Source organism: Thalassotalea loyana, from assembly GCF_030161435.1.
Lineage (GTDB): Bacteria > Pseudomonadota > Gammaproteobacteria > Enterobacterales > Alteromonadaceae > Thalassotalea_G > Thalassotalea_G loyana.
Genome location: NZ_BSSV01000009.1, coordinates 57,672 through 168,936, shown reverse-complemented (window position 1 = coordinate 168,936; position 111,265 = coordinate 57,672). Strand labels below are relative to the sequence as shown.

The window sequence follows — 111,265 nt, the reverse complement described above, 5'->3', positions numbered from 1 at the left end:
GTAAAAAAACTGACCTACTCTCGAGTAGAGGAAAAACGGAAATGTTCAAAGACAATAGTTTGTCTTTGTCCCGTTTTTTCACAGTAAGCTCTGCGCACTGTTAGCCAATTGCTAGACACCCATTCTAAAAGCCTGCTCATTGAGCAGGCTTTTTTCGTTTTCGGCTTTTGAATAACGCAAAGACAATATAGTACTGTGGTAGCACCTGCTCCCTCGGTAACTGCTCCTGCGTTACCCTAATCACCTACATCCATGTAGGGAATACGCCCATACCTCAGAAAAGCAGAAGTGAAATGCAACTGCGCCCATGCGTTTTCGGCATTCACCACATCCATGTGGCTTATTGCTAGACACCCATTCTAAAAGTCTGCTCAATGAGCAGGCCTTTTTCGTTTATGACTTTTTATATTTCATTCAAAATAATAAGTAGAATTTTACGTTGCCAAAGTCGTGCTCTTAGTGTGTTTTCAACGTTTCATTTAAAAAAGTAATAGCTATAAAACTGTTTAAGTATTGTGCTAAAGCAGTTAACATAAATTTAAAATAATAAGAATTGAGTAGTTATGAATTTTAAAAAACTCGCCTTTGTATTACCCGCTATCTCGTTTAATTTGTATGCTGCAGCTCCCACTCATGAAATAGATTTTTATAATTTAAATTTTGAGTACATCGAAGGTAATGAGCTTGATTTAGATTTTGGTGTTGAATATGGCCAACTCTCAAACTTTACGTTAGACAGTGATAACGATGATACCCAAACCTTGTCTTTTCAACCTAATCTTTGGGTGCAAGCAATGTGGGAACAAAGTCTACTTCAGACCAAAATCAACATTAACCACCTCAAATTGCAAGACATTGAAGATAATGACCACACTAATGTTCTTGCGCTAGGAAAATATCAATTCAAACTCGCTTCTAACAAAACACTGTTTTTGACTGGTATGTATCGCAATGTATATGAGTTTCCTGGGGAAGGTTTATCTCAAGGCTTTATTGAAGAAATAACAGTTGGCGATGAAAAGCGTAACTATTTTGCTAATGCGGGTTTTCGCTATGGCGGTGAAGATTCTGTAGCACGTGCTGAGGTTTTAGTCGGTACAAGGGGTTTCGAATATCAAACACGTCGTGACATATCATCAGAATTAGATCTTGCTACGTTTTATGTTCAGTCTCATTTTGATTACCTTGCTTCTGGAAAAACATATTTATCTGTTAAAGGTGAGTATGAGCAATTGAATTACGATGATGAACTTGGTGCCGATCGTGATAGCGTAGCAGTACTGCTTGGTGCTAAATGGCGCCACTCGGTTTTCTTTATGGTGGAGGCTTATGCAGGTCTACAGCAATTGTCGTTCGAAAATAGTGCTTTAAATGATGATGACGTTACGCGATGGGAATTTGACTTGCTATGGACGCCTACTGATTTTTCTGAGTTTAATATAAACGCAAGAAGAAGAGCTGTTGATGCAACTCAGATAGAAGATCGTTTTAGGATTTTAGAAAATGTTTTAGCAACATTTACTCATGACTTTACCAATCAGTTTAAGATGAGCTTGTATGCCGGTTATATGAAAGAAGAGGCAATATTCCCCGAATTTACACGCACAGATGACTATCTATTAGCCGGTGGAAAAATAAGTTATAATATTAATGAAATGTTCTCTGTCTACATAAAAAATAACTATTCGGGGTTATCGTCGACCGAGGATGATTTAGATTTTGATAAAAATCACCTTGTTGTAGGAATTAATGTTGCGTTGTAAACTGTTCATCTTTTGTGCGCTATTGCTAACGTTGGCTATTAAGCCTTCGATGGCACTCAATTATGTCTTGAGTGCAGGAGATAGCGTATTGATTGAAGTTTACAATGAACCAGATTTAAGAACTAGGGCAAAGATTGATAAATCCGGAGTGATATCGTTTCCATTTCTCGATGATTTGAAGATATCCGGTAAGACGACTGAACAAATTGAAATGATCATTGACGAAGGGCTGCGTGGTGATTATTTAATAGATCCACAAGTGTCTGTGTCTATCGTTGCTTATCGTCCGTTTTTTATTCATGGCCAAGTAAATGTACCTGGAGGTTATCCCTACCAGCCAGATCTTACGCTAGATAAAGCATTGGCTTTGGCAGGAGGACTGACAAATAGAGCGTCAAAATCAGACTGGAAGATTACACGTAAAATAGATGGGAAAACCGTAGTTATAGAAGCGGATATTTCAACTGAGTTATATCCAGATGATATTGTTAAAATAGGGCAAAGTTTCTTTTGAGTCAGATCGAGCAACAGCCAGTACAGATGCAAGATGACGACGTCTCTCTAGCGGAAGTCTTACGACCGCTATGGAATAGGCGTTGGCTTATTATATTTTGCACGCTATTAATTACATTAATGGTGGCTGTATATGTGTCTCTTCTAAAACCGACTTACCAGGCTAGTGCTATCTTATTAATTGGTAATAATAAACCAACGAATACCTTATCGATTAACAATGCCTTTAATGAATCCAGTGCTACGGCAGAACAAATTCAAACACAATATGAACTTCTAAGATCACGGAAGTTTGCAGAGCGCGTAGTCGCAAGACTAAATTTAACCGAAAGCGAAGAATTTTCTGGTCAAAAGTACAAAAAGCTATTGCCATGGCAAAACGAGAGAGCACTTAACCAAAAACGCTCAATTGATTATGTTGTGAAAGCTTTCCAAAGACGATTAACTATCTCGCCAATGGCAAAGACAGAGTTGGTTCGTATTACCTTTTCTGCTTATGATCCCGTACTAGCAATGAAAGTGGCAAACCAAGTAGGTGTCACTTATTTGCAATATCAAGATGAGATTCACACGGCATCAAAAGAGTCGACATCACAATGGCTAGTAGATCAACTCGAAGAGTTAGGAAAGAAGTTAGAAGCCTCTGAACATGCTTTGCAACAGTTTCGAGAGCAAGAAAATATTGTTGATATTCACGGTATTGTTGGATTAGTCAGTGCTGAGTTAACCGAGCTGACTTCTGGGGCAATTCGCGCCTCTCGTCGAGAAGATGACCTTAAAGTTACGTACGACTATATTCAAAAAAATAAAAGTAACCTTCAGCAATTGACCGAGTTGCCTGAGGTGAGTAATGACGACCTTTATATTGCACTTAAAGGTCAAGAAGAAATAGTAAACAGGAAGCATTCTGAACTTTCAAAACGATATGGTCCAAAGCATCCGAAAATGATAGCAATCAACGCAGAGATAGCGAGTTTAGAGCGTCGAATTGCAGAGCACACAGATAACGTTGTATTAGCGCTTACGAAGGACTATTTTGCTGCGAAAGAAAAAGCGGTCGCAACGGGTGCTCGTCTTGCTGCTGCTAAACAAGACTTTTTGCGCTTGAGTCGATTAGAAAATAAATTTTCGCAGTTAGAGCGTGAGGTTGATACGAACAAAGAGCTATATAGTAATTATCTAGTGCGTCTAAAAGAAGCGGATGCAATGGGTAACTATAAAACCAACTTCTATGTTCGTTTTATTGATAAGGCCGTAGTGCCAAAGAGCCCATACAAACCTAATAAAGTCTTAGCGTTAATCGTTGCTATTGTGCTTTCAATTATCTTTTTATCGATTATTATCATCATGCGTGAATTATTAATCGATACTTTGAACTCGCGTCGTAAGTTAGATAATTTTAACGAAGCACCTGTTTTAGCAATTCTTCCTAAGTTCAAACTGGATAAAAGCGCTCAGCAAAAGAACAAGTATTACCAAGATAATCGATTTGTAGAAGCTGTTCGCTCACTACGTACCTCTTTGTTATTTAGACAGGAAAAGGCGCCACCAAAAGTCATTGCGATTACCTCTTCAGTTCCTAATGAAGGAAAGTCGACTGTTGCTTTGGAGTTGGCACGTTCCTTTAGCGAGATGGAAAAGGTATTGTTAATCGAAGGGGATATGCGTCACCCAACGATTGCAAAAAGCTTGAGATTGGACTCAAATCGTCCTGGTTTATCTAATTTATTAGCTAAAACGCACGAGATTAATGAGTGTATCGTTCGTGATGAACATGTAAAACTCGATATTTTAACCTCAGGAATAACACCAAGTAATCCATTAGCATTCTTGTCGATGAAGCGATTTGGTATGTTGATTAAGGTTTTTGGCAATTTCTATGATCGTATCATCATAGAGACTCCCCCAGTTAACGCGGTTAGTGACGCTGTTATTATTTCAAGAAATGTTGATAGTGTTATCTATATTGTCCATGGCGGGAAAACGAAACGCGATGAAATCTCAGCAGGCTTGAGAACATTAAAGCAAGTTAGCGCTCCAATAGACGGAGTTGTAATTAATCGTAGTGAAAACATTGATACGACTAAATACCACAACAAGTATTACAATAACCCTGCAAACATCATAAAATTACCGGTTAGACGACAAGCATAACGATTTGCTCGCGGTAATTCGGTATATTTATGAGATCAGAAACGAACTTTTCACTCAAAGCATTTAATAGTTTTGCTGTTGACGCGATAGCGCCGACAATCTATTTTCCAGAAACAATCGACCATTTAAAAACCTTGTCTCGTGAATTAGATAGTGGTTCTTATTACCTTTTGGGCGAAGGCAGTAATACACTTTTTTATGAGGCGTATACACCCTGCATCGTTAAGCCAAACTTCCGAGGTATTGAAATAACCGAAACTCCTGATGGTTTCAAGGTAGTCGTTGGCAGTGCCGAAAATTGGCATCACCTTGTCATTAGCTTAATTGACAAAAATATTTTGGGTTTGGAAAACCTAGCGTTAATTCCTGGAACAGTTGGGGCTGCTCCTGTGCAAAATATAGGGGCTTATGGCAAAGAGCTCGCTGATTATTGTCAAAGCGTTGAATGGGTAAGTCTTACTACTGGTGAGAAAAAAGTGCTGTCAAATGAGCAGTGTCAATTCTCATATCGTCACAGTGTTTTCAAAACGCCTGGATTTAAACAAGGCGTGATTACACGCGTGTCATTCTTTTTTCCAAAAGCCTGGCATGCGAGAACAAATTATGGAGATTTGAAGTCGTTATCACCAGCGAGTAGTGCTAAAGCTATATTAGAAAAAGTAATTGAAGTTCGTAATAGTAAGTTACCTGACCCGGCCTGCTTACCTAATGCGGGTAGTTTTTTTAAAAATCCAATTGTCGATGTTAGTGTTGTTAAGGAATTACGTGCTATCTATTCTAATCTACCTACCTTTGAGGTAGACGAAAAGCGAGTCAAGCTGGCAGCCGGTTGGTTAATTGAGCATGCAGGATTGAAAGGATTTGTGCGAGGCAATGTTGGTGTCCATAAGAATCAAGCCTTGGTGTTAGTTAATCATAACAATGGACGTGGTGATGAAATCATTTCTCTGGCAAAACATATTCAACAAACCGTAGTGAATAAGTTTGGCATCAAGCTAGAGCCAGAAGTTCGGTTAATAGGTGCCCAGGGTGAGCAGGTAATTGATGACATAGAGCTAACACAAACATGCTAAGAGAACAGATTTTAACAACATTAAGTGATGGAAACTTTTACTCTGGTGAAAAGCTTGGGGAAATGTACGGTGTAACGAGGGCAGCGATTGCCAAGCATGTCAAAGCTATCAATGAAATGGGTGTGGATGTTTACTCTGTGCATGGCAAGGGTTACCGCTTAGCTGAGCCCTTAAATTTGCTTAATCAAGGGGTAATTGAAGAGAAGATCAGACAAGCAGGGGTTAACTTTAGCGTTGATAGTCATGTCATTATAGATTCCACCAACAGCTTTTTGATGCGCAAATTACCACATAATACTGTGCATGGTGACGTTTGTATTGCTGAATATCAAAGTCAAGGAAGAGGTCGGCGAGGTCGCCAGTGGATTTCACCATTTGGTAGTCATTTGTATTTATCGATGTATTGTGCGCTCGAGCAAGGCTTGAATGCCGCAATGGGGTTGAGTATTGCGGTTGCTTTAGCAATCCACGATACAATAGAGCAAGTAACGGGTGAAAGTGTTCAGCTTAAATGGCCAAATGATGTTTATTGGCAAGGGAAAAAGTTGTCAGGAATCTTAATTGAACTCGACGGTCAACCCCTTGAACCTAGCCATGCCGTCATTGGTATTGGATTAAATGTAAGCATGCCAGATAAAAGTGCAGAACAAATAGATCAGCCTTGGAGTGCATTGAACCAGTTTTCGAACACGTTGGACCGAAATGACATCGCGAGTCAATTAATCATTAACCTTAATAATCGTATAGTTCAGCATCAGCAATCAGGCTTGTCACATATGGTCGCACAATGGAATGAGTTTGATTGCTTTATTGATAAACCTGTAAAAATTATCGCTGGAGAGCGAGAAACTATGGGAATATGCAGAGGTATCGATTTAAACGGGGCTTTATTGCTTGAAGTCAATGGCGTGAATAAAACCGTTTATGGTGGAGAAGTAAGTCTGCGAGGCCAATCATGAAGTTGTTAATTGATTGCGGTAATTCGCGCATGAAATATGTTTACCTCAATACTGACACTCTCGGTAAAGTAGAATCGCTCGATAATGATCAAATCGATCAAAAGATATTGAATCAGCTGTTGAATGGAGTATCTATCGTTTGTGTATCAAGTGTTCTCGACGAGCAGCTGTTCGAATTAATATCGAATAGTGCATCGCAAAATGGAGCAACATTAATTCAAGCAAAAACCCAAGTTCAAACCAATGGTATTATTTGTGGGTATAAAAACCCTCAACAGATGGGAGTCGACCGCTGGTTAGCTATTTTGGGTGCCCAGCACCTCATGCCAAATCTTAATTTGATTATTGTTGATGCCGGTACTGCAACAACCGTTGATATATTAACAAGTAATCAACGACACCTAGGAGGATGGATACTGCCTGGAGTTGAAACGATTCATAATTCAATTACTGAACGTGCAGCTAACGTTCATTCCGAATTCAAGATGATCGATCAATTATCATTCGGTGTTACAACACAGGAAAATGTTAATCAAGCGAGTTGGGCTGCAACACTTGGTCTAATTTCTATGGCAAAAGAAACATTCGTCAATTACTTGGATAAAAACAATGAGAAAACAAGTGATGATTTTCAATTAATTTTTACTGGCGGTAATGGTAAAAAATTGATGCAGTTATACCGAGAATTCAACCATGAAGAGCTGATTTATGTGCCAGAACTAGTTTTTCATGGCCTGAAACAATATTGTTAACTGTATTGTTTTAGCGGCATTCTCGGTTAAAAAAGCATCGAATAGCTAAAAACATGCAACTTTTTTTTATTTATCTATTGCAAGGTAATCAGCATTACTCTAGAATTCGCTCCACTTAATGTAGTGCCGACTTAGCTCAGTTGGTAGAGCAACTGACTTGTAATCAGTAGGTCGCCAGTTCGACTCCGGCAGTCGGCACCATTAATACTTTATTTAATAAAGTCCTGGAGGGGTTCCCGAGTGGCCAAAGGGATCAGACTGTAAATCTGACGGCTCCGCCTTCGGTGGTTCGAATCCACCTCCCTCCACCATTTTTTATATGCAGAGATAGTCTGATAGCATAGCGGGTGTCGTATACTGGCTATTACCTTAGCCTTCCAAGCTAATGAAGCGGGTTCGATTCCCGCCACCCGCTCCATATTTGTGCATTGTGCTGATATAGCTCAGTTGGTAGAGCGCACCCTTGGTAAGGGTGAGGTCGGCAGTTCGAATCTGCCTATTAGCACCATCTCAAAATCCTATCCTTCTATCTTTAACTAAACTTTTTAAACTAAACTTTGACTTAAGGTATTTAAAAGTGGCTAAAGAAAAATTTGAACGTTCGAAACCGCACGTAAACGTTGGTACTATCGGACACGTTGACCACGGTAAAACAACTTTAACAGCTGCTATCTCTGCAGTATTAACAAAAACTCACGGTGGTGAAGTTCGTGATTTCGCTCAAATCGATAACGCTCCAGAAGAGCGTGAGCGTGGTATTACAATCAATACTTCTCACATTGAGTACGACACAGAAACACGTCACTACGCACACGTAGACTGTCCTGGTCACGCCGATTACGTTAAAAACATGATCACTGGTGCTGCACAAATGGACGGCGCGATCTTAGTAGTAGCTGCTACAGATGGCCCAATGCCACAAACACGTGAGCACATCTTATTATCTCGTCAGGTTGGTGTACCTTACATCATCGTATTCATGAACAAGTGTGACATGGTAGATGACGAAGAGTTATTAGAATTAGTAGAAATGGAAGTTCGTGAACTTCTTTCTGAGTATGATTTCCCAGGTGACGATTTACCAATCATCGCTGGTTCAGCATTAGGCGCACTTAACGGTGAAGCTCAATGGGAAGAGAAAATCTTAGAACTTGCTAACGAATTAGACACTTACATTCCAGAGCCAGAGCGTGCAATCGACGGTGACTTCATCTTACCAATCGAAGACGTATTCTCAATCCAAGGTCGTGGTACAGTAGTAACAGGTCGTGTTGAGCGTGGTATCATCACAGTAGGTGACGACGTAGAAATCGTAGGTATCAAAGAGACAACTACTACAACATGTACTGGTGTAGAGATGTTCCGTAAGCTTCTTGACGAAGGTCGTGCAGGTGAGAACTGTGGTGTTTTATTACGTGGTACTAAGCGTGATGAAGTTCAACGTGGTCAAGTACTTGCTAAGCCAGGTTCAATCACTCCACACACGAAGTTCGAATCAGAAGTTTACGTATTAACTAAAGATGAAGGTGGTCGTCATACACCATTCTTCAAAGGTTACCGTCCACAGTTCTACTTCCGTACAACTGACATCACAGGTGCTGTAGAGTTACCAGAAGGTGTAGAAATGGTAATGCCAGGCGACAACTTGAAGTTTGTTGTTGAGCTAATCAACCCAATCGCGATGGACGAAGGTTTACGTTTCGCTATCCGTGAAGGTGGCCGTACAGTAGGTGCTGGTGTTGTATCTAAGATCATCGACTAATATCGATTCTTAGTTCACATCGAACATCTAAAAAAGAGCGCTTAGGCGCTCTTTTTTGCATTTAGGGCTTAGGGTTTATTCCTACAGCCACCGAAAAGGTGGCGCTCTCAATACAGGGTAGGTGCTGGTGTTGTATCAGCTAATACCGAAAAGAAAGCATCGACTCGTCATTAATTGCTCCTGCATAAATGACATTTCCGCCGTCCTGGCGGTTACACCGATTCTTAGTTCACATTGAATATTGACTAATTCTAAGGGGAAAATTTCATGCTTTCACATTTTTTCCTTCTTTACTCGTTATGTTAATAGATGAACCACGGTGAACTTGGAATCAAATAGTAGATTTCAGATTTTCGTCATCTAATTTTATTCAAAAGCAACACTAGCAAGGAGCATATGGTGAGGTAGAGATATATATGTTTAAAGTTGTTACTGTTATTTATTACGCTGAAGAATCTTTAGAGTTAAGAAGTCTTTGCTGTACGTTTGAGCAAAATACTAATGGGAGAGTGGTTATTCCAGAGTCGTTTAAATCTGGGAAATCAATTATTGCTGTTTGCGAAGGGCGTATAAATATTATCAACAAAGTAGGCGACAGGATAATTAATGACCTACATTTAGTGAATACTCCTCACAGCTCGGTCCGCTGAGAAATACTAAGGCAAACTGTCACGTAATTTTACATTTATAACATTTTCTAAATTGATTCTGTATAAAATTTATACGATTTCAGTCAATTGGCATCTTGGCTCAGTTGATGCTTATTAATTTCTGTCTCTTATAAATTAAGGAAGAGCCATGAAAGCAAAGCAATTAATCACGTGTGCAGTAACCTTATTACCTTTATCGGCATTCGCCGGAATATCAACGCCAACTCAGGTTCCAGAACCTCAAACTTGGGTGTTAATGGCAGTTGCTGGCATTGCAGTCTATCTTTTTAAAAGAAAGAAATAGCAACACAATAAAGGTCAACTTATGGCGTACTACGTGCTCATTATTATGCTGGTACTCGAGCACGTTAAGCCATATCATCCTATCTTGCATCATAAACAGAGATGGTTCGTTAATTTTTTACTTTTCTTTTTTTCAACGGGCTTTATCTGGCTAGGAAAAGTATTTGTAACAGCCTATATCGCACCTTTATGGCAACTAAACTATACGTTAGCTTTGTTAATCGCACAGTTTGTGATGCTAGATGTTTATCATTATGCCGTTCACAGGCTTTTTCATCATTACAAAATCTTGTGGGCTACGCATGTGGTTCATCATTCCGATATCGAAGTCGATGTGACAACTGAATATCGCCACCATCCGTTTGAGGTTGTTCTTAACTTTACGTTATTTGCAATTTTCTCATGGGCGTTTGCTATTCAAACTGAATTGATCGCACTCTATGCGACTTGTGCGGTTAGTCTCTCTATATGGCACCATTCGAATTTTTTACTGCCTAGAGTGCTCGACCAAGTATTAGCGAATGTAATTATTACACCAAGGCTGCACCATTTGCACCATGTGAGTCAGAGGCGTTTAACCGATAGCAATTATGGGATGATATTTTCTATTTGGGATCGATTATTTAATACTTTTTCTGATGAACAAATGCCGACTCAACATGATTATGGCTTAAATTATTTTAACAAACCGGACCAAATCAATATTTTGTTCGTCTTAAAACAACCCGTCAAATATCTTAGACAACACAACAAGCACAGAAATCGCTTGAGTAAAAAAATTGACTCAGTATAATACCGACCTCACTTCTCGAGTTATTCTTAAATCCCAAACAAACAAGATTCACCCGATTAGTGTAAGTGTATATAGGGGTATAGTTCCAATTGGTAGAACAGCGGTCTCCAAAACCGACGGTTGGGAGTTCGAATCTCTCTACCCCTGCCAAATTATTGTTTAGTGAAACAATGGATTCACTAAAGTAGCTAAAATTGCTAAATACGATTTACGGGTCAAAGATATATGAATGCAAGTACGGAAAACCAAACAGGCGGTTCTCTAGACACACTAAAATGGGGTGTAACATTCCTTATTTTAGCAGGTGCTGTTTTTGGTAACTATTATTTTAGTAACGAGTCAGTTTTATTTCGCGCAATTGGTGTGGTTGTAGCAGTTATTATTGCAGCTTTTATTGCCGCTCAAACTGAAAAAGGCCGTACATTTATTGAATTTGCGAAAGAAGCTAGAACTGAGGTTCGTAAAGTTGTTTGGCCAACTCGCCAAGAGGCTTTACAAACAACGGGTATCGTTCTTGTTGCAACATTAGTAATGTCATTAATTTTATGGGGCATTGATTCACTATTAATGTGGATTGTTGGCTTAATCACTGGAGTTTCGGCTTAATTATGACTGACGAAAAATCATTTACAGAAGAAAACACTGGACCAAAATTACGTTGGTACGTTGTTCAAGCATTTTCTGGCTACGAAGCTCGTGTTCAAAAAACGTTAATTGAGCACATTCAAATTCATGGCTTGGAAGACAAGTTTGGTCAGATTTTAGTACCTACTGAAGAAGTAGTAGAGATGCGTGCTGGTCAAAAACGTAAAAGTGCTCGTAAATTCTTCCCAGGTTACGTTCTTGTTGAAATGGCAATGGACGAAGAAGCATGGCACTTAGTGAAAAGTGTTCCACGCGTACTTGGTTTTATCGGTGGCACATCTGATCGCCCTGCGCCTATTACGCAACGTGAAGCAGATCGTATTTTACAACGATTAGAAGACTCTACAGATAAGCCGAAGCCTAAGACATTGTTTGAGGTGGGTGAGGTTATCCGCGTTATTGATGGTCCATTTGCTGACTTTAATGGTGTTGTTGAAGAGCTCGATTACGAGAAGAACCGTATTAAAGTATCTGTGCTTATTTTCGGTCGCTCGACGCCAGTTGACCTAGAATTTGTTCAAGTTGAAAAAGGCTAATTTTAATTATTTGTTAAATTAAAACTTAAATTTAAATTAGTACTTGAAACGGTAGTGTTGATTATTTTATAATCCGCTACCGTTTTTATTTGGGCGGGCGAAAGCTGGCCAAAAAACGGTGAATTTTAATCCACGGGGAGCTAACACTTAACCTTATTAAAAGGACGAGTGTGGTGTTCGAAAGAACTAGCGTTATTACCCAAACATAGGAATCTTTAAAGATGGCTAAAAAAGTCCAAGCTTTAATCAAGCTACAAGTAGCTGCTGGTGCAGCTAACCCGTCGCCACCAGTTGGTCCTGCATTAGGTCAACACGGTGTAAACATCATGGAATTCTGTAAAGCATTCAATGCTCGTACAGATGCATTAGACAAAGGCGCTCCAGTACCAGTAGTTATTACTGTATACAATGACCGTTCTTTCACGTTCGAAACTAAGACTCCACCTGCATCTTACTTACTTAAGAAAGCTGCTGGTATCAAGTCAGGTTCAGGTCGTCCTAACACTGAAAAAGTTGGTACTGTTACACGTGCTCAACTTGAAGAAATCGTTAAGATGAAAGAACCAGATTTAACAGCAGGCGACATGGACGCAGCTGTTAACACTATCGCGGGCTCTGCTCGTTCAATGGGCTTAGTGGTAGAGGGTTAATCGAATGGCTAAATTATCAAAGCGCGCTCGTCTTATCCGTGAAAAAGTGGACGTATTAAAAGATTATGAAATCAACGAAGCAATCGCACTTTTAAAAGAATTAGCTACTGCTAAATTCCGTGAAAGTGTTGATGTTGCAATCAACTTAGGTATCGATGCTCGTAAATCAGACCAAAACGTTCGTGGTGCAACTGTATTACCAAACGGTACTGGTCGTGACGTTCGTGTTGCTGTTTTCACTCAAGGTGCAAACGCAGACAAAGCGAAAGAAGCTGGTGCTGACGTAGTTGGTATGGATGACTTAGCTGAACAAGTTAAAGCTGGTCAGATGGACTTCGACGTTGTTATTGCTACTCCAGATGCAATGCGCGTAGTAGGTCAGTTAGGTCAAATCTTAGGCCCACGTGGTTTAATGCCTAACCCGAAAGTTGGTACTGTAACTCCTGACGTAGTAACTGCTGTTAACAACGCAAAAGCTGGTCAGATTCGTTACCGTAACGACAAAAACGGTATCATCCATACTACAATCGGTAAGGTTGATTTCGAAGATGCTAAGTTACAAGAGAACTTAGAAGCATTATTGGAAGCGCTTAAGAAAGCAAAACCAGCTAATGCTAAAGGTCAATACATTAAGAAGATCTCTGTATCAACGACTATGGGTGCTGGTGTAACCGTAGATCAAGGTACTTTAAACTTCTAAGACCTTTACAGGGGCGAAATATTAATCTATAATTCGCCCCCTTAATTTTGGTAGGAACTGTTTTAAAAGCTTACTTTTTTAACAGTCCCGTCAAAGACCGTAGGTGGTTTAAGGCAGTTTACGCTGATATTAAACCTTAATGTTCCTACGTAGATGGTGATTACCCAGATATTTCCTTAAATTTCTGGCTCTCGCCGTAATGGCCGCAGGTTGAAAGACCTACGGAGTTGTAATTACCGGTTTCAAACCCGGTTGAACCAGGAGTTAAAGCCAATGGCTATCAATCTTGATGACAAAAAAGCAATTGTTGCTGAAGTTCATGAAGCTGCCAATGGCGCTCAGTCAGCTGTAATCGCGGATTCTCGCGGTATTACGGTTGAAGCAATTACTGCTTTACGTAAGCAAGCACGTGAAAATGGCGTATGGATGAAAGTTGTCCGTAACACATTAGCACGTCGTGCTTTAGAAGGTACTGAATTTGAATGTGTTACTGAAACACTAGTTGGTCCTTCATTAATTGCATTTTCAAACGAGCACCCAGGTGCAGCAGCACGTTTATTCTCAGATTTCGCTAAAGAAAACGAAAACTTTGAATTAAAAGCTGCAGCATTCGAAGGTAACGCTGTAGACGTTGCGATGTTAGCTAAGCTACCAACGTACGACGAAGCAATTGCACGTTTAATGAGCGCTATGAAAGAAGCATCTGCAGGCAAACTTGCCCGTACGATTGCAGCAATTCGCGATCAGAAAGAGCAAGAAGCTGCTTAATAGTTGTTACCCTCTTAATGTTAAGAGACCAACTCGCACTTTTTGTATTTTATAGTTATTTCAAACAATCATTTTTAGATTGTTTACCTAAACACAGGAAATTGAATAATGTCTATTTCTAAAGACGATATCCTAAATGCTATTGCTGAAATGTCAGTAATGGACGTAGTAGAATTAATTGAAGCAATGGAAGAGAAGTTCGGCGTATCTGCTGCTGCTGCTGTTGCTGTAGCTGGCGGTGACGCTGGTGCTGCTGCTGCTGAGCAAACTGAATTCGACGTAATCTTAGCTGGTTTCGGCGATAAGAAAGTTGCTGTAATCAAAGCAGTACGTGGTGCAACTGGTCTTGGCTTAAAAGAAGCTAAAGAACTAGTTGAAGCTGCTCCTAAAGCTCTTAAAGAAGCTGTTTCTAAAGAAGAAGCTGAAGCTCTTAAGAAAGATCTTGAAGAAGCAGGTGCTACTATTGAGATCAAATAATCTGTCTTACTACAGATTAGCTGCCTAATAGGCAATGGCTGGTGATTTAAACGTCACCGGCCTTTTTGCGCTAAATAAAGTGGTTTTTTTTACCCAAAAACAGTGCATTATAAAAAGTTTAGACGTATTGCCAAGTTGACTGCATATTCACCAGTGTGCACTCAACTTGGCATTTGATGTCACAGCAATAGGCTGTCTGCTCACAGACAGATTCGGTATAACCAGCTAGCTGAGGAACCCCATGGTTTACTCTTACTCTGAAAAGAAACGAATTAGAAAGGACTTTGGTAAAAGTGCACAAGTAATGGATTACCCATTCTTGTTGTCCATCCAACTCGAATCTTTCCGAAAGTTCATTGATATTGATCCTACTGGCGAAACGGGTTTAGAAGCCGCGTTCCGTTCAATTTTCCCAATTAAAAGCTACTCTGGTAGCTCTGAATTACAATACGTAAGCTACCGTTTAGGTGAGCCATTATTTGACGTTAAAGAATGTCAAATCCGTGGTGTTACTTACTCTGCGCCACTACGTGTTAAGTTACGCTTAGTGCTTTACGATAAAGATGCACCGGCTGGTACAGTAAAAGATATCAAAGAGCAAGAAGTGTATATGGGTGAAATCCCATTAATGACTGAGAACGGTACGTTCGTTATTAATGGTACGGAGCGTGTTATTGTTTCACAATTGCACCGTTCACCAGGTGTTTTCTTTGATCATGACAAAGGTAAAACACACTCTTCAGGTAAAGTGTTATACAACGCACGTGTGATTCCTTACCGTGGTTCGTGGTTAGACTTCGAGTTTGACCCGAAAGATAACTTATTCGTACGTATTGACCGTCGTCGTAAATTACCTGCGTCGATCATCTTACGCGCTTTAGATTACTCAACTGAAGAAATCTTAGCGATGTTCTATGACACTACCGCCTATGAAATCAAAGGCGACAAGATGATCATGGAATTAATCCCTGAGCGTTTACGTGGTGAAACTGCGACTTTCGACATTAAATTGCCAAATGGTGATGTTTTAGTTGAACAAGGTCGTCGTATTACTGCGCGTCACATTCGTACGTTATCAAAAGAAAATGTTACCGAATTAGAAGTACCAGCAGATTACATCGTAGGTAAAGTGTTATCTAAAGCTTACATCGATGAGTCAACTGGCGAAGTTGTTGCTGAAGCAAATGCTGAAATTACGTTAGAGTTATTAGCTGAGTTAAGCCAAGCTGGGCATAAAGTATTAGACACTTTATACATGAACGAATTTGATGTTGGTTCATACATGTCTGATACCGTTCGTATCGATACTACAACTAACCGTTTAGAAGCGTTAGTTGAAATTTACCGTATGATGCGTCCTGGTGAGCCACCAACAAAAGATGCTGCTGAAGCATTATTTGCAAATCTATTCTTCTCATTAGAGCGTTACGACTTATCAACGGTTGGTCGTATGAAGTTCAACCGTCGTGTTGGCGCAGCAGAAGATACAGGTGAAGGCGTATTATCAAACGACGACATTATCTCTGTAATGAAAACTTTAATCGCAATTCGCGATGGTAAAGGTGAAACAGATGATATCGACCATTTAGGTAACCGTCGTATCCGTTCTGTAGGTGAAATGGCAGAAAACCAATTCCGTGTTGGTTTAGTTCGTGTAGAGCGTGCTGTTCGTGAGCGTTTATCTTTAGGTGACTTAGATGCAGTTATGCCTCAAGACCTAATTAACGCTAAGCCAATTTCTGCAGCGGTTAAAGAATTCTTTGGTTCTTCGCAACTTTCACAGTTTATGGACCAAAACAACCCGTTATCAGAAGTTACTCACAAGCGTCGTATCTCTGCATTAGGCCCAGGTGGTTTAACGCGTGAACGTGCAGGCTTCGAAGTACGTGACGTTCACCCAACGCACTACGGTCGTGTTTGTCCTATCGAAACGCCGGAAGGTCCAAACATCGGTCTAATCAACTCATTATCTTGTTACGCTCGTACTAATGATTACGGTTTCTTAGAAACGCCTTACCGTAAGATCGTTGACGGTGTTGTTACTGATGAAGTTGAATACTTATCTGCAATCGAAGAAGGTAACTTTGTGGTTGCACAGGCGAACGCTGAAGTAGATGAAAATGGTAAATTAGTTGACGGTCTTGTTCCATGTCGTCACAAAAACGAATTTACGTTAATGTCTGCTGAACAAGTTCAATATATGGATGTATCTCCACAGCAGATCGTTTCTGTGGCAGCGTCATTAATTCCATTCCTTGAGCATGATGATGCTAACCGTGCATTGATGGGTGCGAACATGCAACGTCAAGCCGTTCCAACATTAAAAGCTGACAAGCCTTTAGTTGGTACAGGTATGGAAAAAACTATCGCGGTAGACTCAGGTGTAACTGCAGTTGCTAAACGTGGTGGTGTTGTTGATTACGTAGATGCTTCTCGTATCGTAGTTAAAGTTAATGAAGATGAAATGGTTCCTGGTGAAGCAGGTATCGATATCTACAACTTAACTAAGTACACGCGTTCAAACCAAAATACATGTATTAACCAACGTCCACAGTGTCGCGTAGGCGAGCCAGTTGTCCGTGGTGATGTATTAGCTGATGGCCCATCAACAGATATGGGTGACTTAGCACTTGGTCAAAACATGCGTATCGCATTCATGCCTTGGAATGGTTACAACTTCGAGGACTCGATGTTGATTTCTGAGCGTGTAGCGCAAGAAGACCGTTTCACAACGATTCATATTCAAGAATTATCTTGTATCGCACGTGACACTAAATTAGGTGCTGAAGAAATTACTTCAGATATCCCTAACGTTGGTGAATCAGCATTAAGCAAGCTAGACGAGTCTGGTGTTGTTTACATTGGTGCTGAAGTTAAAGGTGGTGACATCTTAGTAGGTAAAGTAACGCCTAAAGGTGAAACGCAATTAACACCTGAAGAAAAACTATTACGTGCAATCTTCGGTGAGAAAGCAGCTGACGTTAAAGACAGCTCTTTACGTGTACCGAACTCAGTTTCAGGCACAATCATCGATGTACAAATCTTCACTCGTGATGGCGTTGAGAAAGACCAACGTGCATTAGAAATTGAAGAAATGCAATTAAGCGAAGTTAAGAAAGATTTAGGCGACGAGTTCTCTATCTTGGAAGACGGCATTTATGCACGTGCTAAGAAGTTATTACTTTCAGCTGGCTTAAACGAATCTGATCTTAACTCAATGTCTCGTGACAAGTGGTTACAGCAAAACTTATCTGACGAAGGCCAACAAGCTGAGTTAGAACAAATTGCTGAGCAATACGACACAATCAAAGAAGAGTTCGACAAGAAGTTCGAAACTAAGCGTCGTAAGATCACTCAAGGTGATGATTTAGCACCTGGCGTATTAAAAATTGTTAAAGTTTACTTAGCAGTTAAGCGTCGCATTCAGCCTGGTGATAAGATGGCTGGTCGTCACGGTAACAAGGGTGTTATTTCAAACGTAGTACCTGTTGAAGATATGCCATACGACCAAAACGGTGTTCCAGTCGATATCGTACTTAACCCGTTAGGTGTACCGTCGCGTATGAACATCGGTCAGATCCTAGAAACTCACTTAGGTATGGCTGCACGCGGTATCGGTGAAAAGATTGACCGCATGATCAAAGCACAACAAGAAACAGCTAAGTTACGTGCCTTCTTAAAAGAAGTGTACGAGTTAGGTGAGTCTCGCCAAGTTGTTGATATCGATAACTTCTCTGACGATGAAATACACCGCTTAGCAGAAAACTTACGTGCAGGTCTTCCAATTGCTACACCAGTATTCGATGGTGCAAGTGAGCGTGAAATTAAAGACTTATTCAAACTTGCTGATATGCCAGAAAGTGGTCAGTTCATCTTAACTGATGGTCGTACAGGTCGTGAATTTGAGCGTCCAGTAACAGTAGGTTACATGTACATGCTGAAACTAAACCACTTAGTTGATGACAAGATGCATGCTCGTTCAACTGGTTCATACTCACTAGTAACTCAGCAGCCACTAGGTGGTAAAGCTCAGTTCGGTGGTCAGCGTTTCGGTGAGATGGAGGTATGGGCACTTGAAGCATCCGGTGCTGCTTACACCTTACAAGAAATGCTTACGGTTAAGTCTGATGACGTGAACGGTCGTACTAAGATGTACAAGAACTTAGTAGACGGTGATCACCGTATGGAACCAGGTATGCCTGAGTCGTTCAATGTATTACTTAAAGAGATTCGCTCGTTAGGTATTAACATCGAATTAGACCAGGAATAGCGGTCAACGAGATAAAAGCCAGCCCGAAGAGGCTGGCATAGCAAGAGGGCACCCGTTGCCCTCTTACAAGGTTTAACTCCGACAGGAGATAGAGTGTGAAAGATTTACTTAAGTTTCTTAAGCAACAAAATCAAACAGAAGAATTCGATGGTATTCGCATCGGACTAGCTTCACCTGACCAAATTCGTTCATGGTCATTTGGTGAAGTTAAGAAGCCAGAGACAATTAACTACCGTACGTTCAAGCCAGAGCGTGACGGCTTATTCTGTGCACGTATTTTCGGCCCAGTAAAAGACTACGAATGTCTTTGTGGTAAATACAAGCGCTTAAAGCACCGTGGTGTAATTTGTGAAAAATGTGGTGTTGAAGTAACACTTACTAAAGTACGTCGTGAGCGTATGGGTCACATTGAATTAGCAAGCCCAGTTGCACACATTTGGTTCTTAAAATCATTACCATCACGTATCGGTCTATTATTAGACATGACGTTACGCGATATTGAGCGTGTTTTATACTTCGAATCTTATGTTGTTACCGAACCAGGTATGACGACATTAGAGAAAGGTCAAATCTTAACTGAAGAAGAATACTTAGACTCATTAGAAGAGCACGGTGACGAGTTCGACGCTAAGATGGGTGCTGAAGCGGTTCTTGCTTTATTAGAGCAAATCGACCTTGAAGGCGACATTGCGCAAATGCGTGAAGAGCTACCGGAAATTGGTTCAGAAACTAAGCGTAAGAAGATCACTAAGCGCTTGAAGTTAATGGAAGCATTCGCTCAATCTGGCAACAAGCCAGAGTGGATGATCATGTCTGTATTACCAATTCTTCCACCAGATTTACGTCCATTAGTACCACTAGATGGTGGTCGTTTTGCGACATCTGATTTGAACGATTTATACCGTCGTGTAATCAACCGTAACAACCGTTTGAAGCGTCTATTAGACCTAGTTGCACCAGACATTATCGTACGTAACGAAAAGCGTATGTTACAAGAGTCTGTTGATGCATTATTAGATAACGGTCGTCGTGGTCGTGCGATCACAGGTTCTAACAAGCGTCCACTTAAGTCGCTTGCAGACATGATCAAAGGTAAGCAAGGTCGTTTCCGTCAAAACTTACTTGGTAAGCGTGTTGACTACTCAGGCCGTTCTGTAATCACAGTAGGTCCTACTCTACGTTTACATCAATGTGGTCTTCCTAAGAAGATGGCACTTGAGCTATTCAAGCCATTTATCTACGGTAAATTAGAAGCTCGTGGTTTAGCGACTACAATCAAAGCAGCTAAGAAACTAGTAGAGCGTGAAGGCGCAGAAGTATGGGATGTATTAGACGAAGTAATTCGTGAACACCCAGTAATGCTTAACCGTGCACCAACACTTCACAGACTTGGTATCCAAGCATTCGAACCTGTACTAATTGAAGGTAAAGCGATTCACCTTCACCCATTAGTTTGTGCGGCATACAACGCCGACTTCGATGGTGACCAAATGGCGGTACACGTTCCATTAACACTAGAAGCTCAATTAGAAGCTCGTGCGTTAATGATGTCGACTAACAACGTTCTTTCACCTGCAAACGGTGACCCAATCATCGTTCCTTCACAGGACGTTGTATTAGGTCTTTACTACTTAACACGTGATCGTGTTAATGGTAAAGGTGAAGGCATGGTATTCGCTAACACTAAAGAAGCTGAAAAAGCTTACCGTACTGGTGTTGCTGAGCTACATGCACGCGTTAAAATCCGTATCACAGAGCACGTTCGCAATGCCGAAGGTGAATTAGAAGCGAAAACTTCTTTACGTGATACAACTGTTGGTCGTGCAATTTTATGGCAAGTATGTCCTAAAGGCTTACCTTACGAGTTAATCGATCAGCCATTAGGCAAAAAGCCTATTTCAAAATTAATTAACCATGCATACCGTAACTTAGGTCTTAAAGACACAGTTATCTTTGCTGACCACATCATGTACACAGGTTTCCATTACGCAATGGTAGCGGGTGCATCAGTTGGTATTGATGACATGGTTATCCCAGAAGCTAAGTACTCAATCATCGACGCTGCGGAAGAAGAAGTTACTGAAATCCAAGAGCAGTTCGAACAAGGTTTAGTAACTGCTGGTGAGAAGTACAACAAAGTAATCGATATCTGGTCATCTGCTAACGAAAAAGTTTCGAAAGCGATGATGGACAACTTATCGAAAGAGTCTATCGAGAACCGTGACGGTGAGATGGAAGAGCAAGACTCATTCAACTCAATCTTCATGATGGCTGACTCGGGTGCTCGTGGTAGTGCGGCACAGATTCGTCAGCTAGCGGGTATGCGTGGTCTAATGGCTAAGCCAGATGGCTCAATCATCGAAACGCCAATCACGGCTAACTTCCGTGAAGGTCTAAACGTATTACAGTACTTCATCTCAACTCACGGTGCGCGTAAAGGTCTTGCCGATACGGCACTTAAGACAGCTAACTCGGGTTACTTAACACGTCGTCTAGTTGACGTTGCACAAGATTTAGTTGTAACTGAGCACGACTGTGGTACTGAAGACGGCTTATTAATGACACCATTAATTGAAGGTGGTGACGTTGTTGAACCATTACGTGAGCGTGTACTAGGTCGTACAGTTGCTGAAGACGTATTAATTCCTGGTACAGAGGAAGTATTACTTCCACGTAACACACTAATCGATGAAGCACTTTGTGATGTAATCGAAGAACATTCAGTTGATCAAATCAAAGTACGTTCAATCATTACTTGTGAAACTGACTTCGGTATTTGTGCACACTGTTACGGTCGTGACTTAGCACGTGGTCATATGATCAACCAAGGTGAAGCAATCGGTGTTGTAGCTGCTCAATCAATCGGTGAGCCAGGTACACAGTTAACGATGCGTACGTTCCACATCGGTGGTGCGGCATCTCGTGCGTCAGCTGAAAACTCTGTTCAAGTTAAGAACACAGGTACGCTTAAGTTACAAAACGCTAAGTTCGTTATCAACTCTGAAGGTCATGCAGTAATTACTTCACGTTCTTCTGAATTAACAGTTATCGACGAATTAGGTCGTGAGAAAGAGCGTTATAAAGTACCTTACGGTTCTGTATTAGCTAAGAACGACGGCGAAGCAATTGAAGCTGGTGAAATCGTAGCGAACTGGGATCCACATACTCACCCAATCATTACTGAGGTAGCTGGTAAGATCAAATTTGTTGACCTAATTGAAGGTTTAACAATGACTCGCCAAACAGATGACCTAACTGGTTTATCTAGCATCGTAGTAACAGACGCAAACCAACGTAGCTCTGCGGGTAAAGAAATGCGCCCAATGGTTAAGCTAGTTGACGAGAAAGGTAACGACGTAATGATCGCTGGTACTGAAATCCCAGCACAATACTTCTTACCAGGTAACGCGATTGTAAACTTAGAAGATGGTTCTCCAGTAAATATCGGTGACGCGTTAGCACGTATCCCACAAGAGTCTTCTAAGACTCGTGATATTACCGGTGGTCTACCGCGTGTTGCTGACTTATTCGAAGCACGTAAGCCAAAAGAACCTGCGATCCTTGCTGAGAAAACCGGTGTTATCGGTTTCGGTAAAGAAACTAAAGGTAAGCGCCGTCTACTAATCACGCAACCAAGCGGTGAAGTATACGAAGAAATGATTCCTAAGTGGCGTCAACTTAACGTGTTCGAAGGTGAATCAGTACAAAAAGGTGAGGTTATTGCCGACGGTCCTGAGTCTCCACATGACATTCTACGTTTACGTGGTGTTGCTGCAGTTGCTAACTACATTGTTAACGAAGTACAAGACGTATACCGTTTACAAGGTGTAAAAATCAACGATAAGCACATCGAAGTAATCGTTCGCCAAATGATCCGTAAGTGTGAAATCTTAGACGGTGGTGATTCAGAATTCTTGAAAGGTGAAATTGTTGAAGTAGCGAACGTAAACATCGCTAACCGTGAGCTAATCGCTCAAGGTAAACAACCTGCTGAAATCGAAATGTTAATGATGGGTATTACTAAAGCATCACTAGCAACTGAATCATTCATCTCAGCAGCGTCTTTCCAAGAGACAACGCGTGTTCTTACTGAAGCAGCTGTTGCTGGTAAGAAAGATAGCTTACGTGGCTTAAAAGAGAACGTAATTGTTGGTCGATTAATCCCAGCAGGTACAGGTTACTCATACCACCAAGAACGTGCGCGTAAGCGTAACGAAGCTTTAGCAACTGAAGAAGTGACTGTGTCACAAGATGAAGCTGCTCAAGCGTTAACGGATGCATTAAATGCAGACGGTTTAGGTGAAGCTGAATAACTTAAGCTAATCGCTTAATAAAAACCCCATGAGTGTTGCTCATGGGGTTTTTTTATATCTAGTGTTTGATCCCCCAATGATGCCTTTGTAAAAGCTAAGTAAAAAAAGCTATTCCAATTAGACACAATCCATTGTTAAACTTGAGTTCGAAGTTAAATTAACAAATTAATAACAAAAATAACGATAGGATTATCATGTCTTCACCTTCTACTGTAGAGCGCATCCTTAACCGCGTTGAGGTTATTGGAAACAAACTTCCTGATCCCGCAGCACTATTTCTGTTGCTAATGGCAATTGTTTGGGTCTTGTCTTGGGCATTATCAGGTGTTTCATTCGACGCTATTGATCCAAGAACCGGACAAGCCTTGGTCATTAATAACCAACTAGCGCCTGAAGCCTTCACTCAGTTTATGACTAAAATCGTCACCAATTTTTCTCATTTTCATCCTGTCGGTGTCGTCTTAGTTGCAATGCTTGGTATTGGTATTGCTGAACACCTGGGTTTCATTAACGCTGGTCTTCGGGCATTAATGTCTGTCACTGCACCTTGGCTATTAACTCCAATGGTTATCTTGGTTGGTATTGCAAGTCATTCCGCTGTTGACGCAGGTTATGTGCTTGTTATTCCACTTGGCGGTGTTATCTTTTATGCGGCTGGTCGCCATCCATTGGCTGGTATTGCTGCAGCATTTGCAGGTGTTTCTGGCGGCTTCTCTGCTAACTTTTTGCCATCATCACTTGACCCTATGTTGCAGGGTATTTCACAAGCTGGCGCACAAATTCTTGATCCGACCGTATTGTTGAATCCATTAAATAATTACTACTTTACTACGGCATCATCAATCATTGTTACTGCGGTTGGTTGGTTCTTGACTGACAAAGTAATAGAACCAAAGTTAAAGAATAATCCGGTTGATGGCGATGTTGATGACCTTCCAACGATGGAACCATTAGAAGCCAATGAAAAAAAAGCACTCAAGATTGCTTGCCTAGCAATTGTGATAGGTATTGGTGTGTTCGCATGGAGTTTAACGGGTGGAGATTCAGCGTGGCGTGATGACCAAGGTTCGTTAACGTCAAATAGTTCACCATTGATGGGCTCTATTGTTCCGTTGATTTTCTTATTGTTTCTAATACCAGGGCTTGTCTACGGTCTTGCAATAGGAAAAGTTAAAACCTCAAAGGACGTAATTGAAGGGATGTCCAAAGCCATGAGTGGTATGGGCTACTATCTCGTTATTATGTTTTTTATCGCCCAATTTATTTATGCTTTTGCGCAATCAAATCTAGGCGTTTTATTGGCTGTAGAAGGTGCAGAATTACTGAAGGCATTGGAATTACCTGCTGGCGTAACGATTACGGGTATTATTTTATTAACGGGCCTTATTAATTTGTTTGTCGGTTCAGCATCGGCAAAATGGGCATTGTTAGCCCCAATATTTATTCCTATGCTGATGCAACTGGGTATTTCACCAGATTTAGCACAAGCTGCTTATCGTATTGGTGACTCAAGTACTAATATCATCACACCATTAATGCCATATTTTCCGTTGGTTGTGGTTTTTTGTCAGCGTTATGTTAAATCAACAGGCATTGGCACTTTGACCGCGATGATGTTGCCATTCTCAGTATGTTTCCTCATCACGTGGACATTGTTCTTAATGGCTTATTGGGCACTTGGCCTTCCACTTGGATTAGGCGCTTCATATACATACGGCTAATAGAATCACCTACACAGTTAAATGATCGACACATGATCATTTAACTGTGATCTCTTGATACACGAAAACTCCCTTATTTGCGTTTTTATTACCTTTTTAGTGCTAAAGCTGATCGCTTAGGATCGAAAGGATCCTTTTATCTGGGAAAACACGCATTTTTCTTGACAGTTTAAAGCTTGACCATTAAAATTCGCCGACCTTGTAATCTACGCTATTGCGCTTTGATTATAAGGTTTGATTTTACACACGTTTATTAGCGGGAATAAAAAGCACCATTGGTGTGGCTTAATCCCATGTTTTAACTTAATCAGGAGCTGTAATGGCAACTATTAACCAATTGGTACGTAAACCACGTGTCAAGAAAGTTGCGAAGTCTAACGTTCCAGCGTTAGAAGCTTGTCCGCAACGCCGTGGTGTATGTACTCGTGTATATACTACTACACCTAAAAAACCTAACTCAGCACTACGTAAAGTAGCTCGTGTTCGTTTAACTAACGGTTTCGAAGTTACATCTTACATCGGTGGTGAAGGTCACAACTTACAAGAGCATAGCGTTATCTTAATCCGTGGTGGTCGTGTTAAAGACTTACCTGGTGTTCGCTATCACACTGTTCGTGGCGCACTTGACTGTTCAGGTGTTAACGATCGTAGACAAGGCCGTTCTAAGTACGGTGCTAAGCGCCCTAAATCTTAACGGTTTCCGTGAAGTAAGGCCAAATTAATTAAATTTAACAATTTTGGGTAACCCCTGAATTAAACGGAGAAATAAGATGCCAAGAAGACGCGTCGTAGGACAACGTAAAATATTACCAGATCCTAAGTTCCATAACGAACTATTAGCAAAATTCATCAACATCCTTATGGTTGATGGTAAAAAATCTACTGCAGAAAAAATCGTATACGGTGCATTAGACATTTTAGCTGAGAAGCAAAACGATAAAGAACACTTAGAGCTTTTCGAAGAAGCTTTAGAAAACATTCGCCCAGCGGTTGAGGTTAAATCTCGTCGTGTAGGTGGTTCTACTTATCAGGTTCCAGTTGAAGTTCGTCCAGTTCGTCGTAACGCTCTAGCCATGCGTTGGTTAGTTGAAGCAGCTCGTAAACGTGGTGAAAAATCAATGGCTCAGCGCCTAGCTAACGAAATGTTAGATGCGTCTGACAACAAAGGTTCAGCGGTTAAGAAACGTGAAGACGTTCACCGTATGGCCGAAGCGAACAAAGCGTTCGCTCATTACCGTTGGTAATATAATGACAAGCGTAGTCGCATTTGCGGCTACGCTTTTCTATTGTCATTCAACTGTAATAATTTAACTTGAAAATAGCTCGTTCTAGCTGAGTATTTTGACGTTAGGTTATTTAACCTCAAGAAGTATAAAAAGGATAAATTAGTGGCTCGTACAACACCTATTGAGCGTTACCGAAATATTGGTATTTGTGCTCATGTAGATGCAGGTAAAACGACAACAACAGAACGTGTTCTATTTTACACTGGTCTTTCACATAAGATTGGTGAAGTTCATGATGGCGCAGCTACCATGGATTGGATGGAGCAGGAGCAAGAGCGTGGCATTACTATTACGTCTGCTGCGACTACCTGTTTTTGGAAGGGCATGAATGCTCAGTTTGACGACCACCGCATTAATATTATTGATACTCCTGGTCACGTAGATTTTACTATTGAAGTAGAACGTTCATTGCGTGTACTCGATGGCGCTGTTTTGGTGTTATGTGCATCTAGTGGTGTTCAACCACAAACTGAAACTGTTTGGCGTCAAATGGAAAAGTATCAAGTACCTCGTTTAGTCTTTGTTAATAAGATGGATAGAACAGGTGCAAGCTTTTTAAATGTTGTTGATCAGTTAAAAGAGCGCTTAGGCGCGAATGCTGTTCCAATTCATTTAGCTATCGGTGCAGAAGAAGAGTTCACTGGTGTAATTGACCTCATAAAAATGAAGGCAATTAACTGGAGTGAAGAAGATCAAGGTATGACGTTTGAATACCAAGACATTCCAGCTGATATGCAAGATGAAGCAGAGCTTTGGCGCGACAACTTATTATCAGAAGCTGCTGAAGCTAATGATGATCTAATGGAAAAATACCTTGAAGAAGGTGATTTAAGCGAAGAAGAAATAAAATCTGGTCTTCGTGCGCGCACATTAGCAAATGAAATTATTTTATGTACTTGTGGTAGTGCCTTTAAAAACAAAGGTGTTCAAGCAGTACTAGACGGTGTAATTGAGTACTTACCGTCACCAGTAGACGTTCCTGCTATCACTGGTATTAGCAATGATAGAAAAGAAACTGAAGTAACACGTGATGCAGACGATAAAGCGCCGTTTTCGGCTTTAGCCTTTAAGATTGCAACAGACCCATTTGTTGGTACGTTAACATTCTTCCGTGTTTACTCAGGTGTCGTGAAAACAGGTGATATGGTGTTTAACCCGATTAAGGGTAAGAAGGAACGTCTAGGTCGAATCGTGCAGATGCACGCAAACGACCGTGAAGAAATTAAAGAAGTTCACGCGGGTGATATTGCGGCAGCGATTGGCCTTAAAGATGTAACAACAGGTGAAACGCTTTGTGATCCACAAAACGTGATTACCCTTGATAAAATGGAATTCCCTGAGCCGGTAATTTCAGTTGCAGTTGAGCCAAAGACGCAGGTTGATCAAGATAAGTTAACTAATGCATTAACTAAACTTGCTGCTGAAGATCCATCATTCAGAGTGGAAACGGATGAAGAAACACTTCAAACGATTATCTCTGGTATGGGTGAGCTTCACTTAGACATCATTACTGACCGAATGATGCGCGAATTTAAAGTGGATTGTAATATCGGTAATCCACAAGTTACTTACCGTGAAGCGATTACGCAACGTGCAGATGTTGAAGGTAAGTTTGAGCGTCAAATGGGCGCCAAGGCACAATATGGCCACGTTTGTTTGACAATAGAGCCTAGTGAAGAAGGCCAAGGCTTTGTCTTTGAAAATGCGATTATCGATAAGGCAGATATTCCGAAAGAATATTTCCCTGCAATCGAAAAAGGCTTTGAAGAACAAATGGAATCAGGCGTACTTGCGTCATACCCTATGGTAGACATCAAAGTAACGCTAACGGGTGGATCGTTCCACGAAACAGATTCTAACGAAATAGCATTTAAAGTTGCTGCTTCAATGGGTTTCAAAAATGGTGTAATGGCTGCAGCTCCAGTCTTACTAGAACCAGTGATGAAAGTTGAAGTGACAACGCCAGAAGAAAACATGGGTGATGTTGTAGGTGACTTAAACCGTCGCCGAGGCATGATCGATGGTATGGACGAAGGTCCAGGGAACACGAAGATTGTGAATGCTACGGTACCACTTTCTGAAATGTTCGGTTACGCTACGGAATTACGTAGTGCAACTCAAGGTCGTGCATCATACTCAATGGAGTTTTCACAGTACAGTGAAGCACCAAAAAATGTTGCAACCACTATTATTGAATCGCGCGGCGGTACTTATATCTAAGTGTTGTTTGCAGACTTTTATGGTAGTTAACTAACATAAAAAAAACTGTATTCACTTTTAAAGGATTGTCAGGGTTTAAAGGTGAGCGAGATTTAAGAATTCGATTACCAATCTAGGTAGCTTCTAGAGGGTAATTTAGAACTGACAAACTCTTTGTAGAGAGTTAAGGTTTAGGGACTATGTGAATTTTGACAAGGGCTTGACCCTTATCTAAAATTAACTGCTAGCCTCTGAGCCTTGAACTCAAGCTACAGGGAACCAAAAAATTAATTAATTGTATATCTTAAGGTACAGAAAAAATGGCTAAAGAAAAATTTGAACGTTCGAAACCGCACGTTAACGTTGGTACTATCGGTCACGTTGACCACGGTAAAACAACTTTAACAGCTGCTATCTCTGCAGTATTAACAAAAACTCACGGTGGTGAAGTTCGTGATTTCGCTCAAATCGATAACGCTCCAGAAGAGCGTGAGCGTGGTATTACAATCAATACTTCTCACATTGAGTACGACACAGAAACACGTCACTACGCACACGTAGACTGTCCTGGTCACGCCGATTACGTTAAAAACATGATCACTGGTGCTGCACAAATGGACGGCGCGATCTTAGTAGTAGCTGCTACAGATGGCCCAATGCCACAAACACGTGAGCACATCTTATTATCTCGTCAGGTTGGTGTACCTTACATCATCGTATTCATGAACAAGTGTGACATGGTAGATGACGAAGAGTTATTAGAATTAGTAGAAATGGAAGTTCGTGAACTTCTTTCTGAGTATGATTTCCCAGGTGACGATTTACCAATCATCGCTGGTTCAGCATTAGGCGCACTTAACGGTGAAGCTCAATGGGAAGAGAAAATCTTAGAACTTGCTAACGAATTAGACACTTACATTCCAGAGCCAGAGCGTGCAATCGACGGTGACTTCATCTTACCAATCGAAGACGTATTCTCAATCCAAGGTCGTGGTACAGTAGTAACAGGTCGTGTTGAGCGTGGTATCATCACAGTAGGTGACGACGTAGAAATCGTAGGTATCAAAGAGACAACTACTACAACATGTACTGGTGTAGAGATGTTCCGTAAGCTTCTTGACGAAGGTCGTGCAGGTGAGAACTGTGGTGTTTTATTACGTGGTACTAAGCGTGATGAAGTTCAACGTGGTCAAGTACTTGCTAAGCCAGGTTCAATCACTCCACACACGAAGTTCGAATCAGAAGTTTACGTATTAACTAAAGATGAAGGTGGTCGTCATACACCATTCTTCAAAGGTTACCGTCCACAGTTCTACTTCCGTACAACTGACATCACAGGTGCTGTAGAGTTACCAGAAGGTGTAGAAATGGTAATGCCAGGCGACAACTTGAAGTTTGTTGTTGAGCTAATCAACCCAATCGCGATGGACGAAGGTTTACGTTTCGCTATCCGTGAAGGTGGCCGTACAGTAGGTGCTGGTGTTGTATCTAAGATCATCGACTAATATCGATTCTTAGTTCACATCGAACATCTAAAAAAGAGCGCTTAGGCGCTCTTTTTTGCATTTAGGGCTTAGGGTTTATTCCTACAGCCACCGAAAAGGTGGCGCTCTCAATACAGGGTAGGTGCTGGTGTTGTATCAGCTAATACCGAAAAGAAAGCATCGACTAATATCGATTCTTAGTTCACATCGAACAACTAAAAAAGAGCGCTTAGGCGCTCTTTTTTGCATTTAGGGCTTAGGGTTTATTCCTATAGCCACCGAAAAGGTGGCGCTCTTTTTTGCATTTTAGGGCATATCGATTAATCCGGCCGAAGTCTTGTTGAACATGGCTTTTTATCAAACGAAAGTTAATTGATCGATGAGCTATTAGGCACTACATAAGCTTGAGTTCCCCAGAGTGGAACAGTAGATAGGCTATGCTTGAAACTGCCTTCTGTTTCTTTGGTTGTATATGAAATGTAGAGCAAGGTTTGATTTTTAGCATCGTATATTCGTCTAACTTTCATTGTTTTGAAAAATATACTCTTCGATTGTCTAAATACGACTTCACCAGCGTCACCTTTATCAATCTTGGCTATCATTTCTGGCGTTATATCTCCAGTTTGTCGACAAGAAATTGAACTATCACTTGGATCCGAAAAACTTAAGTCAGCCTCAATAGAAGCGACATGACAAGTAACGCCAGGAATTTTGTCGTCATTTAATGAAGCTACTTTTATGTCTTTGGTAGTAAAGAATCCTAAAGAAACATCGGCAACTTCATTATCTGAACAAGCAGAAATGAACAATGCAGTGCTTAGTGTTAAGAGAAGTTTATTCACGTTTTACTCACTGTTATTCGGTTATCTAAAGCATGATAACTATACAATTAATCCTTATGCAAAGGGATTTTAAATACACGTATGTAAAAAAGGGTTGTTATTCTAAATGATAATGATTATCATTTGTTTGTTGGTTCGTTTTCTTGAAGGAATATTATGGACACTATGCAATGGCAATCTTTACTTCAGTTAGGTAATGACAGCTATAACGACAATCAATGGCAGCAGGCTGAATTTTTTTATTCAGAAGCCTATGACTTGTTGGCATATGGTTATCGAAATAATCCAGTATGTGAGGAAACGATGATAGCTTGGGTCTGCACTTGCCACAATCTATCAGCGTTGTATGAACAAATGGGGAATACCAGCTTGTCCTTGAGGTTTTTGACGGTGCCTCATGAATATTTACAGGACGTTTCTCAAACAGACAACGCACCAAACGACATTAAGTTGTTAGCAATAAAAGGTTTGTCGCTAACATTACCTGCACTTCTTACGTTTGCAAAAAAACATCCTATTTGTGAGGACTGTTTAAAAACGTTAGAAGGGCAAGCATTAATAATGACCGAAGATATAGGTCAGCTTCATTAACCAAGTTTTCCCCACCCGTGGAGTAAAGGTTTTTCATCTCTCTCCTTTGCTTTGTGGGTGGGCCCTTATTGATTTGTAATTCTAATGAATCGCTTTGTTCTTCGAACAGTTAATCATCTTTAAACGATCCTTGATATAACTAATAACCGAAAACTTGATCTTAATCAGTAAATAAAATGGAAATGATATTGATTCTCATTAAGAGTTCTGTTCTAATATCGCCAATTTAACAATAATCCTATTTTCTAGCGAGTTAATAATGAAGCTTACTCAAGTATTTAAGCCTGCAATCGTAGCAACAGCGATTGCTTCAGCTATGTCTTTTGCTGTAGTTGCAGATGATAAAGCCGACGATATTGAACATCTTTCTATCTTTGGTCATACAAACTCTGTTAATGACATTCCTGGTAGTGCGCACCACTTAAACCAAGAAGCGTTAGAACGTTTTGATTACACAGATATCATGCGTACTTTAACAGCTGTTCCTGGTGTATATGTACTTGAAGAAGATGGTTATGGCTTGCGCCCTAACGTAGGTATGCGTGGCACAGGTCAAAACAGAAGTGAAAAAGTTACTATTATGGAAGACGGCGTACTGGCTGCACCAGCGCCTTACGCAGCGCCGTCAGCATATTACTTTCCAACGTCTGGTCGCATGGAAAGTGTTGAAGTGTTGAAAGGTACTTCAAGCGCTATGTTTGGCCCACGTACTACTGGTGGTGTTATCAATATGTTATCACGCCAGATTCCAAATGAAGACTTGGCAGGGCGTTTTGCTGTACAAGCGGGTCAGGACGGTTTTGCTAAAGTTCATGGGTTTGTTGGTGGTAGTGGTGAGCAAGTTAGCTCTGTCGTAGAAGTATTTCATTATCAAGCTGACGGTTTCAAAGACATTAATCATAGCGACGCTGAAACAGGCTTTAGAAAAAATGACGTTCTAGCCAAAGTTAAAGTTAACTCTGATAAATCAGCAAAATACTACCAAGAATTAGAATTTAAGGTTAAATACGCAGACGAAAGCTCAGATGAAACATACATGGGTCTGACGCAAACTGACTTTGATGCTAATCCTTATACTCGCTACTCAGCGTCTCAGCTAGATAATATGAGCACTGAACACAAGCAATTCCAAGTAAACCATAGTATTGATCTTTCAGAACGTTTTTCAATTGGCACGACAGCTTATTACAACGATTTCAAGCGTAACTGGTACAAAACTAGTAAAGTTAATGGTATGAGCTTAAGTTCTGGTGGTATCGAAGCAGCGGCAGCTTTTGATGCTGATTCTTCTGTTGGCGACCTGACAGTTGATGTTAAGGCAAATAACAGAGCGTATTTGGCACAAGGTATACAATCAACGCTATTTGCTGATTTAGATGATCACCAAGTAAAAGTAGGCGTACGTTATCACGAAGATGAAATGGATCGTTTTCAGTGGGTTGATGAATACGTGATTGACCAAAGCTATAACTTAACACAATCAGAAGCTGGCGTACCTGGCACTGATTCAAACCGTATTGATAGTGCGAACGCCATAGCTATTTTTGTTCACGATGAATACACAATAAATGACTTTGTAATTAATGCTGGCTTACGCTATGAGGACATGACAATTGAACGTCATGATTGGGGAAAGGCTGATCCTTCTCGCACTTCAACCCCTTCACACAAGAAAAATGATACTGATGTATTGTTACCTTCATTAGCACTAACGTATAAGTTAAATCAAGATTTAGTATTACTAGGTGGTGTGCAGAAAGGTTTCGCTCCACCAGCGCCAGGTAATGAGTCTGCTGAAAGTGAAGAAAGCGTTAATTATGAGCTTGGTTTACGTTTTAACCAAGATAACATCAACGCTGAAGCGATTGCATTCTACTCTGATTATTCAAATATGCACGGCAACTGTACAGCAAGCCAAGGGTGTGACGATGATAACATCGGTAATCAGTACAATGCAGGTGAAGTAGATGTAAAAGGGTTTGAATTAAAAGCAGGCTATATTGCTGATTTGGGTAATATGGCGGTGCCGGTTGATTTAACATATACCTATACAAGTACAGAATTTAAAAATGCGTTTTCGTCAAACCTAGACACTTGGGGTGATGTGGTTGTTGGTGATGAGTTACCATACGTTCCAGAGAACCAATTCCAATTGACTGTCGGTTTAGAGGGCGATAATTGGCGAGGCGATGTATTAGTACGTTACATGGGTGAAATGCGTGTTGAAGCAGGTCAAGGTAGTTTGACTGCAGAAGATATTGATAGTCGCACTGTTGTTGATTTTGCTGCTCACTATGCGTTTGCAGAAAATCAGCAAGTGACATTCAACATTGATAACTTACTTGATGAAGAGTATGTTACGAGCAAAACTCACGGTTCAATCATGGTTGGTAAGCCGCGTACAATGACAGTAGGTTATAAGTACGACTTCTAAATTGAAGTGTGTATCGAGTAAAAAAAAACCGCCATTTGGCGGTTTTTTTATGCATTGAAATATATGGTTAAGAAAATACAATTAGTGGTTCATTTCATAATACTTCTTAAGAATCTATGAAAAATAGCCTGACGGAAATCACCAGTTAGAATTATTCTGCCGTTTTCTTTGAATGCTTCACGGCGCTATTAATTTCTTTCATCTCTTCTTGAGTTAAATCACGCCATTGTCCCGGACGTAACCCTGCGATTGATACATTCATAATGCGCGTGCGTTTAAGTTTGGTTACCTCGTAGCCTAAATACTCGCACATGCGACGAATTTGTCGGTTGAGGCCTTGCGTTAAAATAATTCGGAAAACAAACTTACTTTGCATGGTAACCTTGCAAGGTTTAGTAATGGTGCCCAGTATCGGTACACCACGTGACATGCGTGAAACAAATCGTTCACTAATTGGTTTGTCTACAGTAACAACGTATTCTTTCTCATGTGCGTTCTCAGCACGTAAGATTTTATTAACTATATCACCATCACTCGTTAGGAAGATTAGCCCCTCAGAAGGCTTATCTAAGCGTCCAATAGGGAATATACGTTCCTTGTGCTTGATGGCATCGATAATATTCCCTTTAACATGGCGCTCAGTAGTACAAGTAATCCCGATAGGTTTGTTATAGGCAATGTAAACCCTGTCTGATTTATTACTTGGCATTGCAGCAATGGCTTTACCATCGACAGCAACTTTATCACCAGGCATAACTTTTGTACCAAGCTCAGGAACCTCACCATTAATGGTAACTCGGTTTGCCGAAATTAATTTGTCAGCTTCACGGCGAGAGCAAAAGCCTGATTCACTAATAAATTTGTTGAGTCTTTTCGGTTCTGTCATGGTGAGTTATTTCTGTTAAATAAATTGAATTATATCAAGGGGTGTACGTCAATTGATAGAATTTTCTCGATGTTACAAATGAGGTAAATGTTGATATAGTGTTAACAAAGAGGTGGGAATTAAAAATAACATAAGGATTTATTTATGCGAATGTCATCAATTTTCTCAGGTATAGCGACAGTGTTTGCACTGATCATCCTGTTTAGTAGCTGGTATGTTATCGACACGGGTCATGTTGCGGTTAAAAAGACACTGGGTACTGTCGAGCTTGAAGAGGTGCCTGCGGGCCTTAACTGGAAGTTACCAATCTTAACAAAAGCCTATGAGTTTTCTGCAAAAGAAATTGCGATCGACTTCAACGATTTAAGACCAAAAGCAAGAGATAACTTACGTTTACAAGATTTAGATATCAGTATTTATTACCGCGTTGATGCCTCCAAAATAGCTGAAACGATGGTTAAGTATGCTGCTTCTTACGCTGAAGGTGAAGATGCGTTATTACCGGCGTTTGCGATTGTTTTTCGTGAAGGCCGTGACGTGATTTATGAGGAAGTAACAAAGATCGATTCATTAGAGTTACACCGTAACCGTGATGAGTTACGTGAAGGTATAGCGCAAGAACTACAAATAAAATTGGATGATAAAGATCCAGGCGTCTTTACCATTACACGTGTCGCAATTCGAGCATTAAACACGGATCCGACGATAGAAGCTGCGATCCAAAAAGCGGTTCAAGCCCAGAAAACACTTGAAGCGAAAAAAGTGGAAGTTGAAATCGCGGCGAAAGATGCAGAAATTGAAATTGCCCGCGCGCGAGGTATTGCCGAAGCAAACGCGATTATTAACTCATCCTTAACACCGGAGTACTTGCAACATGAGCTTAATGAAGCGTTAAAAATGTTTGCCAGTAATGACGGTGGTGTTGTTGTCATTCCAGCTCAAATGCAGAATATGAGTATGATCATGGATATGAAACAGGTGAAAGGTAAATAAAGCGGTATTTGACAGTTAGGGTATTGAGGCAGTATTGAGTTACTGCTTCATTACTTGTAGCTTTGGCCATGTCTTAAGCCAATTCTTCGTTTGGATTCTGTGATTGAAAATCGCAATATCTCGATTTGGGTTGGGGGTGAGGTGCAAAGCAAATAGTGATTCAATGCCAAATGCAGAAATTAATTCCAACTCATTATCGTTTTTCAATCTAACAGCTATCGCAGTCTCTTGTTCAATCCATTGGCTTATCGCTTCAAGCGTGGTTTGATAAGGCGCATGGTTATTACGCTGATGCATATATGCCTGATTTCTGACCTGCCAATTTAATGCTGGTATCACACGCTTAAGTTGAGATTCATAGGTTGCATAGCAATCGATATCTACTTCACTTTTATCAAAGTAAACGACATCAATATCGTTGAGTTCCGTTGGCTCTTGTTTGCCATGTAGGTTATCCCAAACAAGGTTCCTGATAAATCCAGCACCTATATAGCATTGTGGTAAGGACAGGTCTCTAACTGCTTCTAATGCCTTCATGCGCAGTTTATCTTGACGTAATAGGTGAAAAATTCGTTCCATTATTTCTGTTTAAAACGTTAGCTACTTGGGCCAGTTTAATCAATTCGATCAAGTCTGAACAGGAGGTGGTGTGTATTTGATTTTAGTGTGTACTTGCTGGCTGAATTCCATTTAGCAGAGCTAAAAACAAGAAACCCGCAACATGTGCGGGTTTCTAGTAAAGCTTATTAACTTAAAAAGCTAATTACTTCTTCTCGTTACGCTCTTTAACTTCGGCGATAACTTGGTCAGCTACGTTTTGTGGAGCTGCCTTGAGGTATGTGTTGGCTGAATTCCATTTAGCGAAGCTAAAAACAAGAAACCCGCAACAAGTGCGGGTTTCTAATAAAGCTTATTAACTAAAAAAGCTAATTACTTCTTCTCGTTACGCTCTTTAACTTCAGCGATAACTTGGTCAGCTACGTTTTGTGGAGCTGCAGCGTAGTGGCTGAATTCCATAGAGAATTGACCACGACCTGAAGTGATTGTACGTAAGTGACCGATGTAACCAAACATTTCTGAAAGTGGTACGTCAGCCTTGATGCGAACACCAGTGTTACCAGCTTCTTGGTCTTTGATCATACCACGACGACGGTTAAGGTCACCGATTACGTCACCAACGTGATCTTCTGGAGTGAACACGTCAACTTTCATCATTGGCTCAAGAAGTTGTGCACCTGCTTTCGGCATTGATTGACGGAATGCGCCTTTCGCTGCGATTTCGAATGCTACTGCTGATGAGTCAACTGCGTGGAAACCACCGTCGAATAATTCAACTTCAACGTCTAATACAGGGAAGCCAGCAACTGGACCTTCTTCCATCATACCAGCGAAACCTTTCTCGATTGCTGGGAAGAATTCTTTAGGAACGTTACCACCAACAACTGTTGAAGAGAACTTGAAGCCTGAGTTTGGCTCACCTGGCTTGATGCGGTAGTCGATCTTACCGAACTGACCAGAACCACCAGATTGTTTCTTATGCGTGTAAGAATCTTCAATCTCTTGAGTGATTGTTTCACGGTATGCTACTTGTGGCTTACCAACAACTAAGTCAACACCGTAAGTACGCTTAAGGATGTCTACTTTGATGTCTAAGTGAAGTTCACCCATACCTTTAAGGATTGTTTCACCTGAATCTTCGTCAGTTTCAACTTGGAACGTTGGATCTTCTGCAACCATCTTACCGATAGCGATACCCATCTTCTCAGCACCACCTTTCTCTTTAGGAGAAACAGCGATTGAGATTACAGGCTCAGGGAATACCATTGCTTCAAGTGTACAAGGTTGTTTAACATCACATAAAGTGTGACCCGTTTGAACGTTCTTCATACCAACGATAGCTAGGATATCACCCGCTTGCGCTTCTGAAAGTTCAGTACGGTCTTCTGCTTGCATCTCAACCATACGGCCAACACGCTCAGTTTTACCTGTGAATGAGTTAAGGATAGTGTCACCTTTCTTGATACGACCTGAGTAGATACGTACGAAAGTAAGAGCACCGAAACGGTCATCCATAATCTTGAATGCTAATGCACGGAACGGCTCTTCTGGATCAACTAATGCGAAATCACCAGTTGGTTCACCTTCTTCGTCAGTTAACGGTTGAGGTGGAACTTCAGTTGGAGACGGTAAGTAGTCAACAACAGCGTCTAGTAATAACTGCATACCTTTGTTCTTGAACGCAGAACCACAGTATGTAGGGAAGAATAATAATTCGTTAGTACCTTTACGGATACACGCTTTAATTTGCTCTTCAGTTGGCTCTAATTCGCCTTCTAAGTATTCCATTAGTAAATCTTCGTCTGCTTCTAAAGCAGTCTCGATTAACATTTCACGGTACTCAGCAGCTTGGTCAACCATGTCAGCTGGAATGTCTTGAACTTCGTAGTTTTCAGGTTGGCCTGAATCATCCCAAACGTATGCTTTTTGAGATAATACGTCTACAACACCAACGAAGTTATCTTCTTCACCAATTGGTAAAGTCATAACAAGTGGGTTAGCACCTAGTACTTTTTGTACTTGGTCTTTAACGCGGAAGAAGTTAGCACCTAAACGGTCTAATTTGTTAACGAAAATTAAGCGAGCTACTTTAGATTCGTTAGCGTAACGCCAGTTAGTTTCTGATTGAGGCTCAACACCACCAGAACCACAGAATACACCAATACCGCCGTCAAGTACTTTTAATGAACGGTATACTTCTACTGTAAAGTCAACGTGACCAGGAGTGTCGATTACGTTAAAACGGTGCTTTTTCCATTCACAAGTAACAGCAGCAGACTGGATAGTAATACCACGCTCAGCTTCCTGTTCCATGAAGTCAGTTGTTGACTCACCGTCATGTACTTCACCAATTTTATGGATCATACCTGTAAGTTTCAAAATACGCTCTGTTGTCGTGGTCTTACCCGCATCAACGTGAGCGAAAATACCGATATTTCTGTATTTTGATAAATCTGCCATTTTTATGCTCTATTGGGTTATTGATTAAAAACCGCGCGAGTATATCAGAACTAACATAAAACCTATATAAGAAAATTGAAATAGTTGTATTTTTTAACGTGAAATTCATTTTTCTGCTAAAAAAGCCAACAAATGATCTAAAACAAACTAAATCTTTATTCGATGTTTCATCTATCTGTCAACTCTCTGTCAAGAATCTGTCAACTCGCCTGATTATTTTAGCTCATATTCAGTGAAACTGAAGCACCCCAGTTATCCAATATCATTTAACATAACAATGCGGGCAAAAAAATGGCGAAGTCATACTATAAAACTGTTTGGTTATCTGACATACACCTCGGTTCAAAGGATTGTAAGGCCGAATACCTATTAAGCTTCCTAAAACATGCAGAAATAGAAACGCTTTATTTGGTGGGAGATATTGTAGATATGTGGGCAATGAGCAAGTCGTTTCGTTGGCCGCAATCTCATAATGACGTATTACACCAATTGCTAAAACTATCAAAAGGTAATACTAAGGTCGTTTATTTGCCTGGCAATCATGATGCACCGTTGCAACAGTATGATGGTTTGCAGTTTGGAGAAATTGAAGTCGTAAGAGAAAAACTCCATGTTACGGCAAAGGGGCAAAAATTATTGGTTTTACACGGTGATCAATTCGATGGTGAATTGGCACTTGGCAAAGTCACGGCAACTATTGGTGATTTTGGGTATGACCTATTACTGTTTCTAGATCGTTGTTTCCATAAGTTACGAGGCAAACATTCACCAAAGTATTGGTCGCTGGCTCGTTACATTAAGAGCCATGTTAAAGGTGCAAAAAAAGCAATCGAACGGTATCGTGAAGTATGCTGCAACGCAGCGCGCGAGCAAGGATATGATGGCGTAGTCTGTGGTCATATCCACCATCCAGAAATTTCTACTTTTGAAAATACCTTATATTTTAACGACGGCGATTGGGTAGAAAGTTGTTCCGCGTTAGTTGAAGACAGGCATGGTGAAATTAAACTTGTCTTTTGGCCATTCGCCGATATCCACTCCCAGCCACCCGTTATAGGTGAGCTTATTAATAACAAAAATAAAGTCGCATAATGGCAACGCTCAGGGTGTAAAGACTATGTTTACTGTAAATGAAATCATCGAAAAGCATCTACCTCAAGTCAGCGGGAATTCTTGGTTAAATAAACCGACATGTGCATTACTTAGGTACTTACTGCATGAGCGAGAGATTAATGAGTTTGGCGAACGATACCCTTTTGTTCAAGGGTTAGACTTTGTTGAGCAAGTATTAGAGTTCTTTAATGTCTCTTATTCTGTGCGAGATAATGAAAAAGAGAATATCCCCGTTCCTGGTAGAGTCGTTATTATAGCGAACCATCCCATAGGCTCACTAGACGGCTTAGCATTAATCAAACTTGTAAGTGAAGTCAGACAAGATCTTAAAGTTGTCGCTAATGACATGTTAATGGCGATTAAGCCACTTCAAGAAGTGTTACTACCGGTCAATAACATGCAAGGTGCTACGCCAAAGGAAAACTTAAAGAATATTGACACGCATTTAGCCAATGAAGGTGCTGTGTTGATTTTCCCTGCTGGTGAGGTTTCACGTCTTCGTCCTTCTGGTGTGAAAGACACCTACTGGCATTCTGGTTTTTTACGTATGGCTCGCAAGTCGAAAGCGCCAATACTGCCGATATTTATTGATGCGAAAAACTCTCCGCTTTTTTATGGTGTTTCCATGGTTTACAAACCTTTGGCAACGTTACTACTGGTAAAAGAGATGTTCAAACAGCGGAAAAATCATTTTCCAATTCGAGTCGGTCAATTGATTCCATACCAATCATACGCGGGCTCTAAGGTCGATATTAATCAGCTGACAAAGCTATTTAAAAAACACCTATATCGAATTAACACCAAAAAACCTGAAATTTTTGCAAGCCAAAAGGCGATAGCGCTTCCTGAAAGTCGGCAGGCGTTGAAAAAAGCGATTACGAATGACTGTGAGTTGCTAGGTGAAACGGCTGACGGCAAGATGATTTATCTATATGAGTATCGAGCAAGCTCACCGATTATGCGAGAAATAGGCCGCCTAAGAGAGGTTTCTTTTCGTGCCGTGGGTGAGGGGAGTTATAACCGTCGTGATGTTGACCAATATGACAAAGCGTATTTTCATCTTATTCTGTGGGATCAGGATGATTTAGAGATAGCTGGAGCTTATCGGTTTGGCGACGCGAGTAAATTGGCGCAATCTAATATGCTGTACTCGTCAACCTTGTTCGACTATCAAACAGAGATGACTCCATATTTTGAACAGGGGCTAGAATTGGGACGTAGTTTTGTTCAGCCAAAGTATTGGGGAAAGAGAAGTCTTGATTACCTTTGGTTTGGTATTGGCGCTTTCTTGAAGGCACGACCTCAATTTCGTTACTTATTTGGACCCGTTAGTATTAGTGATACTTTCCCTCCAGTGGCCAAAGACTTGATGGTAGAGTTTTATCAAGCACATTTCTCAACATTGCAACCACTCGCTGTTGGTAAGTTACCCTTCCAATATAGTGATGATAAACGTTTTGGGTTTGCGGGCAATGATTACAAAACCGAATTTGCTGAATTGAAAAGTATGCTAGGAAACATGAATATCGGTGTTCCGACATTATATAAGCAATATGCAGAACTGTGTGAACCAGGTGGAGTCAAGTTTCTAAGCTTTAATGTCGACCCTGATTTTAATGATTGTGTAGATGGCTTAGTTCTTGTTGATATCAATACACTCAAAGAGAAAAAACGTCATCGGTATTTAGGTAAGCAGGATGATTAAGTTCTTAATATACCTCGTCGCTACCTTTGGCAATCAAATTGGTGATTGCCGGTTATGCTTGTTTGGATAACCTAAGCAATAAATCAAAATATATTGCTTCAAGCGATATTAAATCATCAATATTGATTGATTCATTAACCTGGTGAATTGTCGAATTAGGCACGCCTAGTTCAATAACTTGGGTTTTGCTATCGGCAATAAAACGACCATCTGACGTTCCTCCTGAAGTCGACAGGGTCGGGAAAATTCCGGTTACGTTGCAAACAGCTTGTTTAGCTAAATCAATTAAACAAATATCATCGCGAGGGTGCGTTAGATAAGGTAAGCAGGGCCTTGAAAAAGTAACCTGAGCTGACTTATCAATTTGGCTAACTGTCTTTGAGATTATTGACTGCAATGATTCTTGCGAATAAGAGGCACTGTAACGAATATTAAAATTAACACAGCTTTGGCCAGGAATTATGTTGTCGGTAAACTCGCCAGAATCAATATGTGTTATCTGTAAACTTGTGCCAGGAAAATCATGACAACCCATATCCCACTCTAGTGAAACTAAAGATTGAATGACCTTGTTTGCAATGTGCAGTGCATTTTGTGCGTATTGAGGGTAGGCGACATGTCCTTGTTTGCCTTTAATCGATATCTCACATGATAATGAGCCACGACGTCCTACTTTAATGGTATCACCTGTGCGCTTGGTGGCGGTGGGCTCCCCTACAATACAGTAATCTAGTAGAACGCCATTCACGTCAAGGTAGTCTTTTAGTAATTTAGTGCCATACTCAGCTTCTCCTTCTTCGTCGCTGGTGATTAACCAAATAAGTCGGTGCTTGATTGATTGGCTGCCAAGCAGTCGCTTTGTTGCGCTGAGCATCGCGGCAATACCCGTTTTCATATCAGCGGCACCACGCCCCGTTATGGTCGAGTGGTTAATTGTTGCGATGAACGGATCGCTTTTCCATCGAGACAGATCGCCAGGCGGAACGACGTCTGTGTGCCCAGCAAAAGCGACTGCCTTTCCCTGTGTACCATATGTCGCAATAAAATTTTTGACGCCACAACGATTAATTTCAGTGCATTCAAAGCCAAGCTGTTCGAGCTGTGCAATGAGCCAGGAATGACAACCTCCATCATCTGGCGTGATGGATTTTCTATTTATTAATGCCTTGGCGTATCCAAGTAGCTGCTCTCTTGGGGCGGGAGGCTTTTCAACGACCGATGAAGAGCATGGGGTTAATAACGGTTTGAGTGCTACATTCACAATCTATTTTACTCACCATTCGTATATCTATTGCACCATAGATTGTTTCAATGAACTATTTACGACAATTTAAAGTAATTTTGATGACAGCAAACAAGCTCCAAAATATCGTTATATGAATAGCTAGGTATCGCTTTATAATAGTCGTAGTCATCATTTATCGTTCCACCACATAGAAATGGGATCTGAACATTAAGGCAACAATGGATATTAAGCAGTCGCTAAAACAGCACTTTGGCTTCGATGAGTTTCGTCATGGACAACAACAAACGATTGAACAGCTGTTGTCAGGACAGTCATCTCTCGCGATATTTCCAACAGGTTCAGGAAAGTCCTTGTGTTACCAATTAACGGCTCTTCACTTACCGAACCTTACGTTGGTAGTTTCGCCATTATTAGCGTTAATGAAAGATCAGCTGGAATTCTTAACTGCCCATTCAATTCCAGCTGCAAGCATCGATTCAACGCTAAGCTATCAAGAACACCAAGCAATAGTTCAGCGGCTAAGAGCTGGCGAAATAAAAATATTGATGGTGTCAGTTGAAAGATTTAAGAATGAGCGTTTTAGACATTTAATCAGTAGCCTACCTATTTCAATGCTAGTGGTTGATGAAGCACACTGTATTTCGGAGTGGGGACACAACTTTAGACCTGACTATCTTAAGCTTCCACAGTATGCACAGGAGCTTTCTATACCGCTAACGTTATTATTAACGGCTACTGCAACCAGACAAGTTAAGTATGATATGGCTCAGCGTTTCCATATAAAGGCAGAGCATATTGTCCAAACTGGGTTTTATCGCCCTAATCTTCATTTATCCGTAATCGCTTGTAACGAGTTAAACAAAACGAATGAGCTAGTGAAACAGGTTTCGGCGCAGCGAGGAAATGGCATCGTTTACGTGACGTTGCAACATACTGCGGAAGAGGTCGCTGCGAACCTAAAGCAAAAGGGAATTAATGCTTGCGCCTACCATGCTGGTTTGGCTAATGAATTGCGTAGCCAAATACAACACGACTTTATGTCTGGCGCAATCGACGTCGTTGTAGCAACCATTGCGTTCGGTATGGGGGTAGATAAACGTGATATTCGCTTTGTTATTCATTATGACTTACCCAAATCGATTGAAAACTATAGTCAAGAAATTGGTCGAGCAGGGCGTGATGGAGAAATTAGTCATTGTATTACGTTAGCGAATCTAGATGGTTTGACTGTATTAGAGAACTTTGTGTATGGCGATACACCGGAAAAAGACAGCATCGCTTTGGTCATTGATACTATAAAACAAGAGCAAGTTGGCACTCACTGGGAGGTTCAGCTATATCAACTCTCAACGCTAAGTAATATAAAACAGTTGCCATTGAAAACTTTATTAGTGCAGCTAGAGCTTGGTGGTGTTTTACAGCCTAAGTTTAGCTATTTTGCCGAAGTGAAATTCAAGTTTGTTAGCAGCGCCTCCGAGATCATTGCGCTGTTTGACGGGGAAAGAAGGCGGTTTATTGAGACCATTTTCAAATACTCACCAGGAAAGAAAGTTTGGTACCAGCCAGATTTTGAAGCGATAAGCGGACACAGTAGTAGTGACCGCAAGCGCATCATGACGGCACTAGAATACCTGAGTGATAAGGAACTTATCGAAATAGAAACTAAACAGGTCATGGATGTATATCGTGTAAATCATGAAAAGCTCAATGACATATACCTCGCTGATTCGCTTTCTCAGTATTTTGAACAAATTGAGGAGAAAGAAATTAGTCGTATTGGCCGCTTAATTAACTTCTTTAATGATGACAACTGTTTAACCTGGCAGTTAGCAAACTATTTTGATGATAGTAACGCCCCTCACAAATGTGGTCATTGCAGTGTATGTTTGGGGCAAGTTGTCAAACTTACACGATCAAAAGCTATTCATTGGCCATCGGATGACGAGATTCAATCCGCAATAGCATCACTGAAAGCTAAAGTTGAGCCTAAGATAAATCACCCTATTACAACGACTAGTATTAGTCGATTTTTGGCAGGCATGACAGTGCCTGTTTTTACGCGCCATAAGGTTAAGTCGCTCAACGGTTTTGGACTTTGCCAACAAATACCCTATCAAGCAATAAAACAAAAAGTCGAAGAGCTCCTTTTCACTGACGAATGATAGCGGTTAACCTCTCTTTAAAACTAAAATAATTGTTGCACTTTTAGTCGACTTTAGTATAATGCGCCTCCACGTTTGGCTTTGCCTGCGTGATTAATTAGTAAACATCAGGCGTTAAGCCTTGATTTGTTTACCTACAGCAACCTCGATTGGAGGTTGAATGTTTATAGTCGGTACTCCCCCCTTTTATATAAAAAGAAAGGTGATGGGCAGTACTTTGTTCGTTCTTTAAATTGGGGATTTGTCTTCATGTCAAATCAAAGAATTCGCATTCGTTTGAAAGCGTTCGATCATCGTTTGATTGATCAATCTACAGCAGAAATCGTTGACACTGCTAAGCGTACTGGTGCTCAGGTTCGTGGTCCTATCCCACTTCCTACTCGCAAAGAGCGTTTTACAGTATTGATTTCTCCACACGTTAACAAAGATGCGCGTGACCAGTACGAAATTCGTACTCACAAGCGTTTAATTGATATCGTTGAACCTACTGACAAGACTGTTGACGCGTTAATGCGTTTAGACTTAGCAGCTGGTGTTGACGTTCAAATTAGCTTGGGTTAATAGGGGGTTTTAACATGACTATCGGTCTAGTTGGACGTAAAGTTGGTATGACTCGTGTCTTCTCTGAAGATGGCGTTTCTACTCCTGTTACAGTCCTAGAAGTTGAAGCGAACCGCGTTGCTCAGGTTAAAACTGTAGACAACGATGGTTACTCAGCGATTCAAGTTACTACTGGTGCTAAAAAAGCTAACCGTGTAAACAAGCCAGCAGCTGGTCACTTTGCGAAAGCAGGTATCGAAGCAGGTCGTGGTTTATGGGAATTCCGTTTAGCGGAAGGTGAAGGCGCTGAATTAGCAACTGGCAGTGAAATCACTGTTGAGTTATTCAACGAAACAAAATTAGTAGACGTAACCGGCACTTCAAAAGGTAAAGGTTTCCAAGGCGGTATCAAGCGTTGGAACTTCCGTATGCAAGATGCAACTCACGGTAACTCTATTTCTCACCGTTCAAACGGTTCAATCGGTCAGTGTCAAACACCAGGCCGTGTATTCAAAGGCAAAAAAATGTCTGGTCACATGGGTGCTGAGAAAGTTACTACTCAAAACCTTGAATTAGTTCGCGTAGATGCTGAACGTAACTTGCTTCTTATCAAAGGTGCAGTTCCGGGTCACGTTAACGCTGACGTAATCATCAAGCCAGCTGTTAAAGCTTAACGTCTGAGGAGAATTTTGATGGAATTAGCATTAAAAGACGCGTCAGGCGCTGTTGAAGTTTCAGAAGCAACGTTCGGTCGTGAATTCAACGAAGCTTTAGTACACCAAGTAGTAGTTGCATACGCAGCTGGTGCTCGTCAAGGTACTGTAAAGCAAAAGAACCGTTCTGAAGTTAGCGGCGGTGGTAAAAAGCCATGGCGTCAAAAAGGTACTGGCCGTGCTCGTGCTGGTACAACTCGTGGTCCAATCTGGCGTACAGGTGGCGTAACATTCGCTGCTCGTCCACAAGATCACAGCCAAAAAGTTAACCGTAAAATGTACCGTGGTGCGATCAAAAGCATCCTTTCTGAATTAGTTCGTCAAGAACGTTTAGTTGTGGTTAACGATTTTGCAGTTGAAACACCAAAAACTAAAGAATTAGTTGCTAAGTTAAAAGGCTTAGAATTAAAAGATGTGTTAATCGTAACGAAAGAAGTTGATGAGAACTTATTCTTATCTGCTCGCAACTTATACAAAGTTGACGTTCGTGACGTTCAAGCGATTGACCCTGTTTCTTTAGTAGGTTTCGAAAAAGTATTGATGACTGCTGACGCAGTTAAGCAAGTTGAGGAGATGTTCGCATGATAAACGAAGAACGTTTGTTAAAGGTGTTATTAGCACCAAACATTTCTGAGAAAGCAACTGTAGCTGCTGAAGCTAACAACACTATCGTGTTTAAAGTTGCTACTGACGCTACTAAAGCGGAAATCAAAGCTGCTGTTGAGAAACTTTTCGAAGTTTCTGTTGAAGGTGTTCGTACACTTAACGTTAAGGGTAAAACTAAACGTACTGGTGCTCGTTTCGGTCGTCGTTCTGACTGGAAAAAAGCATACGTTACCCTTGCTGAAGGTAGCGACATCGACTTCGTTGGCGCAGAGTAATAGGAGGAGTTTCAAATGGCTATTGTAAAATGTAAACCTACTTCTCCGGGTCGTCGCCACGTTGTTAAAGTGGTTAACTCGGATTTATACAAAGGTAAGCCTTACGCTCCACTATTAGAGAAAAACTCTAAGTCTGGTGGTCGTAACAACAACGGTCGTATCACAGTTCGTCACATCGGCGGTGGTCACAAGCATCACTACCGTGTAATCGACTTCAAACGCAACAAAGACGGTATCCCGGCTAAAGTTGAGCGTTTAGAATACGATCCGAACCGTAGTGCTAACATCGCGTTAGTATTATACGCAGACGGTGAACGTCGTTACATCTTAGCTCCAAAGGGCTTAAAAGCTGGTGATTCAATCCAGTCTGGTGTAGACGCGCCGATCAAAACAGGTAACACATTACCTTTACGTAACACTCCATTAGGTAGTGTTATTCACGCAATCGAATTGAAGCCTGGTAAAGGTGCTCAAATCGCGCGTGCTGCTGGTACTTATGCACAATTAGTTGCTAAAGACGGCGCTTACGTTACTTTACGTCTTCGTTCAGGCGAGATGCGTAAAGTTGAAGCGGAATGTCGTGCAACTTTAGGTGAAATCGGTAACGCAGAACATATGTTACGTTCTCTTGGTAAAGCTGGTGCTTCGCGCTGGCGTGGTGTTCGTCCTACCGTACGTGGTGTGGCGATGAACCCAGTTGATCACCCGCACGGTGGTGGTGAAGGTCGTACTTCAGGTGGTCGTCACCCAGTATCACCTTGGGGTGTACCTACTAAGGGTTACAAGACTCGTAAGAACAAGCGTACTGATAAGTTCATCGTACGTCGTCGTACTAAGTAATAGTACTAGTTAATTTTAAAGAGGAAATACCATGCCACGTTCTCTCAAGAAAGGTCCTTTTATTGACCTACACTTGTTGACGAAGGTAGAGAAAGCTTTGGAAAGCGGGAACAAGAAACCTATTAAAACTTGGTCTCGTCGCTCAATGATCATTCCTAACATGATCGGATTGACCATCGCTGTCCATAATGGCCGTCAACACGTACCTGTATTTGTAACTGATGAAATGATCGGTCACAAATTAGGTGAATTTGCACCAACTCGTACTTATCGCGGCCACGTCGCTGATAAGAAAGCGAAACGATAAGGGGAAATGTAATGGAAGCTATTGCTAAACATAAATTTGCCCGTGGTTCTGCTCAAAAAGCACGTTTAGTTGTAGACCAAATCCGTGGTTTACACGTTGAGAAAGCTTTAGAAATCTTAGAATACAGCAACAAATCAGCTGCTGTTTTAGTTAAGAAAGTTCTAAACTCAGCAATTGCTAACGCAGAGCACAACGAAGGTGCAGACATCGATGAATTATTCGTTAAAACTATTATGGTTGACGATGGTCCAACGATGAAACGTATTAAGCCTCGTGCGAAAGGTCGCGCGGATCGTATCCTTAAGCGTACAAGTCACATCACTGTGATTGTAGCTGATAGCTAGGAGTATATTAGTATGGGTCAAAAAGTACATCCTACCGGTATTCGCCTAGGTATCACAAAGCCTTACGCGTCTACATGGTTCGCAAGCACTAAAGATTTTGCTGCAAATATTCACGGTGACCACTTGGTTCGTGCATACTTGTCTGAGCAATTGAAGCGTGCTTCATTATCAAAAATCGTAATTGAGCGTCCAGCTAAATCTATCCGTGTAACTATTCACACAGCTCGTCCTGGTGTTGTTATCGGTAAGAAAGGTGAAGACGTAGAAAAGTTACGTTTACAAGTATCTAAAATCGCTGGTGTACCTGCGCAAATCAACATTGCTGAAGTACGTAAGCCAGAGATGGATGCACAATTAGTAGCTGACAGCATCGCGAGCCAGTTAGAGCGTCGTGTTATGTTCCGTCGTGCTATGAAGCGTGCTGTACAAAACGCAATGCGTTTAGGTGCTAAAGGTATTAAAGTTGAAGTTAGCGGTCGTTTAGGCGGCGCTGATATCGCTCGTTCTGAGTGGTACCGTGAAGGTCGTGTACCATTACACACTTTACGTGCTGACATCGATTACGCTACTGCGCGTGGTGAAACTACTTACGGTACTATCGGTATCAAAGTATGGATCTTCAAAGGTGAAGTTATTGGTAACATGCCATTAGAGGCAGAAAAACCAGCTGCTAAGCCTAAGAAGCGCAACAACCGCAAGAGCAAGTAGGAGTTAAGTAATGTTACAACCAAAACGTACTAAATTCCGTAAGCAAATGAAACTGCGTAACCGTGGTCTTGCACACACAGGTAGCACAGTTAGCTTCGGTACTTACGGTTTAAAATCTGTTGAGCGTGGTCGTATGACAGCTCGTCAAATTGAAGCCGCTCGTCGTGCGATGACTCGTCACGTTAAGCGTCAAGGTAAAATCTGGATTCGCGTATTCCCTGATAAGCCGATTACTAAGAAGCCTCTAGAGGTTCGTATGGGTAAAGGTAAAGGTGGCGTGGAATATTGGGTTTGTCAAATCCTACCAGGTCGTGTTCTTTATGAAATGGAAGGTGTTCCAGAAGCTTTAGCTCGTGAAGCATTTGCTTTAGCAGCAGCTAAACTTCCGTTCAAAACAACCTTCGTAACTAGAACGGTGATGTAATGAAAGCTAACGAACTTAGAGAAAAAAGCGTAGAAGAGCTTAATGCTGAATTATTAGGCTTATTACGTGAGCAGTTTAACTACCGCATGCAAGCAAGCACAGGTCAGTTAGCACAAACTCACTTATTAAGACAAGTTCGCCGCAACATTGCGCGCGTTAAAACTATCTTAACTGAAAAGGCAGGTAAGTAATGACTGATAAAATTCGTACATTACAAGGTCGCGTAGTTAGCGACAAGATGGATAAGTCTATCACTGTCCTAATTGAGCGTCGTGTTAAGCACCCTATCTACGGTAAATTCATGATCCGTTCAACTAAGTTGAAAGCTCATGATGAAACTAACCAGTGTGCTGCTGGTGACGTAGTGACTATCCGCGAATGTGCACCAATTTCTAAGAGCAAATCTTGGACTTTAGTAGACATCGTTGAAAAAGCTTAATCTCTTTTAATAGAGATATATTAAAAAACCCGACCTTGTGTCGGGTTTTTTATTGCCTAAAGTATCGTAATTACCGAATGTGCAGCTCAACCTGAGGCTTCTAAGAGCAGATGTAGGTCTTAGTAGACATCGTTGACAAAGCTTAATCTCTTTTATTGCCTAACGTATTGTCATTAACGAATGTGCAGCTCAAACAATGAATCTTGCTTAACGTATCTTGTTACATTTTTCGAACTTCAAAATAACTTATCTAGCGATATACTCAATGAACTAAATGAGGATAAGACATGTTTAAAAAACTACTCGCCAGTGTAGGAATTGGCAAAGCAAAAGTTGATGCAATTTTATTACAAGAACAATTACAAGCAGGCCAACCATTTGATGTGGAAATACAGATCAAGGGTGGTGATGTCGAGCAAGAATTGAATGGATTAGAATTAGCTGTGATGGCTGAAGTAAAAGCTGAAGCAGATGTTGGCGATAGTGAGGTGAAATACAATAAGAGCGTTGTCCTTCAAAGCTGGCATCAGTCATTAAACTTAGTCATACAGCCAGGTGAAGAAATCACGCATCAGTTTACTTTAGAGCTTCACCCTGAAGTACCCGCAACCTCATTGTTTGGTCAGCAAATCTCTAAAGTATGGTTACAAACTGGACTAGATATCAAAAATGGCATCGATGGAAGTGATAAAGATCCTTTGATTATATTGCCTTCTCCAACACAATTGGCAGTGCTCGAATGCATAGAACAAAGTGGCTATTCGCTTTATAAAATCGATATAGAGCAAGGTGGTATTCGCGGTGGTGGGTTCTCGTCACATTTACCTTGTTATCAAGAGTATGAATTCAAACCAAATTCACGTTCTTTTTTCAGTGCTAAAGAGATAGAGATTACCTTTGTCGATAACGGTGCGGAGACCGGCGTGCTTATCGAAATAGATCGTGCGTTCCTTGGGGATGGCTATCGCAGTACGCTAATTCCAAATCATTGCACTGATGTCGCAAGTGTTAGACCTTATGTTGAACAAGTCTTGGGCTAGCCTTTAAAAACCTTAATAGATATCAAAAATAAACGGGGCGTTCGCCCCGTTTTTTATTTTGCTGTTTCGGCTTTTTGCCATTCTTCAAGTGCATGTTCAAATTGGCTATGTGCTTTTGACACATAGGTTAACACCTCATCGACATATCCATCGGTTGAGGCCGACCACACACGATTTAAATAACGTTCTCCAGCGGCGAAGCTCGACATAATGTCTGCATAGGCCATTAATCCAAATAAATGCTTCATACTTTCACGGCTATCAGCGAAATTATTTAAGTCGTCCCGAAAGACCTTATCAATTTCAAAGCGCATATCGTAAGTAGGGACTTTATCCTTACGACCGTCAAGGTCACGAAGGTTGGTTAAAATATTTTCTAGGCTTGTTTTTAATATTTCTTTGTCGCTCGCTAATAAGCTGTCATCCTGAGCTGCCGCTTTTTCACTCGACTTTAAAAGAAATACACCAACCACACCTAACACAATAACGGGAATAAAATACATCCAGTTAATCGTTTCTTTATCTAAAGAGGCTAGGTATGCTCCGGCTAAAAAAGAAGCGACCACAATAAATCTTGCTAAATTAATCATAAGTTTGCTCCTTAAGTAGCACTTGCAATTTTAACAACGGCATAACCAACACCAACCAGAGCTTCTCCAACAATTAAGCCCGCTGCAATTGGAATGCCTTTGTTATCAGACCAATGAGTACCCATATTTCGATCGGATACTTCACGCAACAACGTACCTAAGGCGTAAGTTAGTACAATATTGAACGGAAGGTAAAATCCAAGGCCTACAGTAATACCTAATCCACCCATCATGGCTGAAAGTAATCCGCCTAATAGCGCACCTGCCGTATACTTTTCTGTTGGTACATCACCGCCAGTAATACCTTGCACCATAGAGGCCAGTGCTTGACCTTGAGGGGCCGGTAGTTCATCACTACCCAAACCAAATGCGCTGTGGAGTACGTAAATCAAAATGATGATGACGATTGGTCCTAGCCATGCACCGGCAAATTGTCCTAGTTGTTGCATTCTAGGTGTTGCACCGACTAAGTAGCCCGTTTTCATATCTAGCATCAAATCGGTTGCTTGGCTCATTGCGACACACGTAGCAGCACCAACAGTCACAGCAGCCACAATGGCGCCTGTTGTATCCATACCACTGGTTAACATGATCAGAATGGTAACTGCGACTAATGTCATGCCACTGAGTGGCGACCAGTTTGTTCTTCCGATTGCTTCTGACAAAATAATGCCAGACATCCAAATCCATAATGTGCCCAAAAGCCCCATTGCGATACCGCGACCGATACCAACTTGTTCTGCAGATGTCCAAGCCATGATCATAAGCAAAATTGCCGCACCTACGACTGCAAAATATAGAAGCTTAATCGGCATCTCTTCTTTACTCATCGCACTTTCAACTTTAGCGCTATTTTGCATCGACTTTATCGCCGAGCGAATGAGTGGCAGCGCGAAAAGTACACCGATCACTGCACCACCAATCAGCATACCAATACCTGTTGGTCTAAAGAGTGTTAACCGAAGTTCATTGGCATCGGTGATTGGGTTGCCAGCTGCATCAAGCGGTAACATACCGGTGATATCTAACATTGGCGCTAGGAAGAAATAACAAACAAATCCACCAACAATAAATGCAAAACCACCACGACCAGCGATGAAGCCAACCCCTATGGTCATTAATGAGGCATAAAACATTAAGTTTAGATAGGCGTAATCATCAGGGATACTTAGCCAGTCACCTACATGTAAATCATGAATGCCATTAGCTAAGGCAATAACATGCACTACGCCTGAGAACAGCATCGCGCCAACGAGAAGCTTGGCTTTTTCGATTCCTGCACCCGGTGACTTTAAGATCGTCGCTACTGCAACACCACCAGGGTAGGTTAGTCGTTCAAAATCGATCATCTGTTTGCGCAAAGGAATAATGAAAGCTATTCCCAGAAACGCACCTGCGATCGCGCCAAACGTAACGATGTATGGGTTGAGCTCGGTGCCATAACCAAGAATGAAGATGGCCGGAACTGAAAACATTAATCCCGACGAAGCACCGTTAACCGCTGAAGCTACCGTTTGAGTAACATTATTTTCAATAATGGAACGTCTACGCAAAATACCTCGTAAGATACCAAAACCAAGAATGGCTGCTAGCTCTGAGCCTTCAATTGAAAAGCCTAGCTTAAGTGACGCATAGCCAATAGAAATGGCGATGATCACACCTAAAAAATAGCCGACAAAAATAGCGTATTTTGATAATTCAGGGTAGGGGCCGTAGCTAAGTGGCCCTTCGGGGGCTACGTTGAGTTTATCAACGTGATTTTCTGATGTTGTCTCTGACACAAGTATTCCCTTTTATTATTTAGTTATTGGGTTAACACATTGTTAACGATTGATGATATTTACGCAATCCTAGACTAAAAAACTTATCATTTCGGTAAATACTTGTGCGTTTGTACCAAGACCATTTATCAAGATAATAAGTTGAGAAAATCCTGAGCGGCTTTATCTGGATTTTCAGCCTCAGTAATGGCAGTGACCACTGCGATACTTTTGATCCCCGTTGCTAATACGTGTTCAGCACGTTCTACTGAGATTCCGCCAATCGCTGTCACGGGGGTACCCTCTAATAGAGGCAATAATTGCTTTAATGCCGTTAAACCTTGGATCTGGCCTGTCATATTTTTAGTTTTTGTTGGGAATATTGCGCCAATAGCAAGATAAGATGGTTTTAGCTGATGCATTTTTAGCAGTTCATAATGCCCGTGCGTACTAATTCCAAGTCGGAGGCCAGCGTTTTGAATGGCTAATAAGTTTGCATCATCCATATCTTCTTGGCCTAAATGGACGCCATAGGCATCTAATTCAATGGCTAATTGCCAGTAATCATTGATAAAAACCTGAGCGTCATATTGATTACCTAGCGCTACTGCTTTGGTCAACGCTTGTTTAAGTAGATCTCCAGCCAAATGTTTTATTCTTATTTGTACTGTTTTAACGCCCAGCTTTAACAGTCGCTCTACCCAATCAACACTATCTACAACGGGGTACAAGCCAAGTGGTAGATGCGTACAAGCTTCAAAACCTGCACGATATGCGAGTTGATCCTCTTGGTACCAATCTAACTCCATAGCTAAAGGAGAATTATTCAATAGAACTTCGCCAAAATATTCTTTTTCAGATGGAAATTGTGTTCTCGTTAAACTATGAAATGGGTTTTCACGAGATAGCGAGAGACATTTATGTATATAAGCGTTGGTTAGCATAAACGCATCGCGAATATGGTATTCACGCGCGACGAAACTCGCAATAGCAGAGGCAAACGTGCAGCCTGTACCGTGTGATTGCTTCGTGTTTATTTTACGATTTGCTACCCAATAACGTTTGGGCGTTTGAGGAGCTGTTCCGCTTTGTAGCATATCAACACAATAATCATTATGAAGATCAACATGACCTCCTTTTAGAATACAGTGTGATACGCCAAGCTTATTAATTTGAGTGGCAACGGAAGGAAGGCTATCCCAAGATAAGATATATTCCCCTGTAATAGTTTGGCTTTCTTGGGCATTGGGCGTAATGATATCAACTACTGGCAGTAACTTCTCTTTAATACTTGGCAATATGTCTTGCTCTGTTAATGCACTGCCGTTTGATGCAACCGCGACCGGATCATAAATCACCACAGGTTTGTTTTCACCGAGTGAAGTAAGCCACTGGCTAATCATCTCAACCTGAGCGATATTGGCTAATAAGCCTATCTTGATAACTTTGGGTATTTGGATATCACAAATGGATTTTATTTGGCTCGCAATCACCTCCAGTGCGACAGGATTTATGCTATGAACTCCCATCGGGTTTTGTGAAGTCACAGCCGTAATCACACAAACGGGATGACAACCAAGCTGATTGATAGTAGTAACGTCTGCTTGAATCCCTGCACCAGCGGTATTATCTGACCCGCCAATGGCCAAAACTACAGGCATCTTTGAGGTTGAATTCATGTGTATCTCTTTATCAGTTATAACGGTATTGATTTATTCTTGATGCCAAAATGGCATGCCCATTGTTGGTGTACTTGCGATTGCGGTATTTTGTTCCGGCATTCTGCCTGCCAAATAGCTTTCACGACCCGCTTCTACTGCCAGCCGGAAGGCTTTAGCCATTTTTTCAGGTTGCTGCGCTTTTGCGATAGCAGAATTGAGTAGAATGCCATCGAATCCTAGCTCTAATGCTTGGGTTGCATGAGAAGGAAGACCTAGGCCGGCATCGACGATTAACGTCGTGTTGGGCAACCTTTCTCTAATAGTTGTCAGGGCATAAGGATTAAGTATACCTTTTCCTGTTCCTATTGGAGATGCCCATGGCATGACCACTTCACAACCTAAATCAACGAGTCTTTGACAAATGACCAAGTCATCAGTGCAATAGGGGAGAACTTTAAATCCATCTTTTAGTAACGCATCGGTTGCTTCGAGTAAGGCCACAGGATCAGGCTGAAGGTTATACTCATCGCCGATAAGTTCGAGCTTTATCCAGTTGGTTTCAAATATCTCACGTGACATCTTCGCCAGATTAACCGCTTCTTTAACGGAGTGGCAGCCTGCGGTGTTTGGTAGTAGCGTTTTATTGAGGGATTTTATTTGTTGCCAAAAGGACTCACCGCCATTTGATTCTGGAGCTTGGCGTCTTAATGACAGCGTAATTATTTCTGCTCCAGAAGCATCAATTGAATCACGCATCGTCTTCGGTGACGGATAAAGAGCGGTGCCGATCATTAATCGAGAATCAAACTGCTCTCCATATATCGTTAATGTGTTCAACTTATTACCCTCCAAAAACAGGAACAACAATATCTACTCTGTCGCCCGGGTTAATCGGTGTTATCTCATACTCAGGTTTAGGTACAAAATCCCCGTTTACTGCAATAACAAATGGTGCTTGTGGTGTCACCTCTTGGATAAGTAGGGCGATTGATGTCGCATGGACAAGCTGAAGCTCTCCATTTAGGCTAATTTCCATGTGTAGCTCCTGAATTTTGCTTACCTAACATTTGGGTTGCAAATAGTTTTTCTAACTTGGCATCACAACGAATATTGAATTGTTGTTTAGTCCGTTGCGTTAACATATTGATAATTGCTGGAGTGATCATATAACCGTGCCTATATAACCCGTTTATTTGAATGACTTTGCCATGAGATGAAATGCTTGGTTCATTATCACTAAAAGCCGGTCTTAAACTGGATTTAATTGACGTAATCGTTGCCTCGGCAAATCCTTTATGGACACTATACGCTGCCGATAGTAACTCTAATGCCGAACGTACTGTTGTTGGTGACGTTGATTCTGACTCGATTTCTGTTGCACCAATCACATAGTTGTTATTGGTTTTGGGGACGATATAAAGAGGATATCTTGGGTGCATGAGACGGATTGGTCGAGTCAAGTGTACGTCAGGCGCATTAACACGAATAACCTCCCCTCGTACACCTCTCAATAGTTCCTTAGTTTGGCCTTTTGCCCCCATGCCCCGACAATCGATAACTAAGTCATACTCTTCAAGTGAACCATCATCCAAGTCAATGGACTGTTTTTTAAATCTTATGTTTGAGGTTTGTATGTACTTACTAGTTACCTGGTAGAGGATGTCGTTGTCTATATGTCCCTCGCCATTAAGGTACAATGATTGTTGCCAATTCTTTGCAAGCTCTGGCTCTAAGTTTATTAATGAATCAGTCGACAATGATGTGAAGTTTACTTGCTGCTCGGGTTTTACTTGATTGATAAAGTGTGCGATTGCACCTTTATCTGCCGGGTGGGCAAGAACAATGGTACCTGCTTGGTGAAAAACATGTTGCCAATCAAAATGCTTTAACAGCTCAGGCCATAGCTCCAGACTTTGATTACCTAATGCTACAACCTTGTTGCTAGAAATAGCGCTTTCTGCAGTGGGCGCAAGCATGGCCGCTGCAATCAAACCTGTGTGCTGTTCATCATCCAGCGCCAATGGATCAAACAGGGTTACTTGATGGTTTTGATAACATAAGCAGGTGAACCGACCCAAAAGGCCGGCCCCGATAATCGCTATATTAGCCATTAGCTTTTCGCTAACACTTCAGCTTGATGATAAATCTCTGCGCCAGAGGCTTTGAACTTTTCGCTCATTTGTTGCATGCCTTGCTCAGCGCTTTGTGTTGTATCCACCATTCTTATTGTGATTTCATCACCATCCTCAAGGCCTTTGGCATAATCTCGCACCTCTTGAGTAATTTTCATTGAACAGAATTTAGGGCCACACATAGAGCAGAAATGAGCTACTTTACCTGACTCCTGTGGTAGAGTTTCATCATGGTATTCACGTGCGCGGTCTGGATCTAAACCTAAATTAAATTGGTCGTGCCATCTAAATTCAAAACGTGCTTTTGATAACGCGTTGTCTCGAATTTGCGCGCCAGGGTGTCCCTTGGCTAAATCCCCTGCGTGGGCGGCAATCTTATAAGTTATCAAACCTTCCTTCACATCTTCTTTATTCGGTAGACCTAAATGTTCTTTTGGTGTCACGTAACAAAGCATGGCACACCCGTACCAACCAATATTGGCGGCGCCAATACCTGATGTAATATGGTCATAGCCTGGTGCAATATCGGTGGTTAATGGCCCTAAGGTATAAAATGGCGCTTCGTGGCAATGTTTTAATTGTTCGTCCATGTTTTCTTTTACCATATGTAACGGAACATGGCCCGGACCTTCGATCATGACTTGAACATCATGTTCCCATGCAATTTTTGTCAGTTCGCCAAGCGTATGCAGTTCGGCAAATTGAGCTTCATCATTGGCGTCATAGACAGAGCCTGGGCGAAGGCCATCCCCTAGTGAGAATGAAACATCATATTGTTTACAAATTTCACAGATATCTTCAAAGTGGGTATAAAGGAAGTTTTCTTTATGATGAGCTAAGCACCATTTCGCCATGATTGAACCACCACGAGAAACAATACCTGTCAGTCGTTTCGCCGTCATTGGAACGTAGCGTAATAAAACTCCCGCATGAATGGTGAAGTAATCAACCCCTTGTTCGGCTTGCTCAATTAAGGTATCTCTGAAAATCTCCCATGTCAGGTCTTCCGCAATACCATTAACTTTTTCTAATGCCTGGTAAATTGGCACTGTGCCAATCGGTACTGGCGAATTACGGATAATCCATTCTCGGGTTTCATGAATGTAACGCCCGGTTGATAAATCCATCACTGTGTCTGCGCCCCATTTTGTTGACCAAACCAGTTTCTCAACTTCCTCTTCAATTGAAGAGCTGACCGCTGAGTTACCGATATTGGCATTTACCTTAATCAGGAAGTTACGCCCAATAATCATTGGCTCAGCTTCAGGGTGATTAATATTCGCAGGGATGATTGCTCGACCTTCGGCAACCTCTTGACGAACAAATTCTGGTGTAATTTGTTCCGGCATGGCATCACTGCCAACCAATGCCCCGAAGCTCTGTCCTGGGTGCTGCTTCTTCAAAAGGTCAGACTTAACTTCTTCACGACGCTGATTTTCTCGAATAGCAATATACTCCATCTCTGGTGTGATGATGCCTTGGCGAGCATAATGCATTTGTGTGACGTTTTTCCCTTTTTTTGCACGCTTTACCTTAGGTAGGTTTTCGAAACGAATGTGGTCTAGTCCATCATCGGCAAGTCTTTGTTGACTATAACCTGATGTAGCACCAGCCAGTTCTTCCGTGTCATCACGACATTCAACCCAGGCTTGTCTTAGCTTTGGCAGACCTTTGTGAACGTCAATCTTAACGGTCGGGTCGGTATACGGGCCTGATGTGTCGTAAACAACAATAGATTCGTTAGGTTCAAGAATTGGGTTTTCTTCCGTGCCACCTACAAAGGAATCAGCAAGGCTGACTTCTCGCATGCCTACAGTTATTGGATGAAGTTTGCCTTTTAAGTAAATTTTTTCGCTATTTGGAAAGTGTTGCTCAGAAAGATTTTGTAAAAATTCCTGTGCTTGAGCACGGCGCTCTCGACGAGATAATTGCGTCATTATTATGTTACCTTTTGTATGTTTTTTGTACGCCATACCAAGTTAACTAATGGTTTACTTACTCAGCGAGAATTAAAAGGCTTAGAGGCAAGGCGCTGAGTGAAAAGAATGGTTATTCCCTTTTTGAGTTCAGCAACGCAGCTTACAAGCCTTTTAAATTCGCCCTTCGGGAGCTTGTCAGAGGCAAGATTACCGCGGCAGATTTACTCAATGTAGAATAACTATATTGACACAAATCTTTCTTGTTCTCTCACCTCTGACAAAGCTCTGAGATGACTAAAGCATTAATTAAATTGGTATTTTCAAAAGACGGAGTGATGTAGAGAAGGTGCGTCTCTATATAAAGCAGCATCAAAACTGCTTGGCACAAAGATGTGCAATATAGTGAAGTCTTGTTTCCTTCGCAGGTCTTAACCTACAGGTTCTACGGATCCCGCATACGCGATCTCAGCTCAAGGAAAATATTTTTCCTCTTGCACTCCGACAAGTCGTCCCCATTATAACTATCTAGCGAGTGAAATAAATGACCAAATTGCGATTGTCTATTTTTTGTTTATTTGAGTACCAATTTTAAAAAAGTGGTGTTATAATCTCGCGCCCATCAATTCTAGATGGGTATAAAAGGCAGTGAAGGGTCGGCTTTTTCGACCTTGAATTTATATAACAGCGGAGCACATAAAATGATCCAAATGCAAACACAGCTAGACGTTGCTGATAACAGTGGCGCTCGACGCGTGCAATGTATTAAGGTCCTTGGTGGCTCGCACCGTCGCTACGCACGCATTGGCGACATCATCAAAGTTGCTGTGAAGGAAGCAATTCCTCGCGGTAAAGTTAAAAAAGGTGATGTTGTTAACGCAGTAGTGGTGCGCACTAAAAAGGGCGTTCGTCGCCAGGATGGCTCAGCCATTCGCTTTGACGGCAACGCGGCTGTAATTTTGAATGCAAGCTTACAGCCAATTGGTACTCGTATATTCGGGCCAGTGACACGTGAATTACGAACTGAAAAGTTCATGAAGATCGTTTCATTAGCACCAGAAGTACTTTAAGGAGTCACAACAATGGCCTCTAAAATTCGTCAAAACGACGAAATCATCGTACTAGCGGGTAAAGACAAGGGCAAAACTGGTAAAGTTACTAAAGTTCTTGTTGAAGACAGCAAAGTATTTGTAGAAGGTGTTAACTTAGTTAAGAAGCATCAGAAGCCTGTACCTCAGTTACAGCAACCTGGTGGCATCGTAGAAAAAGAAGCACCAATCCACGTATCTAACGTAGCGATCGTTAACCCTAAAACAGGTAAAGCGGACCGCGTTGGATTTAGAGTTGAAGACGGTAAGAAAGTACGTTTCTTTAAGTCTGACAACGAATTAGTTTAATTATTGGAGTAAAACGATGGCGAAACTGCATGATTTTTACAAAGATACAGTTGTTGCAGAACTTCAAAAGAAGTTTGAATACAAAAGTGTCATGCAAGTCCCTCGAGTTGAAAAGATCACCCTAAACATGGGTGTTGGTGAAGCGATTACTGATAAAAAAGTATTAGAGCACGCCACAAATGATCTTACTGCAATCTCGGGTCAAAAGCCTATGATCACGAAAGCACGCAAATCAGTTGCTGGCTTCAAAATTCGTGAAGGCTACCCTATTGGCGCAAAAGTAACTTTACGCGGCGAACGTATGTGGGAATTCTTAGAGCGTTTAATCTCTATTTCAGTTCCTCGTATCCGTGACTTCCGTGGCTTAAATCCGAAATCTTTCGATGGCCGTGGTAACTACAGCATGGGTGTACGTGAGCAAATCATATTTCCTGAAATCGACTACGACAAAGTTGATAAGATTCGTGGTTTAGATATCACTATCACAACAACTGCGAAGACTAACGAGGAAGGTCACGCTTTGCTGACTGCCTTTAACTTCCCGTTTAAGAAATAAGGTGTAGAGTTATGGCTAAATCATCTATGAAAGCACGTGAAGCAAAACGCACTAAATTAGTTGCGAAATATGCTGAAAAACGTGCAGCGTTAAAAGCAATTATCTCTAACGTTAATTCTTCTGAAGAAGAGCGTTGGGATGCAGTATTAAAACTTCAATCTTTACCACGTGACTCAAGTTCATCACGTCAACGTAACCGTTGTAACGTGACTGGCCGTCCACATGGTTACTTACGTAAGTTCGGTTTAAGCCGTATCAAGTTACGTGAAGCAACTATGCGCGGTGAAGTTCCTGGTCTTAAGAAAGCTAGTTGGTAATAAGGAGAAAGCAATTATGATGACTGATCCTATCGCGGACATGTTTACACGCATCCGCAACGGTCAAGCAGCAGCAAAGACTGCTGTAACTATGCCTTCTTCAAAGCTTAAAGTAGCTATTGCTAACTTACTTAAAGAAGAAGGTTATATTTCTGGTGTTTCTGTAATCGAAGGTGCTAAGCCTGAGTTATCAGTTGAACTGAAATATCACGATGGTAAAGAAGTTATTGAATCAATCAAACGTGTTTCACGTCCAGGTCTTCGCGTATACAAAGGTAGCAACGAGTTACCACAAGTATTAGCGGGCATGGGTATTGCGATTGTTTCTACTTCTAAAGGTTTAATGACTGACCGCGCAGCTCGTAAAGCTGGTTTAGGCGGTGAGATCTTAGGTTACGTAGCGTAAGGAGTAAGAATATGTCTCGTGTTGCAAAAGCACCTGTGTCAATTCCTGCTGGCGTTACAGTTACGTTATCTGGTCAAGACATTACAGTTAAAGGTCCTGTAGGCGAATTATCTCGTACGATTCACAGTGACGTTGTTATTTCTCAAGAAGAAAACACAATCGTTACTAACATCGCTAACGACGGTAAAGGCGCTTGGGCTCAAGCAGGTACTGCTCGTGCATTAATCAACAACATGGTTATTGGCGTAAGTGCTGGCTTTGAAAAGAAATTAATCCTAAACGGTGTTGGTTACCGTGCGAAAGCAGCGGGCCAGAGCTTAAACTTAGCTCTAGGTTTCTCACACCCGGTAGATCATGCAATTCCAGCTGGTGTTAAAGTTGAAACTCCTAGCCAAACTGAAATCGTACTTAAAGGTGCTGATAAGCAGATGGTTGGTCAAGTAGCAGCTAACATTCGTGCATACCGTAAGCCTGAGCCGTACAAAGGCAAAGGTATTCGTTATAGCGACGAAAATGTTCGCCGTAAAGAAGCTAAGAAGAAGTAGGGTAATACGATGGATAAGAAAACATCTCGTTTACGCCGTGCAAAGCGTGCACGTGCTAAAATCAGCGAGTTGGGTGCGAATCGTTTAGTCGTTCACCGTACTCCTCGCCATATTTACGCTCAATTAATTGCAGCATCTGGTTCTGAAGTTATCGCAGCAGCGTCAACTTTAGACAAAGAAGTTAAAGCATCAGTTGAGAAAACAGGTAACATCGAAGCAGCTCAAGCAGTAGGTAAAGCTATTGCAGAACGTGCAAAAGCTAAAGGCGTTGAGTCAGTAGCATTTGACCGTTCAGGTTTCCGTTACCACGGTCGCGTTAAAGCGTTAGCAGAAGCAGCTCGTGAAGCTGGCCTTCAGTTCTAGGAGTTGACAATGGCTAATGTAGAAAACACACAACAAAGTGAATTCGTTGAAAAGCTAGTAGCCGTTAACCGCGTTTCAAAAGTGGTTAAAGGTGGTCGTATTTTCAGTTTCACAGCACTAACTGTAGTTGGTGATGGTAACGGCCGTGTTGGTTTTGGTTACGGTAAGGCACGTGAAGTTCCTGCTGCAATCCAAAAAGCAATGGAAAAGGCTCGTCGTAACTTAGTAACTGTTGACTTGAAGGGTACTACTCTTCAACACCCTATCAAGGGTCGTCACTCAGGTTCTAAAGTTTACATGCAACCTGCTTCTGAAGGTACAGGTATCATCGCCGGTGGTGCGATGCGTGCAGTACTTGAAGTTGCTGGCGTACAGAACGTACTTTCTAAAGCGTACGGTTCTACTAACCCAATCAACGTTGTCCGTGCAACAATCGGCGCTCTAGCGAACATGAAATCGCCAGAAGCTGTTGCTGCTAAGCGTGGCAAAAACGTTGCAGACATCTTGGGGTAATTAAGCATGGCTAAAACAGTTAAAGTAACTCAAGTTAAAAGTTCAATCGGTCGCTTACCTAAGCACCGTGCAACTTTAAAAGGTCTTGGTTTACGTCGTATCAATCATACAGTTGAGTTAGAAGATACTCCGTCTGTACGTGGTATGATTAATCAGGTATCTTACATGATTAAGGTGGAGGATTAATAATGCATTTAAATACTTTATCTCCTGCACCAGGCGCTAAAAAGGCCAAGAAACGCGTAGGTCGTGGTATTGGTTCTGGCTTAGGTAAAACTGGTGGTCGTGGTCACAAAGGTCAGAAGTCTCGTTCTGGTGGTGGTGTTCGTCCAGGTTTTGAAGGTGGTCAAATGCCTTTAAAACAACGTTTACCTAAATTCGGTTTTACTTCTCGTAAGTCTTTAGTTCACGCTGAAGTTCGTTTACACGAGTTAAACAAAATCGAAGGTGATGTTGTAGACATCCACGCGCTTAAAAACGCTAACCTAATTACACGTAACATTGAGACAGCAAAAATCATGTTGTCTGGTGAGATTACTCGCCCTATCACTGTTCGTGGCTTAGGTGTTACTAAAGGTGCTCGCGCAGCTATTGAAGCTGCTGGCGGTAAAATCGAGGAATAATACAGGTTATGGCTAAACCAGGAATGGATAACAACGCTCAAGGCGGTTTGTCTGAGTTAAAGCAAAGATTATGGTTCGTGTTCGGTGCACTTATCGTGTTTCGTTTAGGATCATTTGTGCCAATCCCTGGTATTGACGCCGCTGTATTAGCTCAGTTGTTCGATCAACAAAAGGGTACCATCGTTGAAATGTTTAACATGTTCTCCGGTGGTGCACTTGAGCGCGCCTCAGTAATGGCTTTAGGTATTATGCCGTACATTTCGGCTTCGATTATTATGCAACTATTGACGGTAATTCATCCGCCAATGATGGAGCTTAAGAAAGAAGGTGAAGCTGGACGTCGTAAAATCAGCCAATACACACGCTACGGCACTTTAGTGCTAGCAACGGTTCAATCTATCGCTATTGCGAAAGGTTTACCTGCTATGATGCCGGGTCTTGTAATTCATGAAGGCCCTGCATTCTATTTTGTTGCGGTTGTAAGTTTAGTAACCGGTACCATGTTCTTAATGTGGTTAGGTGAACAAATTACAGAGCGCGGCATTGGTAATGGTATTTCTATCCTTATCTTCGCAGGTATTGTTGCTGGCTTGCCATCTGCTGTTGGTCAAACCGCAGAAATGGCGCGTCAAGGTGAATTGCACTTATTAGGCTTGTTGCTAATTGCAGTTGTTGCATTTGCAGTAACTTACTTTGTTGTGTTTGTTGAACGTGGTCAACGTCGTATCGTTGTTAACTACGCAAAACGCCAACAAGGTCGTAAGGTATTTGCGGCACAGAGCACTCATTTACCACTTAAAGTGAACATGGCTGGTGTTATTCCGCCAATCTTCGCTTCTAGTATTTTATTGTTCCCTAGTTCAATTGCGAGCTGGTTTGGACAAGGTGAAGGTGCAGTTGCAGATTTCTTACAAGAGGCTTCAATGGCATTATCGCCGGGTCAACCTCTATATGTAATGTTATTAGCGGCAGCTATTATTTTCTTCTGTTTCTTCTACACGGCGTTAGTATTTAACCCGCGTGAAACAGCAGATAACTTGAAGAAGTCAGGCGCTTTTATCCCGGGTATTCGCCCAGGTGAGCAGACTTCTCGATACATCGATAAAGTAATGACTCGTTTGACCCTTGCGGGCGCGTTATACATTACCTTTATCTGTTTGGTTCCTGAGTTTATGATGATTGCATGGGATGTTCAGTTCTACTTTGGTGGAACATCATTATTGATCATCGTGGTTGTTATCATGGACTTTATGGCACAAGTACAAACGCATTTGATGTCTCATCAATATGACAGTGTACTTAAGAAAGCTAACCTTAAAGGCTATGGCCGATAGGTTTAACGGAGTAGTAAGATGAAAGTTCGTGCATCCGTAAAGAAGATTTGTCGTAACTGTAAAGTTGTGAAACGTGCTGGTGTTGTTCGTGTTATTTGTAGCAGCGACCCTAAGCATAAACAACGTCAAGGTTAATTGCTTAGTTAGCAATCAAATCTTTTTGAAGTAGCATTATGCAGATTTTTCTGTATAATGCGCCTTCGCTTTGCAAAAAAAGAGTCAGGTTGAGTATCCTAACGGGCTTTTCAACCTGTTGTGTTTAATATAGTTATAGGAGATGTGTTAGTGGCCCGTATCGCTGGCATTAACATCCCTGATCGTAAGCATGCAGTAATTGCCCTTACTGCGATTTATGGTATCGGTTTAACTCGCTCAAAAGCTATTTGTGCGGCAGCCGGTATTGCTGAATCAACTAAGATCAGTGAATTAGACGAAGCTCAAATCGATGTGCTTCGTACTGAAGTAGGTAAATACACCGTTGAAGGTGATTTACGTCGTGAAGTTTCAATGAACATCAAGCGTCTTATGGACCTTGGTTGTTACCGTGGTTTGCGTCATCGTCGCAGTCTACCTCTACGTGGTCAACGCACTAAAACAAATGCGCGTACACGTAAAGGGCCTCGTAAGCCTATTAAGAAGTAGGAGATTAGACAATGGCAAAAACTCCAGTTCGTACGCGTAAGCGCGTAAAAAAACAAGTTGTCGATGGTATGGCTCATATCCATGCTTCTTTCAACAACACAATTGTGACATTAACAGACCGTCAAGGTAATGCATTATCTTGGGCAACTGCTGGTGGTTCAGGTTTCCGTGGTTCACGTAAATCTACTCCATTTGCTGCTCAGGTTGCTGCAGATCGTGCAGGTAAAGTTGCACAAGAATTCGGTTTGAAGAATATTGAAGTATTCGTTAAAGGCCCAGGTCCAGGACGTGAATCTGCGATCCGTGCTTTAAATGCTGCTGGTTTTAAAATCACCAACATTACTGACGTTACTCCTATTCCTCACAATGGTTGTCGTCCTCCTAAGAAACGTCGCGTTTAATTAGGATAGTTGGAGAAAGAACATGGCAAGATATTTAGGCCCTAAGTTAAAGCTTAGCCGTCGTGAAGGTACCGACTTATTCCTTAAGTCAGGTGTTCGCGCGATTGACACTAAATGTAAAATCGAAACTATCCCTGGTCAGCACGGCGCGCGTCGCGGTCGTTTATCTGACTATGGTGTACAGCTTCGTGAAAAACAAAAAGTTCGTCGTATTTACGGTGTACTAGAGAAGCAATTCCGCAACTACTACAAGCAAGCTGCGCGTATTAAAGGCAACACAGGTGAAAACTTGTTACAGCTTTTAGAAACTCGTTTAGACAACGTAGTTTACCGCATGGGTTACGCTAGCACACGTGCTGAAGCACGTCAGTTAGTTAGCCACAAAGCTATCGTAGTTAATGGAAAAGTAGTTAATATTCCATCTTTCACTGTTAAAGCTGAAGATGTGGTTTCTGTTCGCGAAAAGTCTAAGTCTCAAGCACGTATCATCGCTGCTATGGAGTTAGCTGAGCAACGTGAAAAGCCAGTCTGGGTTGAAGTAGATAACAAGAAGTTAGAAGGTGTTTTCAAACGCGTTCCTGACCGCTCTGACTTATCTGCGGAAATTAATGAACAGTTGATTGTCGAGCTTTACTCTAAGTAGTAACGCTTAAACTTTAAGAGAGGACATAATGCAGGGTTCTGTAACCGAATTCTTAAAACCACGTTTAGTGGACATTGAAACACTAAGTTCAACTCGCGCTAAAGTAACTTTAGAGCCTTTAGAGCGTGGTTTTGGCCACACTTTAGGTAATGCGTTACGTCGCATTTTATTATCTTCAATGCCAGGTTGTGCTGTAACTGAAGTTGAAATCGACGGTGTATTACACGAGTACAGCAGCAAAGAAGGTGTTCAAGAAGACATCATCGAAATCTTGTTAAACTTAAAAGGTTTAGCTGTAGGTTTAGAAGGTAAAAACGAAGCTGTTTTAACACTTACTAAATCAGGTGAAGGCCCTGTAACGGCAGCTGATATCCAACATGATGGTGATGTAACTATTGCAAACCCAGAACATGTTATCTGTCACTTAACAGGTGATGGTTCAATCAGCATGCGCATCAAGATTGAGCTTGGTCGTGGTTACGTTCCAGCTTCAACGCGTCGTGACGCGGAAGAAGAAGAACGTGCAATCGGTCGCTTACTTGTAGATGCGTCGTTCAGTCCTGTAGAAAGAATTGCTTACGATGTTGACGCTGCTCGTGTTGAGCAACGTACTGACTTAGACAAGTTAGTTATCGACATGGAAACTAACGGTACGTTAGACCCAGAAGAAGCTATCCGTCGCGCTTCAACCATCTTAGCTGAACAGCTAGATGCGTTTGTTGAATTACGTGATGTTAGCGAACCGGAACAAAAAGAAGAGAAACCTCAATTTGATCCGATTCTTCTTCGTCCAGTTGATGATTTAGAACTTACAGTTCGTTCAGCTAACTGTTTGAAAGCAGAAGCAATTCAGTATATTGGTGACTTAGTACAGCGTGCAGAAGTTGAGCTTCTTAAAACACCTAACTTAGGTAAGAAGTCTTTAACTGAAATCAAAGACGTTTTAGCGTCTCGTGGTTTATCTTTAGGTATGCGCCTAGAGAATTGGCCACCTGAAAGCATTGCTGACAACGACTAGGTCGATCATCGTTTTTTTAGTAGAGAAGGATTAACTTATGCGCCATCGTAAAAGCGGTCGCCAGTTAAACCGTAATAGCAGTCATCGCCAAGCGATGTTCCGCAATATGGCAAGCTCATTAGTGAAGCACGGCGTTATCAAAACGACTGTTGCTAAAGCTAAAGAATTACGTCGCGTTGTTGAGCCATTAATTACATTGGCTAAAGAAGACAGCGTAGCTAACCGTCGTTTAGCTTTCGCTCGTACACGTGATAAAGAAGTAGTAGGTTTATTATTCAGCGAACTTGGTCCTCGTTACCAAGAACGTCCAGGTGGTTACACTCGCATCTTAAAATGCGGTTACCGTACTGGTGATAAAGCGCCTATGGCTTATGTAGAATTAGTTGACCGTCCAGTTGTTGAAGCAACAGAGACAGAAGAAGTAGCTGAAGAGGCTTAATCTTTCAATGATTCATAAAAAACGGAGCACTATGCTCCGTTTTTTTATGCCCAAAATTTACTGTTAATACAATGACACGATCAATAAACAATGAGTGAACCATGGTTTGAAGAATTATGGAAAAGTGATCTGGACTTGCTATTACGAGCGTTTGTACGTATAAACTTAGGGCATAGTTTTTTAGGTACTTTATATAGATGTCTTCTAGAAACCCGATTATCGCTGTGACTGGCTCCTCTGGAGCAGGTACGTCAACAACTACTGATGCATTTGAGCACATCTTCAGAACGCTTGGTATTACGTCAGTTAATGTTGAAGGGGATAGCTTTCACCGATTTTCTCGTCAGGAAATGGACCTTGAAAAACGCAAGGCAAGAGAAGAAGGCACAAACATTAGCTATTTTGGAGATAAGGCTAATGACTTTGATGCGTTAGAGCGATTATTTAAAGACTACTCTGAGACTGGTAAAGGGCGAATGAGACGTTATTTGCACACGTTTGATGAAGCTGTGCCATATAACCAAATGCCAGGTACTTTTACGCCATGGGAAGAGCTCGGAGAAGGTACAGACGTATTATTCTATGAAGGCCTACACGGTGGCGTTGTCACCGATAAAAATGATGTTGCACAGTATGTCGATTTACTTATTGGTATGGTCCCTATTGTCAACCTAGAGTGGATTCAAAAAATCATCCGTGATACCAATCAACGCGGTCATAGCAGAGAGGCGGTAACACATAGTATCGTTCGTTCCATGGACGACTATATTAACTTTATCACGCCACAATTTTCACGTACTCACGTTAACTTCCAGCGTGTGCCTACCGTCGATACTTCTAATCCATTTAGTGCCAAGGCCATTCCTTCGCTAGATGAAAGCTTTGTTGTGATTAGATTTCGAGAGTCAGAAAATATCGATTTTCCATTTTACCTAAGTATGATCGACGGCGCATTTATGTCACGTGTAAATACTTTAGTGGTGCCTGGTGGCAAGATGGGACTCGCAATGGAGTTAATTTTAACGCCACTTATTCGAGACCTTATGCATAAGAAAGCGCAGGCCAACCAACAGCTCGATTGGATGGCTGACCTGTAATTTGGTAGTTGTTTAAATTCTGGCTTAATTCATCTCAGGCAAGTTTCTGCCATAGAATATTTCCTGCATTTCACGTTGTAAGTGCTTGCTGATGATGTCTTGCTCGTCATCTGAAAAATCATCAAGTCCTGAGCCAAATATATATTTACTTAAATCAAATTCTTTCAACATCATTTTAGTGTGAAAGAGGTTTTCTTGATAAACGTTTACGTCAACCATTTGATATTGGTCACAGGTTTCTTGAGCAAGAAAATTTTGAATCGAATTGATTTGATGGTCAATATAGTGCTTTTCACCGTTTACGTCGCGTGTGAAGCCTCTCACGCGGTAATCAAGGGTAACAATATCAGAATCAAAGCTATGAATCAGGTAGTTCAATGCCTTCAAAGGAGAAATGACACCGCAAGTTGATACTTCAATGTCTGCTCTAAACGTTGAAATACCATTGACTGGGTGACTTTCAGGATAGGTATGCACACAGATATGACTTTTGTCTAAATGCGATACAACGGATTCTGGTAGTGGCCCAGGTTTTTCACTGTCCTCAAACTCGTCACCACTTGCCATTTCTTCTTCAGACACCAAGATTGTTACGCTTGCGCCCTGCGGGTCATAGTCCTGACGTGCGATATTCAGCACGTTCGCACCAATAATATTACACACTTCTTTTAAGATATCGGTTAACCGATCAGCATTGTATTGCTCATCAATATATTCGATATACTCTTTTTGATGTTGTGTGGTTTTTGCATAGTTAATGTCATAAATACAAAAACTTAAGCTTTTAGTTAAATTATTAAAACCATGTAGTTTTAATTTAGGTAAAGGCTTAATCAATATCGGGTCCTCAAACCAATGTTTTATACGTTAACAATTTCGAAGTCGTGGGTGATTTTTACAGACTTATTTAGCATGAATGCAACTGAGCAGTATTTATCTGCAGATAAATTAATAGCACGCTCAACCTGCTTTTCATTAACTTCGGTACCTGTAACTACAAAATGTAGATGGATATCAGAAAAAACTCTAGGAATAGTATCAACACGATTTCCTGAAATTTCGACTTTAACGTCCCGAATATCTTGGCGAGATTTTTGAAGAATGCTGACCACATCAACAGACGAGCATCCACCTAAACTCATTAATACGTTTTCCATTGGGCTTGGTGCTAAATTACCACCATTGGCATCCATGTTTATGATATGGCCACTCTCAGAAGTGCCCATAAACGTTTCATCGCCGACCCATTTTACTGTCGCTTTCATGTTGATAATCCTTATAGTAATTTTGGCGCTATATTACCATTAGGACAATTGAAAGCTGTAGCAAAATTTTAGCTAAATAGCGGAATGAGTTTGCTGTTAATTATACGAGTAGATGAGTATGAATTTCTGTATCAAATAGGTTTTTGATTAATAGCGCGAATTCTTTGATGAACATGTCTTGTTCATCAGTCACAGGGTTGTTTACAACGCCAGACAAAATCTCTTGTAGATCATAAACAATTGAATCAACTTCGCGAATAACTGTGTTACGTTGATTAAACGATAGGGCGGCATTCTGACTGCAAACATTGATGATTTGCTCACTCAACTCGTTTTCGATCGCGGCCATCACGGTCTTACCATTCGTCACTTGGTCTGTGGTATTCTCAAATAGAGATAGGTGTTCGGTAAGGTATTCAATTATGTGTACGTAGCCGTCAGTGTCAGTTACCATAAAAAATAAATCTTAAACTTTTTCCTTACTTTACTGAAAAATGCAGACTTGCTCAAGCAAGCTATTGTAGCGGTAAAAAAAAGGCCTTCAATGTGAAGGCCCTTTTAGGTAAAAATTAGCGTTATGCTGCGTTGGTACTCTCAAAAATTTTGTCTGCAGAAGCAGCAACAAATCCAGAGTAAAGTGTACCGTCTTCCAGTGGATAACGTTTCGCAAATTCATAGAAACAGCTAGGAATTTCCATTGCTTTATCACTAAACTCAACAACCGCTTGGTCAGCCATTGTAGATGATTGCTCAAGCTTAACTTGAGGATCGCCTTTAATTTCACCGCCTGACGCATTTAGCACGAAACCTGCATCTTTAAGTGCTTGGTTTACCGTTTCAATGTCATTATAGTTCTGTAAGTGGTTGATGCTTACAGTAAAGTGATTTGCGCGGTAACCCCATGCAGCCATCCATGCAGCGTATTCGCTTTCAGCTAGGAGTGTTTTGTAATCTTCTGAGCTCACTTGCCAATGTGTACCTGAGTACAAAAAGCTCTCATCTGCGATAGCTTTTTCGTCAATTTGATCAACCATTTTACGAATAATGGTTTGTGCTTCGTCAGAAAACTCTTCAACCAGTAACTGGCTGATGAATACTTTTGGTAATGTATTGTCAGCATGCTCAAAGTGCTTTGCGTACAGTTTTTTTGCTTCGAAATGGTATTCACCTTTCTCAACATAACCTAACGCTTCAAGATGAGCAGATAGTTTATCAATGCTTACTTTATCAATATTGAATGTACGGTAAGCAACGTGATCATTGATTAAATCGTTGCCAGAGCCTAATAATTGGTGAACGTTCTTCGCAGAAGGCGTAACTTCTAGGTAGTTGTCCCAAATATTATCAAATAGTGCTTTCACTTGTGTAGTCATAATACTGCCTCATATTCTATGAATAAAAACGAGTAGGGTGAATGTTAAGCGAAGTTTTTTGACAGAGGAGAAAACTCATGACGAAGGTAATCGCTTACCATTCGTCAGATAAGTTATAGATTATCGATATTTTTGAAGAAGCCAGGTCGTAACCCAGCTACTTCATGTTGATAATCGAGGTTAAGCATATTAAATACTTAAACCTGGGCTTAATGTAGCTGGTAACTGAACCTTTTCAGCTTCAACAGAAGCAACAGGGAAAGCACAGTAGTCAGCTGCGTAGTAAGCGCTCGCTCTGTGGTTACCACTATCACCGATGCCACCAAATGGTGCCGCTGAGCTTGCACCTGTAATCGGCTTGTTCCAGTTCACAATACCTGCGCGAATACGAACGAAGAAGTGATCGTAGTCTGCTTGGCTGTCTGCTAATAAGCCAGCTGATAAACCAAAGCGTGTGTTGTTCGCTTCAGCAATGGCCTTATCAAAATCACTGTAACGGTAGATTTTTAATAACGGACCAAAGTGCTCTTCATCAGGCATGTTAATAGCGGTGACATCTAAAATACCCGGTGTAACAAAGCCTGTACCTGCTTCTTTATGTGTAAGCGGTAATAAAGCAGTTGCACCTAGCTCAACAAGTTCTGCTTGTGCGTCAACCAAACCTAAAGCAGCTCTTTCAGAAATCATAGAGCCGATAAATGGTTGCTCTTCATCATCGTAATAACCAATTTTAATTGCTTTAGTCGCTGCAACTAACTTTTCGATAAGCGCATCGCCTTCCACACCTTCTTGGATAAAGACTCGACGAGCACAAGTACAACGTTGACCTGTTGTAATGAATGCTGATTGGATAATATCGTGAACAACTGCATCAGTATTTTCTACGTCTTTGATGATCAGTGGGTTATTACCACCCATCTCTAACGCTAAGATTTTACCTGGCTTACCAGCGTATTGCTCATGCAACAATTTACCCGTTGTTGAGCTACCTGTGAAAAACAAACCGTCAATATCATCATGGCTTGCTAATGCTTTACCCGTGTCTACTTCACCTTGAACTAGGTTAATTACACCAGCAGGTAAACCAGCTTTTTCCCATAGTTTTAGCGTTTCTTGCGCAACCATTGGCGTTAATTCACTTGGTTTAAATACTACGGTGTTACCAGCAATTAATGCAGGCACGATATGACCATTAGGTAAATGACCAGGGAAGTTGTACGGGCCAAATACCGCAACAACACCATGTGGCTTGTGACGTATAAACGCTTTAGCGCCAGGCATTGGATTTTCAACTGTACCAGTGCGCTCGTGATAGGCTTTCAATGAAATAGCAACTTTACCAACCATTGCGCCTACTTCAGTGCGAGTTTCCCAAAGCGGTTTACCAGTTTCTTGCGCTATCGCAATAGCTAGTGCTTCTTTATTTGTTGTTAGTTGCTCGGCAAACTTTTCAACAATCGCAATACGCTCTTCTAATGACATTAAAGCCCAAGTTTTGAAAGCATCTCGTGCTGCATCAATAGCTTGGTCTACTTGCGTCGCTGTCGCTGTTTTACCTTGCCAAATAACTTCGTTTTTAGCTGGGTTTAACGACTGCATGTCGTGGCCTTGGCCTTCAAGCCAAGTACCGTTAATAAATTGAATCGCTTGAGACATGAATAATCCTCTATTTAGTTGCTGGCAATACGCACCCAGTCACCTTCTGTGACCATGAGGGCATCTGCAACAGCTTGCGAAATAACGACCTGATTTGCTGTTTCACGAACTGAAACTTGGCTTTGTGTCGCTCTAAAATCAGCTACTTTAGTATTACAAATTATGTAATTTGCATCTTCAGTAGGTTGACCAATAATCACTTGGTATTTATTGCTATGACGAACCGTTCGAATGTCATTTAAGTTGGCTTCTACTGTCGGACCGCCATCAAAAATATCAACATAACCGCGGCGAGCAAAACCTTCCGCTTCAAGCAGACGTAATGCTGGAACTGTTTTATCGTGTACCTTATTGATCACCTGTTGTGCTTCTGGGCTCAACAAATTGACATAAATTGGGTACTTCGGCATTAATTCTGCAATAAAGACCTTTTTACCAATACCCGTTAGGTAATCAGCGGTCGGAAAGTCCATCGAGAAGAAATGATCTTCTAACCAGTCCCAAAATGGTGAGCGGCCTTCTTCATCTGATACGCCACGCATTTCAGCAATAACGGTGTCTGAGAAACGTTCAGTATGCTCTGCCATGAACATAAAACGAAAACGCGATAAAAAACGTCCATTGTTATTCTTACGGAAACCTTCCGATAAAAACAACGTACAAATTTCAGAAGCACCTGTGTAGTCATTACACAAAGAGAGTGTTTCTACTGTGTTGTAAATCTCGAGTTCACGAGAGTGATGGACTACTTTACCTAAGTGATAGTGATAGAAGGCATCGTCTAAACCAACAGCTGCTTCGATACCACTAGTTCCAACTACTTGGCCAGTTTCAGTATCTTCCATTACAAACAAGTAGCCTTCTGTACCAGGCTGCGTTACGTGTTTGGAAAAAGATGCTTCAGCACGCTCGATGCGGCTTTTTAATAAGGTTTCATTGACAGGGAGTGATGTAAAACCGTGTCCTGATTCAATAGCGATGCGATGAAGTGAATCATAATCACTATGTCGAATAGGGCGTATAATAATCATAAAAATTATCCTGTTTCTTGAAAGAACTGCTCATGAGTATTGAACTCATGAGCATCGATAAGTCTTACTGAGCGATTTTAGCTACAGCTTTTTCGAAGCGAGCTAAACCTTCAGTGATATCTTCGTTAGGGATAACTAAAGATGGAGCGAAACGCACAATATTTGCACCAGCAACAAGTGTCATTACACCTTCTGCCATCGCTGCAACTAAGAAATCTTTAGCTCGTCCTTGGTACTCATCTTTTAATACAGCACCAATCAATAAGCCTTTACCACGGATTTCCTTGAATACGTCGTACTTAGCATTGATAGCATTTAAGCCGTCAACGTAGATTTTCGCTTTTTCTGTAACGCCGTTTAATACTTCCGGTGTATTCACTGTATCAAATGCAGCTTCACCAACAGCACAAGCTAGTGGGTTACCGCCGTATGTTGAGCCGTGTGTACCAATCTTTAAGTGCTTAGCTAACTCAGTCGTCGTTAACATTGCGCCGATTGGGAAACCGCCACCTAATGCTTTAGCAGTAGTTAAGATATCTGGCGTTACACCTAAACCTTCGTATGCGTATAGCGTACCTAAACGGCCAACACCTGTTTGTACTTCATCAAAAATTAATAACGCATTGTGTTGGTCACATAACTCACGAACGCCCTTAGCAAACTCGTCAGTTGGTGACACGATACCACCTTCACCTTGAAGTGGTTCCATCATCACAGCACAAGTTTTGTCAGAAATAAGCGCTTTAAGGCTTTCTAAGTTGTTGTACTCTGCGTGAACAACATCACCAGGCTTTGGACCAAAACCGTCTGAGTATGCTGCTTGACCACCAACAGTTACTGTGAAGAATGTACGGCCGTGGAAGCCTTGCTTAAATGCGATGATTTGTGTTTTGTCTTCACCGTGAACATCTAATGCCCAACGACGAGCTAATTTTAATGCTGCTTCGTTTGATTCAGCACCTGAGTTAGCAAAGTAAACTTTTTCAGCGAAAGTGTTATCAACTAACTTTTTAGCTAAACGCAATGCTGGCTCATTGGTCATAACGTTTGATAAGTGCCAGATTTTTTCGCCTTGTTCTTTTAATGCACCAACTAATGCAGGGTGACAATGACCTAAACAGTTAACGGCAATACCACCTGCAAAATCGATCAATTCGTTGTCATTTTGATCCCAAACACGAGAACCTTTACCGCGTACTGGAATAACCGCTGAAGGGGCATAGTTAGGAACCATTACATCGTCGAATAATGCGCGGTCTACAGGAAACTTGTTAGACATCTCTCTCTCCTCATGTTGCAAATCGAATAATAATTTTGCTTGCTCAAGTGAACTGACTATTCAATTACTGAGCAAAAATAGGCGGTTATTATGGCAGAAAAATATACGTTTGTCTTGTTTGAATAGCTCTGAAGGCTAGATAAAATAAGGTTTTAAGGGTTTTATTCAGTTATCGTGCATAACTATTTTTTATAAGCAAATTACTTGATTTATAGTAAATCTAACACTTGAGGGCGAAGTAGGGACATCAAGCACTGATCGCGCTACTTCATAACTAAGCACAAAAAAATACGAGGTAGGAGTTGTTCGTTGTTAATTGAAGTTAAGCTTTAAATGATCGATATCACTGCGTCGTAATAAAGTGATATCTTGAGTCGTCAGCCCCGAACCTGTTAATAGAATTTTGCTCTCTTCATTATCAATTAGCGATTCTTTCGCCAACATTCTAAAAGAGACATAGCCAATCGCCTTAATCACGATTTGTGCAAGCTCATTCATTTGTGAGATTTGTGGCGTATGAGCAACATCAAAAATTGCATCAGTAATACGCAGTCGTTCAAAGTTCATCAGTTCGACCATATCTGCACTAATAGTGAAACTTCTATTCGCGAGTTGTTCTAATAAAAACTCAGGCGCAGTTTCAAGCTCGACAAGCGTGTTATGTAACTTCTTATCTTTATCATCATAGGCTTGACGTAGTTCTTGTTGATGAATTTCGTTGTACGTTCGTAAAAAACATCGGGTAACAGCTAGGTTACCAATATTAATTAACATACCAGCGCAAAAGGCTTGATACTCATCAAGGCCGTTAGCTTTGGCTAACGTTTTTGAAGCAATGCCAATAGATAAACTGTGATTCCACAATTTGCGTTTCATCAACCCAAAGGGTTGAGTGCTTGGTGGTAACCAGTGTTTGAGAATAAATGTTGGCGCTACTAATTTAAGATTGTCTAGCCCTATGTAGCTTAATGCCAATGCTGGGTTTGAAACTTTTACGTCGGCGTTTTTTCTATATTGAGGTTTGTTTACTAAATTAATTAATTCATCGCCAAGCCAAGGTAATGAGTTTACCAGTGGTGTGATGCGCTTAATTGATGCAGCACGTAAACATAACAATTCCAAAATATCGGCGGTCGCCATTTGAATGTTTAACGTTGAATTAAACAGATGCTCTTTGTTGTCGAACTCGTCGTTAAATCCATCTCTAACTTTCGCATACAGATCGTCCATCACCTGTTGTTTAAAGTGATTTTTACCATATTGTTCGATGATTTTATTTTTATTAGCCTGGGCTTCAACGGCTAGAAGTTCACGTCGACGATTAGCCTGTTCACTATCTTGATAATCCACGAACGCATGCTCACCAAGGCTTTGCTTTGCAAATTCATTACTAATGCAAAGGCTCAGTGCTCGGTGGTAAATTGGGGATACTAGTTCGTTTTGCTCAAAAATCTTCATATCAGGCTTATGTTCTATTCCAGCATACTATATCGGTAATTCTTGTTAAAACATTAATCGAATTAAGTATATACGCGAATAAAGTTTTTAAGTAATTCATGGCCTTGGTTTGTCAAAATAGATTCTGGATGAAACTGTACGCTGGCGATTGGCAACGTTTTGTGCGCAAGTGCCATGATTTCTTCTTGTTGACCATTTTCATCTGTAGACCATGCTGTTACTGCTAAAGTTTCTGGCAAGGTAGATTTATCAACAATCAACGAGTGATAACGAGTCACTTGCAACGGGTTGTCTAGTTTTTCAAACAGTCCGCTATTTCTATGTGTAATCATGCTGGTTTTGCCATGCATCACTTTTTTAGCCTTTATTACCTTGGCACCAAAGTGTTGGGCAATAGCTTGATGTCCAAGACATACGCCAAGTATTGGAATTTTACCGGCAAATGCATCGATAACCGACAGTGAGATACCTGCGCTATCTGGATCGCATGGGCCAGGTGAAATCACGATACAATGAGGTGCAAGTTCGCTAATTTTTTCAAGCGATATTTCATCGTTACGATAGACTTCGACGTCCTGTCCAATCGCTTGAAAATAGTGCACTAAATTGTAAGTAAATGAATCGTAATTATCGATCATCAACAACATGATTATTTCACCAGTACTTCTGTAAACGGCGCATAGTTTAAATCAATTTATGCGATACTGCATAATAATATCAGTCGTCTTTTCTTTATTTGGTTTCGCGTACCTAGGTTAGCATGAGTTGATAAAAACAAAGGTTTAACCACTTTTCAAACTTGAATCCAACTTCTTTTAGTGTGCCTGTATGCACAAAACCAAACTTTTTGTGTAGCTCAATGCTCGCTTGATTTTGTTCATCTATCGCCGCAATGATTGTATGTAAGCCTTGTGATTTAGCACGCTCAATTAACGTGGTCATCAGCTGTGTTGCCACGCCTTTGCCATGATGCTGTTGGTCTACGTAGATGGCTAGTTCTGCCGTGAACTTATTAGCAGGGTATGGGCGAAATGCGCCATAACTTGCAAATCCAAGAAGTTGATTGTTTTCATCAATAACCCCAATGACGGGAAATTTATGCGCTGATTTCGCCTCAAACCATTGCTTAATATCGTCCAGTGTTCGAGGGTGATATTCATAAAGTGCGGTAGAGTGAATAATTGCGTGATTAAATAACGCTAGGATGGTTTCACTTTGTTGCTCGTATTGGCAGTCGATAATTTGCATGGCGCTTCGGTAATTTTTGACGAACTCGGTGGCTAATATTGTTACATAAATCTTTGATAAAAAGCATTTAATTGACTTTGTGCTTGGCTAATATCTGCAGGCGAAAATGATATCTCCTGACCGGGTTCTAACTGAGCTAACCTGAATAAGTCAATCTGAAATACACTGCCGAGCGTTGGGTAACCCCCCATTGTTTGACGGTCTTTCATTAAAACGACTGGCAGACCAGAAGGCATTAATTGAATTGTGCCAAAATTTACGGCACTTGATAGTGCTTGTTTTAGTTGCTTAAAACCTGCGTTATGGTTACTTGTTGGTAAATCAAATTGATATGCCATACGGTTTGATTTGCTGTTAACGCTAAATGTCGTGTGTAAGAAATTTTCTTGTTGATGTGTGGGGGCATTATACCAATGTTGATGAGGAATAAACCTTAAGACCAAAGGCTTGTCTTGGTAAAAATTTGTTGGACAGTATTTTGTCAGATCCAATGTATTGTTTTTGATTTGCTGATGACAACTTGATGATAGTGGTAATCTTTCACCTGCCGACAAGGGTGAAAGTTCAGCTAATTTTTCATTTGGAACGACACTTTGCGATCTTGAACCTAAGAAAGGCTTTGTTTGAATTCCACCTTTTACACTAATGTAGCTAATCACGCCAACTGATGGGCGCGAGAGCGCTACGGTATCGCCAGCGTTTAATTTATGTGTTTTCCACATGGTAAGTGGAGAACTTGTACCATCCTGCGCTATTTTTGTTGGTGAACAATCGGCACCTGTTATCGCTATGATGCAAGTGTCATCGACCATGAAGGTTAGTTGACCATAAAAAACTTCAATGGATGCGCACTCATCATTATGCTTATTGTTGCTATCACTAAATAATCTGTTTCCTAACATATGATTAGCTTTTGCGAAGGCATATTCATCGGCTGCACCGTTAACACTAATACCTTGATGTTGATGGTTAAAACGTCCAAAGTCCTGCACTAATGCTAAGCTATTGAGCTGAGTGATTTTAATTGCTGGCATTTAAGTTTTCCTTAACCACTTCGCCACCCTGCGCTAAAAAGGTTTCTTTATCGATGGATCTAAAGGTGACGATATCGCCGACATTAATGAGTGGCTGAAATTCGTTGTTTGACATTTGATACATAGGCTGAGCTGTTTGACCAATAATATGCCATCCCCCAGGGCTAGCATCTGGGTAGATCGCTGTTTGTTTATGGGCAATAGCAACCGCACCAGCAGGCACTTTTTTCCTTGGCACTGTTTTTCGGGGGGCAAATAGCTTCTCGTCTACACTTGCTAAGTAACAAAAGCCGGGTGTAAAACCTAATGCATATGCTCGGTAGGTTCGCTTGGTATGCCAATTAATAATCTCTTGCAGAGAACATCCTTTCATTTGACACAACAACTGGTTATCCCAACCAGTTTCTTCATCGTAAAGCACGTCAATAGTTATTTTTCGTCCAACTTCACAGACCTTTTCATTGCCAGAAAAACGTTGAATAATTGCTTCTATCTTTTGGCTAAACTCACTAGCGCTTATCGCTTCAAAGCGATAATAAATTAAAATGCTATGGTAAGAGCAAACTTGTTCAATGAACCAGGGTGATAAACGAGAAATTTGCTGACCAATTGAAATGATGTCTTGATGAAGTGTCGCACTAATGGTTGATGGCCATTGAATTAAGATAGCATTTTCACTATAGGAAAAAATGTTGAATCGGTTTAACTCATGCATGCAGGTTTTGCCTCACCGTTCGCGCGACTTCTATCGCATTAGCGTGATCGCCATGCACACATAAAGTATCGATTTGCATCTTAAGTGGTTTGTTGTTCACTGAATATATCGTCCCTGTATTTTGTAGTTCTTGGCAACGGTGCTTAATTAAGCTTAGATCATTAATGACGGCATTGGGTTGAGATCTTGGTATGAGTAATCCATTATCTTGATAATTTCTGTCGGCAAAAGCTTCAAATTTCAAGGTAAGTTCAAACGTATTTGCAATCTCAATAAAGCGATCATTATCAGGTAATGCTTGTATCACTAATTCCAGATTTTGGGAAAATGCAGCAACAGATTGGCATATGGTACGAAAGAGTTCTAAATTCTTCATCATATCGTTGTATAAAGCACCGTGAGGCTTTACGTAAGTGACATCGAGCCCTTGAAGTGCGGCCATGCCTTGAAGTGCGCTAATTTGGTATTGGAGTAGTGCTTGTAATTCCACAGGGGCTATTTTCATCGAACGACGACCAAATCCAACTAAGTCCGGGTAACTTGGATGGGCTCCAATAGATAAATTGTGCTGTTCTGCAAGTGCGATAGTTTGTTGCATTGTTTGTGGATCTGATGCGTGAAATCCGCAGGCAATGTTTGCCATATCAATATATGGCATCAATTGGGCATCTTGACCCATTTGCCAAGAACCAAAACTTTCACCTAAATCACAATTTATTTTCACGAGCCGCCTTCCTCTAATCTTTGGAAATTACTACATCTGTGACTGGCACTGAACTACACGCTAATATATAACCGTCATTTTGCTCTTGTGGTGATAACCCGTCAGTAGCTAATTGTCTAACCTCTCCTGTATTTAATTTAACCTTACAGCGTCCACACATTCCTCCTCTGCAACTGTATGGCAGAATTAAACCAGCTGATTCGCCTTGTTCAAGCAAGGTTTCCTTAGAGTTACCTGTAATATTTTTGTCCCAACTATCAAATAATATATTCACGTTTTTTTTACCTTTGACAACAGATGTTTCGGGCTGCTTCATTTTACCTGTACTGCTTTTTTTCGATATGAACACAGGCGGTGACTGCGTCTCAAGTATTTCAACTTGATCTGACACACTGATTTTCCCTTGATTTAACGGTACTATGTTTTGACCAAAACAAACATCGCCGCCTTCTAGCTGGCGATACTTTTTCAAACTATTGAGTGGTTCTTGTTTAGGATGCTTTTCACCTGTTTGTGGGTTTATTGTCGTGAAAACACAGCGTGTACAGGGCTTAACGACATCAAACTCAACTTCACCAATTCGAATGCGTGACCATGTATCTTCGGCAAATGCATCGCAATTCTTGACGACAATATTCGGGCGAAACTGACTCATTTGAGATTTATGGTAAGTTCTCGCATTTAAATCGTTCAGCGAAGCCTCTGAGACGATAAGCAAAGGGTAACCATCTGCAAATGACACTTCGTTAGTAGAGTTTTTTACGGTTCGCGAAGATTTTCCACCAAAATACATTAATTGGCAGTCTTCATTTAGATATTTTGAAAGCCAATCATCATAGCGTTTATTACAATGCTGAGCATTGATGGTGTCATTCCAAACCTTAACTTCGTGATATGAATCAGTGAATTCAGAATAATTGATTGTTAGCACTGGCATATCCGGTGCAACAAGCTTCAAGCCAGATGGCGTCAGAATGCAATCTATCAAACATAAGTGATGGTGAGTTCTCGCTGTAATAAAGTTTCCATCTGGTTTGGTAATGACGAACCTTCTATCGAAACTTAATCCAAGTTCATCTACCCAAGTTTGAGATATGTGAATGCCCCCAGCCGATTTAATTGGATAAATTGATAATTCACTAACTTGTGCCATGTGTGCGTTCCTGTGCGTGAGTTCCAGATTATTGGGTTTGGTATCTGCATTTATTTTTCCACTGCCAAATACTTTTTTCAATTGGTATCAGACAAATGCTATATTACGGTGAGTTTAGTTGTCCTAACAGATAATTATCCAATTATTTGTGAGTAATAGAGAACATTAATGCATATACATATTTTAGGGATTTGTGGCACCTTTATGGGAGGTATTGCTGCAATAGCCAAAGAACTGGGTTTTCGAGTATCAGGTTGCGATGCAAACGTATATCCTCCAATGAGCACTCAGCTTGAGTCACTGGGCATTGAGTTGATGCAGGGATATCACATAGAGCACCTCAATGATGAACCTGACATGGTCATTGTTGGTAATGCGATGGCGCGTGGTAACCCAATGGTGGAGTATGTATTAGATCGCAATATTCCTTATACGTCTGGGCCACAATGGCTTTTGGAAAACGTCTTAAAGGATCGCTGGGTACTGGCAGTATCCGGTACTCATGGTAAAACGACAACGTCAAGTATGTTGGCATGGATTCTTGAGTATGCCAAGTTGACACCTGGATATTTGATCGGTGGTGTTCCTCAAAACTTTGACAGTTCAGCACGTTTAGGCAACAGCCCATTCTTCGTTATTGAAGCTGATGAATACGATACCGCATTTTTTGATAAGCGTTCTAAATTTGTCCATTATCGCCCACGAACCCTAGTAATAAATAATATGGAGTTTGACCATGGCGATATTTTTAATGATATCAGTGATATTCAGCGCCAGTTTCATCATTTGATTAGAATGGTGCCAAGTAATGGTTTGATTTTATCGCCACACAACACGCAAACAATCGATGAGACTCTGGCTATGGGGTGTTGGACACCTCAAGAAAAAATGTCACTGGCTACCCAAGTTGGTTGGTCGGTAAATAAACTTGAAGCCGATGGCAGTATATTTGAGGTGTATTTTAGAGACGAACTCCAAGGTGTTGTGACATGGCAGTTAATCGGTGACTTCAATATTGAAAATGCATTGATGGCGATTGCAGCCGCAAGGCACGCAGGTGTTCCAAGTGGAGTGGCGATAGAGGCGTTAGCTGAGTTTGTAAACACCAAACGTCGCTTGGAGTTACGTGGCAATATTAACGACATCAAGGTTTACGATGATTTTGCCCATCATCCGACAGCCATTGAAAAAACGTTAGATGGATTACGCAAACATGTCGGTGAAAATCGTATCATCGCTGTTTTGGAGCCACGATCAAATACAATGAAGTCGGGCATTCATAAGGAAACGCTACCAAAGTCTTTAGCGTTAGCCGATCACGTTTTTGTATTTCAAGGAGAGCATGTTAAGTGGTCTGTAGATCAGCTTATCAATGCCTGCCAACAGCCATGTGAGGTGACTGATAATATTGATCAATTGGTAACTATGGTGCGTAATCAAGCCAAGCCAGGTGATCACGTATTAGTGATGAGTAATGGTGGCTTCGGTAATTTTCATCAAAAATTACTTTCTGCGCTAGAGAGCTAGTGCGTTTTAGCATAAAACAAATAGAGGATTCATTGTGTCAACTGCTTCCGAATTTAAAGATAAGATAACTCTGGCTGTTACAGGGGCTTCTGGTTCATTATACGCACTAAGGTTGCTCGAGTGTTTGGTCGCCGCTAACTACCAAGTCTATTTTTTATTCTCGTCAGCAGCACGTGTTGTATTTGATACCGAAGTAGGATTAAAGCTACCGGGCTCACCTGAAGCCGCGAGTGCTATATTGACGGAAAAATTTGCCGCGAAACCAGGGCAAATTCAAGTATTCGGCAAAGAGCAATGGTTTTCTCCTGTTGCATCAGGTTCTGCAGCACCGAAGAAAATGATTGTTTGCCCTTGCTCAACTGGCACACTTGCAGCAATTAGCCTGGGCATGAGTGATAATTTAATCGAACGTGCGGCAGATGTTGTGATTAAGGAACGAGGGCAGCTATTGATCTTGCCAAGAGAAACACCATTTTCAACAATTCATTTGCAAAATATGCTGACGCTCTCTCAGATGGGAGTAACGATTATGCCACTTGCGCCGGGTTTTTATCATAAGCCACAGGGTATTAATGATTTAATTGACTTTATGGTAGGGCGGGTGCTTGATCATTTGTCAATCGAACAAACAATAATGCCTAGGTGGGGTTATCAAATTCAGCCAGAAAAGTAGGGGCTACTGTTTGCGAGCTTTGACTTGCTCGATATAGGCGGTTAACTCTTGAACGCTATTGTTTTTTATAGCGTAGTTGATGTTATCAATGTAGAGTTCCGTCGCTTCACTCTTGTGACACGTTATTCTGATGTCATCGTATAGCAAATCAAGCGAAGCGTCGAAATGTAAGCTATTTCTTTGTGGCTGTGATAGCAAAGTTTCTATACTTGCCTCATCGTGAATAATCGCATCTAGTCGGCCTTTATTTAGCATTTCAAGCATAGTTTTAAAATTAGACACTTCGACAACTTTTATATGGCGTTGTCCAAGAAGCCTTTTGTAGCTGGGCAATGCATTTTTCACCACACCAATGACTTTATTATCCATGTCATTTAGATTTGAGATCACTTGATCGGTGGTTAGCGTGTATAGGTAAAACTGCTTACGAACCAAAGGTAAGCTGTGAATGGTTTTGCGAATCGTTAACAATTTTGGAATGCTTGCCGCAGGTAATATGCAACCTATTTCTTTGCGAATAAAACTACGTCTGGCGCGAGCAAAAGATAGGACGTTGTAATAGTGTTCAATCCCAGAGGCCTTCGATACATCGTACATCAATAAATCTAATGCACCATCATGCTCATAGGCAATATAATGCTCTAAGTGGGTTGCCACCATGGATATCTCTAACTTGCTAAGTAACGCATCTGCGCGAAAAGACAGTAGCAGTACAAGTATTCCAAAAATTCGATACACCAAATAAATCCTGTTTGATTTTCTTATTTTCAGCCAGTCTTACTATACTGACCAGTTGCTTATTTTTTCAACAATAAAATTGTAACAGCAATCTTAAAATTTATCGTTATTTAAAGACAAGTTAACGCATTATTGTTAAATTCGACCGTTAGATGTGGTTTATTACGCAATAATAAAAATTTGCTCAGCATGTTTATTTGTTGAGGCATTCATTACAACAATAGGGTTTATCCATGACGATTAAATTTCCTAAAGTTTCTGCATTAGCGTTAGCTATCGCGGTGACTTTACCGTCAGCCGCATTCGCGGAAAAAAAATCAGACGATCAAGCGTGGTCAGTAAACGAGCCACAGGGCGTCTTTAAAACCGTCGATATCGATGTTCAACAAGGTACTTGGATGAATGTTGATATTAGCCCTGATGGCAAAACAATTGTTTTCGATTTATTAGGTGATATCTATACAATGCCAGCGTCGGGTGGTGAGGCTAAAGCATTAATGACTGATATTGCATGGCAAATGCAGCCCAAGTTTAGTCCAGACGGCAAATACATCGCCTATACATCGGATCAAGATGGCGGTGATAACTTATGGATTATGAATGCAGATGGCTCTAACCCTAAGCCGGTAACGAAGGAAACATTTCGCTTGTTGAATAGCCCAGCTTGGTCGCCTGACGGTAATTACTTGGTTGGTCGCAAGCACTACACTGGCTCGCGCTCATTAGGTGCTGGTGAAGTATGGCTTTATCATAAAACGGGTGGTAGTGGTGTTATGTTAACTAAACGCCCGAATCAGCAAAAAGATTTAGGTGAACCATCATACTCTCATGACGGCAAATACGTTTATTTCTCGCAGGATGCAACACCGGGTAAGACCTTTCACTACTCAAAAGATTCTGAAAAAGGCATCTATAAGATTAAGCGTTATGAATTAGAGACTGGTGAAATTGATACGATTATTTCCGGTAAAGGTGGTGCTATTCGTCCAACGCCATCGCCAGATGGAAAATACTTAGCGTTTATTAGTCGTGATGACTTCCAGTCAAACTTGTATCTATACGATTTAAAAAGTGGTGAAGAAATTTTAATTCACGAAGATTTAGAACGTGATATGCAAGAAACCTGGGCAATTCATGGTGTTTATTCCAACATGGCATGGACCCCAGATAGCGAAAACTTAATTTTCTGGGCAGATGGTAAAATTAAGAAGCTAAATATCAAATCAAAGAAAGCTAAGACCATAGATTTTCACGTAAAAACACAAAAGAAAATTCAAACAGCGCTGAAGTTTGAGCAAAACTTAGCGCAAGACGAATTTGATGTAAAAATGCTACGTAACGTGCAAATCTCGCCAAATGGTAAGCAGGTAGTCTTTGAAGCTATGGGTAACATTTATACTCGCGCATTACCTGATGGAAAACCAAAACGTCTTACCAAAGAAAAATCTAAATTTGAGTTTTATCCAAGTTTTTCTCGTGACGGCAAGAAGATTGTTTACATTGCATGGGACGACAAAAACTTAGCTGAAATTAAAACTGTTTCATCGCGTGGCGGTAAGGGTAAAACTATTTCTAAAGAGCCCGGTAAATATGTTGAACCTACATTCTCACCGGATGGCAAAACAGTTGTTTATCGTAAAATTGCAGGTGGATACATTACCGAACCTAAATGGGGTTTAAACCCTGGTGTTTATGTGATGCCAGCAAAAGGTGGCGAAGCAACGTTAGTAACAAGTAATGGTGTTCAGCCTCATTTTGGCGCGTCAAATGACCGTGTTTACGTGATTCGTGGTGGTGAAATGCCGAGTATTGCTCGCGTAGACATTGACGGCCAAAACGACACTAAATTATACCAAGGTAAATTTGCTACTGAGTATCGCGTATCACCAGACGGTGAATACCTCGCATTTGCAGAACGCTTTAAAGTATTTGTTACGCCATTTGTAGAACGTGGCGATGTGATTACAATTGGCCCTAAAGGCGGTAACTTCCCTGTTAAGCAACTATCTGTTCGCGCCGGTGAAAGCATTAGCTGGAATGGCAAGTCAAACAGCCTTTACTGGAGCTTAGGTCCTGAACTTTATCAAGCATCCGTTGCTGGTTTGTTCGATATTAAAGGCGAAGGTGATAATGCTGAGAAGTCTGAGCCAGTGGTGACAAACTTAAGCTTTAAACAAAAAGTCGACAAACCAAGTGGCGCAATTGCTTTCGTTGGCGGTAAAGTTGTGACGATGGAAGGCGACAAGGTCATTGATAACGGGGTAGTGATTGTTGAAGGCAATGTCATTACTGCTGTTGGTACTCAAGGCAGTGTTGATATTCCTGCAAATGCAAAACAAATTGATATTACAGGTAAGTCAATTATTCCTGGTTTAATTGATGCCCATGCTCATGGTCCTCAGGGCAGTGATGAAATTATTCCGCAGCAAAACTGGAAGAACTATGCAGGTTTATCATTAGGTGTAACGACAATTCATGACCCATCAAATGATACAACTGAGTTTTTTGCCGCGAGCGAAATGCAACAAGCCGGTGATATCGTTGCGTCTCGATTACATTCAACAGGTACTATTTTATATGGTGCAACGGTTGCAGGGTACACCTCTCATGTTGATAGCTTGGACGATGCAAAGTTCCATGTTGAACGCCTACAAAAAGCGGGCGCGTATAGCGTAAAAAGCTATAACCAGCCACGTCGTAACCAACGACAGCAGTTTATTCAAGCTGCACGTGAAGCGGAAGTGTTAGTTGTGCCTGAAGGTGGTTCATTACTTCAACATAACTTAACCATGCTAGTTGATGGTCATACAACGTTAGAGCACTCTATTCCTACAGAGAAAATCTATGATGACATTAAACAGCTATGGTCAGCGTCTGAAATGGCATATACGCCAACAATGGGTGTAGCATACGGCGGTATCTCAGGTGAACACTTTTGGTATGACACAACAAATGTTTGGGAGCATCCTCGTTTGAGTAAGTATGTGCCTAGTGAGTTCTTAGATCCGCGTTCAATGCGTCGGACAAAGGCACCACATCATCACTACAACCATTTCAACGTAGCTAAAGTTGCAAAAGAAATGAATGATCTGGGCGTACTAGTGAACTCTGGTGGTCATGGTCAACGTGAAGGTCTAGCAATGCATTGGGAAATATGGATGATGGCTCAAGGTGGTATGACACCGTTAGAGTCGCTACGTACAGCGACAATGAACCCAGCAGTAACGCTCGGCTTAGATAAACAACTAGGCTCGATTACTAAAGGTAAGTTAGCTGATTTAGTCGTTGTAGATGGAGACATCACGCAAAATATTCTTATTAGTGATAAGGTGACGCATACAATGATTAATGGCCGTTTATATGATGCAGATACCATGAATGAAATTGGTAACTATGACAATAAACGTGAGAAGTTTTACTTCGAAAAATAATGTCCATTAGCGCATTAAAAAGGGTCCTTATGGACCCTTTTTTGTATAACGTTAACTGGACTTTGTATCGGAATTATCGTCCATTGCTTTTTCTATGGTTTCTTTTGCCGTATTAATCGACTTGTCTTGCTGGGCTATTGTCTTCTCTAAGTTAATGAGGCGCTCAATAATCTGTGCATTTTGACTGCGCAATTCGCGGTTTTTTACATTGGTATCTGAAAATCCAAGAATCTTTGATGCAGCCAGTGCTCCTAGTCCGCCCATAATGCCTACGCCAAAAACAAACATCACCATGACGGTAGCTTGACCTCCAAAGGTCACCGGGCTAATGCGACCAAATCCGATTGTTGTAGAGCTCATCATCATTAACCAAATGGCATCGGCATAGGTTTTTACAGTGGCTTCGGGGTGATCTTGTTCAAAGAGTAAAGTGATATAGCCAAAAATACAGACGAGTAAAATCATTGAAAGTAGGGCAAGTAGGAAGACAAAACGTGTCTTATAGTTTTTAACCCCATGCGTGTCTACGTAATAAAAATTATCTGAATTAACGAAGCGTTGAAAAATTACTGGCATAACTGAGTTTCACTTAAATTTTTTATTAGTATAAATCCGAAACCGTCTATTTCAATAGATTAGCTGGCGAATATTGATCGGTAAGTAAACGAGTATTCTTTGGCCAGTCCTGCTCTATCTTCATATTGCGAAGGACGCGATAAATATCAACGCCATAGTTGATCAGTATGGGGGCTAACTGGTCGGCGCGTTCACTTAAAGTCTCTGTGTTTGGCATCCCCGAATTTGAATACAAGATAATTCGATTGCCTTGTTTGTTAAATCTCACGTTGTAAAAGTCGCCAAATACCGATTGATAAGTCGCAGATTCGGCGTCGTACAATTTACTTAATGAAAACGTGTTGGCTGATAACACACCATTTGTCGATAACAGGCTTTTTACTTCTTGCAAAAACTCTTGTGTCATCAAATGTTCGGGAATGTAGTCGCCATTGTAGGCATCTAATATGATCCAATCGTATTGCTGCTTTTTCAGTAAAGCGCGTTTAATAAAGATGCGGCCATCTTGTTCAACATTTCTAACTTGCTGACTTTCTTTGAAACCAAAATAGTTTTTTGCAACGTTGACGACAGCAGGGTCAATCTCAACATTGTCAATTTTGGCCATGGGGAATAATTGGTTAAATGTATTCGATAAGGTACCACCGCCCAAGCCAAGAATTAGAATACTTTTGGGTTCAGGGTTGAGTAATAATCCTGAAAAAATAAGCTTGGTGTACGTAAATACCATTTTGTTTGGGTCTGATTTATAAATACAACTTTGATTACTGGTGGCTCGTTTAACACTAAATTTTAAGCATCGTAAATCACCACTATCTTCAACATAAATGTTTCGATACAGAGATTTTTCTTGATGAATGACCTCTGCAGATATTTCAAATGAGAAAAGTACAGATAACGCGATAAATAACGAAAGAGTTTTCATATTGCTAACCTGCCAATTTAGGTTTGAAAATTGTGTGGTGTAAGGTAATAGAAAGAAGCCCTAGAACGGCAAGTAAACCGCAGTAGAACAAAATAATTGTATTTACCTCGAACCAAAGCACTAAATAAAATGAGGTCATCAATGTGCCCAGTGCACTACCAATGGTCGAGACAAAATATAAAATCCCTGCAACTTGACCGCTTTTCTCTTTATCGTCAATTAACAAGCGTATTGAATAGGGTGATATCATGCCCAAAATGACGGTAGGGATAAAAAATAACGCAATTGACGCGACCAACGAGCCATATCTTGCATCTTCTATTTGAATAAAAATCGCTTCTAAAATAGGTGTAGCAAATAGGGCTACAGGGGTAACGGTTATTCCTGATAAAAGAAAAAGTAAACCATACTTCTTAAGGTTTGGGTGTTTGGTTGAAAGTTTCCCTCCAATTAAATAACCGAGTGACAAACTGAGTAAGAATACCGTGATGATACTGCCCCAAATATGGACGCTTGAGCCAAAGTAAGGGGCAAGTATTCTGCCACCTAGCAGTTCGATTCCCATAATGGCAAAGCCACTACAAAATGCGAGTAAATATACGAAAGAATTTTGCCACATAAATTGATGTTTAGTTATTGTTTTACATCATATTAACGACTCAATTGAATTAGACCAAGGTTTATTTCGTAACAAAAAAGCCTGCATGATGCAGGCTTTATTTTAAGCGGTGGTTTTGATTAACCAAGCATAGGTTTCAGGAATCTAGCGGTGTGAGAACGTTTTTCATTGGAGATTTCTTCAGGCGTACCATTCACTAAAATCTCACCTCCTCCAGAACCGCCCTCAGGTCCTAAATCAACAATCCAATCGGCTGTTTTCACCACATCGAGGTTGTGCTCAATCACGACAATCGTATTGCCATGGTCGCGCAGACGATGAATCACTTGGAGTAGTTGTTTTATATCGTGGAAGTGCAAACCCGTAGTAGGTTCATCGAGAATATATAAGGTTTTACCTGTATCACGCTTCGATAGTTCTTTTGCAAGTTTGACTCGCTGTGCTTCACCACCCGATAGTGTAGTCGCCGATTGGCCAAGTTTGATATAACTTAAACCCACATCCATCAAGGTTTGTAGTTTACGTTTTACCGCTGGAATTGGTGCAAAAAACTCTAATGCATCTTCAATCGTCATATCCAGTACTTCATGGATATTCTTGCCTTTGTACCTAACTTCTAATGTTTCGCGATTATAACGTTTACCTTTACATACATCGCATGGCACATAAACGTCAGGCAAAAAGTGCATTTCGACTTTTATTACACCATCACCCTGACACGCTTCACAACGACCACCTTTCACATTAAAGCTAAAACGACCAGGCTTATAACCACGTGAACGAGCTTCTTGAGTTGCTGCAAAAATATCACGTACTGCAGTGAAAATTCCTGTATAAGTTGCAGGGTTCGAACGAGGCGTGCGACCAATTGGGCTTTGATCGATATCGATAACTTTATCTAAATGCTCAAGGCCAACAATTTCTTTATAAGGCGCAGGATCATTAGTTGTTGCACCATTCAATTCGGTTTGCGCGAGCGGATATAGTGTATTGTTTATTAAGGTTGATTTACCTGAACCAGATACACCAGTAATGCAAGTCATTAAACCAATAGGTATTGTTAAATTGACGTCTTTTAAGTTATTTCCACTTGCACCCTTAAGTTCGATTACGCGCTTTGCGTCATACGGCGTACGCTTTTTAGGAACATCTATACCTTCTTTTCCTGAAAGGTACTTTCCGGTAAGTGAGTCTTCACTTGCTAGTATGTTTTCAAGGCTGCCTTGAGCAATAACGTTACCACCATGGACTCCAGCGCCAGGGCCAATATCAATAATGTGATCAGCCTCACGAATTGCATCTTCATCGTGCTCTACAACGATGACGGTGTTTCCTAAATCTCGTAAGTGAATCAAGGTATTTAGTAAGCGTTCGTTGTCACGTTGATGAAGTCCGATTGAAGGTTCGTCTAGAACATACATTACGCCGACTAAGCCAGCACCTATTTGGCTTGCTAGACGTATACGTTGAGCTTCACCGCCCGATAACGTGTCAGCGCTGCGAGATAAGTTTAAGTAATTTAAACCAACATTAACTAAAAAGCCCAAGCGGTCGTTAATCTCTTTTAAAATCTTCTCGGCAATTTTACCGCGCTGACCGGTTAGTTCGAGACCTTCAAAAAATGCTAGCGCTTCAGCTATTGATAGTTCAGCAACCGCAGGCAACGGCACGTTTTCAATGAATACATTGCGAGCTTCTAAACGCAAACGTGAGCCGCCACAATCATTACATGGCTGACTGTTTAAATACTTGGATAATTCTTCGCGTACCGCGTTCGATTCTGTTTCTTTGTATCGGCGGTTCATATTATTCAAAATACCTTCAAACGGATGCTTTCTGACGACAATGTCGCCTCGGTCATTCATGTATTTGAATTCAATCTCTTGTTTACCGCTGCCGGATAAAACGATTTTCTGAATTTTCTCAGGTAAGTCTTCAAACGGTGTATCAAGCTCAAAGCCGTAATGCTCACCTAAAGCTTGGAGCATTTGAAAGTAATAGAAGTTACGCTTATCCCAGCCACGGATCGCACCTCCAGATAAGCTTAATTCTGGGTTGGTAATAACGCGTTGTGGGTCGAAAAATTGCTGATTGCCTAATCCATCACAGGTTTGACAGGCACCTGCTGGGTTATTGAATGAAAATAAGCGTGGTTCAAGCTCTTGCATTGAATAACCACAAATAGGACAAGCGAAGTTAGCTGAGAATAACAACTCTTCTTTGTTTGGATCATCCATAAAGGCAACTTTTGCTGTGCCATTGGTTAAGCCTAACGCTGTTTCAAAAGATTCAGACAAGCGAAGCTGAATGTCTTCACGTACCTTCAAACGGTCAACAACGACTTCGATGGTGTGCTTTTTATGAAGCTCTAAAGTAGGAGGATCAGATAAATCACAAACTTCGCCGTCGATACGAGCGCGAATAAAGCCCTGTGCACTTAAGTTTTCAAGTAACTTTACGTGCTCGCCTTTACGGTTCTGGAGAACAGGCGCCAGGATCATTACTTTGGTACCTTCTTCGAGAGCAAGTACCTTGTCGACCATTTGAGAAATCGTTTGAGCGGCAAGTGGTTGATGATGATCTGGACAACGTGGCTCACCAACTCGTGCGTACAATAGACGTAAGTAATCGTATATTTCAGTAATGGTACCAACCGTCGAACGAGGGTTGTGAGATGTCGACTTTTGTTCTATCGAAATGGCTGGCGATAAACCTTCAATATGGTCAACATCAGGTTTTTCCATTAATGAAAGAAACTGACGAGCATAGGCTGACAGTGATTCAACATAACGACGTTGGCCTTCTGCGTATAACGTATCAAATGCCAATGAGGATTTTCCTGAGCCTGACAAGCCAGTAATAACAATGAGCTTATCGCGAGGTAATTCTAGATCAATGTTTTTCAGGTTATGGGTTCTCGCACCCCTAACTTCAATTGTGTTCATAACCATTCCGCTTACTGAAAGAACCCACTAGTATCGCATAAAAACTCGTCGATGTTGACCTAATTAGTAAAGCATTTTCAATGGTGCTAATTACAATCAAGTCATGTTAAAATAGCGCGTTTTTAGTAATCTAGTGTGAGTTTAACTTCGTACAACTTTGCGCACAGACATAGGTACATATACAGCAAATGAAAGCAGACGGATTAAATAGTATTGAAAAGAAAGCGGCGTTTTCGTTAGCCACGGTTTTCGGCTTACGGATGCTAGGGTTGTTTATGATCCTGCCTATTTTCGCTATTTACGGTACTCAACTAGAGGGCTATACCCCACTGTGGTTGGGTATTGCTATCGGTGCTTATGGCTTGACTCAGGCGTTACTGCAAATACCGATGGGTATTTTGTCAGATAAATTTGGCCGAAAGCCGATTATCGTCCTTGGTTTAATTGTCTTCTTAATCGGTAGCTTGGTGGCCGCCAATGCAGAATCTATTTATGGCGTGGTATTTGGCCGTGCGCTTCAAGGAATGGGGGCAATTGCCAGTGCTGTACTTGCACTAGCTGCAGATTTATCACGAGAAGAGCAACGACCTAAAGTCATGGCAACTATTGGCATGTTTATCGGTTTGTCCTTTACTGTCTCAATGGTTGTTGGCCCAATTGTTGCGCAAAGCTATGGTTTATCTGGGGTGTTTATGTTCACCGCTATATTAACTTTCATGGCAATTTTTATGGTGCAGTTCGTTGTGCCAAGTTCGCAGAATAAAGCCCCAAAAGGGGATAATGTTGCGATTCCTCAACAGGTAGCTCGCCTGATTAGTCATCCCCAACTATTTCGATTAAATGCTGGTGTATTTATTTTGCATATGATTCTGACAGCAAGCTTTATCACCTTACCCACGTTGTTTGTAGAAGCTGGCTTACCGTTAGAAAAGCACTGGTCATTGTATTTGCCTACGTTGTTTGGCTCATTCTTTTTGATGGTGCCATTTATGATTTTTGCACTGAAAAAAGGTAAAGAAAAAGCGATGTTTAGTGCCGCGGTAATGCTATTAGCAATCACATTGATCGGCTTATCAATCGATGCAACTTCACTGGTTATGTTAGTGATTGCCATGGTGACTTTCTTTACTGCCTTTAATTATTTAGAGGCGACGATGCCGTCTCAACTATCACGTATTGCCCCAGCAGGCGTGAAAGGTAGTGCGATGGGGATTTTCACCTCAAGTCAGTTTATGGGCGCATTTGTTGGTGGTGCGTTAGGTGGTTACTTAGCGCAAAATTTTGGTGAGCAAACTATCTTTCAAGCCATGGCCCTATTTGCTTTGTTATGGTTCGTCTTGTCACTGTCAATGAAGCAATACCAAGCGTCAAAGAGTTACAGTTTTAACACCAAGCAAATGAATGAAGACGAAGGTGAGCAGGTTCTGCAAAAGCTGATCGATTTACCTGGTGTTGTTGAAGCGACTTTAGTTTATGAAGAGCGCGTTGCCTATGTAAAACTCGACGTTAAGAAAACATCAGTTGACCAAGTCAAAGCAACGCTTAACGTATAAACGTTATTAATCTATCGCCTCAACAATATATTCCTTTGTGGTGTTAGCAACTGTTAGCACCACCTCATCATCTCGATGCTTACTAAGCAGTAACTGACCAAGTGGTGCCTTCGGCGTTATAACCGTGACGACCAACCCTTCTAATTTAAGCGTCATACCACCGGCAACAGGTGCCATGTAAAAATGATGTGTGGTGTTATTCTCATCAAGTAAGGTCACAATATTACCTAATGAGATTGCATCCGTTTTGATATCTTGCTTGGCAAGTTTTTCCATACTTTCTATTGCTATGATTAACTCATCAGCGCGTTGCGATTGACCATGGGCGAGAAACCCTGCCTCTATAGCTAAAGTATCGTATTGTGTTTCAGCAACAGATTGCTCGTCAGTGGCGGCAAGCCTTGCTTGTTCTGCGGCCTCTTTGGCGTTTGCTAATTCAGTGTCTAAATTTTTTAAGATTTGACGAATAATAGGTACTTTGTTCATTCGTAAACCATAATGTAAAAGCTTGACAATGCCAACGAATAAGATAAATTAGATACCAATCTGACAGGTGTCAACATTGAGTAATATTACACTGACACAAGTCGTCAATTATTTTTGCTTGGGAAATGAATATGACAACATCGGCGTACCCACACTTATTAGAGCCATTAGATTTAGGCTTTACTAAACTCGCTAACCGTGTATTGATGGGTTCAATGCATACGGGCTTAGAAGAAGAAAAAAATGGCTGGTCTAAATTAGCCGCATTTTATGAAGAGCGCGCTAAAGGTGGTGTAGGTCTTATCGTTACCGGCGGTGTTAGTCCAAATATTCGTGGTCGTGTTGCTCCTTTTGGTGGCGATATGACAATGCCTTGGCACCCTAAAAAACACAAAGAAGTAACAGAAGCAGTACACAAATACGATACTAAGATTTGTTTGCAGTTATTACACACGGGTCGCTACGCGTATCATCCGTTTAGTGTTTCAGCGAGTGCTATCAAAGCCCCGATTAACCCATTTAAACCGAAAGCGATGTCTAGCCGCCAAATTTGGGGCACGATTAAAGACTACGCTAAAGCGTCTCGTCTAGCGCAAAAAGCGGGTTATGACGGTGTCGAGATTATGGGTTCTGAAGGCTACTTACTTAATCAGTTTAGCTGTAAGCGCACCAACCACCGTACCGATGAATGGGGCGGTAGCATTGAAAACCGTATGCGCTTTGCTGTTGAAACGGTTCGCGCAACTCGAGAAAAGTGTGGTGAGAAGTTCATTATCATTTTCCGTTTGTCGATGCTTGATTTAGTAGAAGGCGGTAACAGCTGGGAAGAAGTTGTTTTGATGGCAAAAGCCATTGAGGAAGCTGGCGCGACTATCATCAATACAGGTATTGGCTGGCATGAAGCACGTGTGCCTACAATTGCTACCTCAGTACCGCGCGCAGCATTTACTTGGATCACGGAGCGCATGAAAAAAGAGGTGAGCATTCCTCTTGTTACGACTAACCGTATCAACACACCGGAAGTTGCCGAAGAAGTGCTGGCTAATGGTCATGCTGACATGGTGTCTATGGCACGTCCTTTCTTAGCTGATGCTGATTTTGTGAATAAAGCAGCTGAAGGCAAGAGTGATGAAATTAATACTTGTATTGGCTGTAACCAAGCGTGTTTAGACCATGTATTTGAACAAAAACGCGCATCTTGTTTAGTTAATCCACGTGCCTGCTACGAGACCGAATTAACCTTTACCGATACCAAAGCGGCGAAAAATGTTGCGGTTATTGGTGCAGGCCCTGCAGGCTTAGCCTTTAGTGTTTATGCAAGTCAGCGTGGTCACAATGTCACGCTATTCGATGCAGGCGCTGAGATAGGTGGTCAGTTTAATGTGGCAAAACAAATTCCGGGTAAAGAAGAGTTTTATGAAACACTTCGATACTTTAAAAAGCAATTAGAGCTTTGCAATGTCAATGTTCAGTTAAATACTTTTAAAACGGCTGAAGAACTGGCATCAGAAGGTTTTGATGATGTAGTTGTGGCAACCGGTATCAAACCTCGTCAGTTAGGTATTAAAGGTATGGATCATGAGAAGGTAAAAACCTACCTGCAAGTGCTTAAAGACAAAGAGCCTGTCGGACAAAAAGTGGCAATTATTGGTGCGGGCGGTATCGGTTTCGATACGGCAAGTTATTTAGCAGAAGAAGAGTCATTAACCACGAACACTGAAGCTTGGATGAAAGAGTGGGGTGTTGATAAAGAATATCAACACGATGGCGCACTAGCCCAAGCGCATTCAGAAAAAGCTGAGCGTGAAATATACTTACTTCAACGTAAAACCTCTAAAGTAGGTAAAAATCTAGGTAAAACAACTGGCTGGATTCACCGCGCATTTCTACAAAAGAAAGGCGTTAATATGATCCCTGGTGTTGCGTATAAAGAGGTCAATGACCAAGGCTTAATCATTGAAGTTAATGGCGAGCAACAATTACTTGAAGTCGATAATGTGATTATCTGCGCCGGACAAGAACCTAATCGTGATTTGGCGGATGCATTAACTGAAAAAGGGCAACGTGTTCATTTAATTGGTGGTGCTGATGTTGCGGCAGAGTTAGATGCAAAACGCGCTATTCGCCAAGGCGCTGAACTTGCGGCATCTATTTAAGGCTAATTGAAAAGTTTCAATAAAAAAGGGCGTTCATCGCCCTTTTTTTTATTGTTTTAAGTCTGCTTCTATTGAATGGATAACCCCAACTCTTTTTTGAATATTTCTGCGGTTTGTTTATCGAATCGCTTCAATAATTCACCATACATTATCTTTTGTTCGACAGGGGTTGATAGGGCTCTATCAAAGTTTGTTATTAGCTTTTTATTCGTTGGAGTGTTATTGCACATTAAATATGTGGTGAAGTTTCTGCCAACACTCTCGGGCAAGCTATAACTTTCCAATAGGTTTACGTCAAATTCGTCTGACATGATTTCTGGCAAGATTGTCGGCCAGATGATTACCGCATCGAGTCGATTAGCGTATAACATTGACATAATTGTTGAGTAAGAGCGATCTTCAAAAATGATGAATTTGTTAAAGCTTTGCTCATCTAATTCTTTTGAGATGATATTGTGCGCGAACCCCTTATTGACTATCCCTATTCTAATGCTTGGGTTGCTATCAATCAGCGTATCTAAATCGACTGGTTTTTGATGAGATAACTTGGTAGAAAATGGGAATTGAGTCTCTTTTAATGTGACTAAGCGGGGCTTAATATAGCTGTTAATGGGTTTAGAAAATAAGGCAAATTCTGCACGTTTTGGGCTCTTAAATACGTTAACGACACATGTACTTTGCTGTGGAGGCTCATGTGCTATAGCAGCATCGACGACCCTTACACTACCAATTTTTAAATTAAAATTTAAATCATTAAACTTATCAGCAACATAGTCGCTAAATTGATGATCTAAGAACAACGTCTGTAATTTAGAGCTTTCCTGATACATTTTAGGTATCAAAAACCAATCTATTGTTGGCTTATCCAGTTTTGGCGTGTAATTGGCAAACTGGTACGCTAACCCGCTTGGAAAAAATGTTTTTGCTTGGCCGCTTTTTATTAATTCTGGCATTTTTTCATCGTACAATTTTGCCAGTTGTTTGCCTTTTTCAGTGTTAGCATAGCCCAAATACATTTTTTGTTTTGGTAGCAACTCTATATGATCAAGACTTTTACTTGGATCTGCAGAGTTGAGCTCTTTTGCATACAAAAGTGCGCCATCTACTCGTTCATTCATGATGAGCTTATTAACATTTGCTAATGAGTTCATTGGATAAAACTTAACACCTGATGGCAGACTGCTTTTTACAATGTAATTTGTTCGGCCGGCAATCGTCAGGTTATTAATATCTTTCAATGAGTTTACGTTGTGTAGGCTTTTGTCATATAGAAGGTAGAAAGATTCATCCATGTCCAAATGAAACTGGGAGGTAATAATATTTTCATGTTGGTCTTGATAAACGCCAACGACGATATCAGCCCGTTGGCGAGCAACTAAGGTCAGCGCACGGTTCCAACTGACAATTTCATAATGAATGTCATAGTCCTTACCGTAAACCGCCCGAATAATATTCCAATACTTACCTGTTAAATCTTTATTTGTAGCGCCAGGCCATTCTTCAGCAACAACGTGAAGAATGGGTTTTGCCGCTATGCTTGAGTAGGAGCATAGCGTGATTAACAAGGAAAAGATTAGCCTAAACATCTGAGTCACCATTTTACCGTAAACTTCATTAGGATCTGATTTTCACCATATCACAAAAATACTGTCTAATGTTTAGTCTTTAGTGTTTTTTGCTCTTTGGCTTTTTTTACTATTGCACGCACTTCTTTTAATAGTGTGGGTGCATGGTAAACAATACCATCTTTGATTGTGTAGTTTACGCCACCTTCACGCACTGGTTGATTGTGGTTATTTAATTTGAAATGACCTGTTCCATAAAGCTCTTTAAAATTGCGAAGAGGATTGTTTTTGACGATCACTAGATCTGCTTTTTTACCGACACGAATCGACCCTATATCTTGTTCAAGACCTAACGCTTCCGCACCATTAAATGTAGCTGATTTTACGACTTCAAGCGCATTGAAGCCTGCCTCGCGTAACAACTCCAATTCACGTATATAGCCAAAGCCATAGATTTTAAAGATGTACCCTGAATCAGAGCCTGTTGTCACTCGTCCGCCATGGTTTTTATAGTCATTTAAGAACACCATCCACTGCTGAAAGTTTTTCTTCCACGCAATTTCATCATCGGTTGTCCAATCAAACCAATAGGAACCATGTGCATAGCGATTTGGTTGAAAAAACTCCCAAAGTGTCGGTAACGTATATTCATCGTGCCAATCAGCATTCATTTCACGCATTAAATCGCGACTTGCTTCATAGATTGTCATCGTTGGATTAATGGTAAAATCAAGCGAGATCAATTCATCACGTACTTTCTCCCATTTTTCTGTATCAGGTTTGGCAGCTTGAGCCCATAATCGGCCAGCTTCAGCAAAACGATGTTGTTCATTGTTGTAATTATATTCTGGGGAATAATTTTGGATAGTTTGGTGTTCAAAAAGCGCTTCAGGTAAACCATACCAATGCTCCATGGTCGTTAAACCAAGACGGGCTGAGTCGATAACATTCATGGCTGTTACTTCTAACTGAGCATGGTGCATCATAGAACCTAGCCCTTGTTTGTCAGCTTCCGTCAGCGCTGCTTCCATAATTTCTGGAGGAGCGCCAAAAAATTTGATTCCCTTAGCGCCTTGCTTAGCAATACGCTTAACCCATTTTGTTGCTTGTTTAGGTGTGGTAATCGGTGCTTCATTTCCCATGCCAAACCCTACATAAGGAACGATACGCGGTGCTGCTATCGAATTTTGTTCACTGCGTTTTACGTGGTCCATTACCCAATCTATACCGTTAAAACTACCTGGCTCTCTGACCGTCGTGATGCCATGCGCGAGCCATAGCTTAAAAACATACTCTGCGGGAATATTGTCGGCGCTACCACCTATATGGCCATGCATATCAATAAAACCAGGTAAGATATATTGACCTGTTACGTCTATTTCTTTGTCATTGGGACCTGCTACCGGTCGCTTGTTCTGCTTTATAGGTACGCCAGGGTGACCAACGTTTACTATGCGAACAATACGATCGTTTTCAATCACGATGTCGATAGGACCTTGTGCAGGCGCCCCTTCACCGTTGACTATGGTACCACCTCTTAAAATCAAGCGTTCATATGGACCTTCACCCGATGTCCTTTTAGGCGCTTTTTCTCCTGGCGCGGCGTTGGTTGTGATAGTGGTGAGGAGAAGACAAACGACGAGTAGCTTTTTCATATGATTGATTTTCCGCATTTATTGTTTTTATATCTCAATTGAGTATAGCTCGAACAAATGCGCAAACAATTGCTTTTCGTTTGAACAGGTAATTAGTACGATAGACGGCAAAACGTTAATCCATTTTAAAAACTACGACAAGTTAATAGGAAGTCTTATTGTGTTTAGTGAAAAGTTTAGCCCCCGGTTTAGCGATACAGATGCGTTAGGTCACATCAACAATACCTTGGTACCTATCTGGTTCGAGGGCGCACGTAAGCCTATCTTCCAGTTTTTTGTTCCAAGCTTAGATCCAAAACAGTGGAACTTAATTTTGGCTAATATAGATGTAGCGTTTAAAGCACAAATGTATTTTGGCATTGATATGGAAGTAAAAACTTATATTAGTCACATTGGTAATAGCTCCTTCAAGGTTTATCAAGAGCTGTGGCAGCAGGGAAAGTGTTGCGCAAGCGGAACGGCTACCATGGTACATTATGACTACACGGCAGAAAAATCGGCACAAATCCCTGAGCAAATAAAGCAAGTGTTAACCGAACATTTATACCCACAAAATGTGTAATTTTTTGAAGTATAGTTATAGGTAAAATTCGCTTGTAGTGATAGAATATTTTGTTCCAATATTTTAGATAAGAAGATCTCAAGCGAAGATCAGTCAATGTTGTATACATTGCCAACACCATAGGATAAATACATGGCCAGTCGCGGAATCAACAAAGTCATTATCGTCGGTAATTTAGGACAAGATCCTGAAGTACGTTTTATGCCGAACGGTGGTGCAGTTGCTAATTTTACTGTTGCTACGTCAGAAACGTGGAAAGATAAGCAAACCGGTGAGCAAAAAGAAAAAACCGAATGGCACCGTATAGTGATTTATCAACGCCTTGCAGAAATCGCAGGTGAGTATTTAAAGAAAGGCTCTAAAGTTTATTTAGAAGGCCGTTTACAAACGCGTAAGTGGCAAAATCAACAAGGCCAAGACCAATACACAACAGAAATCGTTGTCAATGATATGCAAATGCTAGACTCGCGTGGTCAAGGCCAAGGTGGTTTCCAGCAAAACGCTGGTCAACAAAGTGGTGGATATCAGCAAAACCAAGGCGGCTTTAACAAGCCAGCTGCACAACAAGGTGGATACCAGGCACCAGCACAGCAAAGCCAAGGTGGATATCAGGCACCAGCACAACAAAGCCAAGGCGGTTACCAGGCTCCAACTCAACAGAGTCAAGGCGGTTACCAAGCACCTGCACAGCAGAGTCAAGGCGGTTATCAAGCTCCTGCGCAGCAAAGCCAGGGTGGATTTAACCAGTCAAGCCAAGCACCAGCACAACAAAATGCGCCTAAGGTAAACCCTACAGAGCCAACTATCGATTTTGACGATGACATTCCGTTCTAAATGATAGGTAGCAATTTACGTTATTAAAAAGCCTCGCATTAGCGAGGCTTTTTATTTCATAAACTCGACATCTTTACATCCGACCTTTGCTAATCAGCTTATTTTTGATTTTTCGAGAGATGACTGTCGAACTAGATATTTCTATAGTCGTCATAAAGGTGCCAAACTAAGTTTAGGTACATTTAGTGTGGGCCGATAGAAAATTAGTGTTAGAAAAAAGGTTGGAGCTAAGCTCCAACCAAAATACTAGGGAAGTTTATTGAGTTTTGTTTGTTACTCGGTGATAGGTTCAAACACAAATGTTTCGAAGAATTCGTCTGGTATCTCTTCCGTATTACCTTGCATTACTGACAACACTCGTTCGCTATCGCTATGTAACCAAAATAACTGGAATTGGTTATTAACAGCTTCTCCGGCTTCGTTTTGTTGATATGTTATGATTTCAATCGCTCCGTTTTGTGCAGTAAACCATTGGAAATCGAACATACTAGCTGCTCCTTCAATACGTGATTCGCAGTTAGTTAAATCTGCGTAACCACCACCTTGTTGTTGTGCAAAGTTATCAGCTGTTATTCCTGTATTAAAAGTGATGCTACAATTTTCTTGTACTTCTGAGGTTAGGATAAAGTTTGGTGCTTCAACTAATTGCTCTGGTGTAATCACTGAGGCTTTAACCAATGTATGGTATATATAATCGTCGCCATCATATTCTTTTACTTCCATCATATCGCCGCCAATAACATCAGACATCACACGAGCATGGAACCAGTCCTCCTCGTCAAAGACGATTATTAACTGACCTTCGATATCTATTTTCCAGTCGGCTTGCTGGATATCAGTCTCAATCTCACTATCTCGCTCTTCAGACCACAGGGTTAATTGGTTTTCGAGATCAAAATAAATTAATCCACGGAAATCATCATCTGCAATGTAGTAGTGTTGGCCAATAAGAGCGCGGGCGGTAACTTCATCGTGAAGGATTTCCGGAATAGAACCCCCTTTATCTTCGGTGTCATCATCTTTGTCATCTTCTTTAATACCACAAAATCTTGCATCTTGTTCGGCATGCAGGTTTTCGGGATCAAATTGAGATAAGACATTTTCCATCGCTACGTCATTCAATGTCCAGCCAACAACATCAACGTTACCGCCTTTACGGGTGAAGCTCCGACGAATAGCACCTTCAAAAATAGTAAGTGTTGGCGTTAGCTCTTCGTGATCGAACCAACCGAATATCTTTGATGGTAGATTGAGCTCCAAACCTCGTTCGTTTTTTGTCCATGAAGTTGTCTCTAACAAATAACGCTCTTGACAATAACCTGCATCACAGTTCGTATGTTTGATTTTAAACACTTTCATGTCACCTGTGTCGGCTTCAACATCGCCAAAAAGACTAACTGCAATCGAATACTCCTGATTACCCGTAAGGTAAATTAGCGCGTCTTGCTCGTTATTTTCGGTTATTTCTGTGGTAATGATTTGACTAAATTGCGTTGCAATTTCTTGGCGATCATTTGTGTATACTACATTACACCAATCGGCTGTGTTTGCATCGACATTTAAACAGCCTTCATCAATTGGTAGAATGTGAACATCATTGAGTTGTTTTATTTTTACATTATAGGCCAGAGCACCTTCTGAGAATAATGCGTCATCATCGTACAGGCCTTCCCAGCCTGACTGTTTATCTGTGTATTTGGCAATTGTTTTGTCTTGAATATTAACGCTATTTGCCCAGATTTTTTGCTCACCATCCAGCGCTGAGGAAATAACGAGTGAACCATCTTCGTTCACTTCGCTTACCGTCATCTCTTTGTTTGCTTCTTGCCAATTACCATCTTGCCAAACAACGGTTAGCTCACTTTCTTCTTGTTCAACCGCAGCGAATTCATTTAAGTGATAAGCGTAATAATAAGGAGAGATAGCTAGCGTATTTTCAACAACCTGGGCGTGCTCATAACCAATGTCGCGTTCAACAATACAGATATTGTTCGCCTCATCGTAATGCTTGTAGGCTTCCCCTTCTAAAATGAAGATCCCACCAGCGACAATTTGCTCTTGGAATTGCGTGCGATTTTCCTCGCGTTGTTCACGATTTTCATTGACTTGTTCTTGGATATTATCGACGGTGATATCGATAATATTTGTGACAATTTCAACGATATCTTCAATATTAATATCCGCATTGTTTTCAATCGCTGTATCTACTGCTTGCGTAATTTCTTGAATGTTTTCAGCGATTTCTTTTTTAACCGCTCGAACAATTTCTCGCTCATTCGCATCAATCGTTGTTCCCGCACCAGTATCGGCATTCTCAATAGCATCAGCAATAACGTTGGCAATGACCTGTGATATCTTGTGGACACGAGCATATTCGTTTTGTCCGCCGTTTTTGACTTTTTCGGCAACGTAATCTGCCATGATGTCAATGTTGTCGTCGGTTACACCAATCCGCTGACTGATAATGGTCTCGGCTTCTTCTTGCGTTAGTGAAGAGTCTTCTTGCATTACTGAGCCAACTAGAGTTGTCATTGGACTGATGAAATCCATAACGCCAACGGGCGCGCTCATTGAGTAGCGTTTAGTCAGTGGCTCGTCAGGGTTATCTTCATCAATGGTCACTCCCGGAATAATTTCAACAAGCAGTGCCGTTTGGTTTAGATCTATATCTGCACTGATGTCGGTAAATTGATATACCCCACCAGCTTCTGTTGTTGTGCTTGGTTCCTCATCTTCGCAAATCGCGTTTTGATTTAAATCTAAACACACCTTCGCACCAACTAAATACCCATCAGCAGTCGCACCAGAAATGGATTGAGTCGTTACAGGATCAGGTTGGGCAGGTTCAATTACGGGGGTTTCTGCTGCGCTACCGCCACCGCCACATGCGGTAAGTTGGGTAACAGTCGCCGCCACAGAAAGGGCGATTAGTTTGCATTTGAAATTCATATTGCCTCCACAATGTTTTGTTATTTCAAACGCTGTCGCTGGCTGTCGAATTTCAACATAAGCATAGGATAATATGCTCACTCAATACTGGTAACCCCGCTATCTTATCATCAGCGCTTTTTGCGCAATAAGACCGGAAGCTTTGCGACCCAACCTCACGATTGGTTTGCCATTGTCAGCAGAAAAAATGTAGATCAACTCTTATTAAAATGCAACTGAAATGTAAATGCATGCTCACAACTATGAATGGAATAATGTAAGATCAATATCATTTTCAAAAGCTTACATTGTAGAATAAAGACTATTCATTATTTATTGTGTTTCTACATTTGATTCACAAGTATTGAAAAGCTTTGTTTAACAGAAACTTTGTATTTATGTTGTTTGATGGTGTACGAATTTCTTTGAGACAAAAAAATGGGGCTATTGCCCCATAATTTGTATTATCTATATTTCAAAAGGGAAATTTAGTAATAGGTATCTTCTTTGTTGTGTGCCTGTGGATCATCAATAATGTCTTCGAATGGCACTTCGAAACTGTGATTGTTTTCCATATTCGACATGTAAACGGTCTTGGTCGAGCCATCTATCCAAGTGACAGTACCACTACCTTTTTTGCTGCCGCATTTCATACCTATGTGTAGATCGTTAAAATCCATCGCTCCTCCTCATTCAATTGAATTGGTGCAGGTGTTTAGATTACTGTAATTTTTATTAGTTCATTTTTTATTATTGTTACAGCAAATAACCAGCAATCACATTGCACATTTTTTAAACGGTTGATGATCGATTATAGAGAGATTTTTATACAACGCCAGTGATTTTTTATGCAAGATACTCATTGCCTAGGACCAATGCTTTGCTAGCCCCCGTGACACTTGGAATGTTACCCTTTATTTTTTTATCAAAAGCATAAGCAAACCACGCAAATGCCATTGCTTCAAGCGCGTCACCATCAATATTTAGTGCATTCAATGACGCTACTGAGTGGTCATTAAGTTGTTGTTTTATAAGATTTAAAAGGTGTTTATTATGTGCTCCACCACCACACAAAAATACTTTGCCGGTTGTCGATAATAAGCGGATTTGCTCGCTAATAGAGCCGGCAGTAAGGGCGCATAGCGTTGCTTGAATATCTTGTGGTAACAACGACTTACTTTGTTCAAAAGCGCTTAAATTGTCGTTGAGCCATTGTGCATGAAAATACTCTCTTCCTGTACTTTTTGGGGGCGGCAACTTAAAGTACTTATCCTCACGTAGATGGTTCAATAGAGGCTGGATAACAGTACCCGTTGAACTCCATTTACCACCTTCGTCATATCGATCGTTTGGATTATTCGCTTGATACCAGATGTCCAAGAGCGCATTACCTGGGCCAGTATCAAAGCCGACGACCGCTTGCTCGGTATCATTGGGTAAATAGGTAATATTGGCAATTCCACCTATATTAACGACAAAAAGCGGCTCATCATCACTTAGTAATGCTTTATGAAATGCTGGTACCAAAGGGGCACCTTGACCACCATGAGCAATATCTTTGCGTCTAAATTGACCAATAACGCGTATTCCCGTTAGGGCAGCTAACGTTTCATTACAACCGATTTGCAGTGTGAACGCATGTTGTTGATAGCCATTGGGTGGGCGGTGGCGGATAGTTTGGCCATGATTACCTATTGCAATGATATCAGAGGCCTTTAACGACTGTTGGTTTATAAATTCATTGACTGCAGAGGCAAAGTGCTGCGCTAACTCAATATCAAGTGAGCCCATTAATTCGATTTCATCATCAGATGTCTGATACAGCGCTGTTATCTTTTGATGGATTTCTGTTGGGTATTCCTGATAGAAGCTTGCCTTTAATGCCGGTTTTTCATGATCAAAATAGACTAGTGCTAAGTCTATGCCGTCAGCACTTGTCCCCGACATAAGTCCGATATAGTACTTAGTCTTCATCAGCAACTTGCATGGCAAGAAGTGCTTGCTTCGAGCCTGATAATTCTTCTAATCGCTGTTGTGCGAGCAAATCAAATGCTTGTCTGTGTTTCTTTGCTATTGGCTGAGCATCAGGCAATTTGACGGTCCTTGGATTACGGTGAACGCCGTTTACTAGAAATTCATAATGCAAATGTGGCGCTTCTGACATGCCTGTTGAGCCAACATACCCAATGACTTGACCCTGTTTAACACGCTGGCCTTTTTTCACTGCGCGTTTAGAAAAGTGTAAATACTTGGTGACTATGCCTGAACCGTGTTGAATGAAAACGTAGTTACCGTTGTATTTGTTATATGTTGAGTGGGTCACTTTACCGTTACCGGAGGCAAACACTGGCGTGCCTTTTGCCGCGCGGTAATCTGTGCCGTTATGTGATTTCCAACGTTTCTGTATTGGGTGGAAGCGTCTAGGTTTGAAGTTTGAGCTAATATATTTGAAATTGACTGGTGCGCGTAAAAACGCTTTACGCATACTGCGACCTTCAGGGGTGTAATATTCGCCGTCGGTAAATTTAATCGCTCTGAACTCTTCATTTTGGTTGATAAACTCAGCGGCCAAAATCGCACCGTGGCCAATGAATTCACCGTCGACATATTGATTTTCATACACAACGTGGAATTCATCATTTTTGCGAATATCTAGTGCAAAGTCGATATCCCAACTAAAGACATTCGCAAGATTGATAATTTGATTGTCGGTTAAGCCGGCCGTTACACCTGCATTCCAGAAATTAGACTTGATAACACCATGGGCAATCGCTTGTCTTGTCTCGATAACCTTCTCTTCAATATTTGCTTGGAAGTCTTTGCCGTCACCAGCCAAGTGTAGGGTTTTAACACGTGATAGAGGGTATTCAAGCGCCACCAGTGTATTAGTATCGTCTTTACCTATTCTTAAAGTATCACCAACCTTCAATTTCTTCAGCAAGCCAATATCTTTGTGTTTTGTTTTGGTGATATTGTAAGTTGTTTGTGCACTAAAGCCATGTCGCTTCATTATTTTGGCAAGTGAATCTCCACTTTTAACTTTCGCCGTTTTCCACGTGATGCTTGGCTCTTCTGCTAAAGGTTCAGTTTGCTTGTCAACTTGAGTTTTTCGCTTTTTAGTTGGTGTTGCTAGGTTTGCGTTTGCAGGTGCAACTGGGTCTAAAACGGTTGTGTTTGGTTGGTCCGTTATCGGAATTTCGAGATCGTAACGTTTGCCAATTTCTATCGATTGTTCAGCGTTTTCTGCAATGACACTGTCATCGTCGTTCGGTAGTAACGATAAAGAGAGCAATACGAAAACAGCAGCCTTGAGTGACCAGCGGTGTAATTTGGGTAACGATAAATATAAATTCTTTATATTTTTCAAAATATTACTACTTAAAATCTAAAAAACGAAAATCATATACCGAAGCACTATAACAAAAAAAACAAATGTATCAGCTACAGGCTGTAACCCTAGCGTTTTTTCAAGTAGAATTCTGCTTTCGATAAAATTATGTACATGCCATTGGAGCCAATTCATGACTGAAGTCAGCCAAGCGTTTGCTGAGTTAAAACGCGGTGCAGAAGAGATTCTGTTAGAAGATGAATTATTAGAAAAATTAAAGGAAGGTAAGCCGCTTAAAATTAAAGCGGGTTTTGATCCTACAGCTCCAGATTTACATTTAGGCCATACAGTCCTGATTAATAAACTTCGTCAGTTTCAGCAACTAGGCCATGAAGTTATTTTCTTGATTGGTGATTTTACTGGCATGATAGGCGATCCAACGGGTAAAAACGTTACACGTAAGCCATTAACGAAAGAAGATGTTTTGGCCAATGCCGAAACGTACAAAGAGCAAGTCTTTAAAATTTTAGATCCTGAAAAAACAACTGTAGCGTTTAACTCGACTTGGATGGAAGCGCTAGGCTCAGCAGGCATGTTAAAGCTTGCTTCTCGACAAACCGTTGCGCGAATGATGGAGCGCGATGACTTTAAAAAGCGCTACAATAACGGCCAAGCTATCGCTATTCATGAGTTCATGTATCCACTTGTTCAAGGTTGGGATTCAGTAGCATTAGAGTCAGATGTTGAGTTGGGCGGTACAGACCAAAAATTCAACTTATTAATGGGACGTGAACTTCAAAAAGCTGAAGGTCAGCGACCACAGACAGTATTAATGATGCCATTATTGGAAGGCTTAGACGGCGTTCAAAAAATGTCTAAGTCATTAGGTAACTACATAGGTATTACTGACTCACCAAATGATATGTTTGGTAAAGTCATGTCAATTTCTGATGACTTAATGTGGCGCTACTATGACTTATTAAGTTTTAGACCGTTAGAGGAAATTGAAGGGTTTAAGCAGAAGATTGCTGATGGCGCTAACCCTCGTGATGTGAAAATCGACTTAGCCAAAGAAATTATTGCACGCTTCCATGATGATGCGGCAGCCGAAGCAGCGCATCAGGAGTTCATTAATCGTTTCCAAAAGAAAGCGGTGCCAGATGATATGCCTGAGTTGACGTTGACTCCTGAAGGCGGTCAAATTGCAATCGCTAATTTATTGAAAGACGCTGGTCTTGTTGCGAGTACCTCAGAAGCAATGCGCATGATTAAACAGGGTGCGGCTAAAATTGAAGGTGAAAAGGTTACTGATAACAAGCTAGTCATTGAAGCCGGTACAACACAAGTTTATCAGGTTGGTAAACGTAAGTTTGCGAAAGTGACGATAGGTTAAGCACGGTTATCTTGGTAAATTTATTGTAAAAGTCAGCATTTTTGCTGGCTTTTTTTTTGCTTTAATTTTAACGTGTTAACAATGGTTGATTTAATAATTCACGGGTAGATAATGCGATTTTTAGTGACTCTTTTGATGGCAATTGCTGTGGTGAGTTGTTCTAGTCCAAATAAAGCTGAAACTAAGTACTTAGTTCCCTTTGATTTCGACAATGTTAAAACTTACGGTTTTCACGCAACAAACAGCGACTATAGTCAGCGACAGAATATGAGTCACGCCACTCGGAACAGTATTGAGCTGGCTGTTGAGCGTCATTTTGATCGTATGGGATTTAGCTACGCTGAACAAGATCCTGACATCATCGTTGGTTATCGTTTGTATGGCGTTAATGGCACGATATTCAATGGTAGGAAAGACAAAGTCTGTCGAGATTGTCGTCCGAGCAAACAGACTAAAAAAGCACGTGCGCAACAAGCTGGAATCAGTGCGATTATGCTCGATGTACAATCGGGTAAAACTAAGCTATCTGTTTGGCGATCGACCTATCCGCTGTCGCTCAAAGGTGATGAAAACAGTTATGAATTTAATCAGGAGCTAGATAACGCCATCGCAGAAATAACAGCGAAATATCCGACTAATAACCGAGAGCGCCAAGTAGTGCTATCACGATAGACACTAAGCAAGTTATAATAGAGTCGAAACAAGTTGAATAGGCGCTAGAAAATAACGAGCGCAACAGAACAAAGGTACGTTATGACAACTATTGATGAAACAACACAAGTATTAAATGAAATGGAGCAAGCGGGTATCGATTTGAACGTTGCTCATGATGTGGTGTTTTTTCAATTATTTGAGAAAAAAGAACAAGCTCAACAAATGATGGATTATTTAGCTGAAGAACTACCTGAGGTTAGTGGCGAGCTTTTGGCTGATGAAATCCCAAATGTATGGGACGTTAATGTGACTGTAAATATGCTGCCTAGCTATCAGAATATTGTTGACCAGGAGAAACTGTTCGAGCAAATTGCAGGGCAGTTTAATGGCTACAATGATGGTTGGGGCATAGAAGCTTAATCCATCATTAT

At 41.1% G+C, this 111,265-nt stretch carries 108 protein-coding genes, 5 tRNA genes and 2 riboswitches (1 of these 115 running past the window's edge); of the genes, 74 read left to right on the top strand and 39 right to left on the bottom strand.

Annotation, left to right across the window (positions count from 1 at the left end):
• Nucleotides 1-563 precede the first annotated feature (563 nt).
• The 28 genes from QQK05_RS17630 to tuf (QQK05_RS17495) all read left to right on the top strand — a co-directional run bounded on the left by QQK05_RS17630 (nucleotide 564) and on the right by tuf (QQK05_RS17495) (nucleotide 29,792).
• Nucleotides 564-1,763, top strand: coding sequence for an outer membrane beta-barrel protein (locus QQK05_RS17630; RefSeq protein ID WP_284301096.1), 1,200 nt, complete (start codon nucleotides 564-566; stop codon nucleotides 1,761-1,763).
• Complete coding sequence (locus tag QQK05_RS17625) at nucleotides 1,750-2,277, top strand: polysaccharide biosynthesis/export family protein (protein WP_284301094.1); 528 nt, start codon at nucleotides 1,750-1,752, stop codon at nucleotides 2,275-2,277. Before QQK05_RS17630 ends, QQK05_RS17625 begins: the two co-directional genes overlap by 14 nt.
• Nucleotides 2,274-4,430 (top strand): GumC family protein, encoded by a 2,157-nt coding sequence (locus QQK05_RS17620; protein ID WP_284301092.1) that lies wholly within the window; start codon nucleotides 2,274-2,276, stop codon nucleotides 4,428-4,430. Before QQK05_RS17625 ends, QQK05_RS17620 begins: the two co-directional genes overlap by 4 nt.
• A gap of 29 nt (nucleotides 4,431-4,459) precedes the next feature.
• The gene (gene murB / locus QQK05_RS17615) at nucleotides 4,460-5,503 is read left to right on the top strand and encodes a UDP-N-acetylmuramate dehydrogenase (protein ID WP_284301089.1); all 1,044 of its coding nucleotides are present in this window, start codon (nucleotides 4,460-4,462) and stop codon (nucleotides 5,501-5,503) included.
• Nucleotides 5,497-6,462: a bifunctional biotin--[acetyl-CoA-carboxylase] ligase/biotin operon repressor BirA gene (birA, locus tag QQK05_RS17610; protein ID WP_284301086.1), complete on the top strand. Its 966-nt coding sequence runs from the start codon at nucleotides 5,497-5,499 to the stop codon at nucleotides 6,460-6,462. The genes murB and birA overlap by 7 nt, the downstream gene beginning before the upstream one ends.
• Nucleotides 6,459-7,214 carry a type III pantothenate kinase gene (locus QQK05_RS17605; protein WP_284301083.1) on the top strand — a complete coding sequence of 252 codons (756 nt, stop codon included), beginning with the start codon at nucleotides 6,459-6,461 and terminating at the stop codon, nucleotides 7,212-7,214. The genes birA and QQK05_RS17605 overlap by 4 nt, the downstream gene beginning before the upstream one ends.
• Before the next feature lie 125 nt (nucleotides 7,215-7,339).
• Nucleotides 7,340-7,415, top strand: a tRNA-Thr gene (locus QQK05_RS17600).
• 25 nt (nucleotides 7,416-7,440) lie between these two features.
• Nucleotides 7,441-7,525 (top strand) — tRNA-Tyr (locus tag QQK05_RS17595).
• A gap of 32 nt (nucleotides 7,526-7,557) precedes the next feature.
• Nucleotides 7,558-7,632, top strand: a tRNA-Gly gene (locus tag QQK05_RS17590).
• 14 nt (nucleotides 7,633-7,646) lie between these two features.
• A tRNA-Thr gene (locus QQK05_RS17585) sits at nucleotides 7,647-7,722 on the top strand.
• Between the two features lie 69 nt (nucleotides 7,723-7,791).
• Nucleotides 7,792-8,976 (top strand): elongation factor Tu, encoded by a 1,185-nt coding sequence (gene tuf, locus QQK05_RS17580; protein ID WP_284301051.1) that lies wholly within the window; start codon nucleotides 7,792-7,794, stop codon nucleotides 8,974-8,976.
• A 416-nt stretch (nucleotides 8,977-9,392) separates the two neighbouring features.
• On the top strand, nucleotides 9,393-9,626 hold the full coding sequence (locus QQK05_RS17575; protein ID WP_284301081.1) for a TIGR02922 family protein: 234 nt from the start codon (nucleotides 9,393-9,395) through the stop codon (nucleotides 9,624-9,626).
• 148 nt (nucleotides 9,627-9,774) lie between these two features.
• On the top strand, nucleotides 9,775-9,930 hold the full coding sequence (locus QQK05_RS17570; protein ID WP_284301078.1) for a PEP-CTERM sorting domain-containing protein: 156 nt from the start codon (nucleotides 9,775-9,777) through the stop codon (nucleotides 9,928-9,930).
• Nucleotides 9,931-9,951: 21 nt separating this feature from the next.
• Nucleotides 9,952-10,722 (top strand): sterol desaturase family protein, encoded by a 771-nt coding sequence (locus QQK05_RS17565; RefSeq protein WP_284301076.1) that lies wholly within the window; start codon nucleotides 9,952-9,954, stop codon nucleotides 10,720-10,722.
• A gap of 73 nt (nucleotides 10,723-10,795) precedes the next feature.
• Nucleotides 10,796-10,872, top strand: a tRNA-Trp gene (locus tag QQK05_RS17560).
• A gap of 75 nt (nucleotides 10,873-10,947) precedes the next feature.
• Complete coding sequence (secE, locus tag QQK05_RS17555) at nucleotides 10,948-11,328, top strand: preprotein translocase subunit SecE (RefSeq protein WP_284301074.1); 381 nt, start codon at nucleotides 10,948-10,950, stop codon at nucleotides 11,326-11,328.
• A 2-nt stretch (nucleotides 11,329-11,330) separates the two neighbouring features.
• Entirely contained in the window at nucleotides 11,331-11,903 is a 573-nt protein-coding gene (gene nusG, locus QQK05_RS17550; protein WP_284301072.1) for a transcription termination/antitermination protein NusG, read from the top strand.
• A 221-nt stretch (nucleotides 11,904-12,124) separates the two neighbouring features.
• On the top strand, nucleotides 12,125-12,553 hold the full coding sequence (rplK, locus tag QQK05_RS17545; protein ID WP_193022473.1) for a 50S ribosomal protein L11: 429 nt from the start codon (nucleotides 12,125-12,127) through the stop codon (nucleotides 12,551-12,553).
• 4 nt (nucleotides 12,554-12,557) lie between these two features.
• Complete coding sequence (gene rplA / locus QQK05_RS17540) at nucleotides 12,558-13,253, top strand: 50S ribosomal protein L1 (RefSeq protein ID WP_284301069.1); 696 nt, start codon at nucleotides 12,558-12,560, stop codon at nucleotides 13,251-13,253.
• 273 nt (nucleotides 13,254-13,526) lie between these two features.
• Entirely contained in the window at nucleotides 13,527-14,021 is a 495-nt protein-coding gene (gene rplJ / locus QQK05_RS17535; protein ID WP_284301066.1) for a 50S ribosomal protein L10, read from the top strand.
• Nucleotides 14,022-14,129: 108 nt separating this feature from the next.
• Nucleotides 14,130-14,498 (top strand): 50S ribosomal protein L7/L12, encoded by a 369-nt coding sequence (rplL, locus tag QQK05_RS17530; protein WP_284301064.1) that lies wholly within the window; start codon nucleotides 14,130-14,132, stop codon nucleotides 14,496-14,498.
• 241 nt (nucleotides 14,499-14,739) lie between these two features.
• Nucleotides 14,740-18,768, top strand: a complete 4,029-nt coding sequence (gene rpoB / locus QQK05_RS17525; protein WP_284301062.1) for a DNA-directed RNA polymerase subunit beta — start codon at nucleotides 14,740-14,742, stop codon at nucleotides 18,766-18,768.
• 95 nt (nucleotides 18,769-18,863) lie between these two features.
• Nucleotides 18,864-23,081, top strand: a complete 4,218-nt coding sequence (gene rpoC, locus QQK05_RS17520; RefSeq protein WP_284301060.1) for a DNA-directed RNA polymerase subunit beta' — start codon at nucleotides 18,864-18,866, stop codon at nucleotides 23,079-23,081.
• A gap of 194 nt (nucleotides 23,082-23,275) precedes the next feature.
• Nucleotides 23,276-24,802 carry an AbgT family transporter gene (locus QQK05_RS17515; protein WP_284301058.1) on the top strand — a complete coding sequence of 509 codons (1,527 nt, stop codon included), beginning with the start codon at nucleotides 23,276-23,278 and terminating at the stop codon, nucleotides 24,800-24,802.
• 319 nt (nucleotides 24,803-25,121) lie between these two features.
• The gene (gene rpsL / locus QQK05_RS17510; protein ID WP_193022467.1) at nucleotides 25,122-25,496 is read left to right on the top strand and encodes a 30S ribosomal protein S12; all 375 of its coding nucleotides are present in this window, start codon (nucleotides 25,122-25,124) and stop codon (nucleotides 25,494-25,496) included.
• A 76-nt stretch (nucleotides 25,497-25,572) separates the two neighbouring features.
• Nucleotides 25,573-26,046, top strand: a complete 474-nt coding sequence (gene rpsG / locus QQK05_RS17505) for a 30S ribosomal protein S7 (RefSeq protein WP_193022466.1) — start codon at nucleotides 25,573-25,575, stop codon at nucleotides 26,044-26,046.
• A gap of 144 nt (nucleotides 26,047-26,190) precedes the next feature.
• Nucleotides 26,191-28,308, top strand: a complete 2,118-nt coding sequence (gene fusA / locus QQK05_RS17500) for an elongation factor G (protein WP_284301054.1) — start codon at nucleotides 26,191-26,193, stop codon at nucleotides 28,306-28,308.
• Nucleotides 28,309-28,607: 299 nt separating this feature from the next.
• Nucleotides 28,608-29,792: an elongation factor Tu gene (tuf, locus tag QQK05_RS17495; RefSeq protein ID WP_284301051.1), complete on the top strand. Its 1,185-nt coding sequence runs from the start codon at nucleotides 28,608-28,610 to the stop codon at nucleotides 29,790-29,792.
• A 347-nt stretch (nucleotides 29,793-30,139) separates the two neighbouring features.
• On the opposite strand, the gene QQK05_RS17490 is transcribed toward tuf (QQK05_RS17495), so the two are convergent.
• On the bottom strand, nucleotides 30,140-30,613 hold the full coding sequence (locus QQK05_RS17490; protein ID WP_284301049.1) for a CreA family protein: 474 nt from the start codon (nucleotides 30,611-30,613) through the stop codon (nucleotides 30,140-30,142).
• A gap of 156 nt (nucleotides 30,614-30,769) precedes the next feature.
• Here QQK05_RS17490 and QQK05_RS17485 point away from each other — a divergent pair, with 156 nt between their 5' ends.
• Together QQK05_RS17485 and QQK05_RS17480 are read left to right on the top strand one after the other, a co-directional pair.
• The gene (locus tag QQK05_RS17485; protein ID WP_284301047.1) at nucleotides 30,770-31,204 is read left to right on the top strand and encodes a hypothetical protein; all 435 of its coding nucleotides are present in this window, start codon (nucleotides 30,770-30,772) and stop codon (nucleotides 31,202-31,204) included.
• 259 nt (nucleotides 31,205-31,463) lie between these two features.
• Entirely contained in the window at nucleotides 31,464-33,638 is a 2,175-nt protein-coding gene (locus tag QQK05_RS17480; RefSeq protein WP_284301045.1) for a TonB-dependent receptor family protein, read from the top strand.
• Between the two features lie 151 nt (nucleotides 33,639-33,789).
• On the opposite strand, the gene rluF is transcribed toward QQK05_RS17480, so the two are convergent.
• Nucleotides 33,790-34,524: a 23S rRNA pseudouridine(2604) synthase RluF gene (gene rluF / locus QQK05_RS17475; protein ID WP_284301043.1), complete on the bottom strand. Its 735-nt coding sequence runs from the start codon at nucleotides 34,522-34,524 to the stop codon at nucleotides 33,790-33,792.
• A 144-nt stretch (nucleotides 34,525-34,668) separates the two neighbouring features.
• Here rluF and QQK05_RS17470 point away from each other — a divergent pair, with 144 nt between their 5' ends.
• Nucleotides 34,669-35,517: an SPFH domain-containing protein gene (locus QQK05_RS17470; RefSeq protein WP_284301041.1), complete on the top strand. Its 849-nt coding sequence runs from the start codon at nucleotides 34,669-34,671 to the stop codon at nucleotides 35,515-35,517.
• A 39-nt stretch (nucleotides 35,518-35,556) separates the two neighbouring features.
• Here the strand turns inward: QQK05_RS17470 and QQK05_RS17465 are convergent, their stop codons facing one another.
• Both QQK05_RS17465 and fusA (QQK05_RS17460) read right to left on the bottom strand, forming a co-directional pair.
• On the bottom strand, nucleotides 35,557-36,096 hold the full coding sequence (locus QQK05_RS17465; protein WP_284301037.1) for a nucleotidyltransferase family protein: 540 nt from the start codon (nucleotides 36,094-36,096) through the stop codon (nucleotides 35,557-35,559).
• A 351-nt stretch (nucleotides 36,097-36,447) separates the two neighbouring features.
• Nucleotides 36,448-38,535 (bottom strand): elongation factor G, encoded by a 2,088-nt coding sequence (fusA, locus tag QQK05_RS17460; RefSeq protein WP_284301035.1) that lies wholly within the window; start codon nucleotides 38,533-38,535, stop codon nucleotides 36,448-36,450.
• Between the two features lie 291 nt (nucleotides 38,536-38,826).
• Here fusA (QQK05_RS17460) and QQK05_RS17455 point away from each other — a divergent pair, with 291 nt between their 5' ends.
• Together QQK05_RS17455 and QQK05_RS17450 are read left to right on the top strand one after the other, a co-directional pair.
• Nucleotides 38,827-39,627: a UDP-2,3-diacylglucosamine diphosphatase gene (locus QQK05_RS17455; protein ID WP_284301033.1), complete on the top strand. Its 801-nt coding sequence runs from the start codon at nucleotides 38,827-38,829 to the stop codon at nucleotides 39,625-39,627.
• A 25-nt stretch (nucleotides 39,628-39,652) separates the two neighbouring features.
• Complete coding sequence (locus QQK05_RS17450; protein WP_284301031.1) at nucleotides 39,653-41,353, top strand: lysophospholipid acyltransferase family protein; 1,701 nt, start codon at nucleotides 39,653-39,655, stop codon at nucleotides 41,351-41,353.
• Nucleotides 41,354-41,405: 52 nt separating this feature from the next.
• On the opposite strand, the gene dapE is transcribed toward QQK05_RS17450, so the two are convergent.
• Nucleotides 41,406-42,614 (bottom strand): succinyl-diaminopimelate desuccinylase, encoded by a 1,209-nt coding sequence (gene dapE / locus QQK05_RS17445; protein ID WP_284301029.1) that lies wholly within the window; start codon nucleotides 42,612-42,614, stop codon nucleotides 41,406-41,408.
• Between the two features lie 203 nt (nucleotides 42,615-42,817).
• On the opposite strand from dapE, the gene QQK05_RS17440 reads away from it, so the two are divergent.
• The 13 genes from QQK05_RS17440 (at nucleotide 42,818) to QQK05_RS17380 (ending at nucleotide 50,997) form a co-directional block, all read left to right on the top strand.
• Nucleotides 42,818-44,761 carry a RecQ family ATP-dependent DNA helicase gene (locus QQK05_RS17440; protein ID WP_284301027.1) on the top strand — a complete coding sequence of 648 codons (1,944 nt, stop codon included), beginning with the start codon at nucleotides 42,818-42,820 and terminating at the stop codon, nucleotides 44,759-44,761.
• A 249-nt stretch (nucleotides 44,762-45,010) separates the two neighbouring features.
• Entirely contained in the window at nucleotides 45,011-45,322 is a 312-nt protein-coding gene (gene rpsJ / locus QQK05_RS17435) for a 30S ribosomal protein S10 (protein ID WP_093332363.1), read from the top strand.
• 14 nt (nucleotides 45,323-45,336) lie between these two features.
• Nucleotides 45,337-45,975, top strand: a complete 639-nt coding sequence (gene rplC / locus QQK05_RS17430) for a 50S ribosomal protein L3 (RefSeq protein ID WP_284301025.1) — start codon at nucleotides 45,337-45,339, stop codon at nucleotides 45,973-45,975.
• An 18-nt stretch (nucleotides 45,976-45,993) separates the two neighbouring features.
• Nucleotides 45,994-46,599, top strand: a complete 606-nt coding sequence (gene rplD, locus QQK05_RS17425) for a 50S ribosomal protein L4 (protein WP_284301023.1) — start codon at nucleotides 45,994-45,996, stop codon at nucleotides 46,597-46,599.
• Nucleotides 46,596-46,895: a 50S ribosomal protein L23 gene (gene rplW, locus QQK05_RS17420; RefSeq protein WP_284208384.1), complete on the top strand. Its 300-nt coding sequence runs from the start codon at nucleotides 46,596-46,598 to the stop codon at nucleotides 46,893-46,895. The genes rplD and rplW overlap by 4 nt, the downstream gene beginning before the upstream one ends.
• 15 nt (nucleotides 46,896-46,910) lie before the next feature.
• Nucleotides 46,911-47,735: a 50S ribosomal protein L2 gene (rplB, locus tag QQK05_RS17415; protein WP_284301022.1), complete on the top strand. Its 825-nt coding sequence runs from the start codon at nucleotides 46,911-46,913 to the stop codon at nucleotides 47,733-47,735.
• 31 nt (nucleotides 47,736-47,766) lie between these two features.
• Nucleotides 47,767-48,042, top strand: a complete 276-nt coding sequence (gene rpsS, locus QQK05_RS17410) for a 30S ribosomal protein S19 (protein WP_076420823.1) — start codon at nucleotides 47,767-47,769, stop codon at nucleotides 48,040-48,042.
• A gap of 11 nt (nucleotides 48,043-48,053) precedes the next feature.
• The gene (gene rplV, locus QQK05_RS17405; protein ID WP_115998805.1) at nucleotides 48,054-48,386 is read left to right on the top strand and encodes a 50S ribosomal protein L22; all 333 of its coding nucleotides are present in this window, start codon (nucleotides 48,054-48,056) and stop codon (nucleotides 48,384-48,386) included.
• 12 nt (nucleotides 48,387-48,398) lie between these two features.
• A complete protein-coding gene (rpsC, locus tag QQK05_RS17400) occupies nucleotides 48,399-49,094 on the top strand; it encodes a 30S ribosomal protein S3 (protein ID WP_284301016.1) in 696 nt (231 codons plus the stop codon).
• Nucleotides 49,095-49,104: 10 nt separating this feature from the next.
• On the top strand, nucleotides 49,105-49,518 hold the full coding sequence (rplP, locus tag QQK05_RS17395) for a 50S ribosomal protein L16 (protein ID WP_284301013.1): 414 nt from the start codon (nucleotides 49,105-49,107) through the stop codon (nucleotides 49,516-49,518).
• A complete protein-coding gene (gene rpmC, locus QQK05_RS17390) occupies nucleotides 49,518-49,709 on the top strand; it encodes a 50S ribosomal protein L29 (RefSeq protein WP_193022443.1) in 192 nt (63 codons plus the stop codon). The genes rplP and rpmC overlap by 1 nt, the downstream gene beginning before the upstream one ends.
• Nucleotides 49,709-49,957, top strand: coding sequence for a 30S ribosomal protein S17 (gene rpsQ / locus QQK05_RS17385; protein WP_284208391.1), 249 nt, complete (start codon nucleotides 49,709-49,711; stop codon nucleotides 49,955-49,957). Before rpmC ends, rpsQ begins: the two co-directional genes overlap by 1 nt.
• A 287-nt stretch (nucleotides 49,958-50,244) precedes the next feature.
• Complete coding sequence (locus QQK05_RS17380; protein ID WP_284301010.1) at nucleotides 50,245-50,997, top strand: sporulation protein; 753 nt, start codon at nucleotides 50,245-50,247, stop codon at nucleotides 50,995-50,997.
• A 53-nt stretch (nucleotides 50,998-51,050) separates the two neighbouring features.
• Here QQK05_RS17380 and QQK05_RS17375 read toward each other — a convergent pair whose 3' ends face one another.
• From QQK05_RS17375 to thiC, 7 genes are all read right to left on the bottom strand, one after another.
• Nucleotides 51,051-51,587, bottom strand: a complete 537-nt coding sequence (locus tag QQK05_RS17375; protein WP_284301008.1) for a hypothetical protein — start codon at nucleotides 51,585-51,587, stop codon at nucleotides 51,051-51,053.
• Between the two features lie 11 nt (nucleotides 51,588-51,598).
• Entirely contained in the window at nucleotides 51,599-53,368 is a 1,770-nt protein-coding gene (locus tag QQK05_RS17370; protein ID WP_284301006.1) for an OPT family oligopeptide transporter, read from the bottom strand.
• A 128-nt stretch (nucleotides 53,369-53,496) separates the two neighbouring features.
• Nucleotides 53,497-55,026 (bottom strand): thiamine phosphate synthase, encoded by a 1,530-nt coding sequence (thiE, locus tag QQK05_RS17365; protein ID WP_284301005.1) that lies wholly within the window; start codon nucleotides 55,024-55,026, stop codon nucleotides 53,497-53,499.
• 33 nt (nucleotides 55,027-55,059) lie between these two features.
• On the bottom strand, nucleotides 55,060-55,845 hold the full coding sequence (locus QQK05_RS17360) for a thiazole synthase (RefSeq protein WP_284301003.1): 786 nt from the start codon (nucleotides 55,843-55,845) through the stop codon (nucleotides 55,060-55,062).
• A gap of 4 nt (nucleotides 55,846-55,849) precedes the next feature.
• On the bottom strand, nucleotides 55,850-56,044 hold the full coding sequence (gene thiS / locus QQK05_RS17355; protein ID WP_284301001.1) for a sulfur carrier protein ThiS: 195 nt from the start codon (nucleotides 56,042-56,044) through the stop codon (nucleotides 55,850-55,852).
• Nucleotides 56,034-57,119, bottom strand: a complete 1,086-nt coding sequence (locus QQK05_RS17350; RefSeq protein WP_284300999.1) for an FAD-dependent oxidoreductase — start codon at nucleotides 57,117-57,119, stop codon at nucleotides 56,034-56,036. The genes thiS and QQK05_RS17350 overlap by 11 nt, the downstream gene beginning before the upstream one ends.
• Entirely contained in the window at nucleotides 57,119-59,077 is a 1,959-nt protein-coding gene (gene thiC, locus QQK05_RS17345; RefSeq protein WP_284300997.1) for a phosphomethylpyrimidine synthase ThiC, read from the bottom strand. The genes QQK05_RS17350 and thiC overlap by 1 nt, the downstream gene beginning before the upstream one ends.
• A gap of 379 nt (nucleotides 59,078-59,456) precedes the next feature.
• Nucleotides 59,457-59,570: riboswitch (TPP riboswitch) on the bottom strand.
• A 187-nt stretch (nucleotides 59,571-59,757) separates the two neighbouring features.
• Here thiC and rplN point away from each other — a divergent pair.
• The 18 genes from rplN to QQK05_RS17255 all read left to right on the top strand — a co-directional run bounded on the left by rplN (nucleotide 59,758) and on the right by QQK05_RS17255 (nucleotide 69,350).
• Entirely contained in the window at nucleotides 59,758-60,126 is a 369-nt protein-coding gene (rplN, locus tag QQK05_RS17340) for a 50S ribosomal protein L14 (RefSeq protein ID WP_284300995.1), read from the top strand.
• Between the two features lie 12 nt (nucleotides 60,127-60,138).
• Nucleotides 60,139-60,453 (top strand): 50S ribosomal protein L24, encoded by a 315-nt coding sequence (rplX, locus tag QQK05_RS17335; protein WP_284300993.1) that lies wholly within the window; start codon nucleotides 60,139-60,141, stop codon nucleotides 60,451-60,453.
• A gap of 16 nt (nucleotides 60,454-60,469) precedes the next feature.
• Nucleotides 60,470-61,009 carry a 50S ribosomal protein L5 gene (gene rplE, locus QQK05_RS17330; protein WP_284300990.1) on the top strand — a complete coding sequence of 180 codons (540 nt, stop codon included), beginning with the start codon at nucleotides 60,470-60,472 and terminating at the stop codon, nucleotides 61,007-61,009.
• Between the two features lie 11 nt (nucleotides 61,010-61,020).
• Nucleotides 61,021-61,326, top strand: coding sequence for a 30S ribosomal protein S14 (gene rpsN / locus QQK05_RS17325; RefSeq protein ID WP_284300988.1), 306 nt, complete (start codon nucleotides 61,021-61,023; stop codon nucleotides 61,324-61,326).
• A 13-nt stretch (nucleotides 61,327-61,339) separates the two neighbouring features.
• A complete protein-coding gene (gene rpsH, locus QQK05_RS17320; RefSeq protein WP_284301100.1) occupies nucleotides 61,340-61,732 on the top strand; it encodes a 30S ribosomal protein S8 in 393 nt (130 codons plus the stop codon).
• 11 nt (nucleotides 61,733-61,743) lie between these two features.
• Nucleotides 61,744-62,277 (top strand): 50S ribosomal protein L6, encoded by a 534-nt coding sequence (rplF, locus tag QQK05_RS17315; RefSeq protein WP_284300986.1) that lies wholly within the window; start codon nucleotides 61,744-61,746, stop codon nucleotides 62,275-62,277.
• 9 nt (nucleotides 62,278-62,286) lie between these two features.
• Nucleotides 62,287-62,640 (top strand): 50S ribosomal protein L18, encoded by a 354-nt coding sequence (rplR, locus tag QQK05_RS17310; protein WP_284300984.1) that lies wholly within the window; start codon nucleotides 62,287-62,289, stop codon nucleotides 62,638-62,640.
• Nucleotides 62,641-62,649: 9 nt separating this feature from the next.
• Nucleotides 62,650-63,153, top strand: coding sequence for a 30S ribosomal protein S5 (gene rpsE, locus QQK05_RS17305; protein ID WP_284300982.1), 504 nt, complete (start codon nucleotides 62,650-62,652; stop codon nucleotides 63,151-63,153).
• Nucleotides 63,154-63,159: 6 nt separating this feature from the next.
• On the top strand, nucleotides 63,160-63,339 hold the full coding sequence (rpmD, locus tag QQK05_RS17300; RefSeq protein ID WP_189378502.1) for a 50S ribosomal protein L30: 180 nt from the start codon (nucleotides 63,160-63,162) through the stop codon (nucleotides 63,337-63,339).
• 2 nt (nucleotides 63,340-63,341) lie between these two features.
• On the top strand, nucleotides 63,342-63,776 hold the full coding sequence (gene rplO, locus QQK05_RS17295; protein WP_193022434.1) for a 50S ribosomal protein L15: 435 nt from the start codon (nucleotides 63,342-63,344) through the stop codon (nucleotides 63,774-63,776).
• Nucleotides 63,777-63,784: 8 nt separating this feature from the next.
• Nucleotides 63,785-65,110, top strand: a complete 1,326-nt coding sequence (gene secY, locus QQK05_RS17290) for a preprotein translocase subunit SecY (RefSeq protein WP_284300976.1) — start codon at nucleotides 63,785-63,787, stop codon at nucleotides 65,108-65,110.
• An 18-nt stretch (nucleotides 65,111-65,128) separates the two neighbouring features.
• The gene (gene rpmJ, locus QQK05_RS17285) at nucleotides 65,129-65,245 is read left to right on the top strand and encodes a 50S ribosomal protein L36 (RefSeq protein WP_284300974.1); all 117 of its coding nucleotides are present in this window, start codon (nucleotides 65,129-65,131) and stop codon (nucleotides 65,243-65,245) included.
• A gap of 150 nt (nucleotides 65,246-65,395) precedes the next feature.
• Nucleotides 65,396-65,752 (top strand): 30S ribosomal protein S13, encoded by a 357-nt coding sequence (rpsM, locus tag QQK05_RS17280; RefSeq protein ID WP_284300972.1) that lies wholly within the window; start codon nucleotides 65,396-65,398, stop codon nucleotides 65,750-65,752.
• Between the two features lie 11 nt (nucleotides 65,753-65,763).
• Nucleotides 65,764-66,153: a 30S ribosomal protein S11 gene (gene rpsK, locus QQK05_RS17275; RefSeq protein ID WP_193022430.1), complete on the top strand. Its 390-nt coding sequence runs from the start codon at nucleotides 65,764-65,766 to the stop codon at nucleotides 66,151-66,153.
• A gap of 22 nt (nucleotides 66,154-66,175) precedes the next feature.
• Complete coding sequence (rpsD, locus tag QQK05_RS17270; protein WP_193022429.1) at nucleotides 66,176-66,796, top strand: 30S ribosomal protein S4; 621 nt, start codon at nucleotides 66,176-66,178, stop codon at nucleotides 66,794-66,796.
• 28 nt (nucleotides 66,797-66,824) lie between these two features.
• Entirely contained in the window at nucleotides 66,825-67,814 is a 990-nt protein-coding gene (locus QQK05_RS17265; RefSeq protein ID WP_284208406.1) for a DNA-directed RNA polymerase subunit alpha, read from the top strand.
• A gap of 37 nt (nucleotides 67,815-67,851) precedes the next feature.
• Nucleotides 67,852-68,253, top strand: a complete 402-nt coding sequence (gene rplQ / locus QQK05_RS17260; RefSeq protein ID WP_284300969.1) for a 50S ribosomal protein L17 — start codon at nucleotides 67,852-67,854, stop codon at nucleotides 68,251-68,253.
• A 197-nt stretch (nucleotides 68,254-68,450) separates the two neighbouring features.
• The gene (locus tag QQK05_RS17255) at nucleotides 68,451-69,350 is read left to right on the top strand and encodes a phosphoribulokinase (protein ID WP_284300967.1); all 900 of its coding nucleotides are present in this window, start codon (nucleotides 68,451-68,453) and stop codon (nucleotides 69,348-69,350) included.
• A gap of 24 nt (nucleotides 69,351-69,374) precedes the next feature.
• On the opposite strand, the gene speD is transcribed toward QQK05_RS17255, so the two are convergent.
• The 14 genes from speD to QQK05_RS17185 form a co-directional block, all read right to left on the bottom strand.
• Nucleotides 69,375-70,187 (bottom strand): adenosylmethionine decarboxylase, encoded by an 813-nt coding sequence (gene speD, locus QQK05_RS17250; RefSeq protein ID WP_284300965.1) that lies wholly within the window; start codon nucleotides 70,185-70,187, stop codon nucleotides 69,375-69,377.
• 23 nt (nucleotides 70,188-70,210) lie between these two features.
• Nucleotides 70,211-70,615, bottom strand: a complete 405-nt coding sequence (locus tag QQK05_RS17245) for an OsmC family protein (RefSeq protein WP_284300963.1) — start codon at nucleotides 70,613-70,615, stop codon at nucleotides 70,211-70,213.
• 100 nt (nucleotides 70,616-70,715) lie between these two features.
• Nucleotides 70,716-71,069 carry a DUF3802 family protein gene (locus tag QQK05_RS17240; RefSeq protein WP_284300961.1) on the bottom strand — a complete coding sequence of 118 codons (354 nt, stop codon included), beginning with the start codon at nucleotides 71,067-71,069 and terminating at the stop codon, nucleotides 70,716-70,718.
• A 121-nt stretch (nucleotides 71,070-71,190) separates the two neighbouring features.
• Nucleotides 71,191-71,988, bottom strand: a complete 798-nt coding sequence (locus QQK05_RS17235) for a DUF1338 domain-containing protein (RefSeq protein ID WP_284300959.1) — start codon at nucleotides 71,986-71,988, stop codon at nucleotides 71,191-71,193.
• Between the two features lie 189 nt (nucleotides 71,989-72,177).
• On the bottom strand, nucleotides 72,178-73,644 hold the full coding sequence (astD, locus tag QQK05_RS17230; protein ID WP_284300957.1) for a succinylglutamate-semialdehyde dehydrogenase: 1,467 nt from the start codon (nucleotides 73,642-73,644) through the stop codon (nucleotides 72,178-72,180).
• A gap of 14 nt (nucleotides 73,645-73,658) precedes the next feature.
• Entirely contained in the window at nucleotides 73,659-74,675 is a 1,017-nt protein-coding gene (gene astA / locus QQK05_RS17225; RefSeq protein WP_284300955.1) for an arginine N-succinyltransferase, read from the bottom strand.
• Between the two features lie 64 nt (nucleotides 74,676-74,739).
• Nucleotides 74,740-75,954, bottom strand: a complete 1,215-nt coding sequence (locus QQK05_RS17220) for an aspartate aminotransferase family protein (protein ID WP_284300954.1) — start codon at nucleotides 75,952-75,954, stop codon at nucleotides 74,740-74,742.
• Nucleotides 75,955-76,266: 312 nt separating this feature from the next.
• The gene (locus tag QQK05_RS17215; protein WP_284300952.1) at nucleotides 76,267-77,412 is read right to left on the bottom strand and encodes an HDOD domain-containing protein; all 1,146 of its coding nucleotides are present in this window, start codon (nucleotides 77,410-77,412) and stop codon (nucleotides 76,267-76,269) included.
• A gap of 62 nt (nucleotides 77,413-77,474) precedes the next feature.
• A complete protein-coding gene (locus tag QQK05_RS17210; RefSeq protein ID WP_284300949.1) occupies nucleotides 77,475-78,059 on the bottom strand; it encodes an anthranilate synthase component II in 585 nt (194 codons plus the stop codon).
• A 103-nt stretch (nucleotides 78,060-78,162) separates the two neighbouring features.
• Complete coding sequence (locus tag QQK05_RS17205; RefSeq protein ID WP_284300947.1) at nucleotides 78,163-78,660, bottom strand: GNAT family N-acetyltransferase; 498 nt, start codon at nucleotides 78,658-78,660, stop codon at nucleotides 78,163-78,165.
• Between the two features lie 41 nt (nucleotides 78,661-78,701).
• Nucleotides 78,702-79,694 carry a 5-oxoprolinase subunit C family protein gene (locus tag QQK05_RS17200; RefSeq protein WP_284300945.1) on the bottom strand — a complete coding sequence of 331 codons (993 nt, stop codon included), beginning with the start codon at nucleotides 79,692-79,694 and terminating at the stop codon, nucleotides 78,702-78,704.
• Nucleotides 79,681-80,409, bottom strand: coding sequence for a 5-oxoprolinase subunit B family protein (locus QQK05_RS17195; protein ID WP_284300942.1), 729 nt, complete (start codon nucleotides 80,407-80,409; stop codon nucleotides 79,681-79,683). Before QQK05_RS17195 ends, QQK05_RS17200 begins: the two co-directional genes overlap by 14 nt.
• Nucleotides 80,402-81,133, bottom strand: coding sequence for a 5-oxoprolinase subunit PxpA (locus tag QQK05_RS17190; protein ID WP_284300941.1), 732 nt, complete (start codon nucleotides 81,131-81,133; stop codon nucleotides 80,402-80,404). Before QQK05_RS17190 ends, QQK05_RS17195 begins: the two co-directional genes overlap by 8 nt.
• A gap of 13 nt (nucleotides 81,134-81,146) precedes the next feature.
• The gene (locus QQK05_RS17185) at nucleotides 81,147-82,286 is read right to left on the bottom strand and encodes a YcbX family protein (protein ID WP_284300939.1); all 1,140 of its coding nucleotides are present in this window, start codon (nucleotides 82,284-82,286) and stop codon (nucleotides 81,147-81,149) included.
• Nucleotides 82,287-82,454: 168 nt separating this feature from the next.
• Between QQK05_RS17185 and mpl the strand changes: the two genes are divergently transcribed.
• Both mpl and QQK05_RS17175 read left to right on the top strand, forming a co-directional pair.
• Nucleotides 82,455-83,813, top strand: a complete 1,359-nt coding sequence (gene mpl, locus QQK05_RS17180; protein WP_284300937.1) for a UDP-N-acetylmuramate:L-alanyl-gamma-D-glutamyl-meso-diaminopimelate ligase — start codon at nucleotides 82,455-82,457, stop codon at nucleotides 83,811-83,813.
• Between the two features lie 34 nt (nucleotides 83,814-83,847).
• The gene (locus tag QQK05_RS17175; protein ID WP_284300935.1) at nucleotides 83,848-84,486 is read left to right on the top strand and encodes a flavin prenyltransferase UbiX; all 639 of its coding nucleotides are present in this window, start codon (nucleotides 83,848-83,850) and stop codon (nucleotides 84,484-84,486) included.
• 3 nt (nucleotides 84,487-84,489) lie between these two features.
• Here the strand turns inward: QQK05_RS17175 and QQK05_RS17170 are convergent, their stop codons facing one another.
• Nucleotides 84,490-85,224 (bottom strand): type 2 periplasmic-binding domain-containing protein, encoded by a 735-nt coding sequence (locus tag QQK05_RS17170; RefSeq protein WP_284300933.1) that lies wholly within the window; start codon nucleotides 85,222-85,224, stop codon nucleotides 84,490-84,492.
• Between the two features lie 233 nt (nucleotides 85,225-85,457).
• Here QQK05_RS17170 and QQK05_RS17165 point away from each other — a divergent pair, with 233 nt between their 5' ends.
• Nucleotides 85,458-88,655, top strand: a complete 3,198-nt coding sequence (locus tag QQK05_RS17165; RefSeq protein WP_284300931.1) for an amidohydrolase family protein — start codon at nucleotides 85,458-85,460, stop codon at nucleotides 88,653-88,655.
• A gap of 51 nt (nucleotides 88,656-88,706) precedes the next feature.
• On the opposite strand, the gene QQK05_RS17160 is transcribed toward QQK05_RS17165, so the two are convergent.
• The 4 genes from QQK05_RS17160 to uvrA form a co-directional block, all read right to left on the bottom strand.
• Entirely contained in the window at nucleotides 88,707-89,231 is a 525-nt protein-coding gene (locus QQK05_RS17160; protein WP_284300929.1) for an ion channel, read from the bottom strand.
• A 46-nt stretch (nucleotides 89,232-89,277) separates the two neighbouring features.
• Entirely contained in the window at nucleotides 89,278-90,156 is an 879-nt protein-coding gene (locus QQK05_RS17155) for a spermidine synthase (protein WP_284300927.1), read from the bottom strand.
• A gap of 4 nt (nucleotides 90,157-90,160) precedes the next feature.
• Nucleotides 90,161-90,775 carry a fused MFS/spermidine synthase gene (locus QQK05_RS17150; RefSeq protein ID WP_284300925.1) on the bottom strand — a complete coding sequence of 205 codons (615 nt, stop codon included), beginning with the start codon at nucleotides 90,773-90,775 and terminating at the stop codon, nucleotides 90,161-90,163.
• A gap of 119 nt (nucleotides 90,776-90,894) precedes the next feature.
• A complete protein-coding gene (gene uvrA / locus QQK05_RS17145; protein WP_284300923.1) occupies nucleotides 90,895-93,720 on the bottom strand; it encodes an excinuclease ABC subunit UvrA in 2,826 nt (941 codons plus the stop codon).
• A gap of 188 nt (nucleotides 93,721-93,908) precedes the next feature.
• On the opposite strand from uvrA, the gene QQK05_RS17140 reads away from it, so the two are divergent.
• On the top strand, nucleotides 93,909-95,273 hold the full coding sequence (locus tag QQK05_RS17140; RefSeq protein ID WP_284300921.1) for an MFS transporter: 1,365 nt from the start codon (nucleotides 93,909-93,911) through the stop codon (nucleotides 95,271-95,273).
• 6 nt (nucleotides 95,274-95,279) lie between these two features.
• Here QQK05_RS17140 and QQK05_RS17135 read toward each other — a convergent pair whose 3' ends face one another.
• Nucleotides 95,280-95,759 carry a transcription elongation factor GreAB gene (locus tag QQK05_RS17135; RefSeq protein WP_284300920.1) on the bottom strand — a complete coding sequence of 160 codons (480 nt, stop codon included), beginning with the start codon at nucleotides 95,757-95,759 and terminating at the stop codon, nucleotides 95,280-95,282.
• Nucleotides 95,760-95,890: 131 nt separating this feature from the next.
• Here QQK05_RS17135 and QQK05_RS17130 point away from each other — a divergent pair, with 131 nt between their 5' ends.
• Nucleotides 95,891-97,915, top strand: coding sequence for an NADPH-dependent 2,4-dienoyl-CoA reductase (locus QQK05_RS17130; protein ID WP_284300918.1), 2,025 nt, complete (start codon nucleotides 95,891-95,893; stop codon nucleotides 97,913-97,915).
• Nucleotides 97,916-97,983: 68 nt separating this feature from the next.
• On the opposite strand, the gene QQK05_RS17125 is transcribed toward QQK05_RS17130, so the two are convergent.
• Together QQK05_RS17125 and QQK05_RS17120 are read right to left on the bottom strand one after the other, a co-directional pair.
• Nucleotides 97,984-99,501: a hypothetical protein gene (locus QQK05_RS17125; protein ID WP_284300916.1), complete on the bottom strand. Its 1,518-nt coding sequence runs from the start codon at nucleotides 99,499-99,501 to the stop codon at nucleotides 97,984-97,986.
• 65 nt (nucleotides 99,502-99,566) lie between these two features.
• Nucleotides 99,567-101,135 carry an amidohydrolase family protein gene (locus QQK05_RS17120; RefSeq protein ID WP_284300914.1) on the bottom strand — a complete coding sequence of 523 codons (1,569 nt, stop codon included), beginning with the start codon at nucleotides 101,133-101,135 and terminating at the stop codon, nucleotides 99,567-99,569.
• Between the two features lie 160 nt (nucleotides 101,136-101,295).
• On the opposite strand from QQK05_RS17120, the gene QQK05_RS17115 reads away from it, so the two are divergent.
• Nucleotides 101,296-101,697, top strand: a complete 402-nt coding sequence (locus QQK05_RS17115; RefSeq protein ID WP_284300912.1) for an acyl-CoA thioesterase — start codon at nucleotides 101,296-101,298, stop codon at nucleotides 101,695-101,697.
• A 132-nt stretch (nucleotides 101,698-101,829) separates the two neighbouring features.
• Nucleotides 101,830-102,531, top strand: a complete 702-nt coding sequence (ssb, locus tag QQK05_RS17110; protein ID WP_284300910.1) for a single-stranded DNA-binding protein — start codon at nucleotides 101,830-101,832, stop codon at nucleotides 102,529-102,531.
• Between the two features lie 273 nt (nucleotides 102,532-102,804).
• Here ssb and QQK05_RS17105 read toward each other — a convergent pair whose 3' ends face one another.
• The 4 genes from QQK05_RS17105 to QQK05_RS17090 form a co-directional block, all read right to left on the bottom strand.
• Nucleotides 102,805-105,480 carry a hypothetical protein gene (locus QQK05_RS17105; RefSeq protein ID WP_284300908.1) on the bottom strand — a complete coding sequence of 892 codons (2,676 nt, stop codon included), beginning with the start codon at nucleotides 105,478-105,480 and terminating at the stop codon, nucleotides 102,805-102,807.
• An 86-nt stretch (nucleotides 105,481-105,566) separates the two neighbouring features.
• Nucleotides 105,567-105,661: riboswitch (cyclic di-GMP riboswitch) on the bottom strand.
• 286 nt (nucleotides 105,662-105,947) lie between these two features.
• Complete coding sequence (locus tag QQK05_RS17100; protein ID WP_284300906.1) at nucleotides 105,948-106,139, bottom strand: hypothetical protein; 192 nt, start codon at nucleotides 106,137-106,139, stop codon at nucleotides 105,948-105,950.
• Between the two features lie 166 nt (nucleotides 106,140-106,305).
• Nucleotides 106,306-107,433 (bottom strand): anhydro-N-acetylmuramic acid kinase, encoded by a 1,128-nt coding sequence (locus QQK05_RS17095; protein ID WP_284300904.1) that lies wholly within the window; start codon nucleotides 107,431-107,433, stop codon nucleotides 106,306-106,308.
• Nucleotides 107,423-108,826, bottom strand: a complete 1,404-nt coding sequence (locus tag QQK05_RS17090) for a peptidoglycan DD-metalloendopeptidase family protein (protein ID WP_284300903.1) — start codon at nucleotides 108,824-108,826, stop codon at nucleotides 107,423-107,425. The genes QQK05_RS17095 and QQK05_RS17090 overlap by 11 nt, the downstream gene beginning before the upstream one ends.
• 154 nt (nucleotides 108,827-108,980) lie before the next feature.
• Between QQK05_RS17090 and tyrS the strand changes: the two genes are divergently transcribed.
• The 3 genes from tyrS (at nucleotide 108,981) to QQK05_RS17075 (ending at nucleotide 111,254) form a co-directional block, all read left to right on the top strand.
• Entirely contained in the window at nucleotides 108,981-110,180 is a 1,200-nt protein-coding gene (tyrS, locus tag QQK05_RS17085) for a tyrosine--tRNA ligase (protein WP_284300901.1), read from the top strand.
• A 111-nt stretch (nucleotides 110,181-110,291) separates the two neighbouring features.
• Nucleotides 110,292-110,852, top strand: coding sequence for a DUF4136 domain-containing protein (locus QQK05_RS17080; protein WP_284300899.1), 561 nt, complete (start codon nucleotides 110,292-110,294; stop codon nucleotides 110,850-110,852).
• 81 nt (nucleotides 110,853-110,933) lie between these two features.
• Nucleotides 110,934-111,254 carry a ribonuclease E inhibitor RraB gene (locus QQK05_RS17075; protein WP_284300896.1) on the top strand — a complete coding sequence of 107 codons (321 nt, stop codon included), beginning with the start codon at nucleotides 110,934-110,936 and terminating at the stop codon, nucleotides 111,252-111,254.
• Between the two features lie 7 nt (nucleotides 111,255-111,261).
• Here QQK05_RS17075 and QQK05_RS17070 read toward each other — a convergent pair whose 3' ends face one another.
• Nucleotides 111,262-111,265, bottom strand: the 3' end of a protein-coding gene (locus QQK05_RS17070; protein ID WP_284300894.1) for a trimeric intracellular cation channel family protein. It continues 626 nt past the right edge of the window; the window shows 4 of its 630 coding nt (coding positions 627-630); the start codon falls outside the window, past its right edge; it ends in the stop codon at nucleotides 111,262-111,264.

What these genes read in the sequence shown, in the direction of transcription:
- QQK05_RS17630 (WP_284301096.1), top strand. Translation starts at nt 564, where the DNA reads ATGAATTTTAAAAAACTCGCCTTTGTATTACCCGCTATCTCGTTTAAT.
- QQK05_RS17625 (WP_284301094.1), top strand. Translation starts at nt 1,750, where the DNA reads ATGTTGCGTTGTAAACTGTTCATCTTTTGTGCGCTATTGCTAACGTTG.
- murB (WP_284301089.1), top strand. Translation starts at nt 4,460, where the DNA reads ATGAGATCAGAAACGAACTTTTCACTCAAAGCATTTAATAGTTTTGCT.
- birA (WP_284301086.1), top strand. Translation starts at nt 5,497, where the DNA reads ATGCTAAGAGAACAGATTTTAACAACATTAAGTGATGGAAACTTTTAC.
- QQK05_RS17605 (WP_284301083.1), top strand. Translation starts at nt 6,459, where the DNA reads ATGAAGTTGTTAATTGATTGCGGTAATTCGCGCATGAAATATGTTTAC.
- QQK05_RS17575 (WP_284301081.1), top strand. Translation starts at nt 9,393, where the DNA reads ATGTTTAAAGTTGTTACTGTTATTTATTACGCTGAAGAATCTTTAGAG.
- QQK05_RS17570 (WP_284301078.1), top strand. Translation starts at nt 9,775, where the DNA reads ATGAAAGCAAAGCAATTAATCACGTGTGCAGTAACCTTATTACCTTTA.
- QQK05_RS17565 (WP_284301076.1), top strand. Translation starts at nt 9,952, where the DNA reads ATGGCGTACTACGTGCTCATTATTATGCTGGTACTCGAGCACGTTAAG.
- secE (WP_284301074.1), top strand. Translation starts at nt 10,948, where the DNA reads ATGAATGCAAGTACGGAAAACCAAACAGGCGGTTCTCTAGACACACTA.
- nusG (WP_284301072.1), top strand. Translation starts at nt 11,331, where the DNA reads ATGACTGACGAAAAATCATTTACAGAAGAAAACACTGGACCAAAATTA.
- rplK (WP_193022473.1), top strand. Translation starts at nt 12,125, where the DNA reads ATGGCTAAAAAAGTCCAAGCTTTAATCAAGCTACAAGTAGCTGCTGGT.
- rplA (WP_284301069.1), top strand. Translation starts at nt 12,558, where the DNA reads ATGGCTAAATTATCAAAGCGCGCTCGTCTTATCCGTGAAAAAGTGGAC.
- rplJ (WP_284301066.1), top strand. Translation starts at nt 13,527, where the DNA reads ATGGCTATCAATCTTGATGACAAAAAAGCAATTGTTGCTGAAGTTCAT.
- rplL (WP_284301064.1), top strand. Translation starts at nt 14,130, where the DNA reads ATGTCTATTTCTAAAGACGATATCCTAAATGCTATTGCTGAAATGTCA.
- rpoB (WP_284301062.1), top strand. Translation starts at nt 14,740, where the DNA reads ATGGTTTACTCTTACTCTGAAAAGAAACGAATTAGAAAGGACTTTGGT.
- QQK05_RS17515 (WP_284301058.1), top strand. Translation starts at nt 23,276, where the DNA reads ATGTCTTCACCTTCTACTGTAGAGCGCATCCTTAACCGCGTTGAGGTT.
- rpsL (WP_193022467.1), top strand. Translation starts at nt 25,122, where the DNA reads ATGGCAACTATTAACCAATTGGTACGTAAACCACGTGTCAAGAAAGTT.
- rpsG (WP_193022466.1), top strand. Translation starts at nt 25,573, where the DNA reads ATGCCAAGAAGACGCGTCGTAGGACAACGTAAAATATTACCAGATCCT.
- tuf (WP_284301051.1), top strand. Translation starts at nt 28,608, where the DNA reads ATGGCTAAAGAAAAATTTGAACGTTCGAAACCGCACGTTAACGTTGGT.
- QQK05_RS17485 (WP_284301047.1), top strand. Translation starts at nt 30,770, where the DNA reads ATGGACACTATGCAATGGCAATCTTTACTTCAGTTAGGTAATGACAGC.
- QQK05_RS17480 (WP_284301045.1), top strand. Translation starts at nt 31,464, where the DNA reads ATGAAGCTTACTCAAGTATTTAAGCCTGCAATCGTAGCAACAGCGATT.
- rluF (WP_284301043.1), bottom strand. Translation starts at nt 34,524, where the DNA reads ATGACAGAACCGAAAAGACTCAACAAATTTATTAGTGAATCAGGCTTT.
- QQK05_RS17470 (WP_284301041.1), top strand. Translation starts at nt 34,669, where the DNA reads ATGCGAATGTCATCAATTTTCTCAGGTATAGCGACAGTGTTTGCACTG.
- QQK05_RS17465 (WP_284301037.1), bottom strand. Translation starts at nt 36,096, where the DNA reads ATGGAACGAATTTTTCACCTATTACGTCAAGATAAACTGCGCATGAAG.
- fusA (WP_284301035.1), bottom strand. Translation starts at nt 38,535, where the DNA reads ATGGCAGATTTATCAAAATACAGAAATATCGGTATTTTCGCTCACGTT.
- QQK05_RS17455 (WP_284301033.1), top strand. Translation starts at nt 38,827, where the DNA reads ATGGCGAAGTCATACTATAAAACTGTTTGGTTATCTGACATACACCTC.
- QQK05_RS17450 (WP_284301031.1), top strand. Translation starts at nt 39,653, where the DNA reads ATGTTTACTGTAAATGAAATCATCGAAAAGCATCTACCTCAAGTCAGC.
- QQK05_RS17440 (WP_284301027.1), top strand. Translation starts at nt 42,818, where the DNA reads ATGGATATTAAGCAGTCGCTAAAACAGCACTTTGGCTTCGATGAGTTT.
- rpsJ (WP_093332363.1), top strand. Translation starts at nt 45,011, where the DNA reads ATGTCAAATCAAAGAATTCGCATTCGTTTGAAAGCGTTCGATCATCGT.
- rplC (WP_284301025.1), top strand. Translation starts at nt 45,337, where the DNA reads ATGACTATCGGTCTAGTTGGACGTAAAGTTGGTATGACTCGTGTCTTC.
- rplD (WP_284301023.1), top strand. Translation starts at nt 45,994, where the DNA reads ATGGAATTAGCATTAAAAGACGCGTCAGGCGCTGTTGAAGTTTCAGAA.
- rplW (WP_284208384.1), top strand. Translation starts at nt 46,596, where the DNA reads ATGATAAACGAAGAACGTTTGTTAAAGGTGTTATTAGCACCAAACATT.
- rplB (WP_284301022.1), top strand. Translation starts at nt 46,911, where the DNA reads ATGGCTATTGTAAAATGTAAACCTACTTCTCCGGGTCGTCGCCACGTT.
- rpsS (WP_076420823.1), top strand. Translation starts at nt 47,767, where the DNA reads ATGCCACGTTCTCTCAAGAAAGGTCCTTTTATTGACCTACACTTGTTG.
- rplV (WP_115998805.1), top strand. Translation starts at nt 48,054, where the DNA reads ATGGAAGCTATTGCTAAACATAAATTTGCCCGTGGTTCTGCTCAAAAA.
- rpsC (WP_284301016.1), top strand. Translation starts at nt 48,399, where the DNA reads ATGGGTCAAAAAGTACATCCTACCGGTATTCGCCTAGGTATCACAAAG.
- rplP (WP_284301013.1), top strand. Translation starts at nt 49,105, where the DNA reads ATGTTACAACCAAAACGTACTAAATTCCGTAAGCAAATGAAACTGCGT.
- rpmC (WP_193022443.1), top strand. Translation starts at nt 49,518, where the DNA reads ATGAAAGCTAACGAACTTAGAGAAAAAAGCGTAGAAGAGCTTAATGCT.
- rpsQ (WP_284208391.1), top strand. Translation starts at nt 49,709, where the DNA reads ATGACTGATAAAATTCGTACATTACAAGGTCGCGTAGTTAGCGACAAG.
- QQK05_RS17380 (WP_284301010.1), top strand. Translation starts at nt 50,245, where the DNA reads ATGTTTAAAAAACTACTCGCCAGTGTAGGAATTGGCAAAGCAAAAGTT.
- QQK05_RS17375 (WP_284301008.1), bottom strand. Translation starts at nt 51,587, where the DNA reads ATGATTAATTTAGCAAGATTTATTGTGGTCGCTTCTTTTTTAGCCGGA.
- thiE (WP_284301005.1), bottom strand. Translation starts at nt 55,026, where the DNA reads ATGAATTCAACCTCAAAGATGCCTGTAGTTTTGGCCATTGGCGGGTCA.
- thiS (WP_284301001.1), bottom strand. Translation starts at nt 56,044, where the DNA reads ATGGAAATTAGCCTAAATGGAGAGCTTCAGCTTGTCCATGCGACATCA.
- QQK05_RS17350 (WP_284300999.1), bottom strand. Translation starts at nt 57,119, where the DNA reads ATGGCTAATATAGCGATTATCGGGGCCGGCCTTTTGGGTCGGTTCACC.
- thiC (WP_284300997.1), bottom strand. Translation starts at nt 59,077, where the DNA reads ATGACGCAATTATCTCGTCGAGAGCGCCGTGCTCAAGCACAGGAATTT.
- rplN (WP_284300995.1), top strand. Translation starts at nt 59,758, where the DNA reads ATGATCCAAATGCAAACACAGCTAGACGTTGCTGATAACAGTGGCGCT.
- rplX (WP_284300993.1), top strand. Translation starts at nt 60,139, where the DNA reads ATGGCCTCTAAAATTCGTCAAAACGACGAAATCATCGTACTAGCGGGT.
- rplE (WP_284300990.1), top strand. Translation starts at nt 60,470, where the DNA reads ATGGCGAAACTGCATGATTTTTACAAAGATACAGTTGTTGCAGAACTT.
- rpsN (WP_284300988.1), top strand. Translation starts at nt 61,021, where the DNA reads ATGGCTAAATCATCTATGAAAGCACGTGAAGCAAAACGCACTAAATTA.
- rplF (WP_284300986.1), top strand. Translation starts at nt 61,744, where the DNA reads ATGTCTCGTGTTGCAAAAGCACCTGTGTCAATTCCTGCTGGCGTTACA.
- rplR (WP_284300984.1), top strand. Translation starts at nt 62,287, where the DNA reads ATGGATAAGAAAACATCTCGTTTACGCCGTGCAAAGCGTGCACGTGCT.
- rpsE (WP_284300982.1), top strand. Translation starts at nt 62,650, where the DNA reads ATGGCTAATGTAGAAAACACACAACAAAGTGAATTCGTTGAAAAGCTA.
- rpmD (WP_189378502.1), top strand. Translation starts at nt 63,160, where the DNA reads ATGGCTAAAACAGTTAAAGTAACTCAAGTTAAAAGTTCAATCGGTCGC.
- rplO (WP_193022434.1), top strand. Translation starts at nt 63,342, where the DNA reads ATGCATTTAAATACTTTATCTCCTGCACCAGGCGCTAAAAAGGCCAAG.
- secY (WP_284300976.1), top strand. Translation starts at nt 63,785, where the DNA reads ATGGCTAAACCAGGAATGGATAACAACGCTCAAGGCGGTTTGTCTGAG.
- rpmJ (WP_284300974.1), top strand. Translation starts at nt 65,129, where the DNA reads ATGAAAGTTCGTGCATCCGTAAAGAAGATTTGTCGTAACTGTAAAGTT.
- rpsK (WP_193022430.1), top strand. Translation starts at nt 65,764, where the DNA reads ATGGCAAAAACTCCAGTTCGTACGCGTAAGCGCGTAAAAAAACAAGTT.
- rpsD (WP_193022429.1), top strand. Translation starts at nt 66,176, where the DNA reads ATGGCAAGATATTTAGGCCCTAAGTTAAAGCTTAGCCGTCGTGAAGGT.
- QQK05_RS17265 (WP_284208406.1), top strand. Translation starts at nt 66,825, where the DNA reads ATGCAGGGTTCTGTAACCGAATTCTTAAAACCACGTTTAGTGGACATT.
- rplQ (WP_284300969.1), top strand. Translation starts at nt 67,852, where the DNA reads ATGCGCCATCGTAAAAGCGGTCGCCAGTTAAACCGTAATAGCAGTCAT.
- QQK05_RS17255 (WP_284300967.1), top strand. Translation starts at nt 68,451, where the DNA reads ATGTCTTCTAGAAACCCGATTATCGCTGTGACTGGCTCCTCTGGAGCA.
- QQK05_RS17245 (WP_284300963.1), bottom strand. Translation starts at nt 70,615, where the DNA reads ATGAAAGCGACAGTAAAATGGGTCGGCGATGAAACGTTTATGGGCACT.
- QQK05_RS17240 (WP_284300961.1), bottom strand. Translation starts at nt 71,069, where the DNA reads ATGGTAACTGACACTGACGGCTACGTACACATAATTGAATACCTTACC.
- QQK05_RS17235 (WP_284300959.1), bottom strand. Translation starts at nt 71,988, where the DNA reads ATGACTACACAAGTGAAAGCACTATTTGATAATATTTGGGACAACTAC.
- astD (WP_284300957.1), bottom strand. Translation starts at nt 73,644, where the DNA reads ATGTCTCAAGCGATTCAATTTATTAACGGTACTTGGCTTGAAGGCCAA.
- astA (WP_284300955.1), bottom strand. Translation starts at nt 74,675, where the DNA reads ATGATTATTATACGCCCTATTCGACATAGTGATTATGATTCACTTCAT.
- QQK05_RS17220 (WP_284300954.1), bottom strand. Translation starts at nt 75,954, where the DNA reads ATGTCTAACAAGTTTCCTGTAGACCGCGCATTATTCGACGATGTAATG.
- QQK05_RS17215 (WP_284300952.1), bottom strand. Translation starts at nt 77,412, where the DNA reads ATGAAGATTTTTGAGCAAAACGAACTAGTATCCCCAATTTACCACCGA.
- QQK05_RS17210 (WP_284300949.1), bottom strand. Translation starts at nt 78,059, where the DNA reads ATGTTGTTGATGATCGATAATTACGATTCATTTACTTACAATTTAGTG.
- QQK05_RS17205 (WP_284300947.1), bottom strand. Translation starts at nt 78,660, where the DNA reads ATGCAAATTATCGACTGCCAATACGAGCAACAAAGTGAAACCATCCTA.
- QQK05_RS17200 (WP_284300945.1), bottom strand. Translation starts at nt 79,694, where the DNA reads ATGCCAGCAATTAAAATCACTCAGCTCAATAGCTTAGCATTAGTGCAG.
- QQK05_RS17195 (WP_284300942.1), bottom strand. Translation starts at nt 80,409, where the DNA reads ATGCATGAGTTAAACCGATTCAACATTTTTTCCTATAGTGAAAATGCT.
- QQK05_RS17185 (WP_284300939.1), bottom strand. Translation starts at nt 82,286, where the DNA reads ATGGCACAAGTTAGTGAATTATCAATTTATCCAATTAAATCGGCTGGG.
- mpl (WP_284300937.1), top strand. Translation starts at nt 82,455, where the DNA reads ATGCATATACATATTTTAGGGATTTGTGGCACCTTTATGGGAGGTATT.
- QQK05_RS17165 (WP_284300931.1), top strand. Translation starts at nt 85,458, where the DNA reads ATGACGATTAAATTTCCTAAAGTTTCTGCATTAGCGTTAGCTATCGCG.
- QQK05_RS17160 (WP_284300929.1), bottom strand. Translation starts at nt 89,231, where the DNA reads ATGCCAGTAATTTTTCAACGCTTCGTTAATTCAGATAATTTTTATTAC.
- QQK05_RS17155 (WP_284300927.1), bottom strand. Translation starts at nt 90,156, where the DNA reads ATGAAAACTCTTTCGTTATTTATCGCGTTATCTGTACTTTTCTCATTT.
- QQK05_RS17150 (WP_284300925.1), bottom strand. Translation starts at nt 90,775, where the DNA reads ATGTGGCAAAATTCTTTCGTATATTTACTCGCATTTTGTAGTGGCTTT.
- uvrA (WP_284300923.1), bottom strand. Translation starts at nt 93,720, where the DNA reads ATGAACACAATTGAAGTTAGGGGTGCGAGAACCCATAACCTGAAAAAC.
- QQK05_RS17140 (WP_284300921.1), top strand. Translation starts at nt 93,909, where the DNA reads ATGAAAGCAGACGGATTAAATAGTATTGAAAAGAAAGCGGCGTTTTCG.
- QQK05_RS17135 (WP_284300920.1), bottom strand. Translation starts at nt 95,759, where the DNA reads ATGAACAAAGTACCTATTATTCGTCAAATCTTAAAAAATTTAGACACT.
- QQK05_RS17130 (WP_284300918.1), top strand. Translation starts at nt 95,891, where the DNA reads ATGACAACATCGGCGTACCCACACTTATTAGAGCCATTAGATTTAGGC.
- QQK05_RS17125 (WP_284300916.1), bottom strand. Translation starts at nt 99,501, where the DNA reads ATGTTTAGGCTAATCTTTTCCTTGTTAATCACGCTATGCTCCTACTCA.
- QQK05_RS17120 (WP_284300914.1), bottom strand. Translation starts at nt 101,135, where the DNA reads ATGAAAAAGCTACTCGTCGTTTGTCTTCTCCTCACCACTATCACAACC.
- ssb (WP_284300910.1), top strand. Translation starts at nt 101,830, where the DNA reads ATGGCCAGTCGCGGAATCAACAAAGTCATTATCGTCGGTAATTTAGGA.
- QQK05_RS17105 (WP_284300908.1), bottom strand. Translation starts at nt 105,480, where the DNA reads ATGAATTTCAAATGCAAACTAATCGCCCTTTCTGTGGCGGCGACTGTT.
- QQK05_RS17100 (WP_284300906.1), bottom strand. Translation starts at nt 106,139, where the DNA reads ATGGATTTTAACGATCTACACATAGGTATGAAATGCGGCAGCAAAAAA.
- QQK05_RS17095 (WP_284300904.1), bottom strand. Translation starts at nt 107,433, where the DNA reads ATGAAGACTAAGTACTATATCGGACTTATGTCGGGGACAAGTGCTGAC.
- tyrS (WP_284300901.1), top strand. Translation starts at nt 108,981, where the DNA reads ATGACTGAAGTCAGCCAAGCGTTTGCTGAGTTAAAACGCGGTGCAGAA.
- QQK05_RS17080 (WP_284300899.1), top strand. Translation starts at nt 110,292, where the DNA reads ATGCGATTTTTAGTGACTCTTTTGATGGCAATTGCTGTGGTGAGTTGT.
- QQK05_RS17075 (WP_284300896.1), top strand. Translation starts at nt 110,934, where the DNA reads ATGACAACTATTGATGAAACAACACAAGTATTAAATGAAATGGAGCAA.